At 68.4% G+C, this 84,107-nt stretch carries 91 protein-coding genes and 1 pseudogene; 47 read left to right on the top strand and 45 right to left on the bottom strand.

The genetic code is table 11. The features are described 5' to 3' along the window. Both ACFXKA_RS26745 and ACFXKA_RS26740 read right to left on the bottom strand, forming a co-directional pair. A pseudogene (locus tag ACFXKA_RS26745) lies at positions 1–419 on the bottom strand (phosphoenolpyruvate carboxykinase); the annotation flags it as partial. Positions 420–515: 96 nt separating this feature from the next. Continuing rightward, complete coding sequence (locus ACFXKA_RS26740; protein ID WP_354840301.1) at positions 516–836, bottom strand: metalloregulator ArsR/SmtB family transcription factor; 321 nt, start codon at positions 834–836, stop codon at positions 516–518. 232 nt (positions 837–1,068) lie between these two features. Here ACFXKA_RS26740 and ACFXKA_RS26735 point away from each other — a divergent pair, with 232 nt between their 5' ends. Continuing rightward, a complete protein-coding gene (locus tag ACFXKA_RS26735) occupies positions 1,069–1,884 on the top strand; it encodes an alpha/beta fold hydrolase (RefSeq protein WP_379429375.1) in 816 nt (271 codons plus the stop codon). 48 nt (positions 1,885–1,932) lie between these two features. Here the strand turns inward: ACFXKA_RS26735 and ACFXKA_RS26730 are convergent, their stop codons facing one another. Together ACFXKA_RS26730 and ACFXKA_RS26725 are read right to left on the bottom strand one after the other, a co-directional pair. Beyond that, positions 1,933–2,508 (bottom strand): TetR/AcrR family transcriptional regulator, encoded by a 576-nt coding sequence (locus ACFXKA_RS26730; RefSeq protein ID WP_379429374.1) that lies wholly within the window; start codon positions 2,506–2,508, stop codon positions 1,933–1,935. Between the two features lie 104 nt (positions 2,509–2,612). After that, on the bottom strand, positions 2,613–3,743 hold the full coding sequence (locus ACFXKA_RS26725) for an agmatine/peptidylarginine deiminase (protein WP_379429373.1): 1,131 nt from the start codon (positions 3,741–3,743) through the stop codon (positions 2,613–2,615). A gap of 314 nt (positions 3,744–4,057) precedes the next feature. Between ACFXKA_RS26725 and ACFXKA_RS26720 the strand changes: the two genes are divergently transcribed. The 9 genes from ACFXKA_RS26720 (at position 4,058) to ACFXKA_RS26680 (ending at position 12,346) form a co-directional block, all read left to right on the top strand. Next, complete coding sequence (locus tag ACFXKA_RS26720; RefSeq protein ID WP_379429372.1) at positions 4,058–4,792, top strand: maleylpyruvate isomerase family mycothiol-dependent enzyme; 735 nt, start codon at positions 4,058–4,060, stop codon at positions 4,790–4,792. A gap of 61 nt (positions 4,793–4,853) precedes the next feature. Next, positions 4,854–5,585, top strand: a complete 732-nt coding sequence (locus ACFXKA_RS26715; RefSeq protein ID WP_379429371.1) for a hypothetical protein — start codon at positions 4,854–4,856, stop codon at positions 5,583–5,585. Positions 5,586–5,645: 60 nt separating this feature from the next. After that, the gene (locus tag ACFXKA_RS26710) at positions 5,646–6,155 is read left to right on the top strand and encodes a helix-turn-helix domain-containing protein (protein WP_354840285.1); all 510 of its coding nucleotides are present in this window, start codon (positions 5,646–5,648) and stop codon (positions 6,153–6,155) included. Between the two features lie 100 nt (positions 6,156–6,255). Beyond that, positions 6,256–6,771: an SRPBCC family protein gene (locus ACFXKA_RS26705; RefSeq protein ID WP_379429370.1), complete on the top strand. Its 516-nt coding sequence runs from the start codon at positions 6,256–6,258 to the stop codon at positions 6,769–6,771. Then, the gene (locus tag ACFXKA_RS26700) at positions 6,771–7,841 is read left to right on the top strand and encodes an LLM class flavin-dependent oxidoreductase (protein ID WP_379429369.1); all 1,071 of its coding nucleotides are present in this window, start codon (positions 6,771–6,773) and stop codon (positions 7,839–7,841) included. Before ACFXKA_RS26705 ends, ACFXKA_RS26700 begins: the two co-directional genes overlap by 1 nt. 97 nt (positions 7,842–7,938) lie before the next feature. Continuing rightward, entirely contained in the window at positions 7,939–8,607 is a 669-nt protein-coding gene (locus tag ACFXKA_RS26695; RefSeq protein ID WP_379429368.1) for a GntR family transcriptional regulator, read from the top strand. A gap of 56 nt (positions 8,608–8,663) precedes the next feature. Then, positions 8,664–10,052: an allophanate hydrolase gene (locus ACFXKA_RS26690; protein ID WP_379429367.1), complete on the top strand. Its 1,389-nt coding sequence runs from the start codon at positions 8,664–8,666 to the stop codon at positions 10,050–10,052. Continuing rightward, positions 10,049–10,747, top strand: coding sequence for a cysteine hydrolase (locus ACFXKA_RS26685; RefSeq protein WP_354840271.1), 699 nt, complete (start codon positions 10,049–10,051; stop codon positions 10,745–10,747). The genes ACFXKA_RS26690 and ACFXKA_RS26685 overlap by 4 nt, the downstream gene beginning before the upstream one ends. A 12-nt stretch (positions 10,748–10,759) precedes the next feature. Then, positions 10,760–12,346, top strand: coding sequence for a regulator (locus ACFXKA_RS26680; RefSeq protein WP_379429366.1), 1,587 nt, complete (start codon positions 10,760–10,762; stop codon positions 12,344–12,346). Positions 12,347–12,419: 73 nt separating this feature from the next. On the opposite strand, the gene ACFXKA_RS26675 is transcribed toward ACFXKA_RS26680, so the two are convergent. Continuing rightward, positions 12,420–12,596 carry a DUF6374 family protein gene (locus ACFXKA_RS26675; RefSeq protein WP_354840266.1) on the bottom strand — a complete coding sequence of 59 codons (177 nt, stop codon included), beginning with the start codon at positions 12,594–12,596 and terminating at the stop codon, positions 12,420–12,422. A gap of 81 nt (positions 12,597–12,677) precedes the next feature. Next, entirely contained in the window at positions 12,678–13,184 is a 507-nt protein-coding gene (locus ACFXKA_RS26670; protein WP_379429365.1) for a nuclear transport factor 2 family protein, read from the bottom strand. 101 nt (positions 13,185–13,285) lie between these two features. Between ACFXKA_RS26670 and ACFXKA_RS26665 the strand changes: the two genes are divergently transcribed. The 3 genes from ACFXKA_RS26665 (at position 13,286) to ACFXKA_RS26655 (ending at position 15,591) form a co-directional block, all read left to right on the top strand. Continuing rightward, positions 13,286–14,149 (top strand): LysR family transcriptional regulator, encoded by an 864-nt coding sequence (locus tag ACFXKA_RS26665; protein ID WP_379429364.1) that lies wholly within the window; start codon positions 13,286–13,288, stop codon positions 14,147–14,149. Between the two features lie 21 nt (positions 14,150–14,170). Beyond that, positions 14,171–14,584, top strand: coding sequence for an SRPBCC family protein (locus ACFXKA_RS26660; protein ID WP_379429363.1), 414 nt, complete (start codon positions 14,171–14,173; stop codon positions 14,582–14,584). Positions 14,585–14,703: 119 nt separating this feature from the next. Continuing rightward, a complete protein-coding gene (locus tag ACFXKA_RS26655; protein ID WP_379395231.1) occupies positions 14,704–15,591 on the top strand; it encodes an RNA polymerase sigma-70 factor in 888 nt (295 codons plus the stop codon). Positions 15,592–15,597: 6 nt separating this feature from the next. Here ACFXKA_RS26655 and ACFXKA_RS26650 read toward each other — a convergent pair whose 3' ends face one another. From ACFXKA_RS26650 to ACFXKA_RS26640, 3 genes are all read right to left on the bottom strand, one after another. Next, positions 15,598–16,077 carry a DUF5946 family protein gene (locus ACFXKA_RS26650; protein WP_379429362.1) on the bottom strand — a complete coding sequence of 160 codons (480 nt, stop codon included), beginning with the start codon at positions 16,075–16,077 and terminating at the stop codon, positions 15,598–15,600. A 28-nt stretch (positions 16,078–16,105) separates the two neighbouring features. After that, on the bottom strand, positions 16,106–16,903 hold the full coding sequence (locus ACFXKA_RS26645) for an SDR family oxidoreductase (protein ID WP_379429361.1): 798 nt from the start codon (positions 16,901–16,903) through the stop codon (positions 16,106–16,108). Between the two features lie 71 nt (positions 16,904–16,974). Beyond that, complete coding sequence (locus ACFXKA_RS26640; protein WP_379429360.1) at positions 16,975–17,184, bottom strand: hypothetical protein; 210 nt, start codon at positions 17,182–17,184, stop codon at positions 16,975–16,977. A 377-nt stretch (positions 17,185–17,561) separates the two neighbouring features. On the opposite strand from ACFXKA_RS26640, the gene ACFXKA_RS26635 reads away from it, so the two are divergent. Together ACFXKA_RS26635 and ACFXKA_RS26630 are read left to right on the top strand one after the other, a co-directional pair. Beyond that, entirely contained in the window at positions 17,562–19,343 is a 1,782-nt protein-coding gene (locus ACFXKA_RS26635; RefSeq protein WP_379429359.1) for a glycosyltransferase family 2 protein, read from the top strand. Continuing rightward, positions 19,337–21,295: a galactose oxidase-like domain-containing protein gene (locus tag ACFXKA_RS26630; protein WP_379429358.1), complete on the top strand. Its 1,959-nt coding sequence runs from the start codon at positions 19,337–19,339 to the stop codon at positions 21,293–21,295. The genes ACFXKA_RS26635 and ACFXKA_RS26630 overlap by 7 nt, the downstream gene beginning before the upstream one ends. A 6-nt stretch (positions 21,296–21,301) precedes the next feature. On the opposite strand, the gene ACFXKA_RS26625 is transcribed toward ACFXKA_RS26630, so the two are convergent. Together ACFXKA_RS26625 and ACFXKA_RS26620 are read right to left on the bottom strand one after the other, a co-directional pair. Then, positions 21,302–22,321 (bottom strand): glycoside hydrolase family 6 protein, encoded by a 1,020-nt coding sequence (locus ACFXKA_RS26625; RefSeq protein ID WP_379429357.1) that lies wholly within the window; start codon positions 22,319–22,321, stop codon positions 21,302–21,304. A gap of 280 nt (positions 22,322–22,601) precedes the next feature. After that, positions 22,602–23,579 (bottom strand): ADP-ribosylglycohydrolase family protein, encoded by a 978-nt coding sequence (locus ACFXKA_RS26620; RefSeq protein WP_379429356.1) that lies wholly within the window; start codon positions 23,577–23,579, stop codon positions 22,602–22,604. Between the two features lie 191 nt (positions 23,580–23,770). Between ACFXKA_RS26620 and ACFXKA_RS26615 the strand changes: the two genes are divergently transcribed. After that, positions 23,771–25,435, top strand: coding sequence for a bifunctional 3'-5' exonuclease/DNA polymerase (locus ACFXKA_RS26615; RefSeq protein ID WP_379429355.1), 1,665 nt, complete (start codon positions 23,771–23,773; stop codon positions 25,433–25,435). Positions 25,436–25,466: 31 nt separating this feature from the next. On the opposite strand, the gene ACFXKA_RS26610 is transcribed toward ACFXKA_RS26615, so the two are convergent. Together ACFXKA_RS26610 and ACFXKA_RS26605 are read right to left on the bottom strand one after the other, a co-directional pair. Then, entirely contained in the window at positions 25,467–26,501 is a 1,035-nt protein-coding gene (locus ACFXKA_RS26610) for a phosphotransferase family protein (protein ID WP_379429354.1), read from the bottom strand. A 15-nt stretch (positions 26,502–26,516) separates the two neighbouring features. Further along, positions 26,517–27,341 (bottom strand): SDR family oxidoreductase, encoded by an 825-nt coding sequence (locus ACFXKA_RS26605; RefSeq protein WP_379429353.1) that lies wholly within the window; start codon positions 27,339–27,341, stop codon positions 26,517–26,519. A gap of 139 nt (positions 27,342–27,480) precedes the next feature. Here ACFXKA_RS26605 and ACFXKA_RS26600 point away from each other — a divergent pair, with 139 nt between their 5' ends. Then, entirely contained in the window at positions 27,481–28,413 is a 933-nt protein-coding gene (locus ACFXKA_RS26600) for an alpha/beta fold hydrolase (RefSeq protein ID WP_379429352.1), read from the top strand. 3 nt (positions 28,414–28,416) lie between these two features. On the opposite strand, the gene ACFXKA_RS26595 is transcribed toward ACFXKA_RS26600, so the two are convergent. Together ACFXKA_RS26595 and ACFXKA_RS26590 are read right to left on the bottom strand one after the other, a co-directional pair. Further along, the gene (locus ACFXKA_RS26595) at positions 28,417–29,043 is read right to left on the bottom strand and encodes a TetR/AcrR family transcriptional regulator (RefSeq protein WP_379429351.1); all 627 of its coding nucleotides are present in this window, start codon (positions 29,041–29,043) and stop codon (positions 28,417–28,419) included. A 99-nt stretch (positions 29,044–29,142) separates the two neighbouring features. After that, a complete protein-coding gene (locus ACFXKA_RS26590) occupies positions 29,143–29,709 on the bottom strand; it encodes a PadR family transcriptional regulator (protein WP_354840223.1) in 567 nt (188 codons plus the stop codon). A gap of 121 nt (positions 29,710–29,830) precedes the next feature. On the opposite strand from ACFXKA_RS26590, the gene ACFXKA_RS26585 reads away from it, so the two are divergent. The 7 genes from ACFXKA_RS26585 to ACFXKA_RS26555 all read left to right on the top strand — a co-directional run bounded on the left by ACFXKA_RS26585 (position 29,831) and on the right by ACFXKA_RS26555 (position 36,735). Then, entirely contained in the window at positions 29,831–31,318 is a 1,488-nt protein-coding gene (locus tag ACFXKA_RS26585; protein WP_379429350.1) for a phytoene desaturase family protein, read from the top strand. 12 nt (positions 31,319–31,330) lie between these two features. Then, positions 31,331–32,467 (top strand): 2Fe-2S iron-sulfur cluster-binding protein, encoded by a 1,137-nt coding sequence (locus ACFXKA_RS26580; RefSeq protein WP_379429349.1) that lies wholly within the window; start codon positions 31,331–31,333, stop codon positions 32,465–32,467. A 201-nt stretch (positions 32,468–32,668) separates the two neighbouring features. Then, positions 32,669–33,067, top strand: a complete 399-nt coding sequence (locus ACFXKA_RS26575) for a hypothetical protein (RefSeq protein ID WP_354840214.1) — start codon at positions 32,669–32,671, stop codon at positions 33,065–33,067. 131 nt (positions 33,068–33,198) lie between these two features. Next, positions 33,199–34,635: a hypothetical protein gene (locus ACFXKA_RS26570; protein ID WP_379429348.1), complete on the top strand. Its 1,437-nt coding sequence runs from the start codon at positions 33,199–33,201 to the stop codon at positions 34,633–34,635. Next, positions 34,632–35,039 carry a FixH family protein gene (locus ACFXKA_RS26565; protein ID WP_379429347.1) on the top strand — a complete coding sequence of 136 codons (408 nt, stop codon included), beginning with the start codon at positions 34,632–34,634 and terminating at the stop codon, positions 35,037–35,039. The genes ACFXKA_RS26570 and ACFXKA_RS26565 overlap by 4 nt, the downstream gene beginning before the upstream one ends. 29 nt (positions 35,040–35,068) lie before the next feature. Continuing rightward, entirely contained in the window at positions 35,069–36,190 is a 1,122-nt protein-coding gene (locus ACFXKA_RS26560; protein ID WP_379429346.1) for a hypothetical protein, read from the top strand. Next, entirely contained in the window at positions 36,187–36,735 is a 549-nt protein-coding gene (locus ACFXKA_RS26555; protein ID WP_379429345.1) for a hypothetical protein, read from the top strand. The genes ACFXKA_RS26560 and ACFXKA_RS26555 overlap by 4 nt, the downstream gene beginning before the upstream one ends. Before the next feature lie 3 nt (positions 36,736–36,738). Here the strand turns inward: ACFXKA_RS26555 and ACFXKA_RS26550 are convergent, their stop codons facing one another. Continuing rightward, positions 36,739–37,224, bottom strand: coding sequence for a carboxymuconolactone decarboxylase family protein (locus tag ACFXKA_RS26550; RefSeq protein ID WP_379429344.1), 486 nt, complete (start codon positions 37,222–37,224; stop codon positions 36,739–36,741). A 225-nt stretch (positions 37,225–37,449) separates the two neighbouring features. Between ACFXKA_RS26550 and ACFXKA_RS26545 the strand changes: the two genes are divergently transcribed. Then, entirely contained in the window at positions 37,450–38,229 is a 780-nt protein-coding gene (locus ACFXKA_RS26545) for a phosphotransferase (RefSeq protein WP_379429343.1), read from the top strand. A 589-nt stretch (positions 38,230–38,818) separates the two neighbouring features. Here the strand turns inward: ACFXKA_RS26545 and ACFXKA_RS26540 are convergent. Both ACFXKA_RS26540 and acpM read right to left on the bottom strand, forming a co-directional pair. After that, positions 38,819–39,262, bottom strand: coding sequence for an SRPBCC domain-containing protein (locus tag ACFXKA_RS26540; protein WP_379429342.1), 444 nt, complete (start codon positions 39,260–39,262; stop codon positions 38,819–38,821). A 43-nt stretch (positions 39,263–39,305) separates the two neighbouring features. Beyond that, the gene (acpM, locus tag ACFXKA_RS26535) at positions 39,306–39,611 is read right to left on the bottom strand and encodes a meromycolate extension acyl carrier protein AcpM (RefSeq protein ID WP_354840185.1); all 306 of its coding nucleotides are present in this window, start codon (positions 39,609–39,611) and stop codon (positions 39,306–39,308) included. Positions 39,612–39,748: 137 nt separating this feature from the next. On the opposite strand from acpM, the gene ACFXKA_RS26530 reads away from it, so the two are divergent. Then, positions 39,749–40,771 (top strand): MerR family transcriptional regulator, encoded by a 1,023-nt coding sequence (locus tag ACFXKA_RS26530; protein WP_379429341.1) that lies wholly within the window; start codon positions 39,749–39,751, stop codon positions 40,769–40,771. Between the two features lie 198 nt (positions 40,772–40,969). Here the strand turns inward: ACFXKA_RS26530 and ACFXKA_RS26525 are convergent, their stop codons facing one another. Further along, positions 40,970–41,680 carry a carbon-nitrogen hydrolase family protein gene (locus ACFXKA_RS26525; RefSeq protein WP_379429340.1) on the bottom strand — a complete coding sequence of 237 codons (711 nt, stop codon included), beginning with the start codon at positions 41,678–41,680 and terminating at the stop codon, positions 40,970–40,972. 515 nt (positions 41,681–42,195) lie between these two features. Between ACFXKA_RS26525 and ACFXKA_RS26520 the strand changes: the two genes are divergently transcribed. Together ACFXKA_RS26520 and ACFXKA_RS26515 are read left to right on the top strand one after the other, a co-directional pair. Next, the gene (locus ACFXKA_RS26520) at positions 42,196–43,083 is read left to right on the top strand and encodes a diiron oxygenase (RefSeq protein WP_379429339.1); all 888 of its coding nucleotides are present in this window, start codon (positions 42,196–42,198) and stop codon (positions 43,081–43,083) included. Positions 43,084–43,099: 16 nt separating this feature from the next. Further along, positions 43,100–44,500 carry an FAD-dependent oxidoreductase gene (locus tag ACFXKA_RS26515; RefSeq protein ID WP_379429338.1) on the top strand — a complete coding sequence of 467 codons (1,401 nt, stop codon included), beginning with the start codon at positions 43,100–43,102 and terminating at the stop codon, positions 44,498–44,500. Between the two features lie 311 nt (positions 44,501–44,811). On the opposite strand, the gene ACFXKA_RS26510 is transcribed toward ACFXKA_RS26515, so the two are convergent. Next, positions 44,812–45,120: a hypothetical protein gene (locus tag ACFXKA_RS26510; RefSeq protein WP_379429337.1), complete on the bottom strand. Its 309-nt coding sequence runs from the start codon at positions 45,118–45,120 to the stop codon at positions 44,812–44,814. 513 nt (positions 45,121–45,633) lie between these two features. Between ACFXKA_RS26510 and ACFXKA_RS26505 the strand changes: the two genes are divergently transcribed. The 4 genes from ACFXKA_RS26505 to ACFXKA_RS26490 all read left to right on the top strand — a co-directional run bounded on the left by ACFXKA_RS26505 (position 45,634) and on the right by ACFXKA_RS26490 (position 48,179). Continuing rightward, entirely contained in the window at positions 45,634–45,873 is a 240-nt protein-coding gene (locus ACFXKA_RS26505) for a hypothetical protein (RefSeq protein WP_379429336.1), read from the top strand. Then, the gene (locus ACFXKA_RS26500; protein WP_379429335.1) at positions 45,854–46,378 is read left to right on the top strand and encodes a DUF6879 family protein; all 525 of its coding nucleotides are present in this window, start codon (positions 45,854–45,856) and stop codon (positions 46,376–46,378) included. The genes ACFXKA_RS26505 and ACFXKA_RS26500 overlap by 20 nt, the downstream gene beginning before the upstream one ends. Beyond that, entirely contained in the window at positions 46,375–47,199 is an 825-nt protein-coding gene (locus ACFXKA_RS26495; protein WP_379429334.1) for a helix-turn-helix domain-containing protein, read from the top strand. Before ACFXKA_RS26500 ends, ACFXKA_RS26495 begins: the two co-directional genes overlap by 4 nt. Before the next feature lie 254 nt (positions 47,200–47,453). Next, a complete protein-coding gene (locus ACFXKA_RS26490; RefSeq protein ID WP_379429333.1) occupies positions 47,454–48,179 on the top strand; it encodes a methyltransferase domain-containing protein in 726 nt (241 codons plus the stop codon). A gap of 78 nt (positions 48,180–48,257) precedes the next feature. Here ACFXKA_RS26490 and ACFXKA_RS26485 read toward each other — a convergent pair whose 3' ends face one another. Continuing rightward, entirely contained in the window at positions 48,258–48,800 is a 543-nt protein-coding gene (locus ACFXKA_RS26485; protein ID WP_379429332.1) for an AAA family ATPase, read from the bottom strand. Positions 48,801–49,347: 547 nt separating this feature from the next. On the opposite strand from ACFXKA_RS26485, the gene ACFXKA_RS26480 reads away from it, so the two are divergent. From ACFXKA_RS26480 to ACFXKA_RS26465, 4 genes are read left to right on the top strand one after another with little or no spacing between them, the layout of a single operon-like run. Continuing rightward, positions 49,348–50,715: a glutamine synthetase family protein gene (locus tag ACFXKA_RS26480; RefSeq protein ID WP_354840152.1), complete on the top strand. Its 1,368-nt coding sequence runs from the start codon at positions 49,348–49,350 to the stop codon at positions 50,713–50,715. After that, positions 50,696–51,439 carry a gamma-glutamyl-gamma-aminobutyrate hydrolase family protein gene (locus ACFXKA_RS26475; protein ID WP_379429331.1) on the top strand — a complete coding sequence of 248 codons (744 nt, stop codon included), beginning with the start codon at positions 50,696–50,698 and terminating at the stop codon, positions 51,437–51,439. The genes ACFXKA_RS26480 and ACFXKA_RS26475 overlap by 20 nt, the downstream gene beginning before the upstream one ends. Then, positions 51,436–52,797: an aldehyde dehydrogenase family protein gene (locus ACFXKA_RS26470; RefSeq protein WP_379429330.1), complete on the top strand. Its 1,362-nt coding sequence runs from the start codon at positions 51,436–51,438 to the stop codon at positions 52,795–52,797. Before ACFXKA_RS26475 ends, ACFXKA_RS26470 begins: the two co-directional genes overlap by 4 nt. Before the next feature lie 10 nt (positions 52,798–52,807). After that, the gene (locus ACFXKA_RS26465; protein ID WP_379429379.1) at positions 52,808–53,587 is read left to right on the top strand and encodes a 3-oxoacyl-ACP reductase; all 780 of its coding nucleotides are present in this window, start codon (positions 52,808–52,810) and stop codon (positions 53,585–53,587) included. Positions 53,588–53,612: 25 nt separating this feature from the next. Here the strand turns inward: ACFXKA_RS26465 and ACFXKA_RS26460 are convergent, their stop codons facing one another. Further along, positions 53,613–55,166 (bottom strand): amino acid permease, encoded by a 1,554-nt coding sequence (locus ACFXKA_RS26460; RefSeq protein WP_379429329.1) that lies wholly within the window; start codon positions 55,164–55,166, stop codon positions 53,613–53,615. A gap of 94 nt (positions 55,167–55,260) precedes the next feature. Next, positions 55,261–55,695: a 4-oxalocrotonate tautomerase family protein gene (locus ACFXKA_RS26455; protein ID WP_379429328.1), complete on the bottom strand. Its 435-nt coding sequence runs from the start codon at positions 55,693–55,695 to the stop codon at positions 55,261–55,263. 65 nt (positions 55,696–55,760) lie between these two features. On the opposite strand from ACFXKA_RS26455, the gene ACFXKA_RS26450 reads away from it, so the two are divergent. Then, the gene (locus ACFXKA_RS26450) at positions 55,761–56,390 is read left to right on the top strand and encodes a TetR/AcrR family transcriptional regulator (RefSeq protein WP_379429327.1); all 630 of its coding nucleotides are present in this window, start codon (positions 55,761–55,763) and stop codon (positions 56,388–56,390) included. A 57-nt stretch (positions 56,391–56,447) separates the two neighbouring features. Here the strand turns inward: ACFXKA_RS26450 and ACFXKA_RS26445 are convergent, their stop codons facing one another. Continuing rightward, complete coding sequence (locus tag ACFXKA_RS26445; RefSeq protein ID WP_379429326.1) at positions 56,448–57,020, bottom strand: TetR/AcrR family transcriptional regulator; 573 nt, start codon at positions 57,018–57,020, stop codon at positions 56,448–56,450. 114 nt (positions 57,021–57,134) lie between these two features. Between ACFXKA_RS26445 and ACFXKA_RS26440 the strand changes: the two genes are divergently transcribed. Together ACFXKA_RS26440 and ACFXKA_RS26435 are read left to right on the top strand one after the other, a co-directional pair. Next, positions 57,135–57,755 (top strand): class I SAM-dependent methyltransferase, encoded by a 621-nt coding sequence (locus ACFXKA_RS26440; protein ID WP_379429325.1) that lies wholly within the window; start codon positions 57,135–57,137, stop codon positions 57,753–57,755. Between the two features lie 5 nt (positions 57,756–57,760). Beyond that, a complete protein-coding gene (locus ACFXKA_RS26435; protein ID WP_379429324.1) occupies positions 57,761–58,105 on the top strand; it encodes a DUF2218 domain-containing protein in 345 nt (114 codons plus the stop codon). A 7-nt stretch (positions 58,106–58,112) separates the two neighbouring features. Here ACFXKA_RS26435 and ACFXKA_RS26430 read toward each other — a convergent pair whose 3' ends face one another. From ACFXKA_RS26430 to ACFXKA_RS26415, 4 genes are read right to left on the bottom strand one after another with little or no spacing between them, the layout of a single operon-like run. Continuing rightward, positions 58,113–58,760 carry a response regulator gene (locus ACFXKA_RS26430; RefSeq protein ID WP_379429323.1) on the bottom strand — a complete coding sequence of 216 codons (648 nt, stop codon included), beginning with the start codon at positions 58,758–58,760 and terminating at the stop codon, positions 58,113–58,115. A 21-nt stretch (positions 58,761–58,781) separates the two neighbouring features. Next, positions 58,782–59,906: a sensor histidine kinase gene (locus tag ACFXKA_RS26425; protein ID WP_379429322.1), complete on the bottom strand. Its 1,125-nt coding sequence runs from the start codon at positions 59,904–59,906 to the stop codon at positions 58,782–58,784. Positions 59,907–59,935: 29 nt separating this feature from the next. Further along, complete coding sequence (locus ACFXKA_RS26420; RefSeq protein WP_379429321.1) at positions 59,936–60,637, bottom strand: ABC transporter permease; 702 nt, start codon at positions 60,635–60,637, stop codon at positions 59,936–59,938. Between the two features lie 21 nt (positions 60,638–60,658). Beyond that, positions 60,659–61,567: an ATP-binding cassette domain-containing protein gene (locus tag ACFXKA_RS26415; RefSeq protein WP_379429320.1), complete on the bottom strand. Its 909-nt coding sequence runs from the start codon at positions 61,565–61,567 to the stop codon at positions 60,659–60,661. A gap of 195 nt (positions 61,568–61,762) precedes the next feature. Here ACFXKA_RS26415 and ACFXKA_RS26410 point away from each other — a divergent pair, with 195 nt between their 5' ends. The 3 genes from ACFXKA_RS26410 to ACFXKA_RS26400 all read left to right on the top strand — a co-directional run bounded on the left by ACFXKA_RS26410 (position 61,763) and on the right by ACFXKA_RS26400 (position 63,726). Continuing rightward, entirely contained in the window at positions 61,763–62,395 is a 633-nt protein-coding gene (locus tag ACFXKA_RS26410; protein ID WP_379429319.1) for a TetR family transcriptional regulator, read from the top strand. 2 nt (positions 62,396–62,397) lie between these two features. Then, complete coding sequence (locus tag ACFXKA_RS26405) at positions 62,398–63,063, top strand: VC0807 family protein (protein WP_379429318.1); 666 nt, start codon at positions 62,398–62,400, stop codon at positions 63,061–63,063. Positions 63,064–63,225: 162 nt separating this feature from the next. Then, positions 63,226–63,726 carry a hypothetical protein gene (locus ACFXKA_RS26400; protein WP_379429317.1) on the top strand — a complete coding sequence of 167 codons (501 nt, stop codon included), beginning with the start codon at positions 63,226–63,228 and terminating at the stop codon, positions 63,724–63,726. A 19-nt stretch (positions 63,727–63,745) separates the two neighbouring features. Here the strand turns inward: ACFXKA_RS26400 and ACFXKA_RS26395 are convergent, their stop codons facing one another. From ACFXKA_RS26395 to ACFXKA_RS26380, 4 genes are all read right to left on the bottom strand, one after another. Then, positions 63,746–64,360 carry a cutinase family protein gene (locus ACFXKA_RS26395; protein ID WP_354840103.1) on the bottom strand — a complete coding sequence of 205 codons (615 nt, stop codon included), beginning with the start codon at positions 64,358–64,360 and terminating at the stop codon, positions 63,746–63,748. 299 nt (positions 64,361–64,659) lie between these two features. After that, entirely contained in the window at positions 64,660–65,523 is an 864-nt protein-coding gene (locus ACFXKA_RS26390) for a universal stress protein (RefSeq protein ID WP_379429316.1), read from the bottom strand. A gap of 46 nt (positions 65,524–65,569) precedes the next feature. Next, positions 65,570–66,382, bottom strand: a complete 813-nt coding sequence (locus tag ACFXKA_RS26385; protein WP_379429315.1) for a helix-turn-helix transcriptional regulator — start codon at positions 66,380–66,382, stop codon at positions 65,570–65,572. Positions 66,383–66,522: 140 nt separating this feature from the next. Further along, the gene (locus tag ACFXKA_RS26380) at positions 66,523–67,176 is read right to left on the bottom strand and encodes a nicotinamide riboside transporter PnuC (RefSeq protein WP_379429314.1); all 654 of its coding nucleotides are present in this window, start codon (positions 67,174–67,176) and stop codon (positions 66,523–66,525) included. Between the two features lie 376 nt (positions 67,177–67,552). Between ACFXKA_RS26380 and ACFXKA_RS26375 the strand changes: the two genes are divergently transcribed. Beyond that, complete coding sequence (locus tag ACFXKA_RS26375) at positions 67,553–68,428, top strand: SAM-dependent methyltransferase (protein WP_379429313.1); 876 nt, start codon at positions 67,553–67,555, stop codon at positions 68,426–68,428. A gap of 34 nt (positions 68,429–68,462) precedes the next feature. Here the strand turns inward: ACFXKA_RS26375 and ACFXKA_RS26370 are convergent, their stop codons facing one another. Next, positions 68,463–69,791, bottom strand: coding sequence for a PLP-dependent aminotransferase family protein (locus ACFXKA_RS26370; RefSeq protein WP_354840088.1), 1,329 nt, complete (start codon positions 69,789–69,791; stop codon positions 68,463–68,465). Between the two features lie 63 nt (positions 69,792–69,854). Here ACFXKA_RS26370 and ACFXKA_RS26365 point away from each other — a divergent pair, with 63 nt between their 5' ends. Further along, positions 69,855–70,340, top strand: coding sequence for a PaaI family thioesterase (locus ACFXKA_RS26365; protein WP_379429312.1), 486 nt, complete (start codon positions 69,855–69,857; stop codon positions 70,338–70,340). Between the two features lie 51 nt (positions 70,341–70,391). Next, a complete protein-coding gene (locus tag ACFXKA_RS26360) occupies positions 70,392–70,601 on the top strand; it encodes a hypothetical protein (protein WP_354840084.1) in 210 nt (69 codons plus the stop codon). A 29-nt stretch (positions 70,602–70,630) separates the two neighbouring features. Here the strand turns inward: ACFXKA_RS26360 and ACFXKA_RS26355 are convergent, their stop codons facing one another. The 12 genes from ACFXKA_RS26355 to ACFXKA_RS26300 form a co-directional block, all read right to left on the bottom strand. After that, the gene (locus ACFXKA_RS26355; protein ID WP_379429311.1) at positions 70,631–71,515 is read right to left on the bottom strand and encodes a hypothetical protein; all 885 of its coding nucleotides are present in this window, start codon (positions 71,513–71,515) and stop codon (positions 70,631–70,633) included. Between the two features lie 175 nt (positions 71,516–71,690). Next, positions 71,691–72,290 (bottom strand): TetR family transcriptional regulator, encoded by a 600-nt coding sequence (locus tag ACFXKA_RS26350; protein ID WP_379429310.1) that lies wholly within the window; start codon positions 72,288–72,290, stop codon positions 71,691–71,693. 15 nt (positions 72,291–72,305) lie between these two features. Continuing rightward, positions 72,306–73,307: an NADP-dependent oxidoreductase gene (locus tag ACFXKA_RS26345; RefSeq protein ID WP_354840076.1), complete on the bottom strand. Its 1,002-nt coding sequence runs from the start codon at positions 73,305–73,307 to the stop codon at positions 72,306–72,308. Positions 73,308–73,317: 10 nt separating this feature from the next. Further along, positions 73,318–73,641, bottom strand: coding sequence for a putative quinol monooxygenase (locus tag ACFXKA_RS26340; RefSeq protein WP_354840073.1), 324 nt, complete (start codon positions 73,639–73,641; stop codon positions 73,318–73,320). 43 nt (positions 73,642–73,684) lie between these two features. Then, positions 73,685–74,914 carry an acyl-CoA dehydrogenase family protein gene (locus ACFXKA_RS26335; protein WP_354840070.1) on the bottom strand — a complete coding sequence of 410 codons (1,230 nt, stop codon included), beginning with the start codon at positions 74,912–74,914 and terminating at the stop codon, positions 73,685–73,687. 50 nt (positions 74,915–74,964) lie between these two features. Continuing rightward, a complete protein-coding gene (locus ACFXKA_RS26330) occupies positions 74,965–76,083 on the bottom strand; it encodes an acyl-CoA dehydrogenase family protein (protein ID WP_379429309.1) in 1,119 nt (372 codons plus the stop codon). Next, entirely contained in the window at positions 76,080–77,267 is a 1,188-nt protein-coding gene (locus tag ACFXKA_RS26325) for an acyl-CoA dehydrogenase family protein (protein WP_354840065.1), read from the bottom strand. Before ACFXKA_RS26325 ends, ACFXKA_RS26330 begins: the two co-directional genes overlap by 4 nt. An 18-nt stretch (positions 77,268–77,285) precedes the next feature. Further along, on the bottom strand, positions 77,286–77,738 hold the full coding sequence (locus tag ACFXKA_RS26320; RefSeq protein ID WP_379385610.1) for a MaoC family dehydratase: 453 nt from the start codon (positions 77,736–77,738) through the stop codon (positions 77,286–77,288). Positions 77,739–77,772: 34 nt separating this feature from the next. Further along, positions 77,773–78,534 (bottom strand): 3-oxoacyl-ACP reductase FabG, encoded by a 762-nt coding sequence (gene fabG / locus ACFXKA_RS26315; protein ID WP_379429308.1) that lies wholly within the window; start codon positions 78,532–78,534, stop codon positions 77,773–77,775. Positions 78,535–78,571: 37 nt separating this feature from the next. After that, on the bottom strand, positions 78,572–79,561 hold the full coding sequence (locus ACFXKA_RS26310; RefSeq protein ID WP_379429307.1) for an NADPH:quinone oxidoreductase family protein: 990 nt from the start codon (positions 79,559–79,561) through the stop codon (positions 78,572–78,574). A gap of 10 nt (positions 79,562–79,571) precedes the next feature. Further along, on the bottom strand, positions 79,572–80,324 hold the full coding sequence (locus tag ACFXKA_RS26305) for an SDR family oxidoreductase (protein ID WP_354840053.1): 753 nt from the start codon (positions 80,322–80,324) through the stop codon (positions 79,572–79,574). 321 nt (positions 80,325–80,645) lie between these two features. Further along, positions 80,646–81,287 carry a TetR/AcrR family transcriptional regulator gene (locus tag ACFXKA_RS26300; protein ID WP_379429306.1) on the bottom strand — a complete coding sequence of 214 codons (642 nt, stop codon included), beginning with the start codon at positions 81,285–81,287 and terminating at the stop codon, positions 80,646–80,648. 230 nt (positions 81,288–81,517) lie between these two features. On the opposite strand from ACFXKA_RS26300, the gene ACFXKA_RS26295 reads away from it, so the two are divergent. Both ACFXKA_RS26295 and ACFXKA_RS26290 read left to right on the top strand, forming a co-directional pair. Next, the gene (locus ACFXKA_RS26295; RefSeq protein ID WP_379429305.1) at positions 81,518–83,020 is read left to right on the top strand and encodes a long-chain fatty acid--CoA ligase; all 1,503 of its coding nucleotides are present in this window, start codon (positions 81,518–81,520) and stop codon (positions 83,018–83,020) included. After that, positions 83,017–83,976: a phosphotriesterase gene (locus ACFXKA_RS26290; RefSeq protein WP_379429304.1), complete on the top strand. Its 960-nt coding sequence runs from the start codon at positions 83,017–83,019 to the stop codon at positions 83,974–83,976. The genes ACFXKA_RS26295 and ACFXKA_RS26290 overlap by 4 nt, the downstream gene beginning before the upstream one ends. The last annotated feature ends 131 nt before the right edge of the window (positions 83,977–84,107 follow it).

The raw sequence follows: 84,107 nt of genomic DNA, 5'->3' as shown, positions 1-84,107 counted from the left end.
TATTTCGGCTCGGCGGCATCCAGCGGGCCCATGCAGAAGGCGATCACGTACATGGTGCGCCCGGCCATCGCCCCACGGTAGTGCTCGGTCATGACCGTGCGCATGTCGACCGGATCCACCCAGTTGTTGGTCGGCCCGGCGTCGGCCTCGTTCTCCGAGCAGATGAAGGTCCGACCCTCCACCCGTGCCACGTCGCCGGGGTCCGAGACGCACCAGAACGAGTTGGGTTTGGCCGAGAGCGGGACGAAGGTGCCGTTGGCCACCAGCTCGGCGGTGAGCCGATCCCATTCGCCGCGGGACCCGTCGCAGTAGACGATGCGCTCGGGCGCGGTCAACTCGGCGATCTCCGCGACCCAGGCCAGGATGCCGGGATGGTCGGTCGGCGTGGTGGCGACGGCGGCGAGGGGACGTTCAAGCACGGCGAGCCTCTCTGACGGAAACAGCTAGGTTTTTAGTTTAGAAAACACGCAATCAGACAGCCGGGCGGGGCCGCCGGACGGGTGCCAGGACACCCGCTAAGCGGGCTGTTCGAGCGCCTCGGCCTGGCCGGAGACCACGCCGGTGAGGATCGCGCGGGCCACCGTGAGCAGTTCGGCGACCTGCGGCGAGGTCAGCGCGTAGGTGACCGAGAGCCCCTCCCGGCGGGCGGTGACCAGACCGGCCCGCCGCAGAATGGACAGCTGCTGGGACAGATTCGCGGCCTCCACGCCGATTTCGGTGAGCATCTCCGAGACCGCGTACTCCCGCTGACTGAGCAGTTCGAGCACTCGAATGCGCACGGGATGACCCAGCGTTTTGAAGAAGTCCGCCTTCATCTGATAGAGCGGCCGTTGCATTCCTGGCACCTGCGAGCCACTCCTTCCAACTGGCGGCGGATCATCCCTGTGCACGACCCACCCGGCAATTGCAGAGTTTAGCAACCAGGCCAATCAAGGCCCATGCCGGCGTGGCACGGGCGTGCGGCGGCCGCGCGGGTCAGCCAGGGATGAACCGCTTTGCCGAGTGATGAGATTTCGCGTGCATGGTACGTTCGGTCGTTCGCCGGACCGCCTACCAGAAAGACCAACCGTGCCCCTCGCCACCCTGAACGGCATCCGCCTCAACTACGACGTCACCGGCAGCGGGCCGCTGGTCGTGCTGGTCATGGGCACCGGCAGCCCGGGCCGGGTGTGGCGCACGTATCAGGTTCCGGCACTGGTGAAGTCGGGCTTCCGGGTCGCCACCTTCGACAATCGCGGCATCGCGCCCTCGGAGGAGAGCGCGCACGGCATGCGCATCGAGGATCTGGTCGCCGACACCGCCGCCCTCATCGAACACCTCGGCGGCCCAGCACATGTGGTGGGCACGTCCCTGGGTGCGCGCGTGACGCAGGAGCTCGCGCTGGCGCGGCCGGAGCTGGTGCGCAAGGCGGTCATGCTGGCCACCACCGGACGGCCGCATCCGCTGGCGAGCACGTTGAGCCGCGGCGAGCAGGCCCTGCAAGAGCAGGGCGTGAAACTGCCGCCGGAATACGCGGCGGCCATCAAGGCGATGCTGAACCTCTCCCCGCACACGCTCGAGGCCGACGACCAGGCCCAGCAGTGGCTCGACATTTTCGAGTACTCCGCTAGCGCAACGGAACCCGCACCCGGGGTGCTGGCCCAGATGCGCATGGACCGCTCCGGCAATCGGCTCGCCGACTACGCCCGGATCACCATCCCCAGCCTGGTCGTCGGATTCGCCGACGATCGGATGCTGCCACCGGTTTTCGGCCGGGAGGTGGCCGCGGCGATTCCGGGCGCGCGCTTCGTCGAGATCGAGAAGTGCGGCCACTACGGGTACCTGGAACGCCCCGAGGAGGTCAACCGCACCATCATCGACTTCCTCACCAACGGGCACGCCTGAGCCCCAGCAGATTCCGGCCTCACCCCGGAGAGGAGGGACCGGACAGCGCTAGGGCGCACCGAGTTCGGCGGCAATCGCGCCGGCCAGCAGGGTGCGGGCCCGGTCGAGGGTGAGCGAGCCGCTGTGCCAGCGCTCGCTCAGACCCTCGACCAGGGCGGTGAGGCGTTCCGCGACGGCCGCGGCGTCGAGATCCAGTGGGATGGAACCGGTTTCCTGACCGTGCAGGATGAGCGTCTCCACATCGGAGTTCCAGGATTCGGTGCTGACCCGGAGCGGTTCGCGCAGTGTGGGATCGAAGGCCGCGCTGGCGCGCAGTTCACCCCAGGCGACGCTGTTCTCGCGGACCTCGTCGGTGTCCTGCAGTTCCAGCAGCAGCATGCGCTCGACCTGCGCGCGGGGGTCCATGAGGTCGGCGAAGGCCTGGTCGGTGTAGGACTCGGCCCGGTGATTGATGTGCTCGAGAGCCGCGCGCAGGATGCCGGCGCGGTCCTTGAAGTGGTAGTAGATCAGCGCGGTGGACACGCCCGCGGCGGCGGCCAGTTTCTCGACCCGCAGTCCGCGGACTCCGTCCTGCGCGATGACTCGAACGGCGGCTTCCAGGATCTGGGTCTGACGGTCCGACACGATTCCTCACTCTAGAACGATTGCGCGGCCGGTCCGGAACGGGCGGCGTCCCCGAACCGGCCGCGCCCCGGCGAATCACAGGCTTCACCGGGAGCTCGGATGCCTCAGTCGACGGGTTCCTGCTGGGTGGTGCAGTGGATGCCCCCGCCACCGGCCGCGATGGCGTCGATATTGATCTGCACCACGGTCCGATCCGGGAACAGCCGCCGCAGCGTGGACTGCGCCGCCGAATCGGCCTCGGGGTCACCGAATTCGGGGGCGATGACACCGCCGTTGCAGACGTAGAAGTTGATGTACCCCGCGGCGAAGTCGTCGCCCGCGCCCCGGTAGCGCAATTCCGAAGGCGCTTCGAGAGTTTCGATCTCGAGCGGGCGGCCCTGCGCGTCGGTGGCATTGTGCAGGATGTCGAGGTGACGGCGGGTCACGTCGTAGTCGAAGGACTCCTCGTTGTTGTCGAGTCCCGCGACCACGACGCCGGGGCGGGCGAAGCGGGCGTAGAAATCGGTGTGGCCGTCGGTGATGTCGTGCCCGGCGATGCCCGGCAACCAGATCACCTTCTTGATACCGAGCAGATGCTCGAGCTCGGCCTCGACATCGGGCTTCTTCCAGCCCCGATTCCGATTGTTGTTCAGCACACAGGATTCGGTGATGAGCGCGGTGCCCTCGCCGTCGACCTCGAGGCCGCCGCCCTCGAGCACCAGATCGGTGTGCACGGTCTCCACCCCGGCGCGGCCGTCGACGGCGGTGGCGACCTTGGCGTCGCGGCGGTGCTGCTGTTTGCCGCCCCAGCCGTTGAAGTTGAAGTCGACGCCGGCCTTGGTGCCGTTGCCCTTCACGAACACCGGCCCGGTGTCGCGCATCCAGAGGTCGTCGAGGTCGGCGACGATGAGCTCGACATTCGCGCCGCCCAGCAGGTTTCGCGCCATGTCGAGTTCGTCCTGGCGCACCAGCATGGACACCGGTTCGAAGCGGGCGATGGTGGCGGCGATGGTGGCCAGGTTCTGGCGGACCTGCGGCAGCAGCTGCCTACCCCAGATGGCTTCGCTCGCGCCGAAGGCCATCCAGGTGCGCTTGTGCGGCGCGCCCTCGTCGGGCATCACCCAGGAGCGGCCGTCGTTCGGCGTGGAGGACGAGGTGTCGCCGCTGAACCACGACGAGATCGGCCCATCGCAGCCCGCGAGCAGCAGCCCGCCCATGGTCAAAATCCCGGATCGCATGAACCGGCGTCGTTGCATCTCGCAATCTCCTTGTGTGAGGGGCACGGCGCGGCGTTTCCCTCTCCGGCGCGCTGAATCCGCTGAACCCGCTGGTAGGACGGCCGTCCGCACACGACGACCCCGAGCCGGGCACCAAGGACTGTATTCCTGACTGAATTTTCAGTCAAGGAGCGCGACGCAGGTCACCCGGCACAGGTGGGCCCGGAGCACGGGCACAAGATCGGCGGGGCCGTTTGACGAGAGCCGTATATCTTTGCGCGCCAGCATCATCCGCCACCGAGCGCGCCCTAGTGTGGCCCTGACGACGATCGATGACAGGAAGGAAGCAGATAGTGGCAGGCAAGGGCGCGGACTGGCTGGAACCGATCGAGGAGTCCACGCAGCGGTTCCTCGCGACGGTCGACACGCTCACCGACGACCGGATCGGCGGCGACTCGCTGATCCCGCCGTGGACGCGCGGCCACGTCATCGCGCACGTCTGCCGGGCCGGGGACAGCCTGGTCCGCCTGCTGACCTGGGCACGCACCGGCGTGGAGACCCCGCAGTACGCGAGCATGGCGGCGCGGGCCGCCGAGATCGAGGCGGGCGCGGCGCGCTCGGTGGCCGAACAGCTGGCCGATGTGGCAGCCGGCGCGGAGCGGTTCGCCGACGCGGTGCGGCTGCTGCCGGCCGAGGCGTGGGAGCGGACCGTCCGGCCCCGTACCGGGGAACTGCGGACACCGGAGACGCTGGTGCCGATGCGGCTGCGGGAATTGGAGATTCACCACGCCGACCTGAATGCCGGATACGCGTTCTCCGACATTCCCGAATCCGCGGCGCGCTGGATTCTCGACGGTATCGCCGACGCGCTCTCCGGCCGGGCGTCCGACGGCCCGGCCCTGCGGCTGCGAGCCACCGACAGCGACTTCCGCCGGGAACTGAGGGGCTCCGAACACGCGGCGCCGATCGGCATCGGGGGGACGCAGGCCGACCTGCTCGGCTGGCTCAGCGGCCGGATTCCCGCCGCCGCAACCGGACTCACCGCCGCGGGCGCCGACACCGTGCCGCCGGCCCCGACCTGGATCTGACCATCCCGAATTCGGTCATCCCACCCCCACGCGGCCCCGACGCCGGTCAGACTCGAAAACTATGACCGCCGTTCGCAGTACCGCCACCGTGGCCGCCGTCCTCGTGATCACCGGTGCCGGGGCTGTCGCGACAGGTCCGGCCGCGGCGCCCGCGCGGGCGTACGGACCGGCGTCGTGCGTTCCGGGGAATCCCACCCAGCCCACCTCCGAGCTGTTCGCCACCACCAACACCGCCACCATCACCGACCCGGGCGATCCCCGGCTGAGCGACCGGTTGTCGCAGTTCGAGCTGGAGGTGGACGCGACCGCGCTCACCGAACTCGCGCTGCCCGTCGGCTCGGAACTGCTGGACGGGGTGTTCTGGTCCTCGGACACCGGGGCGGCCACCTACGAGCGGTCCCGCCAATTCCAGCTGGCCTGTACCGATTTCAAGAATCTGTGCTGGGTCGCCGACGACCTGCGGGTGCGCTACAACCAGGAATCGGTGCTGACCTTCGAGTACCTGCCCGGCGACGATGTCCGCGCCGATGGCTTCACCGTCACCGTCCCGGGCATCAACCGCGCCCGCTTCCACGATGCCCTGGTCGCGGATCCGCGGGTGCGTGACCGGCTCGGCGGCGGATCGGTCACCGAATCGGGCGATCTGGTGCTGGTGGCCGACCGCGCCGATCAGGATCTGGTGCGGAATTTCGTGACCGGACTCGGCGGCGCATGGAACGAGGACGAACTGCGTTACGGCGATCGCGAATTCGTACACGGCACCGGTACGGCCGCTCTGGCGTGCCAGCTGTGACCGCCCGAGGGCATCGCTGTCATCTGCATGGTCCTATGGTGAGACCAGTATCCTCGGGGGATGAAGCGTACGTCGTTCGCGCGGTGGCCCTGCTCGGTCGCCCGGACCATGGATCTGCTCGGAGACTGGTGGACGCCGCTGGTGCTGCGTGAAGCCTTCTACGGGGTGCGGCGATTCGACGAGTTCCAGCAGGAATTGGGAATCGCCCGCAATACGCTCAGCGATCGGCTCAAGCGGCTGGTCGAGGAGGGGCTGCTCGAAAAGCGGCCGTACCACACCGAACCCACCTGGTACGAGTACGTGCTGACCGAGAAGGGCCGCGACTTCTGGGATGTGCTGCTGGTGATGTCGCGGTGGGGCGACCGCTGGCTGGCCGACGCGGACGGGCCGCCGGTGATCCTGAACCACACCGCGTGTGGTCACGACACCCAGCTCAAGGTGGTGTGCGAACACTGCGATCAACCGGTGCCGATCGAGGAGTCGCGGCTGCGCATGGGGCCCGGCTATCCCGAGCGGCTGCGCGAGCGGCCCGATATCCGGGCGCGGTTCGCGCGGCAGGAGACCAAGTAGCTGTCCCGGACTCCGGTGCCATCCCTAAATCATGCGTTGACCTGCATCGTCTATTTATGCAACCATCGAGCCGGTAGCAGCTTTCACAGCGAGGTGACGCATGGAGTGGACCGGCGCGAAGTATGCCGATGGACCGACGGCGCAGGCCGAGATCTGGATCGACGCGACGCCCGAGGCGGTGTGGGCGCTCGTCTCGGATATCGGGCTGATGCCGGAGATGAGCGCGGAACTGCAATCGGCGCACTGGGTGCGGCCGGACACCCCGCCCGGCGTGGGCAGCACCTTCGTGGGCACCAGCCGGCACGAGGCGCTGGGCGAATGGTCGACGACTTCCCATGTCGTGCAATGGGATCCGCCGCATGTCTTCGCCTGGGCGGTCAGTGATCCCGAGAACCCCTCGGCCACCTGGCGTTTCACCGCCGAGTCCGCGGGCGGCGGCACGACTCTGCGGCAGTGGGTCCGCATGGGCCCCGGCCGGTCCGGGCTGAGCATCGCCATCGAGGCCATGCCCGAGAAGGAGGAGAAGATCGTGTTCGTGCGCATGCGGGAATTCGAGGCCGCCATGCAGGCCGTGGTCGCCGACATCAAGCGCCGTGCCGAGGAGGGGACCCGCTGATGCGCACCGCCACCACCGTCGAACTCTCCCGCGACTCCCAGCAGGTCATCGATTTCGTCCGCGAGGCCGAGACCATGGGCCTGGACATCTGCTGGGTCGCCGAGGCCTGGGGCTCCGACGCCCCCTCGGTGCTCGGTTTCCTCGCCGCCCGCACCGATCGAATCCTGCTGGGCTCCGGCATCATCCAGGTCGGCACCCGGTCACCGGTGGCCATCGCCCAGGCCGCGCTCACCCTGGCCGAACTCTCCCAGGGCCGCTTCCTGCTCGGCCTGGGCTCCTCCGGCCCGCAGGTCATGGAAGGGCTGCACGGCGTCCCGTTCGCCCGCGCCCTCACCCGCATGCGCGAGACCATCGACGTCATCAAGCAGGCCATGGCCGGCGAAAAGGTCTCCTATCAGGGTGACACGATCCGAATCCCCTTGGACGGCAACAGCAAACCGATGCGGCTGTCGATCCCCGCCAACACCGGCATCCCGATCTACATCGCCAGCATGTCGCCCAGGATGCTCGAGCTCACCGGCCGGGTGGCCGACGGCTGGCTGGGCACCAGTTTCGTCCCCGAGGGCTCCCACGCCTACTTCGACCACCTCGACGCCGGCCTCGCCGCCGCCGGCCGCATCCGCGCCGACATCGATGTCTGCCAGGGCGCGGAGGTCGCATTCTTCGACGACGAGGAAGCCGTCACCCGCCACGTCGCCGGCCGAAAACTGGAGCTGGCCTTCAGCATCGGCGGCATGGGCAGCGAGAAGACCAACTTCTACAACGCCGCGTACGCCCGCCAGGGCTGGTCCGACGTCACCGGCGAGATCCGGCAACGCTGGCAGGCCGGCGACCGCGCGGGAGCAACCGCGCTGGTCACCGACGACATGATCCTCGCCACCACCCTGATCGGCACCCCGGACATGGTGCGGCGCCGGCTCCGGACGTGGAGCGACGTCGGCGTCGACACCGTCCGCCTCTATCCCGCGGGCGACACCCTCGACACCAAGTTGTCCAACCTCGCCCAGGCCCTGGACCTCGTCGCCGACCTCGACCACACCCCGATCAGCTCGCCGTCGCCCGCCGACTGATCTCGGCCACAGGGCCCGGTTTCGGCCAGGGCACAGTCCTTTCCGCGATCGCCGCAGCGAGCGGGCTGTCGCGGACCGGACAGCATAATCTCGATTCATGGTGCCGGGGACGAATGGGGCGGGATTGCCGCCGAGTCTGGTGGAGGTGGCGACCCGGCAGGTGCGGGCCGAGGTGCTCAGCGGGGTGTTCGAACCCGGGGAGCGAATCGGCGAGGAGGCGCTGTGCGCGCGGCTGGGGACCAGTCGCGCGCCGGTGCGGGAGGCATTGCGGCTACTGGCCCAGGAGGGGCTGATCGAGCATGTGCCGCGCCGGGGGTTCCGGGTCGCGGTGTGGTCGGCGACCGACATCCTGCAGCTGTTCGAGTTGCGGCGGGTGCTGGAGCGGCACGCCATCGAGAACGCTTTCCCGCTTGCGGCAGAAGGTGATCCACTACGCGAGGTACGGGCCGCGCTCGAGGAGATGCGCGCGGCCGACGCCGCCGGGGACCTGTTCGAGCGCGACAATGCCCATCGCCGCTTCCATGCCGCCATCGTGGCGCTGGCGGGCAACCGGCAACTGAATCTGGCGTATGAGCCGATCCTGTTGAAACTTCAGCTCCCGATGGCTCGCAACCTGCGCGCCGAGGCGCGGATCGCACAGCGCCGCAATGGCATTCGACGCCACGCCGAACTGCTGTCCGCCCTGGAGTCGGGCGACGCCGCCGTCGCCTGCGACGCCCTGGTCCGGCACGGCGAGCTGGCCTATCTGGACCTGGATATCCGCTAACACAGCGGATACATTGCGGGACCGCCGATTTCACACATTCTGTCGACAATCGACAGATGAGCACCACCGGTCCCACGGTCGTGGAGATTCTGGCTTCACACGAAAGCGGCAGCGGCTCGCCGACGCACACCGCCGCGCGGGTCGCCGACGCCATCGCCGCCCGCGGCGCGGACGGCACCTGGATCACCCCGGTGCCGCGTGAGCAGCTGCTGGCCGCCGCCGCCGAGATCGAACGCCGCCCGGGGGCGCGCACCCTGCCGCTGTACGGCGTGCCGTTCGGGGTGAAGGACTCCATCGACGTGGCGGGGTGGCCCACCACCCTCGCCTGTCCCGATTTCGCCTATACGGCCACCGAGACCGCGCCCGCCGTCCAGCGCCTGCTGGACGCGGGCGCGCTGTTCGTCGGCAAGACCAACCTGGACCAGTTCGCGACCGGGCTCAACGGCACCCGTACGCCCTACCCCATTCCGCGCAGCGTCTATGGCGGCGAATTGATCTGCGGCGGATCCAGTTCCGGGTCGGCACGCGCGGTGGCGCTGGGCGAGGTGCCGTTCTGTGTGGCCACCGATACGGCCGGGTCGGGCCGGGTGCCGGCCGCGCTCAACGGGATCCTCGGCTGGAAGCCTTCGCGCGGGCTGATCAGCACGGTGGGCCTGGTGCCGGCCTGCCGATCGCTGGACTGCCTGTCCCTGATGGCGACCACGGTGGAGGATCTGGACCGGGTCTTCGAGGTGATCGCGGGCGTGGATTCGGACGATCCGTGGAGCCGGGAGCGCGGGCCGCGTTTCGGCGGCGGGCGGGTGCGGATCGGCCTGCCCGACGCGGCCGAACTGGAATTCTTCGGCGACGAGGTCTTCCGGTCCGCCCATCTGGGTGTGCGAGATCGGCTGGGACGGCACGGATTCGACTGTGTACCCACCACGCTGGAGCCCTTCCTGGCCGCGGGTGAGCTGCTGTACCAGGGTCCGTGGGTGGCCGAGCGGCTGGTGGAGTTCGAGACCTTCCTGGCCGCGCAACCCGGCTCGATCCTGCCGGTGATCCGCGAGATCCTCACCGGCGGTTTCCGATTCACCGCGGTCGACGTGTTCCGCGCGCAGCAGCGCCTGCAGGAGTTGCGGGCCGCGGTCGCGCGGATGTGGGCAGAATTCGACGTGGTCGTGGTGCCCACCATCGGCACCACCTTCACCGTGGCGCAGGTGCAGGCCGATCCCATCGCCACCAACACCGTGCTGGGCCACTACACGCATTTCGGGAATCTGCTGGATCTCACCACGATTTCGGTACCGGTGGGCAGCACCGTGGACGGCCGCCCGCTGGCGGTCATGGTCTTCGGACCGGCCCTCGCCGACGACACCGTGCTCGCGGCGGCCGCCCGCATCCTCGACGAGCCGCGCCCGGCCGTGGCGCATTCGGAATTCCGGCTCGCACAGAAAGAACGACAATGACGGCAGTTCACCGCATTCCGGCGCAACCCACGGATTTCCCCTTCGACCCCGACGCCCTGGCGTTGCTCGTCATCGACATGCAGCGCGATTTCCTGCTACCCGGCGGTTTCGGCGAGAGCCTCGGCAATGACGTGGCGCTACTGCGCACCGTCATCGAGCCGCTGGCGGCGCTGCTGGCCGCCGCCCGCGCCGCCGGGCTCCCCGTCATCCACACCCGCGAAGGCCATCTGCCCGACCTGTCGGACTGCCCACCGGCGAAGCTGGCGCGCGGCAACCCCGCCCAGCGCATCGGGGACCCGGGCCGGTTCGGGCGCATCCTGATCCGCGGCGAATACGGCCACGACATCATCGACGAACTCGCGCCCCGCGACGACGAGGTGGTGATCGACAAGCCCGGCAAGGGTGCGTTCTACGCCACCGAGCTGGCGGATGTGCTGGCCCGCACGGGGATTCGCTCACTGCTGGTCACCGGCGTCACCACCGAGGTCTGTGTGCACACCACGGTGCGCGAGGCCAACGACCGCGGCTACGAATGCCTGGTCGTCTCCGATTGCGTCGGTTCGTATTTCCCGGAGTTCCAGCGCGCCGGCCTGGCCATGATCGCCGCGCAGGGCGGCATCTTCGGCTGGGTCGCCGATTCCGCGGCCGTCCTCGGCGCGCTCACCTCCGCCGTCTCCCCCGCCCCGGCCCAGTGAACAGGAACTCGCATGTCCGTCGATACCGAGCTGCCCGGTGAAACCGGTTCGGCCGCACCGCTGTCGCTGCCGTGGTGGACCCGCGGCGATACCAATGCCTTCTTCGGCCTGTCCTTCAATATCCTCGTCAATGTCCTGACCCTCACCACCCTGTCGGTCGCGGTGGTGAAGATCCCGAGCGCCGATGTGCTGGGGACCGTGCTGCCTGCGCTGGGCGTCGCGCTGGTGCTGGGCAACCTCTACTACATGATGCTGGCGCGGCGGCTGGCCCGCCGGGAGGGCCGCGCAACGGTCACGGCGCTGCCCTACGGGCCCAGCGTGCCGCACATGTTCATCGTCGTGTTCGTGGTCATGCTGCCGATCTATCTGAAAACCGGCGACCCGATGAAGGCGTGGTCGGCAGGCCTGGCCTGGGCGTTCATGATCGGCGTGATCGTCATGATCGGTGCGTTCGTCGGGCCCTTCATCCGCCGCATCACGCCGCGCGCGGCCATGCTGGGCACCCTGGCCGGCATTTCCATCACCTTCATCGCCATGCGGCCCGCCGCGCAGATGTGGGAGGCCGCCTGGATCGGATTGCCGGTGCTGGCCATCATTCTCATCGGCTTCTTCACCGATGTGCGGCTGCCGGGCAATGTTCCGGTCGGGCTGGTGGCGCTGCTGACGGGCACGGCCATCGGCTGGATCGGCGGCTACATGTCGGTGCCGGATGTGTCGAAGGCCGCCCACGATATCGCGCTCGGACTACCGGATCTGCGGCTGCACCTGCTCTTCGACGGGCTCGCGCATCTGGCGCCGCTGCTGGCCACCGCGATTCCGCTGGGCGTCTACAACTTCACCGAGGCCATGAGCAATGTGGAGAGCGCCGCCGCGGCGGGCGACAACTACAACCTGCGCAGCGTGCTGCTGGCCGACGGGTTCGGCGCGATCATCGGATCCGGATTCGGGTCTCCCTTCCCACCCGCCGTCTACATCGGCCACCCCGGCTGGAAGGACGCCGGCGGGCGCACCGGGTACTCGCTGGCCAGCGGCGCGATCATCGGATTGATGTGTCTGCTGGGGCTTTTCGGAGTCCTCGCCACGCTACTGCCCATTCCGGCGATCGTGCCGATCCTGTTGTACATCGGCCTGCTGATCGGGGCGCAGGCGTTCCAGGCGGTGCCGCGCCCACACGCGGTGGCGGTGGTGGCCGCGCTGCTGCCGAACCTGGCGGAGTGGGGCGTCGGCCAGATCGACAATGCGCTCAGCGCGGCGGGCACCACCGCGGACAAGGTCGGCATGGGTGCGCTGGGGCAGGCCGGGGTGGTCTACGACGGGCTGAAGACGCTCGGCGAGGGCGCGGTGCTGGCCGGACTGGTACTCGGCGCCATGGTCACCTTCGTCCTCGACAAACGCTTCCGGGCAGCGGCTCTCGCCTGCGCGGCCGGTGCGGTGCTCAGCTTCGTCGGGCTGATCCACGCACCCGAGGTCGGCTGGGCCGCCGCCCCGAAGGTCGCCCTCGGCTATCTGTTCTTCGGCCTGGTGTGCCTGGCCTGCTCCATGCTGCGCACCACCCGCACGACCCCGGATACAGCTGCGGCCGAAGCGATCTCGGACTAGGTCTGCTACGTCCACCTCGAAACGCTGCCCCTCTACGACGTCTTCGCCGGCGGCGTCCTCGAGCGTATCCCCGCTACCTGGGCCGATCCATCTCCTCCAGAAAGATCCGCAATCCCTCCCCGATCTTCCCCGCAGCATTCTCCAACTGCTCCGGCGACAACACCTTCCCGAACGACGCCGCCTTCAGCAATTGCCGCTGCACCTCTTTGAGGTTCATCGTCGCCCAGTCGCGTCGTGAGAGTTCCGGCATGGCCCGGAACGATACCTCGAGTAGAACGTTTGTTCGAGTACACGGGCTCGATCGCGCGCAACTCCCTTGGAGCGGCAACTGTCACCCCCCGAAGATGGCTGTCGGATCCCCCGTGTACCAGGTGTTGTCGATGCGCATGCGGTGGATGAGCCAGCGGTCGCCCTCGCGCTGGAGTTCCAGGTCGTAGGGGTTCTTCAACAGGGCGTGGACGCCGGGGTCGGCGACCAGCCGGTGCTGGGCTTCGACCAGGGCGGTCATCCGGGCGGTGTCGCCGTCGATGGCGATGCGTGGGTTGGTGACCTGGTGGGTGGTGTCCACCCGCCCGGTGAACATGGCCAGGATGGTGGTGACGATGGTGTCGCGGCCGGCCATCACCGGCGGTGCGCCGCCCCAGCGAGAGGCGGCCGGGCGGAAGTCGAGTTCGGCGTCGGCGGTGAAGGCCGAGGCGAACAGGTCACGGTCCTTGGTGTCCTGCCCCAGCCCGAAACGGTAGAGGGCGTCGGCGATTTCGGCGCGGTCGCGCAGTTCCGCGGCAACCGCGGCGATATCGGTCGAAGGTGCGGACAGCGCCTGGTGCGTGGTGCTCATCTGTTGCTCCCGGGTCGGTCGATCTGTTGGTTTCACTCTGCTGCCAGCGCAATTGGCGAACAATGCCGCTTTCGACAAGGATCGTTAGGCAGGACTTAACGATGGGATGGCCGGTGATCGAGCGGTACGAGGTGGAGACCCTGCTGGCGCTCGCGGAGGAACTGCATTTCGGCCGGACGGCCGAGCGGCTGCGCGTCTCGACCGCCCGGGTGAGCCAGACCGTGAGCAAACTGGAGCGCCGCGTCGGCGTGCCACTGTTCGACCGGACCAGCCGACGGGTCGAACTCACGCCGGTGGGCAGGCAATTGGTGCGGGAGCTGCGCCCGGCGTGGGAGGACGTCGCCACCGCGGTGCGGCACGCCATCGACGCCGGGCGCGGCGTGACCGGCGTGCTCCGGGTCGGCTTCGTCGGCCCGGCCGCCGCCCAGTTGCTGGTCGGCGCCACCGCCGAGTTCCAGCGCCGAATTCCCGACTGCGAGGTGCGGATCCGAGAAGCGCAGCCCGCCGAGATCCCGGACCGGCTGCGCGCCGGGGACATCGATCTGGCGCTGTGCGCGTTTCCGGACGAGCCCGCACCGGATCTCGATCGGGGAGCGGTGCTGGTCAGCGAGGCCCGTGTCCTCGCCGTCGCCGTGTCCCACCCGTGGGCCGGCCGGACCTCGATACCGGTCAGCGAACTCGAGCGGGTCACGGTCATTCGGCTCGCGGGGACGGTAATCCCCACGGCCACAGCACAATCCGGCCCGGTCGCGACCACGATGCAGGAAGCGTTGACGCTGGCCGGAACCGGACAGGGCGTGCTGGTTCTCGGCGCCCACGCCCGGCGCTATCACGCGCGCCCCGACGTCACCTACGTACCGCTGCGTGACGCGCCGACGGTGACATGGGGCCTGATGTGGCCCGCGGGCCGCGACACCGCCCGCGTCCGCGCGTTCGCCGCCGCGGCGGAATCGTTCATGCAGTAGCCGAAAGGAATCCACCCGGCCATGGCCTCCATCCGCCACGAGATCGCGATCAACGCCTCGCCGCACCATGTCTGGGAGGTGATCCGCGATATCGGCGCCGTCCACGAACGCCTGCTCCCCGGACGGGTGGCCGGCACCCGGATCGAAGGCGTCCACCGGTTCCTCACCTTCCCCGACGGTCACGTCATCCGGGAACTCATCATCAGCGTCGACGACGACACCCGTCGGCTGGCCTACTCCGTGACCGAGGGCGCCCGCCCTCGGCTGGACTACCACCACGCCTGCTTCGAAGTCCGCGCCGACGCCGACCACGCGCGCCTGATCTGGACCACCGATCTCCTTCCCGATTCCGCCGCCGCCGAGGTACGGATTCGCACGCGGTACGGCATCGCCGAGATGAAGCAGGCCATCGAAGCCGCCGCCGAACCCGAGTGACACGGTCCGGGGCCGCTCACCGGGCAATCCAAGATCAATTAGGGTCGCGGTGTCACAGATCGGCCGCGCCCGGTGTCTTGTGGACCGACACGGGTCGAGAGTGAGGACAGGAGCCACCCATGACCGGGACCACGGCCGCGACCGAGGCGTTCGTCGCGCATCGGAATCTGCTGTTCACCGTTGCCTACGAGATGCTCGGCTCAGCGGCCGACGCCGAGGACGTGCTGCAGGAGACCTGGCTGCGCTGGACCGGCGTCGATCTGGACACCGTGCTGGATCAGCGCGCCTATCTGGTGCGGATCACGACGCGGCAGGCGCTGGTGCGGCTGCGGACGCTGGGCCGCCGCAAGGAGTCCTATGTCGGTCAGTGGCTGCCGGAGCCGCTGCTGACCGCGCCCGATGTGGCCGAGGATGTCGAGCTCGCCGAGAGCGTTTCGATGGCCATGCTGCTGGTGCTCGAGACGCTCACGCCGACCGAGCGGGCGGTGTTCGTGCTGCGCGAGGTATTCGACCTGCCCTACGACGAGATCGCCGAGGCCGTCGACAAGACCTCGGCCGCCGTACGCCAGATCGCCCATCGCGCCCGCTCGCATGTCGCGTCGCGGCGCCCGCGCGAGGCGGTGTCCGCGGCCGAGACCCGCGATGTGCTCGAAGCGTTCCAGCGCGCGCTCAATACGGGCGACCTGCAGGGGCTGCTCGATCTGCTGGCCCCCGACGTGGTCGCGCTGGGTGACGGCGGCGGGATCAAACAGGCGCTGCCGCGGCCGATTACGGGCGCGGATCACGTGGCACGGCTGTTCAGCGTGGGCTGGAAGACCGTCGCCGCGGGCATGAAGATCGAGCCGGCCATGGTCAACGGTCATCCGGCACTGGTCTTCCGGGTCGACGACGAGGTGGACACCGTCCTGGCGATCCGCATCGACAACGGTCTCATCACCGGGTTCTACTCGGTGCGCAACCCGGAGAAGCTCTCGCGCATGACGCAGGAGACCAGTCTGAGCCGGTGAATCCGGCTACGCGGCAGGGCCGTTCAGGTACGCGTCCACGGTGGCGCGGGCCAGTTCGGCCATGCGGGCGCCGTAGGACTCGTGCCCGTCGCCGACGAATCCGCCGTCCGCGTCGCGCAGGTCGTGCACCGACCGCGTGAAGCCGTCCGGGATCCACCCGGGCAGTGGCCGGTAGGCCGCGAGGGCTTCGGTGTCATAGGCGAAATCCGTGCCCTGCAAGGCATTTCGCCTGCGTTGCGTCTGCCCGAACCGGTTCAGCGCGGCCAGGCCCTGATCCAGGTACAGCTGCAAGATCCGGAACTGACCGTCGAGATACTGCTCGCGCGCGACCGATTCGTTCGGATGCTGCAGTAGATACGCCAGCACCGGCGGGGTGTGCCAGGCGTACATCGCCCGATCGCTCTGCTCCTGCGCGAGCGCCTCGTACCAGGTGGGTGCGCACGGCGTGGCCGTGCCGCACGGGCAGGTCTCCGAATACTGTTGCACGCCTTGTGATACCACGCGCCGCCGACGGTCAGCCGCGCCCGATGTAGGGCATGCCCGTCGCCATCACGGTCAGGAACGGCACGTTCACCTCGAGCGGCAGCTCGACGGTCTGGACCACCAGCCGGGCCACGTGCACGGCGTCGATCGTCGGCTCCGGACGGATGCTCCCGTCCGCCTGCAGCGACCCCGCCGCGATCCCGGCCGTGAGTTCGGTTGCGGCATTGCCGATATCGATCTGTCCCGCGGCGATATTGTGCGCGCGTCCCTCCAGTGCCAGCGCTTTGGTGAGCCCGGTGATGCCGTGCTTGCTGGCCGCGTAGGCGACGGTATTCGGCCGCGGCGTATGCGCGGAGATCGACCCGTTGTTGATGATCCGCCCGCCCTGCGGCGTCTGTGTCCGCATGAGCCGGAACGCGGCCTGCGCGCACAGGAACGATCCGGTCAGGTTGATGTCGACGACCTGTTTCCAGTCCGTCACCGGCACCTCGTCGATCGGCAGTGCGGGCCCGAAGATCCCGGCATTGTTGATCAGCACATCCAGCCGCCCCCACCGCTGCACGATGTGCGCGAACACCGCGTCCACCGCCGCCGGATCGGTGACATCGGCGGGCACGGCCGTCACGCTGCCCGGCCCGGGTGCCGAGGCGACGACCTCGTCCAGGGTGGCCGTCGTGCGCCCGACCGCCACGACCTGATGTCCGGCCGCGGCCAGCGCATGGGTCATGGTGCGGCCCAACCCGGTCCCGGCACCGGTGACAAGAACGATCTTCGATGTGGTCACGAACGCCGAGCGTATTCGACCGGCGCCGCCACTCGGCGACACCATCGCGTCACGCAACCCGTATATGTTCCGGAGACCGGAACAGTCGCCGCCGGACTTCGTCATGCCCATCGCGGTCAGTCGGCGGGTCTGCCCGTCGCGAGGACATTGACCCACGGCGTAGCACCCTCCACCCCACCCGATGTCACCTGGTCGTCTTCGTCATCCCCGACAAGTAGCACCAGCAGGAGCGTGAGGGAGATGGGCCGCCCGAAGGACTCCCATCCGATGGGAACAGCGGTCACCACATACCGTCGCGGCGCGATATCGCCTTCCCCGGAACTCATTTCGGCCGCTCCGTGCCCACAGCTCCATTCCGACCGGTTTGCACTCATCCGGATCGAGGATGGCGCCGGTGATGGTAGTGAAACAGAACACCGGGCGACACCGAATATCCCAGCGCACGGGTCAGGCAATGGGGCCGATCGTGCAGACCAAGCGTTCGATAGCCCTGGAAACCTTTGTGGCCCAGACGGATCGATCAGCGTACGAGTACGCGCTCTGCTAATCTCTGGCGTGAGCGTTCGGCGTTGAACGAGAGTTCTGCGGAGCCCGCTTCACCTGGGGGAATACGTTGCTGTCCGTGGCTTTTTCGGGTGCGTACGGCCCACGCCGACACCCCACCGAGCACATTACCGAAAAATCTTACACTGCACAGGATTTGGTGGACGCGCGGGTCGCAAAGGCCACCGTCACCGGGGAGATCCTCGACGGTGTCGGCGAAACCGTGTCGTTCCGATATCTGGAGGGCAGCCGGCGTCGGCTGCTGACCGTGGCGCTATCGCTCGTGTCGACCGGACTGGGCGGTGGGTACGTACTATGGCTGGTCGACAACGGTCTCGGCGCGACCGACAAGTACGAGCAGTTCGGGACGATCGCCATCATCATGGTGACCCTGGTGGTCACCGTCGAGGTGATTCGGTTCGCCCTCGTGATGGCCATGTCGCTGACCACCGCGCTGGCTCGCAAACCGGTGCCGATCCGCGCCCGCCCGGGCCTGAACGTCGCCCTGCTCATCACCTTCGTCCCCCGTAGCGAGGACATCGCCGTCCTGGAGCGAACCCTGCTGGCGGCCAAGGAGATCCGGCATCGGCACCCCGGCGTCTTCGACATCTACGTGCTCGACGAGGGCGATCCGGACCAGCCGGGCCGGGTGCGCGAGCTGGTGGCCGAGGTGGATCGCCGCCACGGCAATCGGGTGCGCTATGTGACCCGCGGCGGCAAGCCCGAATACCACCAGAAGAAGGGCCCGTTCGAGACCCGCACCAAATTCGGCAATATCAATGCCGGTCTCGACATGATCCGCGCGGACGCCGATCTCCCGCGCTACGACGTGGTCATGGGCATCGACCCCGATCACAAACCCATGCCCGAATTCGGGGAAAGGATGCTGGGTTATTTCAATGACCCGGATGTGGCGTATGTGGCGGGCCCGCAGGCGTATGCCAATGCCACCGATAATGTCGTGGCGAAACTGGCCGAGAGCCAGCAATTCGTTTTCCACAGCCTCATTCAAACCGCCGCCAATGCGCACGGCGCACCCATGCTGGTGGGCACCAGCTACGCCCTCCGGATGAGCGTCCTCACCGATATCGGCGGCATCCAGCCGTCCATCACCGAGGATATGGCGACGAGTTTCGCCATTCTGCCGCAACGCAATCCGGCCACCGGCCACAGCTGGAAGGGCGTGTACACCCCGGACCTGCTGGCGCACGGCGAGGGCCCGGCGTCCTGGGGCGACTTCTACAAACAGCAGAACCGCTGGGCGCGCGGCGCCATCGAGCACATGCTGTTCGGTCCGTTCGTCCTCCAGATGCTGGGCATGTGGCGTACCCCGGCACGCGTGGTGCACTACCTGTTGCTCATGGCCTTCTACCCGGTCATGGGAACGGTGTGGCTACTGGGCGCGGCCAATGTGGCGATCTTCAGCTGGTTCGGGGTGAGCGGCGCGGTGGTGTCGCCGGGCAGCTGGTTCCTGTTCTACGGCTGGGCGTCGGTGAGTCAGATGACGCTGTACACCTGGGTGCGGCGGCACAATGTGAGTCCGTACGAGACGACCAATTCCTGGGGCGTCTACGGCATGTTCATGAGCGTCATCACCGCGCCCGTGTACGCCAATTCGCTGATCAAGTGCCTGCTTCGGCGTCCGGTCGGCTTCGACGTCACCCCGAAGGGTTCGAAGTCGCGCGGTGACAGCTGGTTCACCTTCCGGCTCAATCTGATGTGGCTCGTCTTCTACGTCATCGTGGCGGTCCTCACCACGGTGCGCGGCTATGCGGCCCCCGCCACCATGATGTGGCCGCTGTTCGGCGCGCTGATCTCGGCCGCACCCATGCTGGTCTGGCAGCTGAACCCGCTCTGGCTGGCCTGGTCCGCGCGCCGGAAACCCGCTGACACCACCGAATTCGAGGTCGTCGAGATCGCGGAGGAGGAGCGGGCGTGCTGAAGAAGACACCGACCCGGTTCGTCCGCTGGGTGGTCACCGCCGTGGTGGTCGGCACCCTCGCCATCGCCACCACCGCCACGGTGGCGGCGCTCTACCACCGTTTCCAGCACAATCGGCTGATCAATTCCGATACCTACAAGGCGCAGTTCGGCAAGTGGGAGGTCGTCACGCTGCCGAAGGATGTCGACGCCAATATCATTCACTCGATCGTGCTGCCGACCGGCAAGGTGCTGCTCATCGCCGGCAGCGGCAACGACCACCACAATTCCGACAAGGGCGTCTACAACTCGCTGATCTTCGACCCGGAGACCCACACCGCCACGCGCATCGCCACCCCCACCGACTTGTTCTGCTCCGATCACGCCTACCTGGCCGACGGCACGGTGCTGATCGCGGGTGGCACGGGCAGCTACGAGGTGCTGCCCGAGAACCTCACGCACGCGGGCGGATACATGACGATCCGCAACGAGGATCCCGACCACCCGGGATTCGTCCCGAAGGGAACGACGTTCACGGGCAAGGACAGCGGCAAGGTCTACCGCTCCGATCGCGATATCACCGTCCCGCCCGCCGCCAAGGATCCGGTCACCTACAAGGTCTCCGCGACCGACCGCAATGTCTACGTCGCCGCCGACGCGCCGGGCGCCGACGGCGTCTGGGATCACAACGACCACTACATCATCGGCGGCCTGACCTACGCCCAGCAGCAGAATCTGTACGGGTTCGCTCCCGAGATGGCCCTGAAGAAGAAGGAATACCAGGGCATCGACGCGGCGTATGTCTTCAACCCGTGGACCGAGACCTATACCGCTGTCGGGAGTATGGGTTACGCCCGCTGGTATCCGACCCTGACCCGGCTGCCCGACGGCAAGGTGATGGTCATGTCCGGGCTGGACGGCTCGGGCCGAATCCTGGACGGGCAGACCGAGATCTACGATCCCGCGACCGGCGCCTGGACCGAGCGCGACGACCTGCGCCGCATCTTCCCCACCTATCCGTCGGTCTTCCAGACCGCCACTACCGGTCGCCTGTTCTTCAGCGGCCCCAGTACCGGCTGGGGTCCCGCCGAGGAGCACCGCGATCCGGGAATCTGGAACCTGACCGACAATTCGTTCCAGCTCGTGCCCGGTCTGCGTGATCCGAACATGCTCGAGACCGGCTCCTCGACCTGGCTGGGACCGGTGCAGCAGCAACGGCTGCTCGTGGTCGGCGGTGGCGGTGTGGGCGATTCGGCGCTGTCCACCGGCCGCGTCGACATCGTCGACCTGAACGACGCGCAGCCCAGGTTCACGCCGCTGACCGTGCTGCCCCAGGGCACTCGCTATCCGAATCTGGTGCCGCTGCCCAGCGGGGATGTGTTCATCACCAATGGCGCCAACGACTATCGCGGCCGCGGAGCCAGCGACATCCTGGCCGCCTTTCTGCTCGATCAGCAGGGCGTCCTGCATCCGATGGCCGATCCGACCGTGGGCCGCGACTACCACTCCACGGCGGTGCTGCTGCCGTCGGGCCAGATCATGACCGACGGCTCGAATCCGCTGTTCGCCGACAAGGCGAACACCCTGCCCGGCAAGTTCGAGCGCCGCATCGAAATCTATACGCCCCCATACCTGTACCGGCCCGACGGCGGGGCGGTCGCGCGACCGGTGATCACCGGCGGGCCCGACCAGATCCGGCGCGGCGCGACCTTCGAGTACACCGTCGGCAGCAGCCAGGCCGAGGTCCCGGCCGCGGCCGGCATCACGTTCGTGCGGCTACTCGCCCCGGCGGCGATCACCCATGTCACCGACACCAATGAGCGAGTGATCGATCTGCCGATGGCCCGCACGGATTCCGGTGTCTCCGTGAGCATTCCGGACAACCCGGCCATTGCTCCGTCCGGTTATTACATGCTCTTCGCGCTGAACTCCGCCGGCGTGCCCAGCATCGCGAAATGGGTGCATCTGGGCTGAAGATCGCTAGGAGAGCTGATCGAGCAGCAGCTGCCGGTCGAATTCGCCCGCCGGGGCCCCACTGGTTCCGCAACGGCCGTCGGATTGCCCCGGCGTCTTGATGAACGCGTGCTCGATCATCAGGTCCCGGTCGAAGCGGGTACTCGGCAGTGTTCCGACCCGCTGCCCCTGCGGATTACACCACTCGACCAGGTCGGCGGTGTTCGGCGCGCCGTTGACCGAGCTGTCGATCATGACGAACAGCTGATGCCCGTAGGCCTGCTCGATGCGCGTCGCGTAGGACCGGATCTCGGCCTCCGGCCGCCGGTTGGCCACATTGAGCGAAATTCCCGCGACGGGCTTTCCGGGACTGATGATGCGCAGCAGATCCGCCACCCGTCCGGGATCCACCCAGGTGCTGTTGCCGACATCGAGGTACACCGCGGTGGCCGGATTGTGCTGGAGCAGTTCGGCATACGCGAATCCGAGCAGTGACAAACGGGCCGCGCGATCGGCGTCGTTCATCTCCGTGGCGTGGGCCAGCGCGTCCGGTTCGAGAATCACGATCGCCGGATTCGTTCCGATCGCCTCGCTGACACCGGCGATCCACCGCTTGTACGAATCCGCCCCGGCCTGTCCCCCACCGGATTCGCCGCGCAGGTCGCGCCCCGGAATGTTGTACGCCACGAACATCGGTATGGAATCACTCGTCCGCCCCCGCGCGATGTCCTGCCGAATCGTCCCCGCCGTCACATCCAGATCGTGCGGCAGCCATTCCGCGACCGGCGTCCGGATCAGCCGCTCGAGATTCGCCCGCACTCGCGGATCGCTCACCGCCGGCAGCGTGGCCTGCAGATCGGCATAGTACTTGTCGCTGGACTCCAGCAGATACTCCCCACTGGCGGGAGCGTTCCGCTCGGGCACCACCACCGCGGGCTCGGCAGTGTCCCGACCGCACCCCGTGACGAAGAGCTGCACCAGTACCGCGCACAGCATCCCCGCTCGGAGCCGGCGCGACCGATATCGCCCCGTCCGCTGTCGCCGCATGCAGACAGTATGCCGGTAGGCCGGAACGACCGGGCACTCGACCGATTCCCCTGCGGCGCAGCCCAGTTACCGATCCACCCCACCCTGCGTCCCGACCACCCGGACCACAGGCCGATCACCCTGACCACACTGCTGGAGCCGCCCCACCCCTGTTCGTTCGCCGGGCAGGGCTCGGGGCCACGTCCATCCCGGCGACCTGCGCCAGCGGCGGGACCGGACAAAGGCGCGTCCTACTCCAATTTCGCCGACAACGACGAGCAGTGCCTCAGACCGAACCGCTTCACCGGCCGCCGGGGAACCAGCGCCGGAAGCGGCCCGCAGCCCGCCTGCCATGCTGCTGGGCGCGGCCGCGGTCCAGCCAGCCGGGCAACGGTTCTCGCGCGGACAGCCACGCGCCGGGCAGTCCGCCGGGCCGGGTTCCGGTGTGGGCCGCGACGATTCCGCCGACAATGGCGCTCGTGGTGTCGGTGTCGCCGCCGACGGACAGGCAGGTGGCGATCGCGGCCCGGTAGTCGTCCAGGTAGGTCGCCGCGGCCCAGATCGTGAACGGTACGGTGTCCTGCGCCGTCACGCCGGTGCCATTGCCGATCTCCGCGGCGACCTGCCCGGCCGGAGCCCCGAGCAGCGCGTCGGCACGGCGGATCAGGCGGGTGGTCTCACCGTCGTCGAGCTGGTCCAGGACGGTGGCGAGGAATTCCGTTGGCGCGGGGCGGGTTCCGGCGAGCCGGGCCTGTGCCGCCGTGGCGGCCGCCACCGCCACCGCGACCGCGCCGATGATGCCTTCGCGGTGCGCGTGCGTCACCTGCGCCGACCGGACCGCTTCGGCGGCGGCCCGGTCCGGGTCGCTCGCGTAGAAGGCGCCCAGCGGCGCGACCCGCATGGCCGCTCCGTTCCCGCACGAGCCCTGCCCGCCGAAGGCCGCCGCGGTCACCTGCCGCCAGGGCACGCCCCGGCGGATGCGCCCCAGCGTGTCCACGGTCATGAACCCGTAGTCGCGGCGCTGGTCGATGCGTTCGGCGAAGGCGGCCACCAGCCGATCCTGGTCGATCGCACCGTATTCGAGTAGTTCCCCCGCCACCGTGCAGGCCATCTCGGTGTCGTCGGTCCATTCCCAGCGGCCCGCCGGGAGATCACCGGTCTGCAGGTCGGCCAGGGGCCGGCGCAGGACGAGGAACTCGGCGCCGACCGCGTCCCCCACGGACAATCCATCCAACGAATCCAGCATCAAGTCGACATGCACCGCGTCGATGCTAGCCACGGTCGCACGACACAGCATGCCGGTACCGACTGCTTGGCAATGCCCACTGCCGGACTCACTTGTCTGTGCCCACTGCCGGACTCACTTGTCTATACCCGCTGCCAGACTCACTTGTCTGTGCCGCTGCCGGACTCACTTGTCTGTGCCGCTGCCGGACTCACTTGTCTGTGCCCACTGCCAGACTCATCGCTATGCGATGGGCGGTGGCGGAGACAGGTGACGGCGGGGCACGGATGTGCCCGCTGGATCGGGGCGGTCGGCCCGCGGGTCCGGTGGTCGAGGAGCCCTCGCTGGCCGAGGCGGTGCGCGCGCGTCCGGAGGCCGAGCGGTGGGTGTGGCGCTCGACCGCCGGAACCTATCGGCGGCTGCTCGAGGCGGGCGTGCGGGTGGATCGCTGCTACGACGTGGAGGCGGCGGAGTCGCTGTTGATCGGGCACGAGGAGGGCCAGTCCGGGCAGGCTCGTTCGCTGGCGGCGGCCTGGGCCCGGCTGCATCGGCTCCCCGTGCCCGAGGACGCGCCCGCGCGGGCCGCCGACACCCAGCCGACCCTGTTCGAATCCGGCCCGGTGCCACTGCCGTCCGGGACCGACGAGTTCACCGCACTGCTGGAGGTGTACGCGGGACAGATCGCCCGCACGGCCGCGGCGGAATACCCGCACCGCATGCACCTGCTGCTCACCGCGGAGTCGGCGGGCCTGCTGGTGGCCACGGAGATGTCGCGGGCCGGGATCCCCTGGCGGGCCGACCTGCACCGCGAACTGCTCGATTCCATGCTCGGAGAACGCATTTCCGGTACCACGGAACCACGGCGCATGGCGGAGCTGGCCGAGGAGGTGTCGCGGGCCTTCGGCGGGGTGCGGGTCCGCCCGGACCTGCCGCAGGACATCATCCGAGCGTTCGGACGGGCGGGAATCTCGTTGTCCTCCACCAGAAAATGGGAGCTCCGGGAGATCGACCACCCGGCGGTCGCGCCGCTGCTGGCCTACAAGTCGCTCTACCGCCTGTACACCGCGCACGGCTGGTCCTGGATCGACCAGTGGGTACACGACGGCCGCTTCCGTCCCGAGTACCTGCCGGGCGGCACGGTGACCGGCCGCTGGACCACCAATGGCGGTGGCGCACTCCAGATTCCGAAGGTGGTGCGCCGCGCGATCCGCGCCGATCCGGGTTGGCGGCTGGTGGTCGCCGACGCCGATCAGATGGAGCCGCGCGTGCTCGCCGCCATCTCCCGCGATCCCGGCTTGATGGAGGTGGCGGGCCGGGGTGAGGATCTCTACGCCGACCTCGCGGCCCGCGCGTTCGGCGGCGACCGCGCCCAGGCCAAGGTCGCCATACTGGGCGCGATCTACGGCCAGACCTCGGGCGACGCACTCACCCACATGGCCGAGCTGCGCCGCCGCTATCCGGACGCGGTGGCCTATGTCGACGACGCGGCGGCCGCCGGAGAGGAGGGCCGCCTGGTGCGCACCTGGTTCGGCCGTACCTGCCCGCCCGCGACGTCATTCGACCAGGCGGACACCGAGGAGGGGGCCGCCACCGGATACGGCTCCACCCCGAGGGCCCGGGCTCGCGGTCGCTTCACCAGGAACTTCGTCGTGCAGGGCAGTGCCGCCGACTGGACCCTGCTGGTGCTGGCCGGCCTGCGCCATGCGATGCACACCGCGGGACTGCGCGCCGAGCTGGTCTTCTTCCAGCACGACGAGGTCATCGTGCACTGCCCGGAGGAGGAGGCGGCCGCGGTCGCCGAGGCGATCACCGCCGCCGCGGACACCGCCGGAGAGCTGGCTTTCGGCCCGACCCCGGTCCGCTTCCCCTTCACGACCGCGATCGTGGAGTGCTACGCGGACGCGAAGTAGGAAATCCCCGGCAGCGCTGCGGGTTTCGCCCCTACGGCGTGCGCAGCGCGGACAGCCCCGCGGCCAGCAGCGGCTCGACCGCCTCGCCCATGTGCTCGAAGCCGGGTCCCACGGTCTGGCCGTGAATGTGACGGAAGTGGATGCCCTCGCTGATCACGGCCAGCTTGAACGACGCCAGCGCGATATAGAACCCGATCTCGGACACATCGCGTCCCGTGCCCGCCGAATAGCGTTCCAGCACTTCGGATTCGACCGGATAGCCGGGCGCGAGCGCGACATCGCTGACCCCGGGCATGACACTGTCGCCCATGCGCTGATAGACCAGCAGCAGGCCGATATCGGTGAGCGGATCGCCGAGTGTGGCCATCTCCCAGTCGATCACGGCCGCGACCCGGTCCTCGGCGTCGACGAGCACATTGTCGAGCCGGTAGTCGCCGTGCACGATGCCCGTTGCCGATTGCGCGGGCAGGTTCTTCGCCAGCAGATCGTGCAGTTCGACGGCGGCGGGCAGGTCCCGGCTGTAGGAGGCGTCGAGCTGCTTCTTCCAGCGCCGCACCTGCCGCTCCAGGAATCCGTCCGGCCGGCCGAAGTCCGCCAGCCCGACCGCGCCCGGGTCGACGGTGTGCAGGGCGGCCAGCGTGTCGATGAGGCCGGTGGCGATGACCCGGGTCCGGCCGGCGCCGAGCGGCGCCAGTTCGGCCGCGGTCCGGTAGGGCGTGCCGACGATCCGTTCCATGACATAGAAAGGCGCACCGATGATGTCGTCGTCCTGGCACAGCGCGTAGGTGGCGGGCACCGGCACGGCGGTGTCCCCGAGCGCGGTGATCACCCGGTACTCGCGGGCCATGTCGTGCGCGGTGGCGAGCACGTGCCCCAGCGGCGGCCGCCGCAGGATCCACGCCGACTCGCCGTCGCTGATCTCATAGGTGAGATTGGACTTCCCGCCCGCGATCAACCGGCCGCGCAGCGGACCGGCCACCAGGCCCGGCCGAGTGTCGGCCAGCCACACCGCGAGTCGCTCGAGATCCAGGCCGGGTAGGTCGCCGGGCCGCTGATCGTCGCTCATGTGTCTCCCCGATGCTCAGTGGCCGTCGCCGCTGTCCAGCAGCCGCGCCTGATAGTGCCGCATGCCCGACAGCCAGCGGTCGTAGTCCGCGCCCTTGCGACGGTACATCTCGAGCACCTCCGGGTGGGGCAGGATGAGGAACCGCTCGTCGTCCAGCGCGGCCATGACCAGCTCGGCCACCGCATCGGGAGTCAGCACCGCACCGGCCGAGGTGACAGCCCGGGTGGCGGCCATGCCGATGGCGTCCCCGGAGTTCTCGCCCGCCCGCAGCAGCGGCGTCTCCACGCCCATCGGGCACAGGCAGCTGACCCGGACACCCTGGTCTCCGTAGGTGACCGACAGCCATTCGGCGAACCCCACGGCCGCGTGCTTGGTGACCGCGTATGCGGCCGAGCCGATCTGGGTCAGCAGGCCCGCCGCCGACGCCGTGCTGACGAAGTAGCCCTCGCCGCGTTCCACCCAGCCGGGGACCAGCAGCCGCGCCGCGCGGACGTGGGCATTGAGGTTGACGTCGAGGGTGGTCTCCCAATCCTTCTCGTCGCCGAGCCCGACCGGCCCGATCACGCCCGCATTGGCGAAATACAGGTCGACCGGCCCGAATTCGGCCTCGGCGCGGGCGATGAGTTCCTCGATGCGGGCGGTGTCGGACACGTCGGCCCCGACCGCCACGGCCGCGCCCGGGAACTCCGCGTTCAGCGCCGCCGCGACCGCCGCGGCGGCCTCGCCGTTCAGGTCGGCGACGACGACCCGCGCCCCGGCCCGCACCAGCCGGGCGGCGATGGCCCCGCCGATGCCGCCACCGCCTCCGGTGACAATGGCGTTCCTACCCGCGACCTGCACGTGTTCTCCCTACGGCCCGTGCCGGCGCCCGACCCGGGTGGATCGGAGGCGCCGGCTGATGGAATATGAAACCTACGTCGGATTCAAGTTCATGACCCGTCCGGCGTCAACCGGCCCGGCGGCGAGAGGTGAACAACCGATGCGGACAGCACATCTGGTGGACGAGTGGAAACGGCTGGGCAGCGCTCAGGTGGCGGCCAATGGCATCGAGCTGCGGGTGGTCGAGCACGGCGCGGGGGCGCCGGTGGTGTTCTGCCACGGGTTCCCGGAGCTCGGATTCTCGTGGCGGCATCAGGTTTTCGCGCTGGCCGAGGCCGGTTTCCGGACGCTCACCCCGGATATGCGCGGCTACGGCGGCAGCTCACGGCCCGCGCGGGTCGAGGACTACGACATGCTCACGGTGTGCGGGGATCTGGCCGGGCTGCTCGACGCCTACGGGCTGGAGGACGCCACCTTCGTCGGCCACGACTGGGGCGCGTCGGTGGTGTGGCACATGGCCCGGGAGTATCCGGAGCGGGTGCGGGCGGTGGCGGGGCTGAGCGTGCCCGCGACCCCGCGGTCGTCCGGGCCGCCGGTGTCGATCATGCGCGCGCGGCTGGGTGCGGACTTCTACATGGTGTGGTTCCAGGAACCCGGGGTCGCCGACGCGGTGCTGGCCGCGGACCCGCGGCGCACGCTGTTGCAGGACGACATCATGAGCGCCGCCACGTTCCTGGACACCAGCGCCCCCGAGCCGCCATTGCCGGAGTGGCTCAGCGAACCCGAATTCGAGTACTACGTCGAGACTTTCACCGCCACCGGGTTCACCGGCGGCCTCAACTACTACCGCAACCTGGACCGCACCTGGGAGCGGACCGCGCATCTGGAGGGCGCGAAGATCGCCCAGCCGTCGCTGTTCATCGCCGGATCCACCGACCCGGTCATCCGGTTCACACCCATGCAGAAGATGTCGGCGCTGCTCAGCGATCTGCGCGGCACGATCGTCCTCGAGGGTGCGGGGCACTGGATTCAGCAGGAACGGCCCGCCGAGGTCAATGCCGCGCTGATCGACTTCGCACGCGGGCTCGGCTGAGCGCTACTCGGCCTGCAACTGCAGCGCGTTCACCCACAGCTGGGTCAGCGTCGTCACCAGCTTCTCGAACGGAATCCGTTGCTTCTGAACGTAAACCATGTACGCCATCCGGCTCACCATGGCCGAGAGCGCGTGCGCGGTGATCATCGGATCCAGGTCGGCGCTGGCCTGCCCGGACTCCTGCAGCCCGCGGATCATCCGGGCATTGCGCTGCGCGAACGCCTTGCCGCGCTCGACGCGCAGGCGGCGGAAGTTCTCGTCGATGTGGGCGACCTGCTCGAACAGTGCCATCAGGCGGGCATTGCGCTTGTAGGACAGCAGATAGTCGCGATTGGCGGCCTCGATGAGCGCGCGGGTGTCGGTGATCCCGCTGCGCTCGCGCACGTGCGGGTGCAGCATCTCCTCCGAGGCCTGCTCGACCAGGGCCGCGAAGATCTCGTCCTTGCTGTCGAAGTAGGTGTAGAAGGAGCCCGACGCCATGCCGGCGGTCTTGGAGATGTCGGCGATCTTGGCGTCGAGGTAGCCGTCGCGCTCGAAGACCTCGCGCGCGGCGGCGATGAGGGCGCCGCGCGTGCGCTGACCGCGCCGGGTGGGCGGGGCGGTACGGCGGGATTCACCCTCGCCTGTCATCGATTCGGACGCCAACGCTGATCACTACCTGTCATTTCGCGGACAACTTTCCAGGCGGACACCGTATCAACCGGGACGGCCCCGACGGCGGGTGACCGGTTACCGCGAGTGTGCGGCGATGCGCCGGTCGATGACCGGCAGCGCGAACTCGGCCCAGCGAATGTTCTCCTGCTCGAAGGCGATTCCGCGCAGCAGGCTCAGGTACGGGCCGATGCGGTCGACCTCGGCGAGGTAGGCCTGCTCGCTGCGCCCGTCCAGCAGGCGGCCGCGCAGTCGTTCGTAGCGGGCCAGTTTCGCCTTCGACCATTCCAGTTTCTCGGCGACGGCCGCCCGCACGGCGGGGGCGTCCTCGGCCTCCATGGCCTGGACCTTCACCATCATCTCGTCGCGGATGGCGGTCGGTTTGGAGGGCTCGGCGATGAACGCGTGCAGCGCCGCCCGCCCGGCCGGGGTGATGGAGTGCAGGCGCTTGTTGGGGCGGCGCTCCTGCTCGACGACGCGGGTCTCGATGAGCCCCTCGGCGGCCATGCGCTCGAGCTCCTTGTAGAGCTGCTGCGGGGTGGCCAGCCAGAAGTTGGCGACCGAGGCGTCGAAGCCCTTGGCCAGGTCGTAGCCCGATGCCTCCCCCTCCAGCAAGGTGGCCAGAACCGCGTTGCGTAGCGCCATCCGCCCAGGCTACCACCATCGGCGATTATTAAATTTGTTGTCTGGTTTTCCGTAGACACCGCAACACACGGTGGCTACAGTGCGATTCATCTACTCAATTAATTGACTATTGGAGGTGGGCATGCACGACTACGACGCCATCGTCATCGGCGCGGGCAATGCCGGACTGACCGCCGCGGCCACGCTGCAGCGCGCGGGGGCGCGGACGCTGCTGGTGGAGCGGCACAATGTGCCCGGCGGCTGCGGAACCTCGTTCCGGCGCGGGCGATTCGAGTTCGAGGTGGCGCTGCACCAGCTGTCCGGGGTGGGCGTGGAAGGACAGCCGATCTCCTTGCGCGAGGGGCTGTTCCAGCAGCTGGGGATCGCGGATCGGCTGGAGTTCGTGCAGGAGCACGATCTGTACCGGGCGGTCGTCCCCGGCCGGCTGGATGTGACGATTCCGGCCGACTGGGATGCGGCGATCGACGTCCTCGATGCCGAGTTCCCGGGCAGCCGGGATCGGGTGGCGCGGTTCTTCGAGCTGATCAAGCAGGTGACGTTCTGGCAGATCGCGGCCATGCGCGGGATGCCCGCCGACCAGATCGATCCGGTGCTTTTCCGGTACGGGCTGCGCCCGCTGCAGCAGGTGCTCGACGAATACTTCGATGATGACCGGATCAAGGTCGCGCTCGCCATGTACTGGACCTATCTCGGCCAGCCGCCGTCCAAGCTGCGGTTCCAGGATCTGGCGCTGACGCTGTTCGCCTACTTCGAGTTCAAACCGTGGCATGTGCGCGGCGGGTCGCAGGCCATGTCGGCGGCGATACTCGACTCGTTCCTGCAGGCGGGCGGGCAGGTGCGGTTCAACACCGGGGTCGAGGCGATTCTCACCGCGGGCGGGCGGGTGCTCGGGGTGCGGCTCGAGGACGAGGCCGAGGTGACCGCGCCCGAGGTGGTGTCGAATGCCTCGCTGCCCACCACCTACGCCATGCTCGACGGGATCGCGGTGCCGGCGGCGGTGCGAAACGATCTGGCCACCAGGCGGATCGGGGTGTCCGGGTTCGTGCTGCACATGGGCCTGGACGCGACGCCCGCGGAGCTCGGGTTCACCACCAGCACGACGTTCGTCAACCGGGACACCGACGACGATCGCACCTACCGGGCGTGGAAGTCGTTCGAGCCGGCGCGCGGCATCTGTGTCAGCTCCTACGATGTCGCGCCCATCGGGTTCGCACCGGCGGGGACCACCCATGTCAGCCTGATGACGTTGCAGTACGCCGACATCTGGAAGAACGTGGTGCCGGCGGAGTACGCGCGCACCAAGTTCGCCTTCGCCGAGACGCTGCTGGATCTGTGTGAGGCGGTGACGCCGGGTATCCGCGACGCCATCGAAGAGGTCGATGTGGCAACGCCTTTGACCATGATGCGGTATCTGGGTCATCCGGGCGGGTCCATCTACGGCTACGACCAGGATGCCACCGAGGGCTGGCTGTTCCGCAACAGCGAACGCGAAACCCATGTCCCCGGACTGCACGTCGCCGGTTCCTGGTCCGGCATGGGCGGATTCCAACCCACACTCGAGGCCGGGGCCCGCGTCGCGCGCCGCCTGCTGCGCACCCAGGCCGCCTGAACGGAGCACATCGTGAAACGACACCCCCTCGCCACCCGATTCGACGGCGCGGCAGCCATTCTCGACGAGATCGAGGCCCGGATGCCCGAAACCCGCGACCGCAGTGCGGAAGCCCGCGCCATCGTGGACGCCTACCATCCCAAGCGGCTGCTGCTGCGAGTGGAGGCCGTGCTCGAAGAAACCGTGTCCGCCAAGACATTCCGGCTGCGCGGCCTCGACGGCGCGACGCTGCCGCCATTTCTGGCGGGCCAGTACGTCAACGTCTTCTTCGACGGCACCAGCCGGCCGTTCGCGATTTCCTCCAGCCCCACGGAACTCGGCTTCTACGACCTGACGGTGCGGCGGGTGCCGGGCGGCCGGATCAGCAATCTCCTCCTCGACACCGTCGAGGCGGGCCAGGTGCTCACCACCACCGGGCCGATGGGGACCTTCCACCACAATCCGCTCTTCCACGGTGACCGCGTGGTGTTCCTGGCGGGCGGTTCGGGCGTCGCACCGGCCATGAGCATGATCCGCGAGCTCACCGACCGCGGGCCGGTCCGCGAATTCCATCTGATCTATGGTTCGCGCGACGCCTCCGACATCCTGTTCCGCGAGGAACTCGATACCTTTGCCACCCAGCCCGGCATCACCGTCGATCACGTCATCGCCGACCCCTCCCCCGACTGGACGGGCCGCACCGGATTCCTGTCCGCCGATACCATTTCCGACCTGACCGGCCCCCTCGGCAACCGCATGGTCTACGTCTGCGGCCCCCAGGCTCTCTACCCCTACGCGCTGGAGCAGCTCACCGCCCTGGGCCACCCCCGCAAGCGAATCCGCTTCGAAGCCAACGGCGCTCCCAGCGACCCCACCGCCCAGCCGCACTGGCCCACTACCGCCGACCCCGCCGAGGAGGTCACGGTCACCGTCCGCGACACCACGTTCCGCACTCCACGCGCCCGTCCCCTCCTCGATGCCCTCGAAGACAACGGCATCCGACCCGAAGCCGCCTGCCGCTCCGGCGAATGCAGCCTCTGCCGCATCCGTGTCCTGAAGGGCGAAGTCCACACCGCCGCCGAAGCCGAACTCCGCCTCTCCGACGCCGCCACCGGCTACACCCACTCCTGCGTCGCCTACCCCCTCACCGACGTCGAACTCGACCTCTGACTCTTCTCCACCAGCTCGGCCCGGGCCGCGCGCAACGGCGCGAACCGGGCCGAGAGCCTCGTCCCGGGAACAGGTTCACACTCACGGGATCCGACCCGGCGGGTGTCGAGGTGACCGAGGGCCGTGGAGCGCCACGGCCCTCGGGCTGCGACCTGTGCACCTGATCGCGGCGGTTCGGCGCCGGCGGTGGAGACTGAGGCGGTGGAGGATGCCGGGCTGGTGGTTGTGGTGGACGCGGCCAATGTGGTGGGTTCGCGGCCGGATGGGTGGTGGCGGGATCGGGCCGGGGCGGCGCGGCGGTTGCTCGGGGAGCTGGGTCCGTTGCGGGAGCGACTGCCCGAAGTGACGGACGTGGTCGTGGTACTCGAAGGGGCCGCCAAGGCCGCTGCCGACAGCGCGGGGGCCGAACTGCGGGTGGTGCTCGCGGAGGGTTCCGGGGACGACGCCATTGTCGAGGTGGTCGCGGCCGAGGCCGGAAAGGCCGGGGCCCGGCCGGGTTCGGTGCTCGTGGTGACGGCCGATCGTGGTTTGCGAGCTCGGGTCGAGGCGCTCGGTGCGACGACGGCCGGGCCCGGCTGGCTCCGGAACGCCTTGGCCTAGCCGCTGAAACGACTCGCGCCACGGGGCAACCCGTCCCAGCGGGGCCCGGGACCCTACCCTGACCGCACCCCGAGGAGACATCCCCCGCGGGTGGGATTTCCGGGCCGCGGTTTTTCGGTAGCTTCGGAACAGTGCAGCCGCCGTTGATCGTTCGCCTGCGCGGCGCATGCCTGGTGGTGGGCGTGCTCTGCGCGTTCCTGCTGGGGTGGGATTTCGCGTCCGCGCCCGATGCCCGGGCCGATGGCGCGGGGAGCGGGGGTGATCTGACGGTGGCGCAATCGCTGGGGGCACGCGAGCTCACGGTGGTGATCCGGCGGGCCGAGCCGGGACCGCTGCGCGTCGAGGTGGTGAGCCATGCCGGGTCGGCGGCCGGGGCGCTGACGGTCAGCGCCGCGCCGGTCGATCAGGGTGGCGAGACCTCCTCGGGCACGGTCGAACTCGCGGATCGGCCGGGGCTGTATGCCACGACGTTGCGGGTGGATCATGCCGGGCCGTGGGAGCTGTCGGTCTCGGACGGCGAACGGACCGCCCGGATTCCGTTCCTCGTCGCCGCGCGCGTGGTGACGCCATGGGAGCGGGCAGCCTACGGGGGCTTCTTCGCGGCGGGTGTGCTGCTACTGGTCGCGCTGGGTACCGCCCTCCTCTCGAAAAGAGGCTGGCCGACACTGATTCCGGTGGGCGCGCTCATCGCCGCGCTGACCGTCGGGACCACGGGGGCGGTGCTGTCCTCGAGTGCGCCGCAGCCGCGGCCGGCGGGCAGCCTGCTCGATCCCACGTCCGGCAATATCGGCAATCCGTTCCCCGAACGCGATCTGCCGCTGACCACGAATTATTCACGGCCTCCGGTGAATCTGACCGTGCGTGCGCAGCCCGCGGTCGCGGGGCAACCGACGGAAGTCCAGCTGTCACTGACCGATTCGGCGACGGGCCGGCCCGTGGACGATCTGCTGGTCACCGATGACGCGCTGCTGCACCTCATGGTGGTCGGGCCGTCCGGGACGTTCTGGCATCGGCATCCGATCCGCACCGCGCCCGGGGAGTATCGGGTCGGCCTGGGGCTCGGGGAGTCCGGCGATTACGCGGTCGCGGCGGAGATCGCCCGGCGCGGCGGGGGTGTGCAGCTGCTGCGGTCCGCGCTGCACGTCGGCGGTCGATCCGGTTCCGGCGCGGCCGATCCCGCACCGAGCGGGACAACTCTGACGACCACCGAGGCGATCGCGGGCGAACCCGTTACCCTCACCGCGGCCTACGGCGGCGCCGCGGATCTACAGCCCTGGCTGGGGATGATCGGCCATCTCATCGCGGTCGGCCCGCTGCCGGACGGCGTGCCCGCCGGGACGTCCGCGGCGACGGCGCCGATCTGGGCGCACGCCCACGCCATGGCCCCGATGCCGGCCGTCGGCGCCCAGCCGCCGGACGAGACCGTCGCCGCCTACGGCCCGAATGTGGCGTTCACCTTCACTTTTCCGCTGCCCGGCCGGTACCTGGTGTGGGCGCAGGCCGAGCGCGGCTATTCCGTCATGACCATTCCGACCACGGTCGACGTCCGAGCGGGGGTTCCGCAATGACCAGGCGCACAGGACTGATCGCGGCGATCGTCGTGCTGGTGGCCGCGCTGCTGACCTGGTGGCTGTGGCCGTCCGGCAGCGCGAAACCGGTGCCGCGCAGTGCCGCCGGGCCCTACCAGGTGCAGCTGCGCGTCTCCGGCGGATCGGCGCACACCGGCGACAACACCGTCGACCTCGACATCACCGACCAGCACGGCACCGCCGCCACCCCGGATCGCGTCTCGGTGGAGCCCGCCATGCCGCAGATGGGCCACGCGCTCCCGCCGAGCACCGCCGCGGTCGTCACGCCCGGGCACTACCGGGCGACCGTGACGCTGCCCATGCCGGGGCAGTGGGAGATCGCCGTGAAACTGTCCGGCGCACCGGGATCCGGCAGCGCCACCTTCTCCGTCCAGGCCAACTGAATCGAAGGAAAGAGGATCAGGAGCAGACCATGGACCTCACCGCCAACGGTCGCGGGCTCACCGCCGAGGCGACCGCACCGATCACCATCCGCCCCTGGCTACCCGCGGCCATCCTGTTCGCGGCCAGCATGACCTTCGCCGTCGGGTCGACCTGGGACATCCAGTGGCACTCCGATGTCGGGCCCGATACCTTCTTCACGCTGCCGCACCTGTTCATCTATGCCAGTGCGGCGATCGCCGGATTCACCGGTCTCACGGTCATTCTCGTCACCTCGGCCGCGGGCCGGGCGGGGCGGCGGGTGGACGGTGCGCTGGGCGGGCCCGGGATCAGCGTGTTCGGGCGGACATTCACCGCGCCGCTCGGGTACATGGTGGCGGCGTTGGGTGCGGCGTCGTTCCTGCTCTACGGACTGTGGGATCTGTGGTGGCACAGCCTCTACGGATTCGACGCGATCATCGACTCGCCGCCGCACATCGGGCTGTTCCTGTCCAGCACGGTGATCTCGGTGGGCACGGTGATCGTGTTCGGGGCGGCGCGGGCCCATCTGTGGGGGCGGATCGGCGCGCTGTTCGCGCTGGCGCACCTGGCGACCTCGAGCACCGTCACCGCGCTGGCGGTGCAGCGGCTGAGCACCGGGACCGTGCGGTGGACGGTCGCGGTCACCGCGTTCATGGTGATTCTGCTGATGGTCGTGGGTGCTGGATTCCAGCGGTGGGGCGCGACCGTCACCGCCGTGTTCTCCTCGGCGATCCAGGGCGTGTTCTGGTGGTTCGCTCCGTGGGCGGCGCGCGCCTACGCCGATTTCGTGGGATTGCCCATGCGCGAACACATCCGGGGCATTCCGGCGACCCCGGCGCTCATTCCGTTCTGCCTGATCCCGGTGGGCATCGTGATCGATCTGCTGCTGCGGCGCACCGACAGCCCGGCGCGCCTGCTGCCCGCGCTGGCCGGTGGGCTCGGCGGGGCGATCATCGGCGGGTTCAATCCCGTGCAGCAGGTGATCATCTACGACGCCCGCCTCTCGCACGCCTCCGTCATCATCGCCACCACGGTCGCGGCCGCGCTGCTGGGTGCGCTCGGCGGCTACCTGGGCTGGCGCTTCGGCGACATGCTGCGGCTGTCCGCCCCGTCCGAGAAGGTCAGCGCATGATCAACCGTCTACTCGCCACCGCCGCAACGATTCTCGCGATTCTCGGGCTGACCGCGGGCACTGCCGCGACAGCGTCTGCGTATCAGCCCGTCAATATCGTGCACACCGAGCACGTGCAGGCCGGGCCCTACTCGCTGACCGTGGGGTTCAGCGAATGGCCTTTGCGCGCAATGCAATCGCTGGACTTCACCTTCATCCCCGACGGGGGCATCGCGGACAAGACCGGCACGCTCACCGAGTACCAGCCCAACGGCAAGGTGCGCCGCGCCGAACCGCTGTCGCGGCACCCGCGCAAGCGCGACGTCTGGGGCCTGGACGTGCGCTCCCTGGATGAGCAGGGCGCGTGGACCTTCCACTTCGTCATCGACGGCCCCCAGGGCCGCGGTGAAGGCGATCTGGCGAACCTCCCGGTTCTCCAGCAGCCCGGTCCCCCACTGGGTGTGAGCTGGGCCGTCAGCACGATTCCGCTGATCGGCCTGATCGCCTTCCTCGCCTATGCCTGGCGCCGCAGCCGCCGACCGGTCACGGCCCCGCAGCCCGTCTGACGGTCAGTCGGTGGCCCCGGTGAACATGCCCGGCTCGTAGGACCCACCCTGCTGATGCAGGATGACACCGAGCCGGTTGGCGGCGTTGATCATGGCCACCAGCGCCACCAGCGCCGCGGTCTGGTTGTCGTCGTAGTGTTTCCGAACCTGCGCCCAGGTCTCGTCGGAGACCCCGAGGTGGGCATCCGCCAGCCTGGTGCCCTCCTCGGCGAAGGCCAGCGCCGCCTGTTCCGCCTCGCTGAACACCGACGCCTCCCGCCAGGTCGCCACCAGATTGATCCGAACCGGCGGCTCCCCCGCGGCCGCCAGCTCCTTGCTGTGCGCATCGGTACAAAAGCCACACCCATTGATCTGACTGGCCCGCAAGCTCACCAGCTCCTGAATCGTTTTCGGCACCTCCGACTGCGTGATCACCAGACTGGCGTTCGCAAACCGCTTGGCGAACTTCGCACCGACCTCATTCGCGAACATATCGAGCCGAGCACTCATAGCGTCCATCTCCTTCATCGTCAGTGGGACGACCATGAGGTGCCGGACACCCCGGATTTGTGACATCGCCCCGCTATGACACAGACCACATGTCCCAGCTGCGGCAGACGATCGGACCAATCGCGGCACTCTGCGCCGACGAGCAGCGGCTTCCTGCCCATTTCGCCGTGGCAGTGCACGTTTGGATCGCGGGGGCGCCGGTTGAGTATTGGCCCGTGTCGTACCGTGGGCTGCGTGGGGTTTTCCGATGGATGGGATTGCTTTGCCACGTTGATCGACGGAGCGTGGGTCGACAGGAGACCGCGCCGGCCAGAGGTCGCCGGCCAACTGCGGCGTGAAACCCAGCTGATGCCTTGGCTGGCACCACTGTTGCCCCTGCAGGTGCCGATCCCCCGGGTGGTGAGCGAGACACCATTGATCGTGCGTCATGCCCTGGTCCCCGGGACGTCCATCGAGTCCGCCGGGACCCGGCACGGGCTCGCGCTGGGAGGATTTCTTCGCGCCCTGCACGACAGCCCCGCGGCCGAGGCGATGCGGCACGGACTGCCATCAGCGGCCGAAACCAGGCGCACCCGGGCTGTAATGATCGACCGTTTCCGAACCGAGGTCGTGCCGTTGATCCCAGCGGCACAACATGATTCGGCGCTGACGGTCCTCGATGCCGTCGTGGGATTCCCCGCGGATACGGTCGTCCACGGCGATCTCGGCCCGGAACACGTCTTGGTGGACGAAAACCATATCGCCGGTGTGATCGACTTCGGCGATGTCCATCTCGGCGACGCAGCGAATGACCTGGCATGGCCACTGTTCGGCGCACCTACACCCTTCGCCGACGCAGTCGCCGCCGCTTACGGCCTCACCGACGACCTCCGCCGCCGAGCATCGGTCTGGCATCAACTCGGGCCATGGCACGAAGTGACCTACGGCTTGGACAGAGGCGATGACGACATCGTCCACAGCGGATTGACCGGCCTGCTCGACAGACTGTCCCTCGCCGAGGACTGATCGCCTCCGGACTCGGACGCACGCGCCTCCGAATACTCCTCGCCCGCAAGAACACTCGATGCCGCAGTAGGCAGAATATATTGCTGTGCAGAGCATTCAGATGCACTCCTGACTTCCGGTCGCGGCGATGCCGATCCCGGCAGGGCACCTCGCCACCGAGAACGATCGGCCAGCATCGACGTCGGCGGGTAAAACATGATCGCTTCGGTGCGTCTCGAATTCGGTTGCGCAGCACGACGTCCGGCGTACCGCAGACGGTTGGGAGTCAGGGCTGGAACGACCCCGCCCGACGAGCCGCGCGCAAGGCACACGTGTTGTGCGATACCTGGCGCGCAAGCTGGCGACAGGGCGGCTGGGTGGGCGGCAATTCCGCCCGCCCAGTCGCGAGAATCAATCTAGTGAGGCCAGCACGCGGGAGCGGTGCTGTCCATCCAACAGTTCGAGCTTCCTGTGGGTACGAGCAGTGGGCCGAACATCCCTAACGCCATCGAGATGAAATACATGGTTTCGAACCTTTCGAAATATGAATAGGACCGGGACAGTAGTTCGCCGTCGCGCCGGTGTGCAGCCCCGACTCCCAGGGGCGCTTTCAGTGGTGGATCACCTCACCGAGCCGCGGCAGGACGAGTCGTTTCCAGCTGCGTTCCATGGCGTTGCGTACCATTTTCTGCCGGCGGTCTTCGATGTCGAAACCTGTCTGCGTCAGCAGAAGTCCTGTGCCACGACCCTGCGGCTGCAGCGTCCAGTCGACAATCCACCGGGCGGGGTACTCGGCCTGCCGGTATGTCCAGCTGTAGGTCAACTGCTCGCACGGCCGGGCCGCCAGCACCTCGCAGATGATCTCGTTCGGCGACGAGTCCGGGATGGCGAATCGGAAGTGAGTTCCGGCCGAGGCGGCGAACCCGGTCGGTCGAAGCAGCCACCGCTCCAGCAGATCCGGCTCCGTCAGCGCGCGCCATACAGCTTCTGGTGGCTGCCGGAAGAAGCTGCCGAGCTCGACTGCGGCGGGATTCAACTGTGGATCAGCAATCACCGGCTCACCACCGCGACAAGGGGCGAAACGGCCTCCAGGCTGCTCAATTCGCCTGGCCTTCCTTGTATTTCGCTTCCATTTCCGCGGCGAGCTGCGGCTTCTCCGCCTCCATCCTCTGGACGTAGGCAACCGCGTCGCCGACGGTTCTCAGGCTCGCAAGGTCCTCATCGGGGACTTTCACGCTGTACTTGTCCTCCAGCTGGACAGCGATCTCCACCAGTGACAACGAGTCGATGTCCAGGTCGTCGACGAAAGACTTCTCGATCGCGACCTCGGCGGCCTCGATACCCGTCACCTCCTCGATGATCTCCGCGATGCCGGCGACGATTTCTTCTTGCGTGGTAGCCACGAAACACTCTCCTCGGTGTGACGACATATGCGTAGTACTCCGCTCGTCCTCCACGACCGCTTCGGTTTTCGCTGTCGGGGTCGGACGGGAGTGCCCAGTACGCTAAAAGCTCCAGTGGGGTGGAGGTTCAACAGGTTGTGACGGATGACACACGATCCGGTGTGCTGGTGAGCATCGGGGAGTTGGCGCGCAGCACCGGACTTCCGGTGCGAACGATCCGGTTCTACTGCGACGAAGGCATTCTGGAATCCCAGCGCAGCACAGGCGGGCATCGGATATTCGACGCCGACAGCGCCACCGAACGACTGCTGCTGGTGCGGCGGTTGCGCGGGCTCGGTCTCGGGCTGGACTCGATCACCGGTGTGCTGCGGGGAGAGCGATCGATGGCAGACGCCATCGCTGCCGAAAGTGCCCGGCTCGATATCGAATTCAGGTCGCTGGCATGGCGGCGGGCGTCACTGCGGGCCATGGAGACGGTTGCCCCGGCACAGCGGGCCCAGCGACTCGCGTTGCTGGCCGCCGCGCAGGACGGTGGTGCGGTGCACGATTGCCTCATCCGGTTCTGGCGGCGCATTCTCGCACCGATCCCGCGGTGCGACAGCGATAGGTGGGTGTGCTGGAATGTCCCGGAGCCGCCTGCTGATCCGTCCGTCGACGAGGTTGTCGCGTATGCCGAATTGGCCGCTCTGGTGGCCGAGCCGGACATGACCAGTATTGTGCGACAGCAGTACTGGCGGAATCGACCAGAGCTGATCCGCAACCCTCGAGCGCTGTACATCAGCATGGACAACGTCATGGTGGACGTGGTGCCACTCGTAGCGAAAGATGTTCGGCCGCATGCCGGCACCGAACTCGACCGATTCGTCAACGCCCATGCCGAGGCGCGAGGGGAACGTGACTCCCCGCGTTTCCGCGAGCAATTGCTGATCGACGCAACCGATTCCGACCACCGGATTCACCGTTACTGGGCTCTGACAGAACGGTTCCTCGGACCTCGCGTCACTATCGGACGAGCCCACGCCTGGCTGTACAACGCCCTGGCTCATTCCACCGACCTCACCGATGCACAGCCGCCCAGATTCACTCCCATGAATTCACCACGCCGATCCACATCACCGACGCCATGCGTCATACCTGGCTGCCCACTCTCATATCGCTGACACGCCGATCGAACCTGCCGACGCGGGCAGGGTCCTCCGCGCTCGTAGGGTCTCGGGTGCCTCGGGGGTGCCGGGTGTGGCTACGGAAGGTCAACGGGCGGGCGTCATCTCGGGCGGCTGACCGGCCACTGGCAGTGCGCGGGAATGCCGATTGCAGCGGGGATGGTTCGCACTCCGGTCACTGCCGTGTGGCCATTGCTAGCCGATATCGGCGACGGCGAACATCGGTGTCTGTTCGTCGGCCTCTGCCAGCAGGGTTCCGTCGGTGTCCCACAGGGCGGCGCGGCCGCACCCGGTGACCGGGCCCGCAGGCCCCACGTGGTTGGCAAGGGCCACGTAAACGTCCGCGCGGTCGGCGATGCCGGGATAGATCGACGCACGTTCGGCGATGCCGCGACCGGTGCCGTACAGGGCGCTGGCCAGATGGACGTCACAGCCATCGTCGGCGATTCGGTCGACCAAGCCGGGGAAATGGTTGTCGAAGCAGGTGGCGAGGGAGAAACGTAAACCCTGGAGTTCGAAGCGGCCGTCCTTGTCCGCGGAGGTGAAGAACTGCTGCTCTTCCTCGAACAAACGCTGTTTGTGATAGGTGGTGAGCAGATCGCCGGCGGCGCTGTAGACGTAAGTGGCGATCACGGGACGGTGACCGTCGAGGGCGGGGGCAGCGCAGTTCACAACGGTCGCTATCCCGGTGGTGCGCAGCGGATCCAGGCGAGGGTCATCGGCGCGGAGCCACAACCTCTCATCAGCTGCGGTAGCGGCCAGTTCGTATCCGGTCACCGCCAACTCCGGAAACACGATCAACTCGGCGGAGTCTGCGCCTGCCTGTTCAGCGAGCCTGACCATTTGTCCGATATTGGCCCGGACATCGGTAGGTGCGCAAGTGAACTGTGCCGCGGCAACTCTCATGCGCCGCAGACTACGCCGCACAATGTGAACGCAGTGACCTACGCGGTCGGCGCTTTCCTCGATCGGGTGTGCCAATCCCTCCAGCCCCCGCCCGCCTGCCATCACTATCCGCCCGATGCGCGAATTCCTCGACACCACAGGCCGGCGCCTGGGCCCGCCAAATGACCATCCGCGACACTCTCGACGCCCTGGACAACATCGCCACCCTCACCAACGCCTATACTCCCTGAACCATCCTCGGCCTGCGCGGTGCGTCACGTCCGGACACGGCTCATCGTGCACGGCAGAGGAAGCCTGATCTCTCCAAAATGATTTGCAGTGTTGGCACTTTCAGCGAATTCCAGGCGCGACGGTCTGCGCGGCGGGATGCGCAGTCGCAGAGCCTCTCCGTTCCGGGGATAGGTCCGTCGACAGCCATCCCTGTTCGCCAGGCCGTCGAGAACACCGCGGAGGAAAAAGGAAGCCCGGCCGCGCGCCAACCAGCGTGAAACATGACCGAGCAGAGGAGTTCAGCAGTGGTAGCTACCGAGCAGGATCAGTTCTTCCACACACTGATCCAGTCGGCACAGCGACTATCGTTCGACCCACGATGTCCGGAGCTGTATGAGCCGGGGCCCGACTCCGATCAGCGCTACGGAATGACCGCGCAGTGGTCGCCGCTGTTCGACACTCCGATCTGGGCGTCGATGTCGGAGCAGCAACGAATCCTGTTGACCCGCTGCGAAGTGGCACAGTTCCTCGGTATCGCGATCTGGCTCGAAGTCGGACTACAAGTCGCGCTGTTGCGCGCCAATCACGGTGCCGACCCCGCTCGCCCCGACATCGCGTTTCTGCTCAACGAATGCGCCGACGAGAATCTGCATTCGCTGATGTTCATCAAGGGCGTCGACAGCATCGGAGCACACTTCTATCCCCACGACCGGCTGCAGAAACTGCTGGGCCGGCTCTTCGCGATGTTCGCCTGGCACGAGGTCGCCTACGGGATCGTGCTGGCCGGGGAGGAAATCTTCGACGCCATGCAACGCGACTGGATGAGAGACGCGACGGTCGCCGACGCGATACGCCGCACCTCCTACATTCACGTCGTCGAGGAATCACGGCACATGGCCTTCGCCCGCCGCCGCATTCGCGACCAACTCACCACCATCTCGCGGCCACGACGGTTCCTGAGCACGATCGCCATCGCCGTCGGAACCCACGTCGTAGCCAAGAGCCTGATCAACCGGCGCGTCTACGAAGAACTCGGACTGCGCTGGCCGGAGGTGAAATCCGCGATCGACGCCAACGAGCACCACCGCATGATGTTCCGCTCTGCCACCGCCTCGTTCATCGAGTTCCTCCACCGCGAGGGCCTGCTCAACCGGGTCGCTCGACGTATCTACCGCGCCTCGAACCTGCTCTGACCTCTCGAAAGCGATTATGGCCCACGTCATCCTGGGACACTGCTGCAAGGACGTCTCCTGCCTGAACGCCTGTCCGCGCGACTGCATCCGTCCCCGCCCCGGCGACCCCGACTTCGCCACCACGCCGACACTGCACATCGACCCGAGCTCCTGCATCGACTGCACCGCCTGCGTCGACGCCTGCCCCACCTCAGCGATCAAGCCCGACCACGCCCTCACCGCGACCGAACAACACCATCTCCGCCGCAACAGCGACTACTTCGCACACAGCGGGCCCCGAACCACACCCGGCCGGCTACCAACAACGCCTCTCCCACGGCCTTCGAGCGTCGGTGGGCGACGGCCCCGCATCGCAGTCGTCGGCGCCGGCCCCGCCGCCATGTACACCATTCGTGAGCTGCTGCGGCGGTCCAGCTTCGTCGACGTCACCGTCTACGAACGCCACGCCCACCTCGGCGGCCTGCTGCGTACCGCCATCGCACCGGACGCGGGCCTGCGCGAAATGCTGAGCCTGTTCGATGTGCCATTCGGCGACGACCGGGTCAACGTCGTCTACAACACCGAGATCGGCCGCGATCTCTCCCTCGAAGCCTTGCGCCGCCGGTTCGACGCCGTGGTCTTCGCCCACGGCGCCTCGATTCCCCGCCCCCTCACCCGATCCGACTCGGCATTGCCCGTCGGTGTGTACGACGCACTCGATGTCCTTGCCGGCGTGAACAACTCATCCCCCACCGAGCCGCCGACCCTCGGGCCGCATTGCCTCATCATCGGCGCCGGGAACGTCGCCCTCGAGGTGATCAGATATCTCGCCCACCAACACGGCACATCTCCGAGCATCGCCGCACTGACACAGGTGACCGTGCTGTCCCGTGCTTGCGCAGACCGGTCCGCATTTGCCACCCCCGCCATGCAGGACATCCTGGCCCTGCCCAATCTGTCGATACACACGACCAGAACCCTGGACCATGAACCCGTCTCCGCAGCCGGCCAACCGCTGAGACCGGCGATGAACCACCCCGATCCGAACGATCGAGACGACACCCGGCTGCCGGTCGTGTTCTGCTTCGAACAGCACGTGACGAACATCGAGTCGACGGGAACCGGCGAATTGAGCGTGTATACGACCGGCGGGCACACGTTCCTGGCCAGCACAGTGGTTCGTGCCATCGGGTTCCGCACCGCGCATATCGACGGACTCCCCGACACACACAACGGTCAGATCCTCAACCGAAACGGCAGAGTCATTTCTCCGACAACCAGGGATCCTCTGCACGGCGTGTACGTCGTCGGATGGGCCAAACGCGGTGCACACGGCGGAATCGGCGAGAACCGCGTCTGCGCAGCCGAAACAGTCGAGCAACTGGCGATCGACCTTCATCTGACCCGCCCGACCCACCAGAGGGGCACGGCCATGTGAGCTGGTTCGCACCCAAACCCCCACGCTGACACGATCATCCATGCGGTGATGCGGTGACCCATTGAGCCCCAGCCGCATTTCACGCTGACCGAACCCGCCAGCACGGCCGCCGAGTCGCGGACGACCGGTGCAATCCCGCACAAACCGTTCTCGGACAGCATTTTCGCGCCAATTCCTCAGCCGTGGTGCGCGTTCAGAACGGTTGGACTGGCCGTTCATCCGCGACGTGGTCGAAGACTTCAGCGAGTGACATAGCCCGTCTGGGCGGCCACGGACCTCGAGGGTCGGGCTCAGTGGCGTGGAGCCGGGCCTCAGCGATCGCGGTCCCGCGGCTTGACCGACCACAGAAGTGGCATCACCGCACGGCGGGCGTGGGTTTCCTCGGGATGGATGGTGATGACGTCCAGCCGCCGCACCAGTGAGCTGGGTATCTGCCCGTCGGTGAAATGCTCCGGTCCGGGAACGATGACCGCTTCCGCGTCGAGGCGGGTGGCTTGGGCCTTCAGCCGGGCCAGCGGCGGCCGGCCCGATTTCGGGTCGTAGACGACCACCTCGGCCAGGTCGTAGCCGTAGCGCTCGGCGAGCCTCCGCACCTGGGTCTCGTCCCAAAGCTGGCCCATCCCCGAAACATCCGTCCGGAGGTAGCCGAGACATGTTGGCTTGTATCGCATATTCACCCCTGACTCCTGGTGTCCGTCGAGCGGGATAGCTCCGTGGAAGTCGACGTAGAACCCGGCACAGTCGTCGTCCTCGCCCCCATCGTCCTGGAGCTCGATCAGACCGCCGGAGAATTCGAAGAGCCTTGTACGCCTATACATCTCGCCCTCTGTCCGCCGTTGATGCGGCAGCTGTGGACCGGACGGAAGGTGCAAGATCACCGGCCCTGAGCGCCGGGACTTACGCTACGGACAGCTGCAGGCCATTGACCAGCAGTTTGTAGATCTTTGCAGCCTTTCGCCGCAAACCATTGACCTGAACTGGCAACTGGTGTCACGCTCAGATGCATTCACACAAACTCTGATTGTGAGGTACCGGTAATGCAATTGCGTCTCCTCGGAACCAACACTCGCAACGGAGGCTCTCCAACCCTGTACGCCTCGGACCGAGATACGTACGTCGTACTGGGATGGGAGGTGCCGCAACGAGATTCTCGGCACATCGAGATCCCGCACGCCCTGCTGGCGTACCTCGAATACGGAACCTGTCTGGGTACCCTGCTCGAGGACACCGGGCACGGCACGTTCGTCCTGGCCGGCGAGCCGGTCACCGACGCGACCGCACTGACGGTCATCAAACCGCCCGCCGGAGAACGAAGCATCGAAGTACCGAGGGGAAAGGAAATCCGTCCGGACGATGGAATTAATCACCAGTAATGAGCAGGAACAGCTGTTCAGGGACTGCCGGTTTCGAGCGTTCCATTTGGAGGTCCAGGACAGCTACGCGGTAGAGGACGAAGCCGCAGCACTGGAGAAGTTCCTCGACACCGGCGAGTTCGAATACGACCCCGAGTGGCGGCACTGGGATGACCTCATGCGAGAGGTGACAAGCTCGGGACGCGCGGTGCAGCGGGTTCGGGTGGTCACCGAGCCCCACACCGACTACACGCGGTTCCTGTTCGCCACGACGGAGAGCAATATCGACTCCGGTGAGGACATCCGTTGGCTTCCCCGCCACGTAATCGCCTCTGCCGAAATCACTACCGACGACTGGTGGCTTTTCGATGACGACACACTAGCTTTCACGGTCTTCAGACCGGACGGAACCTTGGGAGGGTTCGCGGTGACCCGCGACCCGAGGATCGTCGCGTACTGCGCGGCCGTCCGTGACCGTGTGTGGAGCTTGGCAACACCTCACAGGGAATACCGAATCAAGCAGTGAGCAGCGTCCAGCAAGCACGCGAAACTCTCGGCGCGCGGCTCCGAGAACTCAGGAAACAATCGGGCCTCACCGGCCTGGAGCTGGCCAGGCTCGCAGGCTGGGACAACTCCAAAGTCTCCCGGTACGAACATGGCAAGCAGACGCCCACCGAGCAGGACATTCATACCTGGTGTGCGCTGACCGACGCACCTCTACAAGTGGGCGACCTGATCGCCACCGTCCGAAACGTCGAAGCCGCTTGGTTGGAGTGGAAGCGGATCCAATCCCACAACGCCCAGAAGAAGACGGGGCAGCTCGAGACCGAATCCAAGCTGATCCGCGGGTATGATCCCGACCTGGTTCCCGGCCTGCTGCAGACACAGGACTACGCGACCGAGATACTGCGAGAGTGCATCCAATTCATCGGCGGCCCCGATGATCTCGCCGCCGCAGTATCCGCACGAATGGAGCGTCAGCAGGTTCTGCGTAAGGGCGCGAAGCGATTTCATTTCTTGCTTGCCGAGCAGGCGTTGTATACGACAGTCGGGTCCGATGGGATCATGGTCGGCCAGCTGGAACACCTGGTCGCCCAGGTCCGTTCGTCTCGTCTCGCTCTCGGGATCATTCCGCGAACAGCGCGCTTTCGCGTCCCAGTGACCAACTTCCTGATGTACGACATTCGACAGGTACAGGTAGAGACCGTCAGCGCCGAGCTCACGGTTACCCAGCCACGCGAGGTCGCCCTGTACGAGCGAGCCTTCCAAATTCTGGCGAAGCACGCCGCCAAGGGCGAAGCGGCACGGGTGCTGATCCAGCGCGCTCTCGAAACGAGAGCTAGTTAGCGGAACCCTCACGAAGGCAGGCGCGTGTTTTACGGACCTCGAGTGGTTACCCACTGGCCAAGGGGAATTCGCTGGTCGCCGATCGGGGCGTGTGGTCTAATCGGGGCGTGATGATGTTCGCGCAGGGTTGGTGGCCGCTGTCTCAGCGGCTTTGAACTGTGCGTTTGGGCCGCCACATCGGGCGGCCATGATTTGTGTTCTGCGGCTTCCTGTTCCGGTCGGTGTGGCTGATTCGAGAGGAAGAGAGATCGCGGATGAGTTTTGGGGATGACGCGGGCTCTGGCGATGGGGTGGGTGGGTTTCTGATTACCTCGCGGGGGCTGGATGAGTATCGGGCGATGTTCGGTATCGGGGCAGCAGATCTCGGGGGTCGGATCCTTGATTGCCCTGCTGGGGCGGCAAGCTTCGCCGCCGAGGCGGCGGGGTCGGGGGGTGATGTGACCGCCTGTGACGCGGCGTATTTCGAGTTCGATGGCGTTGAGGTCGGAGAAATGTGCCGGGATCAGAGCGATCGTGGCGATCGGTATGTTCGGGCCCATGTCGGCGACTACTGCTGGACGTTCTTCACCGATCCGGATGATCACCATCGGCGGCGGCGGTCGGCGGTCGAGCTCTTCGTCGCCGATCGGCAGCGAAATCCGGATCGATACGTCCCCGCGGAGCTGCCTCGACTTCCGTTCCCTGACAACACCTTCGACTTGGTGCTGAGCTCACATCTGCTCTTCTCCTATGCCGACGGGCTCGGATACGACTTCCACGTGCGCGCGATCACCGAGCTGATCCGGGTCAGCCGCGGCGAAGTGCGGATCTTCCCTCTGGTGCCCACCGGATCGGCACAGGTCTATCCGCGGCTGGACGAACTGCGCGGCGACCTTCTGGAACTCGGTATCACCAGCGACCTCGTCGATGTCGAGTACGAATTCCAGAAGGGCGCCGATCAAATGATGGTGTGTCGCAAGGGCCCTCGTGACAGTGAGTGATCGCGCCCGAGCCTGGGCATTGAGGCGCTGAGGATGTTGGGACGGGCCTTCCAGAGTCGGGCTTCCCAGCAGCGTTCGTCAGCGGGCCAGGGGCCGGGCATCCGCGAGGATCGCGTCGACCGTCTCGCCGACGGTGAGGTCGGAGCTGTCGAGCCACAGGCCGAGGGGCGGGGTTTCGGCGCGCAGGACACTGTCCAGATCATTCACGGTGAAGGCTCCGTACGCGTTCTTCGGGCGGGCGGCCTCGCGCCGCGCCACCGCGTCCGGACTCGGGGCGAGCACCACGACGTAGAGCGGATCGGTGCGGATACGGTCGATCAGGTAGGGCAGTAGGTCGCCGAGCACGACATCCTGCACCACCGCCGTGAACCCCGCCGCCGCGTAGGAGTCGGCCACCTCGGCGGCGAGGCGGTACCGCAGGCGGAGCTGTTCGAGCGCTTCGGGACTCGGCTCGGGGGTCATGTCGGCGCGCCCGCCCACCAGGAAACGCCGGAAGATGTCACCACGCACATGGGCCGAGCGCGGCAGCCGCTCGGCGAGGGCCTGCGCCACGGTCGATTTCCCGGCGGCTTGAATACCGGTGATCAGATAGACAGCGGAGGATTCACCAGGACCGGGCATGGTCCGGACGGTAGCCGACGGGCCGCCATGCCCGCAGCGGCATTTCCGCTCCCGGCGAGCCGCCCGACTCTCCGGCCGTGAGTAACGGCGCTGAGTACTTCGGCGGATTCGGCGCGCCCTGTCGGTCAATACTGTTGCGGTGTCGGCATATTCGGGAGGAAAGGCGGCACGGCGATGAACTCTCCGCACTGGCAGGGGTCCGAGGCCTCACGACGGGCGCTCGGGGCAGCCCAGGAATCGGGACGGCTGGCACGCGGCGGGGGCGGTGGCGGCGCCGGCGGCGGTTGTTTGACGAGCACTGTCCTCGCACTGCTGATCGTCCTGACCGTCCTGGGTCTCGCCGCGCCGATCACGTGGCGGATTCTCACCGACGTCGGCCTCTAGCGCCGGCCGGCGCTTCTCGACGCATCGAGCCGTTCGCCCACACGGCACCGGCCTCCAGCGCCGAAACGGTATGGACACGCGGGTCATCACTTGCCGTATTCGGGCACACACGGAGCCCGGGTTCGCCTAGCGTGAGCGGGGTTGACGTCGAGAGGGGTCAAGAATGCGGGCCGGGATGCTGAGCGTGGCGGAGCTGGTGGCGCGGGTCGAGGCGGGAACGCTGGACACGGTGCTGGTGGCCATGACCGACATGCAGGGGCGATTACAGGGAAAGCGTTGTTCGGCACGGTATTTCGTGGAGGAGGTACTGGATCGGGCGACGGAGGCGTGCAATTATCTGCTGGCCGTCGACGTGGAGATGACCACGGTCGACGGCTACGAGATGTCCTCCTGGGACACCGGCTACGGCGATTTCGTGCTGCGCCCGGATCTGGGCACGCTGCGGCTGGTGCCGTGGTGGCCGGGCACCGCGCTGGTGCTCTGCGACGTCGAGCAGGTGGACCCGCACGGCCGGCCCGGGCAGCCCGTGGCCGCCTCACCCCGGCAGGTGCTGCGTGCCCAGCTGGATCGCCTGGCCGAGCGCGGCCTGTCCGCCTATGTCGGCACGGAACTCGAATTTCTCGTCTTCGACGACACCTACGAGTCCGCCTTCCGCAGCGGTTACCGCGATCTCACCCCCGCCAACCAGTACAACGTCGACTACTCGATGCTCGGCACCGCCCGCATCGAACCGCTGCTGCGCCGCATCCGCACCGACATGTCCGGCGCGGGAATGTATGTCGAGTCCGCCAAGGGCGAATGCAATCCCGGTCAGCACGAGATCGCCTTCCGCTACGACGAGGCCCTGGTCACCTGCGACAACCACACCATCTACAAGACCGGAGCCAAGGAGATTGCCGCCCAGGAGGGCCGCAGCATCACCTTCATGGCGAAATACAATGAGCGGGAAGGCAATTCCTGCCACATCCATCTGAGCCTGCGCAACAGCGCGGGCGAGCCGGTCTTCGCCGACGGCGACGACCCCTCGGCCCTGATGCGCCACTTCATCGCGGGCCAGCTGGACTGCCTGCGCGAACTCACCTACCTGCTGGCCCCGAACATCAACTCCTACAAACGATTCCAGGCCGGCAGCTTCGCGCCCACCGCCCTGGCCTGGGGCCGCGACAATCGCACCTGCGCCCTGCGCGTCGTCGGCCACGGCCCGTCGCTGCGCTTGGAGAACCGCATCCCGGGCGGCGATGTGAACCCGTATCTGGCGGTCGCCGCGGCCATCGCGGCCGGCCTGCACGGTATCGAGCAGCAGCTCCCGCTGGAGCCGGAGTTCCACGGCAACGCCTACCGTTCGCACCGCCCGCGCGTCCCGCACACCCTGCGCGAGGCCGCGCAGCTGTTCGGCGACAGCAAGATCGCCCAGAAGGCGTTCGGCCCGGAGGTGGTGCGGCACTACCGCAATGCCGCGCAGGTCGAGCTGGACGCCTTCGACGCGGCGGTGACCGACTGGGAGCGGATCCGTGGCTTCGAACGACTCTGACCCCGGCCACCGGCCCGTCATCGGCCTGCCCACCTACTCCGAACGCGCCCGCTTCGGCCACTGGGACGTCGACGCCGCGGTGCTGGCCCGCACCTACGTCGACCTCACCGAACACGCGGGCGGCATCCCGGTCCTGTTGCCGCCCACCGGAACTCCGCGCCCCGAGCTCGTCGACCGCCTCGACGGCCTGGTGCTCACCGGCGGCGCGGACCTCGATCCCGCCCGCTACGGCGCGCTACCGCATCCCGCCACCGGCGGCCTGCGCCCCGACCGCGACGAGTCCGAGTTCGGGCTCTTCGCGCTCGCCCGCGCCGCGGGCCTGCCGGTCCTGGCCGTCTGCCGCGGTCTGCAATTGGTGAATGTCGCCCTGGGCGGCACCCTGCTGCAGCACGTCCCGGATGCCGTCGGGCACACCGACCACTCCCGCTCCCCCGGCGTCTTCACGGTCAACACCGTCACCACCGTTCCCGGCAGCCGCCTCGCCGCCATCGTGGGCCCCGAGGCGAAGGCGCACTGTCACCACCATCAGGCCATCGGCACGCTCGCCCCCGGCCTCACCGCCACCGCACACTCAGCGGACGGCGTCATCGAGGCCGCCGAGACCCGCGACGGCCCGTTCCTGCTGGGAGTGCAATGGCATCCCGAGGAGAACCCGACCGACCTCCGCCTCATGCGGGCCCTGGTCGACCATGCGGCACAGTACGGAAAGGAGCGCACCCCGTGACAACCACCGACATCGTCAATCCCGCCACCGAGCAGGTGCTGGCCACCATCCCCGCGGCCGACACGGCCGCCACCGACGCCGCCATCGAACGCGCGCACCGGGCGACGGCGAGCTGGCGCGCCGTCGCCCCCGGCGACCGGGCGCGGCTGCTGCGCCGCTTCGCCGAGGCGGTGGACGTCGAGATCGAGCAGCTGGCCCGGCTCGAGGTCAGCAATGCCGGCCACACCATCGGCAATGCCCGCTGGGAGGCCGGCAACGTCCGCGACGTCCTGCACTACAGCGCGGGCATGCCGGAACGCCTGCTGGGCAATCAGATTCCGGTCCCGGGCGGCGTGAACATCACCTTCTGCGAGCCGCTGGGCGTGGTCGGCATCATCGTGCCCTGGAACTTCCCCATGCCCATCGCGGCCTGGGGCTTCGGTCCCGCGCTGGCCGCCGGGAACACCGTCGTCCTCAAACCGGCCGAGCTCACCCCGCTCACCGCCATCCGGCTCGGCGAGCTCGCCGTGGAGGCGGGCCTGCCCGAGGACGTCTTCCAGGTGATCCCGGGTCGCGGCGCGGTGGTCGGGGCTCGTTTCGTCACCCATCCGGCCGTACGCAAGGTGGTGTTCACCGGTTCCACCGAGGTGGGCAAGCAGATCATGGCCGGCTGCGCCGAGCAGGTGAAGCGGGTGACCCTCGAATTGGGCGGCAAGAGCGCCAATATCGTGTTCGCCGACGCGGACCTCGAGCGAGCCGCCGCCACCGCGCCCTACGGCGTCTTCGACAATGCCGGTCAGGACTGCTGCGCCCGCTCCCGGATCCTGGTGCAGCGCAGCGTCTTCGACCGCTTCCTGGGACTGCTCGAACCCGCGGTCCAGGGCGTGCGGGTGGGTGATCCGTCCGACGAGTCGACCGAGATGGGCCCGCTCATCTCCGCCGCCCACCGCGACCGCGTCGCCGGATTCCTCGAACCGTCGACCAAGGTGGCGTTCACCGGCGCCCGCCCCGACGGCCCCGGATACTGGTTCGCCCCCACCGTCGTCCTCCCGTCGAGCCCCGAGGACCGGGTGCTCACCGAGGAGGTGTTCGGCCCGGTCGTGGCGGTGGTGCCCTTCGAGGACGAGGCCGACGCCCTGCGCATCGCCAACGACACCGACTACGGCCTGTCCGGCTCCATCTGGACCAGCGATGTCGGGCGGGCGCTGCGGGTGGCCCGCGGGGTCGAGGCCGGGAACCTTTCGGTGAATTCCCACTCCTCCGTGCGCTATTGGACGCCGTTCGGCGGATTCAAGCAGTCCGGGCTGGGCCGCGAACTCGGCCCCGACGCCGCGCGCGCCTTCACCGAGACCAAGAACGTCTTCCTCGCCACCGAGTAACCCGCCCCTCATCGAAGGAGATACGTTGCAGCGCTTACAGGATCGAGTCGCGGTCGTCACCGGCGGCGGCAGCGGCATCGGGCTGGCCACCGTCCGGCGCTTCGCCCAGGAGGGCGCGAAGGTCGTGGTCGCCGATATCGACGCCACCAGCGGCGAGGCCGCCGCAGCCGAGGCCGGCGGGCTCTACGTGAAGGTCGACGTCACCGACGAGGAGCAGGTGCGGGACCTGTTCCAGGCCGCCGTCGACACCTACGGCGGCCTCGACATCGCATTCAACAACGCGGGCATCTCACCGCCGGAGGACGATTCGATCCTCACCACCGGCATCGACGCCTGGAAACGGGTGCAGGAGGTCAATCTGACCTCGGTGTATCTGTGCAGCAAGTACGCCATCGAGCACATGCTCGAACGCGGCCGCGGCTCGGTCATCAATACCGCGTCCTTCGTGGCCGTCATGGGCGCGGCCACCTCCCAGATCTCCTACACCGCCTCCAAGGGCGGCGTGCTGGCCATGAGCCGGGAGCTGGGAGTCCAGTTCGCGCGTCAGGGCATTCGCGTGAACGCGCTGTGCCCCGGACCGGTCAACACTCCCCTGTTGCAGGAGCTGTTCGCCAAGGATCCCGAACGCGCCGCGCGCCGCCTGGTGCACATTCCCGTCGGCCGGTTCGCCGAGCCGGAGGAGATCGCCGCGGCCGTGGCCTTTCTAGCCAGCGACGATGCCTCCTTCATCACCGCCTCGCAGTTCATGGTCGACGGCGGTATTGCGGGCGCGTACGTGACGCCCCTGTAGCGCAACGGTTTTCGGGCGCTGCGGGTCAGGCGCCGACGGGGGCCTGGTCGACCTCCGGCGGCTCCTCCACGGTTCGTCTGGGCCCGGTGAACCAGCGCCGGGCCGAGACGAACCACCAGACGGCGATCGCGCCCACCACCCCGACCAGGGTGAGGGGCGCGTAATTCACCGCGTTCCAGGTGAATCCGTCCACCCACGGATACCCGTGGTCGTCGGTCGGCAGGATGAACAGCACGCTGATGATCACGATCCAGACCAGCGCGATGATCCCGATCGGCCGATACCAGCGGCCCAGCTGCCACGGCCCGGCCTGGAATCGGTTGCCGCGCAACAGCCGCAGCAGCACCGGAATCCCGTAGGCGATGTACAGGCCGATGGTGGCCACCGAGGTGGCGGCGGCGTACGCGGTCGGGGCATTGGCGGCGGGCACCAGCATCGACGGAATCAGCAGGATGAACGCGAACACCGAGACGAAGAAGACCGCGTTCACCGGCACCCGGCGGGCCGACAGCTTCGCCCACAGCTTGGATCCCGGCACCGCGCCGTCGCGCGCGAAGGCGAACAGCATGCGGGAGGCCGCGGTGACCGAGGCGTAGCCGCAGAACAATTGGGCGACGGCGGCGATGATCAGCAGCAACCCCGACCAGAACGAATTCAGCGAATTCTGCAGGATGTAGATGACCGGATAACCGCTGTTCTTGGCCGGATCCAGCGCGTCGTCGAGATTCGGGATCGCGAACGTCACCGCCATGATGAGCAGATACCCCGCGATGGCCGACACCACGATGGTGTTGATGATCCCCTTGGCCGCCATGCGCGAGGCGTCGTGCGTCTCCTCCGACATGTGCGCCGACGCGTCGTACCCGGTGAACGTGTACTGCGCGTGCAGCAGCCCGAGCAGGAAGCTGAACGCCACCCCGCCGAACCCGATCGCACTGTTGTCCACGGTCTTGGTGAACACGAAGCCGATGCTCTGGTGGTTGCGCGCACCGAAGCCCAGCACCACCACGAAGATGGCCACGCCGCCCACATGCCACCAGGCCGACACATTGTTGATGACCGCCGACAGGTGCGGGCCGATGATGTTCAGCACCGCGTGCAGCACCAGAATCCCGGAGAACACCGCGAAGATGGCGTTGCGGTCGGTCCCGATATCCCATCCGATCACATTCAGCACGACGGTGGTGAAGATGGCCGCGCCGTAATCGATGGCCGCGGTCACCGCGATCTGCCCGATCAGGTTGAACCAGCCGGTGAACCAGCCCCACACCGGCCCGCCCAGCTCCGACGCCCACCAGTACAGTCCGCCGGACGTCGGATAGGCCGAGGCCAATTCGGCCATGGCCAGCCCGACGAACAACACCATGACCGAGACCAGCGGCCAGCCCCACGCCATGGTGATCGGCCCGCCGTTGGACAGGCCGATCCCATAACTCGCCAGGCCGCCGGTGAGAATCGAGACAATGGTGAAGCTGATCGCGAAATTGGAGAATCCGGACCAGGATCGCGCCAATTCCTGTTTATAACCGAGTTCGGCGAGCCGCCGTTCATCATCGGATCGAGGCTGGGTTGCGGTCATGCTAGCTCCCGAGTGAAAACGCCGCCCTCACACGGCGTTTGCCAGGAGCCCAGTGTGCGGTAAACCCGTGTCGAACCGCAGGCCAACGAACAAACTAGTCGCCCGGTGAGCACTGTCCCTGGGCGAGGGCGGCCAGTTCCTCGAACTTCACGACCGCGCCGGCCGCGCCCCAGGCGCCCTCGGGCTGCTCGTGGATCAGCACCCACACCCGCAGCGCCTCGCTCTGGCCGAGACCCGCGGCGGCGAGCACCTTTTCGGTGACCTCGGCGATGAGCCCGGTCTTGCGGCGGTCGGACAGCGCACCCCCGGGGACGGTCACGTCGACCCGGAAGCGCGGCAGATCGTCCGCGAGCGCTCCGAATCCGCCATCGGCGACCTCCTCGATGCGGCACCACGCCTGCGCGCGGAAGAACGCGGTGTCGGGTGCGCCCTCCCACTTCAGCAGGGTCTGAGGTAGCGCCTCGGACAGCTCGCCCCGCGCTTCCCCGGTCAGCACTCCGGCGGGCAGGGTCAGGTGAATCATCGGCATCTACGTGCTCCTTCGCTCCAGCCGACCATCTATAACAGTCGTCATAACCGAAGGGACGGTACGCTATGACGGTTGTTATAGACAAGGAGGAGTCGATGGCGGGGACGCCGGGCGAGGCCGCGGATTCGCGCGGCAAACTCGTGGCCGGGGCGGCCGACATGATCCGGCGGCGCGGCCTGAATGCGACCAGTGTGCGCGAGCTCGCCAAATACGCTCGCGCGCCACTGGGTTCGACGTACCACTACTTCCCCGGCGGCAAGACCCAGCTCGCGACCGAGGCGGTCACCTTCGCCGGGGATCTCGCGGCCACGCTGCTCGCCCGCGAACTGGACCGGGGGCCGATCGAGGGGATGCGAGCCTTCCTGCAGATGTGGCGGAAGGTCGTGGTGGACACCGACTTCCGCGCCGGGTGCCCGGTACTGGCGGTCGCCGTGGAGGACCTGCCCGAGGCCGAGGGCGCACCACGCGAGGCGGCCGCCGCGGCCTTCAGCCGCTGGACCGAGCTGCTGACCGACTCGATGTGCGCCCACGGGGCCGAACGCGCCGAGGCCGAGCGCACGGCCACCCTGATCGTCGCCGCCGTCGAGGGCAGCGTGGCCATGTGCCGCGCACAGCAGAGCGCGGAGCCCTTGGATCGCATTGCCACGCAGCTGGAACCGCTCGTGCGGTCGACGATTACGCGCGACCGGATCTGAGAACCCGGCTGCCGCCCGAAGCGCGCCGATCCGTGCCGCCGGGGGCAGGGTGGTGGATCAGACCGCGCGAAGTCCCGCCGCGGTGACCGATACCAGCCGTCCCACCGCGGCCTCCGACGTCGCGTCGGCCGCGGCCGACAGGGCGTGCAGGCAGTAGGCGGCCAGCTCGTCGGGTGGGACGTCGGCGCGCAGTTCGCCGGTGCCGGCGCCTTCTTCGATCAGCTGCCGGAGCAGATCGCGCAGCTGTTCGAGGGCGGCGACGATGTGCTCGTCGGGATGGAGGAACTTCACCAATTCCCGGTCGTGGCTACCGGTTTGGCGGGTGATGTGCGCGTAGGCGGCGAGGACGGCGTCGAGGCGGCCGCTCGCAGTGCCCTCACCGTCGCGGACTTTGACCAGCTCCCCGAGGTGGGCCTCGATCCGGCGGGCGTGCCAGGTGCGCAGAATGGTCTCGACATCCGGGAAGTACTTGTAGAGGGTGGCCCGCCCGATGCCGGCGCGAGTGGCGATCCGCGACATGGTCACCCCGCGCAGCCCCTGTTCGAAGGCCAGGGCCGCGGTGGCGTCGAGGATCGCGTCCCGCACCTCGCGGCGATGGGCGTCGATCGTCTCGTTCCACAGCTTCGGCACGGCTCAACCATACAGACTGACAGCCCTGTAGACATCAGCTCTTGACCGTAGACACAGTGTCTCGATAAATTCGAGGCATCAGGTCACGGCCGGCCCTCCCGACAGGAGAATTCCGTGTTCCCACCCACCGACGACCCCCACCCCGAATACCACGACCCCAACGCGCCCGACACCCTGTACGCGACGAAACCGCCGTGGGACATCGACCGCCCCCAGCCTGCCTTCACCGCCCTCGCCGCGGCCGGCGCCCTGCGCGGCCGGGTCCTCGACCTCGGTTGCGGCACCGGCGAACACGCCCTGCTCGCCGCCGGCCTGGGTCTCGACGCCACCGGGATCGACCAATCCGCGCAGGCGCTCGAACTGGCCCGGCACAAGGCAGCGGAACGCGGGCTGCAGGCGCGGTTCGTGCGCCACAACGCCCTGGACCTGGCCGCCCTCGGCGAGACCTTCGACACCGTGCTGGACTGCGGTCTGTTCCACCTGTTCGACGGCGCGGACCGCGTCGCCCTGGTCGACGGCCTGGCCACGATCATTGCGCCGGGCGGACGCTACTTCCTGCTCGGTTTCAGCGATCGCCAGCCCGGCACCTGGGGTCCACATCGCCTGAGCCGCACCGATATCGAGTCCGCCTTCACCGATGGCTGGCGACTCGATTCCCTCGAACCGGCCACCCTCGACATCCTTCCCAGCCCGACCCCGGTGGCAGCCTGGCTCGCCGCCCTCACCCGGCAGTGACTCCCATGCCCGCACTCGAATCCCGCATCCCCACCGACCGATCGGCCCGCTACCTGCGTCAGTTCCGCACCCACGCCGAGGCCATGGCCTCCCCGCGCGGACACCGCGTCCACGCCGGCAATCCCCGGGCCGCCGGCGAGATCCACCTGCGCGTCGACGGCAGCGATACCCGCACCACCGCCCATTTCGACCCCTGGGGCCACTGCACCCTCACCGCCGAACCCGAGGCACTCGTCATGCGCATCGACGCGACCGACGCCACGGCCCTGCACCGCATCCGCGACATCCTCACCCGCGACCTCACCCGCTTCGGCGATTCCCTCACTGTCGACTGGCGGGATCCGGACTGACCGGCCTTCAGGCCAATCCGGCGCGCAGTACGAGAATCGCTATCTGCGTGCGGTTTTCGAGACCCAGCTTGGCGATGACGCGGCTGATGTGCACCTTGACCGTGGACTCGCTCATATGGAGGGTGCGGGCGATCTCGGCATTGCCCGCACCCGTGGCGACGGCCCGCGCGACCTCGTGTTCCCGATCGGTGAGCTGAGCGAGCTGGGCGAGCGCGTCCGGTTGCTGCGCGCCGGGGCCCTGGGTGAAGGCGGTGAGCATGCGTTTGGTGATGGCGGGCGCGAGGATGGCGTCACCGGCGGCGACCACCTCGACGGCACGGGCGAGTTCGCGGGGCGGAGTGTCCTTGAGCAGGAAACCCGCCGCGCCGGATTCCAGTGCGGCGTAGACGTATTCGTCCAGTCCGAAGGTGGTGAGGACGACCACCGCCGGCGGCGTGGGGAGGCCGCGGACCCGGCGGGTCACCTCGAGACCGTCCACGTGCGGCATGCGGATATCGGTGACCACCACATCCGGGCGATGCCGGTGCACCAGGTCCACGATGGCGCGGCCGTCGCCGTCCTGGGCGACCACCTCGATATCGCCGCCGGCCTCCAGGATCATGGCGATGCCGGAGCGCACCAGTTCCTCGTCGTCGAGCAGCACCACCCGGATCACGAAACCTCCTTCACCACATCGTCATTCGTCGGCCGTCAGCGGGAACGTCGCGTGCACCCGGTAGCCGCCGGCCAGCGGACCGGAATGCACGGTCCCACCGGCGAGTTCGACCCGCTCGCGCATGCCGAGCAGACCGAAGCCGGAACCCTGGGCGGCCAGGGCGGTCCGCTCACCGGGGCCGTTGCGGACATCGACGTCGAGACGATCGTCGGCGACGGTGAGCGCCACCCGCACCTCGGCCCCGGCCGCATGCTTGGCGGCATTGGTCAGCGCCTCCCGGACCAGTCGATGCGCGGCCCGGCCGACCGGTCCCGGCACCGGCGGCAGGTCCTGCGGCAGCGACAGATCCACCTGTTGCCCGGCGGCGACCGCCTCGGCGACGAGTTCGGCAATGGCGCCCAGGTCGGGCACGGGCCGCAGCGGCACTGCCTCCCCACCGTCGCGGGCGCGCAGCACGCCGAGCAGCTCCCGCATCTCGGTCAGGGCGCGCGATCCGGTGGCGCGAATGGTCCCGGCGATCTCGGCGGGCTTGGCGTCGGCGGACACCTCGAGCGCCCCGGCCAGCACGGTGATCTGCGAAATCCGGTGCGCCACAATATCGTGCAGCTCCCCGGCGATGCGCAGGCGCTCGGCCTCCACGGCCGCCGCAGCGCGCAGGTCGCGTTCGCGTTCGGCCTGCTCGGCGCGTTCGCGCAGGGCCGCAAGGGTTTCGGCACGCTGGTTGGTCCACAGTCCCAGCAGCAGCGGCAGCGCGAGCCCGACAGTGACGATGACGCCACGGTGGAAGAACAGCTCCCACCAGCTGCCCGCGCCCCAGGGCACCACCGCCACGATCACCGACGCGAGCGCCGCCGACCAGGTCGGGCGGCGGTTGCCGTAGCGCCGGGCGACCGTGTAGATCGCCAGCAGCATGGGCGCGAACGCGCCGACCAGCAGCTGCCCGAGCAGCGCCACCCCGAGTACCGGCAGCGGCCGGAAGCGCCGCGCCAGCAGGGCGATACCGGCCACGACGGCCACCGGCGGGCCCGCCGCGGCGGGCAGCAGGCCGATCGCGGAGGTGTGCACCTCTTCGAAACCGGCCACCCCGAAGAGCGCGGCGAGCACGACATCGAGGATCACCGTGCCGATCCGTCGCGTCGCGCTCATTCCGGCAACCCTAGTCGGGCTCGGCATTCTCACACGTCACGGCGCGCGAGCAGCACGCGTCCGAGTGCCAGCAACCCGGCCGCCACCAGCGTCAGCGGCAATACCAGCAGGGCGGGATTCCCGGTGCCGGGCTGCACCAACTGCCCGGCGGACAGGAAGGGCATCACCTTCGGGCTGACGCCCGCCAGCACCGCGCCGGTCTCCACCACGGTCGGGAAGCCGATGGCCACCACCATGGCGACGGTCGCATTACGGGTGACAGCGGCCATGCCCATACCGGCCAGGGCGGCGAGCGTCACGAACACGGGCACCGCGGTGAAAGCCCTTGCCAGATGCGAGGTTTCGACCGGTAGCGTCGAGGTCAGCAGCTGCACGAGCACGGTCATGCCCACCAGCGCGAGGCCGTAGACGGCGGCGAGCGCGCCCACCGTGAGCGCTTTCGCCGCGAGGACCCGGCCCGGCCGTCGCACCGTGAGCACGGTGGTGGTGATGGTGCCGTAACGGTATTCGTGCCCGAAGGCATTGACCGCCACCGCGGTGGCGAACAGCGCGGCCAGCAGCAACGGCAGCCCCGAGACCGACGCGGCGAATTGCTCGCTCGGCGTGGCGTAGTCGCGGGCCGCGGACAGATAGGCGATGAAGACCTGCAGGGCCAGGCCGCCAGCCAACAGCGTCCAGGTGGAGCGCAGGGTGGCGAGCCGGGTCAGTTCGTAGCGAATGGCATTGGACATGAGCGGAATTCCTGTTCGATGTCAGGCGACAACGTGGCCGCGGTACTGGGCGGAATCGGCGGTGGCCTGGAAGTAGGCATCCTCCAGGCTGCTGCGCGCCTGGGTCAGCTCGGTGATCAGCAGCCCGGCGCGCAGGGCCAGGGCGGCGACACCCTGCCGGTCGTGACCGTCGACGGCCACCGTGCCGTCCGCCTCCACCCGGGCGCGGAACCCGTGGCGGTTCAACGTCTTCGCCAGTTCCGCGGGCCGATCGGTACGCGCCGTGATGCGGGGCGCGGAGTTGCGGGCGACGAACTCGCGCACCGATTCCGCGGCCAGCAGCCGCCCGGCGCCGATGACCACCAGCGAATCCGCCAGGTGCGCCATCTCGTTCAGCAGATGCGAGGAGACGAAGATGGTACGCCCCTGGTGCGCAAGCTCTTTCAGCAGATCGCGCAGCCAGCGCACCCCCTCGGGGTCCAGCCCGTTGGCGGGCTCGTCCAGGATCAGGGTGGCCGGATCACCCAGCAGCGCGGCCGCCAGACCCAGCCGCTGATGCATTCCGAGACTGAACCCGCCCGCCCGCTTCCCGGCCACATTGCACAGGCCGACCAGGCCCAGCACCTCCTCGACCCGGCCCTCGCCGATGCCCGCTCCCGCGGCGATCATGCGCAGATGCCCGATGGCCGTGCGCTTGGGATGCACGGCGCGGGCATCGAGCACGACGCCGACCGAGCGCAGTGGATCGGTCAGCTCGGCGTAGGGCTGCCCGTCGAAAAGGGTGCGGCCGCTGCCGTGATCGAGGCCCAGCATGAGCCGCATGGTGGTCGACTTGCCGGCACCGTTCGGACCGAGGAAGCCGGTCACCACGCCGGGCCGGACATCGAAGGACAGGTTGTCCACCGCCGGTACGTCCCCGTAGCGCTTGCCGAGCCCACGCGCCTGAATCATCCGTTCACCTCGTATCGGAAGGGCGATGCCCGCTGCGTCGCCGTGTCTGCTCCGACGATTCCGGAGCGGGGCGGCGCGGCCATCAGCCGACAGCACACGGCGAGATACCACTTTCGGCTTACCTCCGGGTCGATGAGTGCCGGTGGAACGGCCGATTCTCTTGCTCGGCCGAGCAAACCGCCGTAGGTTTTGCTCATGCAAGCAAAATTCAGCCCAGGCAAGCAAGCGTTGGGGAGGACGTTCACCGAGGTCGCCCGGCGCGCACAGATCGTGGACGCGGCCATCGAGGTCATTGCCGATCAGGGTTATCCGAACGCCTCGTTCGCCAAGATCGCCAAGCAGGCCGGGCTCAGCAGCACCGGCATGATCTCGTATTACTTCCAGGGCAAGGGCGATCTCATCCGCGAGGTGGTCGCCCGCATCATGCAGACCTCCGCCGAATACGTTGTCGCCAAACTCGATACGGAGGACGGTCACCGGGGCCGATTGCGCGGCTTCTTCGCCGCGAACCTGGCCCTGATCGACGAATATCCGAAACACATGCGGGCACTGTCGAATATCGCGGCCAATGCCGGGACCGACGATCCGCACCTGTTCGGCCTCGTCGAGCAGCTCGACAGCGTGTCCGCGGCACAGGTCGAGCGACTGCGAGAAGGTCAGCGCGACGGGGCATTCCGCGAATTCGATCCGGTCGTCATGCTGATGGCCATCCGCGGCTCGGTGGACGCCGCCATCGCGCGCGCCGCCGCCGACCCGGCCTTCGACACCGCGGCCTGCGCCCAGGAACTCGCCGACATCTTCGACCGCGCCACCCGGAAGGACGCCTGATCATGGCGCTGCCCGCGACCACCCCGCAGCCCCCCGGCCCCGCCCAGAAGCGTGCGGCTTTGCGCAAACACACTGCGCGCCAGGTGATCCTGGAACTCATCCTCCCCATCGGCGCCTACTACGCACTACGCGGCGCGGGCGTCAATCCGTGGCCGGCACTGGTGGCGCCCGCCCTGCTCACCCTCCCCTTCCTCACCTACGACGCCGTCCGCCACCGCCGCGTCGACGCGATCGCCCTGTTCACCCTCACCATGATCGTGGCGGGCACGGTGGTGTCCCTGGTCACCGGCGATCCGCGCACCCTGCTGGTCCGGGACAGCTGGCTGTTCGGGGCGCTGGGCCTGTGGACACTGGGCACGCTGTTCACCCAGCGGCCCTTGATGCGCAGCTTCGCCCGCACCATCGTCACGGTGAAGATCGGCGAGGCGGGGTATCGGCAATGGGATGCCCGCTGGGACAACGACTCCCGATTCCGCCGTCAATTGCGCGCGCTGACCGCGGTGTGGGGCACGGCGTTCACCGTCGACGCCGTCATCCGGGTGGTCTTCGCCTACACACTGCCGCTCGACGCGGTTCCCCTGGCCACCACGCTGCAATGGCTCGTTGTCCTCGCCGGGCTGATCACCTTCCACATCGTCTACGTCACGCGAAACGGGCTGAAGGTCTGAAACACGGAAGGATTTGCCGGTCGCTGCGGCGAATTGACCGGCGCGGTGGCCGAAAAGTGTGTCAGCCCCCTCGACAGAACTTCTGCCTTTGCGCCGTAAAGTGATACGTTTTCTCTATGGCCGGTTCGGCCGATAACACTTAATGCGCATCAGGGAGATGCCGTGTCCACAGCTGTGAAAGCGACCGCCGCATGGGTTTGCGGGGGAATTCTCGGGATTGCTGCCGGTTTGTTCGGGGCGGGCGGCGCGTACGCCGACGACACGGGCGGTCCCGCCCAGGTAGGCGACACCGTGTATTTCAGCATGGGCGAGTGGAACTGTTCGATCGGCGCGGCCGGCGCGGTGGGGTGTGATCTGACGGTTCCGGCGGCCACCATGAATGTGCTCTATGCCGGGGCGCAGGTGCCGTTCTCGAATGTGCCTGCCATTGCGATCGATTCGACCGCGCTGCCCGCGCATCCGGAGTGGAATTCCAACGGCAGCCACACCCTCGCGGGCGGAAATCCGGGCCTGGCCCCCATCGCGCAGCTGAGCGGACACGATCCGCAGTTCTCGATTACCCATGCCGGCGCGACCTGTCAGATCACCTTCAATGGCTCGGCCGTGTGCACGTCGATGGGGCACGGGTTCAGCCAAAGGGGACCAGTGCCTTTCGGCTACTGATCCCCTTCGAATCACTTGATTACCGGTACCAGACGCCGGAATCCCAGTCGCCGTAGTCCCAGACATTGAAATCGTAACGACCATGTGCTCCCCCGAAGAGGTAACCCCACCAGCCGGCCGAAGTGTCGCAGATCTGGTCGTCGTGGTTGCACACCGTCAGAACCGGGAAGTCGCCGAACCAGTCGTCGACGCCGGCCAGCGGATAGCCGATGATCCAGTTGCCGGGAGTCGAGGACAATCCGCCCCAACCCGGGCCGGGGGCCCGCTTGGGATCCGACAGCAGAATGGCATTGGCATTGTCGACGTCCTGGTGTGCGGTGACCCAGGCGTGCACGATGCCGGCGCCCTCACTGTGCCCGATCAACCGGATGTGGTCGCCCGGGCATTCGTTGCGGTGCTGCCAGAACAGTCGGTCCAGTTCGTTCAACCCCGACATCGGGTCGGCGGAGTTGTATCCGACTGGCTGATCGACGTACGGGATGAAGATGGACGAGGTGTTGTCGCCGAGTCCGCCGATGCCGATCGCCCAATCACCGGTGCAGACATCGGCATTGGCCTTCGGGGCCGCCAGGTGTGTGATGGAAAAGAGGATGGCCAACAGTAATGCGGCGAAGAGCGCCGTTGCTCTACGCATGGTCGTAACTTTCTTTATTTGTATAACCTCCGGGTCGGGCCCGGCTTGCGCATGATGTACCCAAAAATTGCTGGGGTTCTTGATTTCTGGCGAAACAGTTACACAAGCACTGCTTTTGTTGGCCGTACCGCGATGTCTGCGGGCCGTGTGTACACGACCCGGCGAGCTTGCCGGGCATTGACGCGGAGACGTTCGGCCATCAGTCGCACAGCGCGCGCGTCGGTCGCGTCCGAATCCGGTGTGCCGGTGCGAAACTCCCCGCAACCTAGGTTGCGCTGCGCGAAATGGGCGCCGCCGGCTCAGTTGCGCAAGCGGACCAGGGCGATGGGGCACTCGCTGCCGTGCAGCAGCGCGTGACCGGTCGAGCCGAGCGCCATACCGGGATAGCCACGGGTGCCGTGGCTTCCGACCACCAGCAGTTGCGCGCCGGCGGCGGCATCGAGCAGAACCCGGGCTGGACGTCCTTCCTTCACAACGGATTTCACCTCGACGCCCGGATAGTCCCGGGTATTGCGCTCGAGCATGCGCGTGAGCAGCTGGATCGCGTCGTCGGACGAGCGAGTGTCGCTGTCCCCGGACACCTCCCACGCCTGGACCGCGATCAGCGGCACGCCGCGCCGGGAGGCCTCGTCGAAGGCGATCTCGAGCGCGCGGACGCTGTGCGGCGACCCGTCCACGCCGGCCACCACGGGCCGGCCCGACAGCCCGTCCGTCTCACCGGGAACCACCACCACCGGCCCCTGTGCATGCCGCGCCACACCGGTGCTGACCGACCCGAGCAGACTGCGGTGATAGGCGCTCATCCCGCGCACGCCGACCACCACGTAGTAGGCGGTGGCGGCGAGCTCCGCCAGCACCATGACGGCCGGGACATCGACGAGGAAGGTGCGGATATCGCGAATCTCGCTGTCCCCGGCGGCTTTCCGCGCGATCTCGGCGGCGGCGTCGAGGGCGGCCTGGGCGGTGCCGCGCAGCCGATCGTGCAGCAGCCGGACCGGGCTCTCGTCCAGGGGCGATTCGGCGTCCGCGGGCACCGCGAACACCAGGTGCAGGGCCGCGCCGCGCAGGGCCGCGTCCACGGCGGCCCAGCGCACGGCGTGCAGGGCGGACTCGGAGGCGTCGACACCGACCACGATCGGCCGGTCGAGACTGTAGACGGGCACCGCGTTCGGCCTCCCTCCGGGTGGAAAGAACCTTCCGCGGGCGATCCTACGAGCCGACCGGACGGTCTCCAGGTCGACTCGCCGTGGGCAGTCCGACGATGAACAGGGGCTGATCGGGGTACATCTGGGTGGACTGATCCCGCAGGATCTGCCACAGCAGCGCATACGGTTCACCGGTCTCGGCATCGCGCAGGCGCATGACCGTCGGCGCCCCGGTGAGGCTGTAGTGCTCCTCGGTCCACATGCGCCGGAAGATTTCGAAGCGGCCGAACTCGGTCAGCAGCCGGGCATCGTCGGCGGCCTCGCCGACGATGGCCATCACGCCGCGCAACGTGGCGATCGCACGCCGCAGATCGGACTCCCAGGCCGGCAGCACCGCACGCGCGGCCGGATTGGTGAGCATCCACCGCAGATAGTTGCCGTCCTCGCCGACGCCCGGAAAGGTGCGCAGATGAGCGGTATTGGCGGCCAGCACATTCAGATACCGGTCCAGGTAGGCCGCGGGGTGCGGGAGGTGGGCGGCCAGAATGCCCGGCACGTCCGCGGCGATCGGGCCGCGGGCCGCGGCCGGGTGCTGCGGCAGGGCGGCCAGTTCGAGCAGATGCCGGTATTCGACCGGGGTCACCGGGCCGACCTTGTGCAGATAGCGCACCATGGCCGTCAGTACCTGCTCGGTCGGGTGGTCGCGATCGCCACGTTCCATGCGCGTGATGTAGCTGACGCTGACACCCGAGCCGAAGGCCAGCCGCTCACGCGAGACGCCGCGTCGTTCCCGCAGCCGCCGCAGCGTACTGCCGAAGCTCGGCGGTTCCACCCGCCCGAGCATCGACCCCGAGTCGCCGAAAGTTCCGTCACTCATATCCCGCCCCGGAAAACACTCCACCCGCCTGGATGGACCTCGATCAGTGGCTACTGCCTAGCAGCCTGCTCTCCTGTCGGCAAATCGAGAATCCGGAACAAATCGGGGCAGCGCAGCGAATTCCCGGTCTCGGGACCGGCTCACTCGCCGCCGGCGGGCGCGGCGACGGCCACCGAGGCGGCGGGAAGGCCTCGGCGCGAACGATATTCGCCCCGCCAGCGCAGGAACCCGAGCACCACGAGCAGGAAGAACAGACCGTAGACCGCGCCCGAGGCGTACAGGCCGGATTTCATCGCGAGCGGCACACCGACCAGATCGACGAGCATCCAGATGATCCAGAAGTCGGTCAGGGCCCGGCTCTGCGCGAAGGTCGCGATGGCACTGCCGACGAAGACATAGGCATTGGCCCACGGGGACCAGGCGATGTGCAGCCAGCCGAGGTGGGCGAACGCCTCGGCCACCGCGACCGTGCCGGCCGCCAGCAGGGCCAGCAGCGTCAGGCGTTCACGGCGGGTGGCGGGCCGGACCATCAGATCCCGGTGCTCGGAGGTGCCGCGCCGCCAGGCCAGCCAGCCGTAGCCCGCGAGCCCGATGAACAACAACTGCTTGAGCGCATTGCCGGGAACGTGGGCGTGCACCGACGCCGCCAGCAGCAGGACCGCACCGGCCAGCTGCACGGGCCACGTCCACATGGTCTTGCGCATGGCGAGCCACACCACCGCGAGGGACAACAGATTGCCGGCGGCGTCGGTCCAGAGGATGTGTTCACCGAACAGGTCGAATCCGGCGTTCACCGGGCCTCCTCCGCTGCCTGCCGAGCACAGCTGCCGGATCCGGGTCCCGGGGTGTGCGTTCTGTCGTCGTGCGGAACCACCGTGCCACAGCCCGATATTCCCGCCACCGGCCCTCCCCCGATGGGAGACCGGCGCGCCACAGGCATGGACCGCCGGCCTTGATGCCGATCGCCCCGGAACGGTGAGGGTCCCGCGTCGAAAAGGCGCGCGGTGCGCGGCGGATCTACGAGGTTCCAGCCGATCAGGATGATCAGATCGATCGCGGACAGGACATTCGACGATGCGAATTGCAGCCAGATGATGGATCCGTGGTGGATTCCGGCCGACTTCGCGCGGCGGAATGACCTTGCGCGCCCGCGTGAGTACGTTGGCGAATATGCGCACCGAAGGTGATTCCTGGGATATCAAGACCAGTGTTGGATCCACGGCATTGTTCGTGGCGGCCGCCCGGGTGCTGGGTGGCCGCGCGATCGATGCGCCGGCGCACGATGAGTTCGCCGAGCTGTTCGTGCGGGCCGCGGGAGGGGAATGGGCCGAGCTGCTGGCGGGCCGGCTGCCCGAACACCCGTTGTTGGCACCCGAGTTCGGGGTGCAGTTCCAGCAGCATCAGATCTCTCGCACTCGATATTTCGACGATTACATGGCCGCCGCCTCGTACGCGGGGGTGCGTCAGGTGGTGATTCTGGCGGCCGGCCTGGACTCGCGCGCCTACCGGCTGGCGTGGCCGGACGGCACCGTGCTCTACGAACTCGACCGCCCGCAGGTGCTCGACTTCAAACGGGAGACGCTCGCCGCAGCCGGGCACCGGCCCCGCGCCGAGCGGCACGAGGTGGCGGTCGATCTGCGCGAGGACTGGCCGAAGGCCCTGCGCGACAGCGGATTCGATCCCGCCGTGCCGACCGCGTGGCTGGTGGAGGGCCTGCTGATCTATCTGACGCCGGCTGCGCAGGACCAGCTCTTCGAGGCCATCGCGGAGCTCAGCGCGCACGGCAGCCGGGTCGCCATCGAGCAGATGGATCCGCTGCCCGCGGAGTCGGTCGCCGAGATGACCGGGGAGGGCGAGACCGGCGCGGACTGGGTGGGCATGATCTACAACGAGCCCCGCAGCGACGCCACCGAATGGTTCACCGCCCGCGGCTGGACCGGTCAGCGCGTCAATCTCACCGACTACATTCACGACCTCGGCGGCACTCCGCCCGACAATCCGCGACAGCAGTCGCTGATCAATCTGGTCACGGTCACCCGGCCCTGACCCGGCTCGGCCCGGATCTCGCGCGGTCCTGGTGTCACAGCGGCACGCTGTCCAGGGCCGCGCGCATTTCCGCGAGCACCAGTGGAAGTTCATCCGGGGCAGGCGATCCCAGCGCGATGCGCAGCCCGTGCGGCACGTGCGCGGTGGTGGCGAACGCCTCGGCGGTGCAGACGCGGATGCCGCGCCGGGACAGTTCGGCGGCGATCCGGTCCATGCGCTGGTCCGGATCGATGGGCAGCCACGCGAAGAACGAGCGCGGGTGGGCAATCGGATTCCGATCGCCGAGCTCCCGGTGCAGGATGCGCTGATGTTCCTGCGCGGCAACGCGACTCGCCTGTTCGAGAGTGTCGACGGTGCCGTCGGCGAGCCAGCGGGTGGCCAGGGCGCTGGTCAGCCCGGGCGGACCGGCCATGGTGGCGCGCAGGGTGCGGGCCAGGGCGGGCGCGGCCACGGGCGGGTGGACCAGCATGCCGAAACGCAGTCCGGCCGCGACGCTCTTGGACAGGCTCGACACCCAGAAGGTGCGCTCCGGGGCGATGGCCGCCAGCGGTGGCGGGGCCGGATCGGCGAGAAAGGCGTAGGCGGCGTCCTCGATCAGGAACAGATCATGCCGGCGCGCAACGGAAACGAGCGCTCGGCGCCGGTCGCTGTCGATCACCCAGCCGAGCGGATTGTGCAGGGTCGGCATCGTATAGACGGCGCGCACCGGCCTTTTCGCACACAACCGCGCCAGGGCGTCGGGATCCGGGCCGTTCCCGGCCGCCGGAACCGGTGCGAGTGTGAGCCCGTGCGCCTGGGCCAGCAGCTTGAATCCGGGGTAGGTGAGCTCGTCCACGGCGATCACATCGCCGGGTGAGAACATCGCTCGCACAATCAGATCCAGCCCGTGCTGCGCCCCGGCGGTCACCACCATCCGCGACGGATCGACCTCGATCCCCCGCCGCCCGAGGAACCCGGCGACTGTCGCGCGATCGTGCGGCCGCCCGCCCGGCGGCTGTTGCCGCAGCAGGGCGTCCAGATCGCCGGAGGCCGCCAGGTCGCGTAAACCCGTGCGCAGCAATTCCTCCCGACGCGGCGACAGCGGCTGGGTGAAGGCCAGATCCGCCCACACCGTCTCCGCCCCCGGCCCGTACGCGGCCGCGGCCAGCCGCACCGACCGATCCCGCACGAAGCTCCCCCGCCCCGGTTCGCCGACCACCAGCCCCGCCCGCTTCAGTTCCGCGAACACCCGGGTCGCGGTGGCCACCGCGATACCGTGCTCGGCGGCCAGTTGCCGATGCGTCGGCAGGCGCTGTCCCGGCGCCCAGCGCCCGTCCCGGATCTGCCCGGCGAGGGCGGCGGCGACATCGGTGTAGGTCCGCATGATCCGACTGTACCTAGGACAATTTCTTGATCGTCCTGACCCCGCGTCCTACCGTCCGTTGCCATGACGATCGCGACCACCGAAGTGCCCGTCCTGGACTACCTGCGCGCACAACTGGACGGCACCGGGACCGACGGCCTGACCTGCCAATTCCATTACCCCACCGCCATTTCCCGCACCCTGGGCATCCGGCTGGTGGCCATCGACCCCGGCCGCGCCACCGTCGAAATGGACACCGATCCCGCCCGGCACGGCAACCAGCAGGGCACCGTCCACGGCGGCCTGCTCACCGAACTGGCCGATGCCGCCATCGGCACCGCCCACTCCACCGTCGTGGGTCCCGGCGAAACGTTCACCAGCATCGATCTCCGCGCGGTCTTCCTCCGCCCGGTATGGCGGGACACGCTGCGCGCCACCGCCTTCCCCACCCACTCCGGCCGCACCATCACCCACTACCAGTGCGATATCACCCGCGCGGACGGCAAGCCGGTCGCCACGGTGACCAGCATCGTCACCACCCTGCGAGGCGAACGCTCGCACGGCCGCTGAGTATCGGAGAATCTTGACGCCGACGGCGGGTCACCGTTCGCCGGATACCGGGTGGCGGCGTTCACCAATGCCGAAGAGGCACAGGCCGGATTCGCCGACAAGGCCACATGGCTCCTCCAGGACCGCCTCATCGCCTTGGGCGTCGACCACCGCGCAGCCGAGCCCTTCGCCCCGCACATCGAGGTGGACCGCAACCTCTACACCGGCCAGAACCCCGCCTCCTCGGTCCCGCTGGCCGCAGAACTGCTGAAGGCGCTCTGACCGGCCTTCGGATTCCCGGACCGCCGGCCTTACCGAACCGTGTCGCGGTAGCGTTGTGACAGCATGGGCGGGAAGGCGAGGTCGGCGTCCATGATGCGAATTGTCAAGGTCGAAGCCAATTTCCGCAGGCGGTCGCAGCCGTCCGGTCCTATCGCCTCGTAGGGGTGGGTCGATAGTTCGTCGGTGCGGGTCTCGATCGCTGCGCGGCGCGCGGCGCCGTGGGTGCTCAGGGTGAGGTCGCGGTCGGTGAGCCAGTTGCGGTCGCGCAGTGCGGCCACCCCCTGGGCCCAGTCCTGTTCGGTCCAGGATCGGCTGATACGCAGGACTTCCGGCGGGATCTCGCCGGTGGCGGCGTGGGTGATCAGGGCTTCGAGGCCGCTGAGGCCCTCGGTCAGGAGGAGGGCGACGTGGCCGTCGCCGCGGAATTCTCGCAGCAGGGTCTGCGCGTGCCAGAGCACGAGATGTGGTTCGGCCGGCCACGGGAGGGCGGCGTGTGCCGCGAACAGGGGGCGTCCGTGTGCGCGTTCGCAGGCGCGTTCGGCCGCCTGCCGCGCCAGGGTGGCGGCCTCGCGTACTTCCGGCCCGTCGACGTCCGCGCCCCAGGCCTGCCGCAGTGAGCGGTCGGCGGCTGCCAGCCGGGCATGGAGAATGTCGCTGGGAGCGGCGAGGTTCCATGCGGCGGGCAGGACCGCGCGGACCGCCGCGGGATTGAAATTGAAGAAGGTCGCGATGGTGACCTCGGCCGGCACCGGCCCGAAGGCGGCCGAGCGGGACGCGAAATACATCATGCGCGGATCGGTGATACCCAGCTCCCGATACACCTGCGGCCCGTGCGGGCTGAAGTAGATCATGCCGTGCACCGGCTCCAGGGCGCGGTAGGTCAGTCGGGCGGTGGCGGGGGAAAGCGTGCTCACGAGATCGCTCCCATGTCTCATTGCGTGGAAGACGCCGAACCCGGCTGTCGCCGTGCGGCACTCGCAGCGCGACGACCGGATGTGACGTGCGTCATCACATGCTTACCCGAATCCGATGTCGGCTTCAAGGGTGGAGCGGAACGGGTGAAGAGCAGAAAATACCATGTGGCGCAGGCTATTTGCGTGCGCCGACGATCCGCAGTGCGAGATCCACGTAGTAGTCGCCTATCTCCTCGGGCGACAGCGGCCCGCCCTCCCGGTACCAGCGCGCCAGGTCGATGCCCAGCGAGAGCAGCGCCACCGCCGCCATGCGCGGATCCGGGTTGTCGAACACGCCCGCGTCGACCCCGCGCTCGATCAACTGCCGCATCTCGGTGTCGATGACGTGGCGGATCTCTTTGATCTCGCGCTGATGCTCGGGGCTCAACGCGGCGAGTTCGTAGTTGATGACCCGGGCGACGGTGTGCGCTCGGGCGTGGTGAATCGCGAATTGCCGCATGACCGCGACCAACTGCTCGACCGGGTCGTCCGAGGCGGCCACCGCCTCCCGCATCCGCTCGAGCGTGTCCAGGTGCCCGGTGTGCGATACCTGGTAGAGCAGCTCTTCCTTGGAGCGATGGTGGACGTAGATGGCCGCCGTGCTCAGTCCCGCGATCGAGGTGATGTCGCGCGTGGTGGCGCCGTGGAAGCCGCGCTCGGCGAAAGCGGCGACCGCGGCGTCCAGTAGTCGGGCCCGCGTCTCGTCCGCGCGCGAGCGATCCTCTGATTCGGTCACCTGGACAGTCTTACATCAGAGCGCGAGCACCAGTTTTCCGGTGTTGCCGCCGGTGAACAGCAGGTTCAGCGTCTCACCGAAATGCTCCACCCCACCCTGCACGACATGCTCCCGGCTCTTGATCCTGCCCTCGGTCAGCCACTTCGCGATGTCCGCCACCGCCTCGCCGTAGCGGTCGGCGTAGTCGAAGACCACGAAGCCGGTCATGGACGCCCGGAACACCAGCAGCGACATGTAGCGCGACGGCCCGGGCCGCAGCTGGTCGTCGTTGTAGGCCGCGATCGCCCCGCACAGCACGATGCGGGCCCCGCGACGCAGATTGGCCAGCGCCGCATCGAGAATCTCACCGCCGACATTGTCGAAGTAGATGTCGATGCCCTTCGGCGCGAGCTCCCGCAGCCGCTGCAGCACGTCCTCACCGCGGTAGTCGATCGCGGCGTCGAAACCGAATTCCTCGGTGAGCAGCCGGCACTTCTCCGCTCCGCCGGCTATCCCGATGACGGTGGCGCCCTTGGCCTTCGCGATCTGGCCGACCACGCTCCCGACCGCGCCCGCCGCCGCCGAGACCACCACGGTCTCACCGGCTTGCAGCTTCCCGACCTCCAGGAGCCCGAAATACGCTGTCATGCCGGGCATTCCGAGCGCACCCAGCCAGGTCGGCCCGGGCGCGACGCCCAGGTCGACGTGCTGCACGCCGCGGCCGTCGCTGATCGCGTACTCGGTCACCCCGAAGGTGCCGCTCACGGTGTCGCCGACGGCGAAATCGGGGTGGGTGGATTCGACGACGGTCGCGATGTCCAGCGACCGCATCACTTCGTCGAGCCCGACCGGCGGCAGGTAGGAGCGCACGTCGTTGAGCCAGCCGCGCATGGCCGGATCGAGCGAGATGAAGTCGATCTTGACCAGGATCTGCCCCGCGCCGAGCGGGGGCAGTTCCTCGGTGGTCACCTTCCAGGTGCCGACGCCGGGCAGTCCGGTGGGACGCTGGGCCAGCCGTACCTGCTGTGTCTTCGTCATGGGGGTCTCCTCAGATCGCGCCCTGGTCGGGATCGCCGGCGGGCAGCGGTTCGAAGACCTGCACGTCCGGCGGTGCCGCGAGGGCGTTGGCCAGGGCCGCGCCGACTTCGCGCAGAGCCGCGCCCTGGCCGTGTTCGCGCAGCGCGTCCCGGGATGCCCACTTCTCGATCATGACGAACTGCCCGGGGTTCTTGGCATGCCGGTGCAGCGCGTAGCGCAGGCAGCCGGGCTCGGCGTGCACGGCCGGAGCGGCCGCGCGCAGGGTCTTCTCGACCAGGTCTTCCTGGCCGGGCTTGGCGATCATGGTCGCGACGACGACGCAGGGATCGGCCATGGGAACCTCCTCGGAGAATGGATGGTGTCGAAACTCGTTGCGGTCAGCCGCGTTTGCCCCACTCGGGGTCGCGGCGGCGCAGTTCCCACTGCGCGATGGAACGCTTGTGCACCTCGTCCGGTCCATCGGCCAGGCGCAGAGTGCGCAGGTGGGCGTACATGCTGGCGAGCGGGAAGTCGTCGGAGACGCCGCCGCCGCCGTGCACCTGGATGGCGCGGTCCACGACCTTCAGCGCCACATTGGGCGCCGCCACCTTGATCGCCGCGATCTCGGTGCGCGCGGCCTTGTTGCCGACAGTGTCCATCAGGTGCGCGGCCTTGAGCGTCAGCAGGCGGGCCATATCGATCTCGATGCGGGACTCGGCGATCCAGTCCTGGATATTGGCCCGATTCGCCACCGGCTCACCGAAGGTCACGCGCGACTGCGCACGGTCGATCATCAGATCGAGGGCCCGCTCGGCCATGCCGATGGCGCGCATGCAGTGGTGGATACGGCCCGGGCCCAGGCGGGCCTGGCTGATCATGAATCCGTCGCCCTCACCGGCGAGCAGCGCGGTCCTGGGCACCCGCACGTTCTCGAACTGCACCTCGGCGTGCCCCTCGCGGTCCTGGTAGCCGAAGACCGGCAGGCCGCGCTGCACGGTCACGCCGGGGGCATCGATCGGGACCACCATCATCGACTGCTGGCGGTGCGTGGCCGCGCTGGTATCGGTCTTGCCCATGACGATGAGGACCTTGCAGTTCTTGTGCAAGGCGTTGGAGGTCCACCACTTCCGGCCGTTGAGCACGTAGTCGTCGCCGTCGCGATCCATGCGCAGCTGGATATTGGTGGCGTCGGAGCTCGCGACCGCGGGCTCGGTCATGGCGAACGCGGACCGGATCTCACCGTCCAGCAGCGGGCGCAGCCACTGCTCCTTGTGCTCGGGTGTGCCGAAGAGGGTGAGCACCTCCATGTTCCCGGTGTCGGGGGCGGCACAGTTGGTGGCCTCCGGCGCGAGATGCGCACTGCGGCCCATGATTTCGGCCAGCGGCGCGTACTCCAGGTTGGTCAGGCCCGGGCCCCATTCCGGATGCGGGTGGAAGAGATTCCACAGCCCCCGCTTCTTGGCCTCGGTCTTGAGCTCCTCGACGATCGGCGGCTGGAAGTGCGGATCCCCGGACTCCGCCATCTGCTCCTCGTACACCGCCTCGGCCGGGTAGACGTGCTCGTCCATGAAGGCGAGTAGATCGTCCCGGTAGCGCTGGGCCCGATCGGTCATGTCGAACATGCTCACTCCTCGAAATAGTCTGTGCCGCGCAGGCGAAACTATACTTGAACCCGGATTCAACTTCGTTTTCCGGCGGCCGAGCCGAGGTCGGCCAGTTCGGCCAGCACCGCGCGGTGCCGGCCGGGACTGCCGAGCCCGAGCTGATCGGCCTTGGCGCGCTTGAGATACAGATGCACCGGATACTCCCACGTCATGCCGATGCCGCCGTGCAATTGCAGCGCTTCTTCGGCGGATGTCACCGCGACGTCCGCGCAGTAGGCCGCGGCGACCGCGGTGCCCACCGAAGCGTCGGGATCGCCCGCCGCGATCGCGCCCGCCGCGTAGCGGGCACTGGCGGCCGCCGCCTCGACCTCCACGAACAGGTCGGCGAGACGGTGTTTGAGCGCCTGGAATCCGCCCACCACGCGGCCGAATTGGCGGCGCATCTTCAGATAGCCGACGGTCGCCTCGAGGCACCACGCCGCGATACCCGCCTGCTCCGAGGCCAGCAGCGCCGCGCCGGTCTCCAGCGCCGTCCGCAGCGCGGCCGCTCCCGCCTCGGCCGGGACCACGAGCTGCCCGGGCGCGGCGTCGACCACCACGTCGGCCAGCGGCCGGGTCATATCGAGCGAGACCACCGGCGTCACCGTGGCCGCAGCCACCGGCACGGCATGAATCTCGGTGCCGGAGGTGGTTTCGACCGCGGCCAGCAGTACATCGGCGTCCAGGACGCCCGCGACGCTGGTCACGCTGCCGGACAGGCGGCCGTCGGCATCCTTGCGGAAGGACGGGACCGCGTCCGGCGAGGCGGCGGTGAAGGGCGCGAGCAGCGCGACCGTCACCGCACCGTCGGCGAGCTGCGCGACCAGGTCGGATTCACCGGCGAGCAGCACGGTGGCCGCGATGACACTGCTGGTGAGAAACGGTACGGGCGCGACGGACCGCCCCAGTTCCTCCAGCACCACCGCCGCGTCGCGAGCGGAGCCGCCCGCGCCGCCACGCTCCTCGGGGACGAGCAGTCCGGCCAGCCCCAGGTCCCGCGCCAGCGCCTTCCACAATCCCGGCGTCAGCGCCCGATCGCCCGCATAGGCCCGCGCGACCGCCGCCGGATCACAGTGGGCCGCAAGCAGATCGCGCACCGCGTGGCGCAGCGCCGCCTCGGTGTCGGTATCGAGCAGCAGGATGTCGTCGCTCATCGGGCCAGGTCCTTCCAGGCGATGTCCTTGTCTCCGCGCGCCTCGCCGGGCAGGCCGAGGACCCGTTCGGCGACGATATTGCGCAGGATCTCGGACGTGCCGCCCTCGATCGAATTGCCCTTGGCGCGCAGGTAGCGGTAGCCGGGCCCGCGGCCGGCGAAGTCGACGCGATCGGGCCGCACCATGGTCCAGTCGTCGTAGCGCAGGCCGTCCTCGCCGAGGATCTCCAGTTCGAGACCGGTCAGCTGCTGGTTGGACCGCGCGAAAGCCAGTTTGAGCGCGGAACTTTCGGGCCCCGGCTGACCGGCGGAGGTCCGCTGCCGCATGCGGGCGGCGGCCAGCCGCCCGGCTTCGGCCTCGACCCACAGCCGCAGCAGCCGGTCGTGCAGTTCCGGCGTGTGCCTGTCCGGATTGTCCCGCCAGGTGCGGGTGACCGCGGCGAGCACACCGCTCTCCCGCGGCACCGCGCGCCCGCCGATGGCCGCCCGCTCGTTGTTGAGGGTGGTGGTGGCGACGCGCCAGCCCTCCCCCACCCCGCCGAGGCGCTGAGCGTCGGGGATGCGGACGTCGGTGAGGAAGACCTCGTTGAACTCGGCCTCGCCGGTGATCTGGCGCAGCGGCCGCACCTCGACGCCCGGATGGCGCATATCGCAGATGAAGAAGGACAGGCCCGCGTGCTTGGGGCGGTCCGGGTCGGTGCGCGCGAGCAGGATCGCCAGATCGGCCTTGTGGGCCACCGACGTCCACACCTTCTGCCCGTTGACGATCCAGTCCTCACCGTCTCGGACGGCCCGGGTGCCGACCGCCGCCAGATCCGATCCGGCGCCCGGCTCACTGAACAGCTGGCACCAGATCTCCTCGCCGGTCCACAGCGGACGCAGGTAGCGCTGCCGCTGCTCCGGGGTGCCGTGGATGGCGATGGTGGGCGCCGCCATCCCGAGGCCGATGCCGTTGAGTTCGGCCTGATGACCCGGAGCTCCCGCCTGTTCGAACAGCTCGTCGACGAACAGCTGGAGGTCGCGGTCGGCACCGCGGCCGCCCAGCCCGACGGGGAAGTACACCCAGGCCAGTCCGGCGTCGAAGCGGGCGCGGTGGAAGGTCACCGGGTCGGTGGTGGCCGGATCATGCTCGGCCAGCAGGGATTCCACCCGCCGGCGCAGATCGTCGCGAACCGTATCGCTCATCGGTCCTGCTCCTTCGTCTCAGGGCACCAGCAGGGAGACGGCTTCGGCGACACAGGCCGGTTTGGCCGCGCCGTCGATCTCCACGGTGACCCGGCTGACCGCCTGGAACCCCATGCTCGCCGGGGTCAGCGACACCAGTTCCACCCCGGCGCGCAGTCGCGAGCCCACCGGGACCGGGGACGGGAAGCGAACCTTGTTGGCCCCGTAGTTGACTCCCATCGACAGCCCCTCGACGGTGTACACGCTCGCGGTGAGCATGGGCAGCAGCGACAGGGTGAGGAAGCCGTGCGCGATGGTCGTCCCGAACGGGCCGGCGGCGGCCCGTTCCGGATCGATGTGGATCCACTGGTGATCGCCGGTCGCGTCGGCGAACCGGTCGATCTGCTCCTGGGTCACGGTGTGCCAGTCGCTGTAGCCGAGATGGGTGCCGACTGCCTTCTCCAGTTCGGGCAGCCCCTGGAATACCCGCATTGTTCGCGTCCTTCCGTTCGATTCCGTTGCGCGACTAGTTCTTCGGCCCGCCGGCCACGTAGATGACCTGTCCCGACACGAATCCCGCGCCCTCGCTCGCCAGGAACGACACCGTGTGCGCGATGTCCTCGGGCTTGCCGGAGCGGGCCACCGGAATGGTGGAGATGAGCGCCTGCCGGAAGTCGTCGAACGAGACGCCCATGCGCTCGGCGGTGGCCTGGGTCATCTCGGTCTCGATGAAGCCCGGCGCGACGGCATTGGCGGTGACGCCGAACTTGCCGAGCTCGAAGGCGAGGGTCTTGGTGAAGCCCTGCAGTCCGGCCTTGGCGGCCGAGTAGTTGGCCTGGCCGCGATTGCCCAGCGCCGAGGTGCTGGACAGGCTGACGATGCGGCCGAAGCCCTGCTCGATCATGTGGCGCTGGACCGCCCGCGTGCACAGGAACGCGCCGCGCAGGTGCACGCCCATGACCGCGTCCCAATCGGCGACGCTCATCTTGAACAGCAGGTTGTCGCGCAGGATGCCCGCATTGTTGACCAGCACGGTGGGCGCGCCCAATTCGGCGGCCACCCGGTCCACGGCCGCGGCCACGGCCTGCTCGTCGGACACGTCCGCGCCGACGGCGAGGGCGCGGCCGCCGGCCGCCTCGATCTCCGCGACGACCGGCTTGCAGGCCTCCTCGTCGAGATCCAGGACGGCGACGGCCATTCCGTCGTCCGCCAGTCGCCGTGCGATCGCGGCGCCGATGCCCCGGGCCGCGCCGGTCACGACCGCTACCCGCGGTGTCTGCGTGTTCACGATGTTCTCCTCTGTGGTGCGATCAGGTCGGTGTCGATCAGGCCGAGGGCGTGCAGACCACGCGCCCGACGGTCTTGCCGTCGGCGAGGCGCTGGACGCCATCGGCGATGTCCGCCAGGGCGAGTCGTTCGCTGACCAGGGGGCGGATCGCGCCCGCGGTGGCCAGCCGGGTCAGCTCGCGGTGGCAGTCGGCGACCGCGGCCGGGTCGTAGGCGTTGTAGAGCCCCCAGTGCAGGCCGACGATCGAATAGTTCTTGACCAGTGCGTGATTCAGTGCGGCGCTCTGGATGTCGCCGCCCGCGAAGCCGACGACCAGGATGCGGCCCTCGAAGGCGATGCACTTGGTCGAGCGGGTGTAGGTGTCGCCGCCGACCGGGTCGTAGACGACGTCGGCGCCGCGATTGCCCGTGACCTGCTTGACGACCTCGACGAAATCCTCACTCCTGCGGTCGATCACGATGTCGGCGCCGAGCGCGCGGGCGTACTCGGCCTTCTCGGGCCCGCCCACCACGCCGATGACGCGGGCCCCGGCCGCCTTGCCGAGCTGGACGGCGGCACTGCCGACCCCGCCCGCGGCCGCGTGCACCAGCAGGGTCTCCCCCGCCTGCAGCGCGGCACGACGATGCAGTCCGAACCATCCCGTCTGGTAACCGATGAACAGGGAGGCGGCCTCCGCATCGTCCAAAGCGGTTGGCGCGGTGAAGATCTGAGACGCCTCCAGGAGCGCGTACTCGGCGAAACCGCCGTACGGCAGCGAGCTGCCGCCGAGCACACGGTCACCGACCGCGATCCCGGTGACCTCGGCACCCGTGGCCACGACCTCCCCACACAGCTCGACGCCGGGCGTGAACGGCAGCGGCGGCTTCACCTGGTACAGGCCGCGGCACATGAGCACGTCGGGAAAGTTCGCCGCCGCGCCGGTGACCCGCACGACCACCTGACGTGGGCCGGGTTCGGGGCGCTCCACGGTGTCGAGCCGCATCACCTGCGCAGGCTCGCCCAGTTCGTGGACCCGCCAGGCCCGCATGTCCGCCACTCTAGACGCCCCCGGTCAGCGTGAGGCCGCCGTCCACCACGAGCAGCTGGCCGGTGAGCCAGGCCGCGTCCGCGGAGAGCAGGAAGGCGACCACGCTGCCGATGTCCTCGGGCACGCCCAGCCGCTTGAGCGGGTAGGCGGCGGCGATCTGCTCCTCGCGGCCCTCGTAGAGCGCGGTGGCGAACTTCGTCTTCACCACCGCCGGCGCGACGGCGTTGACACGGATGTCCGGGCCGAGTTCGACCGCGAGCTCCTGGGTGATGTGGGTCAGCATCGCCTTGCTGGAACCGTAGAAACCGATGCCGGGCGCGGGCTTGAGCCCGGCGACCGAGGAAACGTTCACGACCGCGCCGCCATGATCCTTCATCCACGCCCGGTAGGCGTGCTGCACCCACGACAGCGCGGCAAGACAGTTGACCTCCACGATCTTCCGGGCCGCGTCGAGGTCGAGTTCCACCATCGGCCCGAACACCGGATTGATCCCGGTGTTGTTCACCAGCAGGTCGGCACTGCCGAAGGTCTCGACGGCCCGCTCGAGGGCCTCGGCCTGATGCGCGGCATCGTCGGCGCGCCCCGCCACGGCCAGCGCCTTCGACGGCCCGCCCAGGGCCGCGACGGCCTCGTCGAGCGCCTCCTGCTTGCGGGCGGTGATCACGACCTTGGCGCCCTCGTCCACCAGGCGCTGCGCGATACCGAGGCCGATACCCCGGCTGGCGCCGGTGACGATGGCGGTCTTGCCTTCGAATCTGTTCACGGACAGGTCCTTTCAGGTCGCCCGTGGCCACGGCGGTCTCGCGCCGCGACCCGGGGCCGACCCCGAGCAGGGAACTTACTAAGCGCTTATTTTCTTCCGCCACGATGCGCCAAACTCCCGTCGCGGTCAATACCACCGAGGGGATCGAACTCCTGTGATACGTCACACAGTGCACTCGAAAGCCGAGGTCATACAGGAGAAAACGACGCGAACTCGAACCCGGATTCATATTTCCGGACCCTCGCGGCAGCTACCGCCGCATCCGCGCACGCGGGGTCGCGAGCTATCGGACGGGTCGCGAGCTATCAGGCGGGTCGCGAGCTATTCGGACTTCATCTGCAGGGCATTGACCCACAGCTGAGTCAGGGTGCCGACCAGCTTCTCGAAGCCGATGCGCTGGTGCTGGACGAAGACCATGTAGGCCATGCGGCTGACCATCACCGACAGCGCCTGAGCGGTGATCAGCGGATCGAGATCCGCACTGGCCCGCCCGGATTCCTGCAGTTCGCGGATCATCCTGGCATTGCGCTGGATGAAGGCACGGTTGCGTTCCAGGCGCAGCGCGCGGAAGTTCTCGTTGATCTGGGTGACCTCTTCGAACACCCCCATCAGGCGCGCATTGCGCTTGTAGGCCAGCAGGTATTCCCGGTTGGCGGCCTCGACGAGTTCGCGCGGGTCGGTGACGCCGGTGCGGGCCCGCACGTGCGGGTGCAGCATTTCCTCCTGCACCTCCTCGACAACGGCGGTGAAGATCTCTTCCTTGCTGTCGAAGTAGGTGTAGAACGAGCCGGCGGCGGCGCCCGCGGCCTTGGAGATGTCGGCGATCCTGGCGTCGAGGTAGCCGTCGCGTTCGAACACCTCGCGCGCCCCCGCGATGAGGGCGGCACGGGTGCGCTCGCCGCGCTTGGTGCGCGGGGGTACCCGGCGCGGCGCGGCCTCGCGGTCGATGGGTTCGGACGTCACGGCGGATCACTCACTCGGTCGCAGGGACGGCTGCCGATTGCCACCGTATCACCGCGTATACCAGCACATATCGTCCCACGCCGACGTCTTTCACCCGCTCGCTCGCGCGGCCGGAACGACGGCCGACCGTCATTGAAGTTGACACCGGATTCAGATATGGTCGCGCACAGGGTCGTGACGCCGCTCACTCCGACCCCGTCTCATTCGACCTCTACATAACTGGATGTTCCATGACAAATGTCGCCGACCGTATCTGGCAGCACGCGTCCGAACGCCCCGACGCCATCGCGCTGCGCCACCTGGACGACACCCTCTCCTACGCCGAGCTGGCCCGCCGCAGTGCGGCCTTCGGCGGTCTGCTCACCGAATCCGGTGTCGCGGTGGGAGATCGCGTGTTGCTGGTGGCGCCGACCGTGCCGGAGTTCGTGATCGCCTACCTGGGCGCGCATCTGATCGGAGCCGTCGCCATCCCGGTGAACACCATGGCGACCGCACCCGAAATCGGCTACGTGCTCGACGATTCCGGCGCCCGGTACGCCATCGCCTGGCATCTGGCGCGCACCGCGGCCGAGCAGGCCGCCGCCGAGCGCGGCATCCCGGTGCAGGTGCTCGAACCCGGTGCGCACGCCTCCCCCGCCCAGCCCGCCGCCGAACCGGTCCGGCGCGAACCGGACGACACCGCCATCCTGCTCTACACCTCGGGGACCACGGGCAAACCGAAGGGCGTGGAGCTCACCGTCGCCAATCTGATCGAGACCGCACGCATTTTCATCGATCAGCTGCGGCTCACGCCGGAGGAGCGCTTCGGCACCGGGCTGCCGCTGTTCCACGTGTACGGGCAGGCGGTGTGCCTGATCACCACCCTGCACGCGGGCAGTTCGTTCTCCATGGTGTCGCCGTTCGTCCCGGGGGCGATGATCGAGACGATCCGCGATCACCGGCTCACCGTGGTGGCGGGCGTGCCGACCATGTGGAATGCCATGCTGCACAGCGCCGGCGACTACGGTCCGGAGGATTTCGCGAGCCTGCGGCTGGCCTGCTCGGGTGGCGCGTCGCTGCCCGCGGAGGTGATCCGGTCCTTCACGGAACGTTTCGGCTGCACCATTCTCGAGGGCTACGGGCTCACCGAGTCCAGCGGAGCCGCGACCTACAACCCCCTGGATCGCGAGCAGCGGGCCGGGTCGGTGGGTACCGCGCTGCCCGGCACGTCGATCGAGGTGCGCGACCCGGAGGGCACGGCGCTGCCCGCCGATACGGTCGGTGAGCTGTTCATGCGCGGGCCCAGCGTGATGAAGGGGTACTGGCAGCGGCCCGACGCGACGGCGGCCGATCTGTCCGGCGGCTGGCTGCGCACCGGTGATCTGGGCCGCGTCGACGCCGACGGCTACGTCTACATCGTCGACCGCGCAAAGGATCTCATCATTCGCGGCGGCTACAACGTGTATCCGCGCGAGGTCGAGGAGGTGCTCTACGAGCACCCCGGCATTGTCGAGGTGGCGGTGATCGGCCTGCCCGACGACCACTACGGCGAGGAGGTGCGCGCGGTGGTGGCCACCGCGCCCGGCGTCGAACTCGATGCCGGGGAGCTGCGCGCCTGGGCCAAGGAGCGGCTGTCCGCCTACAAGGTGCCGCACCGCTTCGCCTTCACCGACCAGCTGCCCAAGGGCGCGACGGGCAAGATCCTCAAGCGCGCCATCGACCCGACCCTGTTCACAGACAAGGCATCCCGATGAGCATCGTCCCCACCGTCACCGGCACCGTCGATTCCAGCGAGCTGGGCCGGGTGCTGGTGCACGAGCACGTCTTCGTGCTCGGCGAGGAGTACCGGCAGAACTACGGCGACTGGGATGAGCAGGCCCGAGTCGACGACGCCGTGAAGCAGCTCGACGAGCTGAAATCGCTGGGCATCGACACCATCCTGGACCCGACCGTGCTGGGGCTGGGCCGCTACATCCCCCGCATCCAGCAGATCGCGGCCCGCACCGAGCTGAATATCGTCGTCGCCACCGGCATCTACACCTACAACGACCTGCCGTTCCAATTCCATTACAACGGACCGGGTTTGATGATGGACATGCCCGAGCCCATGGTGGAGTTGTTCGTCAAGGACCTCACCGAGGGCATCGCCGGGACCGGGGTGCGCGCGGGATTCCTCAAGTGCGCCATCGAGGAACCCGGGCTGACGCCGGGTGTGGAACGGGTGATGCGGGCGGTCGGTCAGGCGGCGGTGCGGACGGGTGCGCCGATCACCGTGCACACCAACCCGCACACCCGGTCCGGGCTGGTGGCCCAGCGGGTGCTGCGCGAGGAGGGCGTGGACCTGACCCGCGTGGTGATCGGCCACTCCGGTGATTCCACCGATCTGGACTACCTCACCGAATTGGCCGATGCGGGTTCCTATCTCGGCATGGACCGCTTCGGCATCGACGTCCTGCTGCCGTTCGAGGACCGCGTGAACACCATCGTGGAACTCGTCCGCCGCGGCTACCGCGACAAGATCGTCATCGCCCACGACGCCGCCTGTTTCATGGACTGGTTCGATCCGGCCGCCAAGGCCCAGATCGCGCCGAAGTGGAACTACCGCCACATCAGCGAGGATGTCCTCCCAGCCCTCCTCGCCAAGGGCCTCACCGAGGACGACATCGACACCATCCTGGGACGGAACCCGCGCCGCTACTTCGAGAAATGACAGTGTGCGCCGCCGCGGGGATCCCCGCGGCGGCGCCCCCAACAACCCCGTGGGGTGGGGGGTATTTCGGTTGCGTGTTTAACCGCGGGGGTACAGGGGCGCCGCCCCCTAATGTGGGACTGTGCGGCCCG

Origin of the sequence: Nocardia sp. NPDC059228, from assembly GCF_042754245.1 — a bacterium.
GTDB lineage: Bacteria > Actinomycetota > Actinomycetes > Mycobacteriales > Mycobacteriaceae > Nocardia.
Note: the sequence above shows the minus strand (reverse complement) of the source record. Positions and strands in the feature narration are given on the sequence as shown.

Bases quoted from the DNA above. Each gene is read 5' to 3' on its own strand.
- ACFXKA_RS26740 (WP_354840301.1), bottom strand. From the start codon at position 836: ATGCAACGGCCGCTCTATCAGATGAAGGCGGACTTCTTCAAAACGCTG.
- ACFXKA_RS26725 (WP_379429373.1), bottom strand. From the start codon at position 3,743: ATGCAACGACGCCGGTTCATGCGATCCGGGATTTTGACCATGGGCGGG.
- ACFXKA_RS26715 (WP_379429371.1), top strand. From the start codon at position 4,854: ATGACCGCCGTTCGCAGTACCGCCACCGTGGCCGCCGTCCTCGTGATC.
- ACFXKA_RS26710 (WP_354840285.1), top strand. From the start codon at position 5,646: ATGAAGCGTACGTCGTTCGCGCGGTGGCCCTGCTCGGTCGCCCGGACC.
- ACFXKA_RS26705 (WP_379429370.1), top strand. From the start codon at position 6,256: ATGGAGTGGACCGGCGCGAAGTATGCCGATGGACCGACGGCGCAGGCC.
- ACFXKA_RS26700 (WP_379429369.1), top strand. From the start codon at position 6,771: ATGCGCACCGCCACCACCGTCGAACTCTCCCGCGACTCCCAGCAGGTC.
- ACFXKA_RS26695 (WP_379429368.1), top strand. From the start codon at position 7,939: ATGGTGCCGGGGACGAATGGGGCGGGATTGCCGCCGAGTCTGGTGGAG.
- ACFXKA_RS26690 (WP_379429367.1), top strand. From the start codon at position 8,664: ATGAGCACCACCGGTCCCACGGTCGTGGAGATTCTGGCTTCACACGAA.
- ACFXKA_RS26685 (WP_354840271.1), top strand. From the start codon at position 10,049: ATGACGGCAGTTCACCGCATTCCGGCGCAACCCACGGATTTCCCCTTC.
- ACFXKA_RS26680 (WP_379429366.1), top strand. From the start codon at position 10,760: ATGTCCGTCGATACCGAGCTGCCCGGTGAAACCGGTTCGGCCGCACCG.
- ACFXKA_RS26675 (WP_354840266.1), bottom strand. From the start codon at position 12,596: ATGCCGGAACTCTCACGACGCGACTGGGCGACGATGAACCTCAAAGAG.
- ACFXKA_RS26670 (WP_379429365.1), bottom strand. From the start codon at position 13,184: ATGAGCACCACGCACCAGGCGCTGTCCGCACCTTCGACCGATATCGCC.
- ACFXKA_RS26665 (WP_379429364.1), top strand. From the start codon at position 13,286: ATGGGATGGCCGGTGATCGAGCGGTACGAGGTGGAGACCCTGCTGGCG.
- ACFXKA_RS26660 (WP_379429363.1), top strand. From the start codon at position 14,171: ATGGCCTCCATCCGCCACGAGATCGCGATCAACGCCTCGCCGCACCAT.
- ACFXKA_RS26655 (WP_379395231.1), top strand. From the start codon at position 14,704: ATGACCGGGACCACGGCCGCGACCGAGGCGTTCGTCGCGCATCGGAAT.
- ACFXKA_RS26645 (WP_379429361.1), bottom strand. From the start codon at position 16,903: ATGGTGTCGCCGAGTGGCGGCGCCGGTCGAATACGCTCGGCGTTCGTG.
- ACFXKA_RS26640 (WP_379429360.1), bottom strand. From the start codon at position 17,184: ATGAGTTCCGGGGAAGGCGATATCGCGCCGCGACGGTATGTGGTGACC.
- ACFXKA_RS26625 (WP_379429357.1), bottom strand. From the start codon at position 22,321: ATGCGGCGACAGCGGACGGGGCGATATCGGTCGCGCCGGCTCCGAGCG.
- ACFXKA_RS26615 (WP_379429355.1), top strand. From the start codon at position 23,771: ATGCGATGGGCGGTGGCGGAGACAGGTGACGGCGGGGCACGGATGTGC.
- ACFXKA_RS26610 (WP_379429354.1), bottom strand. From the start codon at position 26,501: ATGAGCGACGATCAGCGGCCCGGCGACCTACCCGGCCTGGATCTCGAG.
- ACFXKA_RS26600 (WP_379429352.1), top strand. From the start codon at position 27,481: ATGCGGACAGCACATCTGGTGGACGAGTGGAAACGGCTGGGCAGCGCT.
- ACFXKA_RS26595 (WP_379429351.1), bottom strand. From the start codon at position 29,043: ATGACAGGCGAGGGTGAATCCCGCCGTACCGCCCCGCCCACCCGGCGC.
- ACFXKA_RS26590 (WP_354840223.1), bottom strand. From the start codon at position 29,709: ATGGCGCTACGCAACGCGGTTCTGGCCACCTTGCTGGAGGGGGAGGCA.
- ACFXKA_RS26585 (WP_379429350.1), top strand. From the start codon at position 29,831: ATGCACGACTACGACGCCATCGTCATCGGCGCGGGCAATGCCGGACTG.
- ACFXKA_RS26565 (WP_379429347.1), top strand. From the start codon at position 34,632: ATGACCAGGCGCACAGGACTGATCGCGGCGATCGTCGTGCTGGTGGCC.
- ACFXKA_RS26560 (WP_379429346.1), top strand. From the start codon at position 35,069: ATGGACCTCACCGCCAACGGTCGCGGGCTCACCGCCGAGGCGACCGCA.
- ACFXKA_RS26555 (WP_379429345.1), top strand. From the start codon at position 36,187: ATGATCAACCGTCTACTCGCCACCGCCGCAACGATTCTCGCGATTCTC.
- ACFXKA_RS26550 (WP_379429344.1), bottom strand. From the start codon at position 37,224: ATGAGTGCTCGGCTCGATATGTTCGCGAATGAGGTCGGTGCGAAGTTC.
- ACFXKA_RS26525 (WP_379429340.1), bottom strand. From the start codon at position 41,680: ATGAGAGTTGCCGCGGCACAGTTCACTTGCGCACCTACCGATGTCCGG.
- ACFXKA_RS26515 (WP_379429338.1), top strand. From the start codon at position 43,100: ATGGCCCACGTCATCCTGGGACACTGCTGCAAGGACGTCTCCTGCCTG.
- ACFXKA_RS26510 (WP_379429337.1), bottom strand. From the start codon at position 45,120: ATGGGCCAGCTTTGGGACGAGACCCAGGTGCGGAGGCTCGCCGAGCGC.
- ACFXKA_RS26500 (WP_379429335.1), top strand. From the start codon at position 45,854: ATGGAATTAATCACCAGTAATGAGCAGGAACAGCTGTTCAGGGACTGC.
- ACFXKA_RS26490 (WP_379429333.1), top strand. From the start codon at position 47,454: ATGAGTTTTGGGGATGACGCGGGCTCTGGCGATGGGGTGGGTGGGTTT.
- ACFXKA_RS26485 (WP_379429332.1), bottom strand. From the start codon at position 48,800: ATGCCCGGTCCTGGTGAATCCTCCGCTGTCTATCTGATCACCGGTATT.
- ACFXKA_RS26480 (WP_354840152.1), top strand. From the start codon at position 49,348: ATGCGGGCCGGGATGCTGAGCGTGGCGGAGCTGGTGGCGCGGGTCGAG.
- ACFXKA_RS26460 (WP_379429329.1), bottom strand. From the start codon at position 55,166: ATGACCGCAACCCAGCCTCGATCCGATGATGAACGGCGGCTCGCCGAA.
- ACFXKA_RS26455 (WP_379429328.1), bottom strand. From the start codon at position 55,695: ATGCCGATGATTCACCTGACCCTGCCCGCCGGAGTGCTGACCGGGGAA.
- ACFXKA_RS26450 (WP_379429327.1), top strand. From the start codon at position 55,761: ATGACGGTTGTTATAGACAAGGAGGAGTCGATGGCGGGGACGCCGGGC.
- ACFXKA_RS26435 (WP_379429324.1), top strand. From the start codon at position 57,761: ATGCCCGCACTCGAATCCCGCATCCCCACCGACCGATCGGCCCGCTAC.
- ACFXKA_RS26425 (WP_379429322.1), bottom strand. From the start codon at position 59,906: ATGAGCGCGACGCGACGGATCGGCACGGTGATCCTCGATGTCGTGCTC.
- ACFXKA_RS26420 (WP_379429321.1), bottom strand. From the start codon at position 60,637: ATGTCCAATGCCATTCGCTACGAACTGACCCGGCTCGCCACCCTGCGC.
- ACFXKA_RS26415 (WP_379429320.1), bottom strand. From the start codon at position 61,567: ATGATTCAGGCGCGTGGGCTCGGCAAGCGCTACGGGGACGTACCGGCG.
- ACFXKA_RS26410 (WP_379429319.1), top strand. From the start codon at position 61,763: ATGCAAGCAAAATTCAGCCCAGGCAAGCAAGCGTTGGGGAGGACGTTC.
- ACFXKA_RS26405 (WP_379429318.1), top strand. From the start codon at position 62,398: ATGGCGCTGCCCGCGACCACCCCGCAGCCCCCCGGCCCCGCCCAGAAG.
- ACFXKA_RS26395 (WP_354840103.1), bottom strand. From the start codon at position 64,360: ATGCGTAGAGCAACGGCGCTCTTCGCCGCATTACTGTTGGCCATCCTC.
- ACFXKA_RS26385 (WP_379429315.1), bottom strand. From the start codon at position 66,382: ATGAGTGACGGAACTTTCGGCGACTCGGGGTCGATGCTCGGGCGGGTG.
- ACFXKA_RS26375 (WP_379429313.1), top strand. From the start codon at position 67,553: ATGCGCACCGAAGGTGATTCCTGGGATATCAAGACCAGTGTTGGATCC.
- ACFXKA_RS26370 (WP_354840088.1), bottom strand. From the start codon at position 69,791: ATGCGGACCTACACCGATGTCGCCGCCGCCCTCGCCGGGCAGATCCGG.
- ACFXKA_RS26365 (WP_379429312.1), top strand. From the start codon at position 69,855: ATGACGATCGCGACCACCGAAGTGCCCGTCCTGGACTACCTGCGCGCA.
- ACFXKA_RS26345 (WP_354840076.1), bottom strand. From the start codon at position 73,307: ATGACGAAGACACAGCAGGTACGGCTGGCCCAGCGTCCCACCGGACTG.
- ACFXKA_RS26340 (WP_354840073.1), bottom strand. From the start codon at position 73,641: ATGGCCGATCCCTGCGTCGTCGTCGCGACCATGATCGCCAAGCCCGGC.
- ACFXKA_RS26330 (WP_379429309.1), bottom strand. From the start codon at position 76,083: ATGAGCGACGACATCCTGCTGCTCGATACCGACACCGAGGCGGCGCTG.
- ACFXKA_RS26325 (WP_354840065.1), bottom strand. From the start codon at position 77,267: ATGAGCGATACGGTTCGCGACGATCTGCGCCGGCGGGTGGAATCCCTG.
- ACFXKA_RS26320 (WP_379385610.1), bottom strand. From the start codon at position 77,738: ATGCGGGTATTCCAGGGGCTGCCCGAACTGGAGAAGGCAGTCGGCACC.
- ACFXKA_RS26310 (WP_379429307.1), bottom strand. From the start codon at position 79,561: ATGCGGGCCTGGCGGGTCCACGAACTGGGCGAGCCTGCGCAGGTGATG.
- ACFXKA_RS26295 (WP_379429305.1), top strand. From the start codon at position 81,518: ATGACAAATGTCGCCGACCGTATCTGGCAGCACGCGTCCGAACGCCCC.
- ACFXKA_RS26290 (WP_379429304.1), top strand. From the start codon at position 83,017: ATGAGCATCGTCCCCACCGTCACCGGCACCGTCGATTCCAGCGAGCTG.